Below are 111,870 nucleotides of genomic sequence, written 5' to 3'. Positions count from 1 at the left end.
CCCCGAGATGGCGGCCTTGGCCCAGCGCAATTTGGAACGCGCGGGTCTCAAAGACAAGGTGCGCATCATCCGCGGTGATATTTTTGTGGAAGACTTTTCATCGGCCACCGTCGTCACCTTGTACCTGCTGCCGCAACTCAATTTGCGCCTCAAGCCCATTTTGCAAAAAATGAAGCCGGGCACCCGGGTGGTGTCGAATTCCTTCAACATGGACGATTGGACCCCTGACGAAAACATCGACAGTGATCGGGGACGTGGCTATTTTTGGATCATTCCGGCGCGCATCGAAGGCCAGTGGTCGGTGCAATTGGGCGGTCAAACCGGGCAATTGCGTTTGGAGCAAAAAGACCAAATGTTCAACGGCAGCCTGAATGTGCAGGGCACCAGCTACAAAGTGGAAAAAGGGCGTTTGCGCGGCACGGAGTTCAGCTTTGAATACCAACGCGGCGACGGCAGCGTGGCCAAGGTCACCGGCACGGTGGATGCGGGCCGTTTGCAAGCCCAGCAACAAGTGCTCAGTGCGTCTGTGCCTTTGACAGCGCAAAAACAGTGAAGCAAAGCGGCCCGGGCACGCGCCCGGGACCGCTCAATCGGACTTGATTTGTTTTTCGCGCCAGTGCAGCAAGCCCAAAGCCAGCACCCCACTGAGCAATAAAAACAGCGCCACATGGATGGCGTTTTGGCTGATGGCATAACCAATGCTGGAATAGGTCAGGTAGGCGCAGGCCAGGCAAAAAACAGCCGGGGTCAGGGGGTACAGGGGCACCTTGAACGGACGTGGCGTTTGCGGGTCGCGCCATCGCAGCCAAAACAGGGACAAACCCACCAGGCACAAAAAGCCCCAAAACACCGGTGCGGTGAATTCCACCATGGCTGAAAAGCCGTCAGCCTCTTGGGTGCCCAAAGCGATCAAGGCCATGCTGATGACCGCTTGGAACAAATAGGCCCGGGTCGGGCTGCCGGTTTGACTTTGCCATTGGCCCAGTGCACCCAAGCTGCGCCAATCGCGCCCCAGCGCAAAACTGGTGCGTGCCCCCACCACCATGGTGGCGTTGATGCTGGTCAAGGCGGCAATGGCGACAAACAGGCCCAAGGCCTTTTGCGCCCAGGGGCCAAACGCCAGCCCCAACAAATCAGCGGCAGCGGTCTTGCTATCGGCCAGCCCCTTCAGGCCCAGGCCATGCAGCAAGGCGAGGTTGACCAAGAGGTATATCAGCGTCAGCAACAACATGCTGATGACAATCACGCGCACCATGGTGCGGCTGCCGCCTTTGAGCTCTGCGGACACATAGGCGGCTTCGTTCCAACCGCCAAAGGTGAGCAGGACAAACACCAGGCACAGCCCCATCATGGCCATGGGCGGGGTGCTGGAAAAGGCCGCTGGCGCGCTGGGGGTGGCGGAATCCAGAGCGAAACCGGCCACCACGACAGCGACCAAGCCCAGCACTTCAAAAGCCGTCAGCACCATTTGCACCCGGGCCGATGCATTCACCCCCAAAATATTGATGGCGGTCAGGGCCAACACAATGGTGAAAGCCCAATAGGCATTGCCGTTTTCTCCCCACGACCATACCTGGCTGAAATAGTCGCCAAACACAAAGGCCAGCAATGCGATGGAGCCGGTGTTGATCACGGTGGCGCGTGCCCATGCGTACAAAAACGACACATGGCGGCCAAAAGCTCGGTGCAAAAAGTGATAGTCGCCGCCCGCATGCGGGTAGGCGGTGCACAGTTCGGCATAACACAGTGCCCCCATCAAAGAGACCAGCGCGCCGACCAGCCAAATGGCAATCACCCAACCCACATCGCCAGCGATGCCGGCCACCATGGACGGTGTTTTGAAGATGCCAGCACCAATGACAATGCCCACGATCAGGGCCACTGCGCCCAAGGGGTTGAGCAGGTGTTGGGGTTGGGCGTGGGTATCGGTGGTTTGGCTCATCGGGGTCTCGCTGGGGTGCGGCGCACGCGCACCAGTGGGCTTTTAGCGGCGAACAGCTTCAATGGCCAGTTGACCGCCTTGCAGGCTGCTCACGCCATTGAACTGGTTGCCATTGACTTGGGCGCTCACACTGCGCAATTGCTGGTCGGCCCCCATGTACTGGAAGGCAATCTTGTCGCCGCGCAATTGCGCGCCCAGCAAGGGGGTTTTGCGCCCGCGCTCGGTGATGCTGCCGCCAATGCGTTGAAAGCTTTGCTCGATGTCCAACTGCACCTGGGCTTTGCTGTCGACTTCTTGCAGTGTCCACCTGCCTTGGACATCGCTGGGCACCACCCACATGAAGGCATGGGCGTATTCATGGCTGACTTTTTCGTCGGCTTCCCATTCATTCATGTCAAAAGCATGCGAGACGATGCGCGTACCTGGCTTCATTTTGAGCAAGGTGGGCCGCAGCTTTAAATTCAGGTGCGGCAACAAGTACATGGTGACCACGGTCGCCTCATCAAACTTTTCCACAAAAATGTCCCCTTGTCGGATGCTGACCTTGTCGGCCACACCGGCGGCGCGCACATTGTTTTGCGCATGTACGGCCATTTGGGGGTTGTATTCAATGCCATAAGCACGGGCACCAAACTGTTTGGCGGCGGTGATTGCAATGATGCCGTCGCCCGCGCCCAAGTCGTAAACGATGTCTTGGCTCGAGACCTTGGCCATGGTGAGCATGCGCTTGACCAACTCGGGCGAGGTGGGAATCCAAATCACATCTTTGCCGCTCTGCCCGCGCTGGGGTTGGTAGTCAGCACCTTGGGGCGTGGCACAGCCCATCAACAGGCCCAGGGTCAGGGCAGCAGTGGCAGCGAAGCCGCGGTAGAGAAGAGGTTTCATGTCTTATAAAAATGGAAGTCAAGGAAAAATGCGGGGCTCATTCAGCGCGCAAGCCGGTTGCATGGGGGTGGGTCAAAGGGTCAATTGGCTTGGGCACCTGAGCTTTTCACCACGGCCGCCCATTTGGGCACCTCGGCGCGCAAAAAAGTGCCAAATTCAGCGCTGGTGTTGCGGGTGGATGCCAGCCCCAGTTGGGTGAATTTTTCGGTGACCTCGGGTGACTCCATGGCCCGGTTCAACGCGGCATTGAAGCGCTCGATCACGGCGGGCGGCGTGCCCATGGGGGCCATGAAGCCAAACCAGGTGTAGTCGTCAAACTCTTTGTAGCCAAACTCGGTGATCGAGGGCACATCGGGCAGCAGGGGCGAGCGGGTGGCGCTGGTCACGGCCAGGGCTTTGAGTTTGCCCGCCTTGATTTGCGGTACAGCCGGCGGCATGGAGGTGGAGGCCATGGGGGTGTGCCCCGCCACCACGGCATTGATGGCTGCAGCTGGTTGGTAAGGCACGTGGGTGATGTCCACTTTGGCTGAGGTTTTCAACCGCTCCATGGACAAATGGGTGGTGGTGCCAATGCCCGATGAGGCGTAGCTCATGGGGGTTTTCTTGGCCGCTTCGACCAACTCGGGCAGGGTTTTGGCGGCCACACTGGGGTTGACGGTGATGATGTTGGGCGTTTTGGGCCCCAGGGCCAAGGGCACAAAATCTTTCAAGGCGTCGTAGCCGGCATCGGCATACAGCGACGGGTTGACGGCAAAGGCCACGCTGTGCACCAACACCGTGTAGCCATCGGGCGCCGCGCGTTTGACTTGGGTTGAAGCGATGTTGCCACCCGCGCCGCCTTTGTTCTCAATGATGAAGTTGCCACCGGTGAGCTCGCCCAGCTTTTGGGCCAAGGCTCTGGCCACGGTGTCGGTGGACGAGCCTGCTGCGAAGGCCACCACCATGGTCACCGGCTTGGCTTTGGGCCAATCGGGTGTTTGGGCGAACAGCGATGTGGCGCACAGGCCAGCCAGTGCCAACAAACCATAGCGACGGTGAATGCGTGTCATGGGGAGTTCCGATGTGGGTGAAGACTAGCCGCGGATTATGACGGCCAGCAATGGCGCAAAGCGACCCGGCAAGCGCCAACGGGGCTGGGTGAAACCCTTGGTTTTGCCAGACCCGCCAGGCGCATGAGGAGGCAGCATGCATCCTCAGCCTGTGGGCGTTTTGCCTTTGTGCTCGGGGTGGCGCAAAAAATCAAAATCCACGCCTTGGTCGGCTTGGGTCACATGTTTTAAAAACATCTGCCGGTAGCCGCGTGCGGCGCTGGGCGGGGTGACCGGTTGGGCTTGGCGACGCCGCTGCAACTCTTCATCGGACACCAACCAATCCAAGCGGCGCTGTGCCACGCTGAGCCGGATGCGGTCGCCGGTGCGCACATGGGCCAAGGGGCCGTCCATTGCCGACTCGGGCGTGACATGCAGCACGATGGTGCCAAAGGCGGTGCCGCTCATGCGCCCATCGGAGATGCGCACCATGTCCTTGACACCGGCGCGGGCGAGTTTTTGCGGGATGGGCATGTAGCCGGCCTCGGGCATGCCGGGTGCACCTTTGGGGCCGATGTTTTTCAGCACCAAGATGTCATCGGCATGCACATCCAAATCGTCGCGGTCGATGCGCAAGGCCAGGTCTTCACTGTTTTCAAACACCACGGCACGGCCTTCGTGCTCCATCAAACCGGGGTCGGCGGCTGATTGTTTGATGATCGCGCCGCCGGGTGCCAAATTGCCTTGCAGCACGGCGATGCCGCCTTGAGGGTAAATGGGTTGATCCATGGGGCGCACCACGTTTTGCACATGCGGCGGGCCAGCGGCTTCAATGTTCTCTCCCAGGGTGCGGCCATTGACGGTGAGTGCACTCAGTTTGAGCAAGGGCTTGAGTTGGTGCAACAAGGTGGCCATGCCGCCGGCGTGGTGGAAGTCCTCCATGTAGTGTTGCCCCGAGGGCTTGAGGTCGAGCAACACCGGGGTGTCGCGCCCCATGCGGTCCAAGGCGGCCAGGTCCAGGTCCAAGCCCACGCGACCGGCCAAAGCGGCCAGATGCACGATGCCATTGGTCGACCCGCCAATCGCCAGCAAGACGCGCCAAGCATTTTCAAAGGCATCGGGCGTCAGGATGCGTTCAATGGTCAGGCCATCGATGGCCATTTGCACCGCACGCGCGCCGGTTTCTTCGGCGATGCGCATGCGCTCAGCGGTCACGGCGGGTGGTGAGGCTCCACCAGGGACGGTCATGCCCAGCGCCTCGGCAATGCAGGCCATGGTGCTGGCGGTGCCCATCACCGAGCAGGTGCCCACGCTGGGTACCAGCTCTTGGTTGACTTCGTCCTTTTCTGCGCTGTCGATGGTGTTGGCGCGAAATTGCGCCCAGTAGCGGCGGCAATCGGTGCAGGCACCCACGCGCGTGCCCCGGTGCGAGCCGGTCAGCATCGAGCCGGTGATCAATTGAATGGCCGGAAGGCCGGCAGAGGCTGCGCCCATCAATTGCGCGGGCACGGTTTTGTCGCAACCGCCAATCAGCACCACCGCGTCCATCGGTTGGGCGCGGATCAGTTCTTCGGTCTCCATGGCCATCATGTTGCGCAAATACATGCTGGTGGGGGCGGCAAAACTCTCGTGGATGGACATGGTGGGAAAGTCCATCGGCAAACCCCCAGCGAGCATCACGCCGCGTTTGACCGCCTCGATCAATTGCGGGGCATTGCCATGGCAGGGGTTGTAGGCGCTGCCGGTGTTGGCAATCCCAATCACCGGCCGATCCAAGGCGCTGTCGGTGTATCCCGCCCCCTTGATGAAGGCTTTGCGCAAAAACAATGAAAAGCCTTTGTCGCCGTAAGACGTGAGGCCTTTGTGCAGGCCTGAATCGCTGGGGTTGAGGGGAAGTGTGGGCTTGGGAGTGGTCATGGCCAGGTGGGTGTGGGGTGCAATGCAAGGCAAGGGTGTCCCCATAATAGACAAAGCCGCTGGCGGGCCCTGTGCCCCGGTTGTGATGACATCTGGCACCATTGGCGTCAAAAAAGTTTCACATCGCAGACACAGGGCTGTCATGCGGCACCCAGACACTTCCCGGCATGCAACCAATGGAGCGTTCATGTCAGTCGGGTCTGTAGAGTTCACACACACCATCACACCCGCATGGGGGCCAGGAGAATCGGTCACCCACCGGGGTCCACAACCCGCCTCCCCGACGCCCGCATCCCCAGCCCCTGCCAAGGTCACCATCCAATGGGCGAAGCACTTGGACGAGGTGCGCGAAGCCCAGCGTTTGCGCTATCAGGTGTTTGCCAACGAATGGGGCGCGCACATTGCCAGTGCCCTGCCCGGACACGACATCGACGTCTTCGACGACTATTGCGAACACCTGCTGGTGCGCGCTGGCGTGGATGGTCCTGTCGTGGGCACCTACCGGGTGCTTGTGCCGGCCCAAGCCGCGCGCATGGGCGGCACCTACACCGATACCGAATTTGATTTGGTGCGCTTGCGCAGCTTGCGCCCTGGCATGGTGGAGTTTGGCCGCAGTTGTGTGCACCCAGAGCACCGCCAAGGCCCGGTGATCATGGCTTTGTGGGGTGCGTTGATCGCCTTCATGCAGCAAAACCATTTTGAAACCATGCTCGGCTGCGCCAGCATCCCGATGCTGCACAACGGCGTGGTCAACACCCCGGTGGCCGCCAGTGTGTGGGCGCAATTGAGGGCATCGCATTTGGCCCCCATCGAATACCGTGTCAGCCCGCGCTTTGCCCTGCCACTGCAAGACGCCCAAGCCGATTTGGCGGTCGAGCCTCCGCCATTGATCCGTGGCTATCTGCGCTTGGGGGCGAAATTATTGGGCCCACCGGCTTGGGATCAGGACTTCCACAGTGCTGATTTGCCCATGATGCTGTGGCTCAAAGACATCCCCGAAAAATACCGTCGCCACTTTTTGAGAAACTGATGCATTACCGCGCCGTATTCATCTCTGACATCCACTTGGGGACAGCGGGGTGCCAAGCACAAGCGCTGTTGGATTTTTTGAAATCGCATGAAAGCGATTACCTCTATCTGATTGGCGACATCGTTGACGGCTGGCAGCTCAGGCGCAATTGGTATTGGCCGCAGGCCCACAACGATGTGGTGCAAAAGTTATTGCGCCGGGTGCGCAAAGGCTGCCATGTGCTGTACATCCCCGGCAACCATGACGAGTTCGCCCGCGAGTTCACCAGCCAACACTTTGGCGGCATTGAGGTGATGGAAGAGGGCTCGCACACCTTGCTCGACGGCCGAAAGCTGTGGCTGACCCATGGCGATTATTTTGATGCGGTGGTGCAGTACGCCAAGTGGCTGGCTTATGTGGGCGACTATTTGTACGAATTCACCTTGCGCATGAATCGGCACTTCAACCGCATCCGGGCCAAGTTGGGGCTGCGCTACTGGTCGCTCTCGGCATTCTTGAAGCACAAGGTCAAAAAGGCCTTGAGTTATGTGTCTGACTTTGAAAAGGCCGTGGCCCACGAAGCCGCCCGGCGTGGCTACCAGGGGGTGGTGTGCGGCCACATCCACAAAGCAGAAATGCGCACCATCGATGGCATCTTGTATTGCAACGATGGCGACTGGGTCGAAAGCCGAACGGCCCTGGTGGAGCACATGGACGGGCGTTTGGAGCTGATCTACTGGGATCAGCTGATGGACAAAAGCTTTGTCCACGCCTCTGCCATGCAAGCCGCGTGACGCCATCGCGCTGACCATGAGCCCAGGCTTTCATCGCCTCATGGGCGCCCAAGGCTTGGCCGGTTTGGCCGACAACGCCTTGCTCCTGGTGGTGATTGCCATGCTCATCGAGCAGTCCAAAGCGGCCCACTGGATCCCGTTGTTGAAGCTGGGCTTCACCCTGTCTTATGTGTTGCTCGGGCCCTGGGTGGGCCGCTTGGCAGATGCCTGGCACAAGCCCCGCGTCATGCAATGGGCCAATGCCCTCAAGTTGATGGCGGTCTTGTCCATCTTGCTGGGGCTGGATGTGATGCTGGCCTATGTGTGGGTGGGCTTGGGGGCGGCGCTGTATTCGCCCGCCAAATATGGCTGGATCACCGAGGTGGAGCCGCCACACCGGCTGGTGCGTGCCAATGCTTGGATTGAAGTCAGCACCGTCAGCGCAGCGGTGTTTGGCGTGGCTTTGGGGGGGGTGTTGATCAGTGATGCCTGGACAGCATCAGAGGTGGCCCAAGCCGTCAACGCATGGGCCTGGTGGGACAGCCGATACGGTGTGTCGGTGCTGTTGATCGTGGGCATGTATGCCTCGGTGGCCTGGATCCAGCGCGGCATCCCGCACAGCGGTGTGCCGTGCCAGTCGCGGGGTTGGCATTTGGGCCGAGTATGGCAAGACTTTTGGGTCGATCAAAAAACCCTGTGGTCCGACCCCTTGGGCCAAACCAGTTTGGCCGTGACCACTTTGTTTTGGGGTGTGGGCGCCACCATGCAGTTGTTGGTGCTGTTGTGGTGCCAGCAGGTGTTGGGCTTGGGCTTGGACCAAGGCGCTTATTTGCAAGCGTGTACGGCCGTGGGTGTGGTGCTGGGCGCTTGGTTGGCCGGTCGCTGGGTGCCCTTGCACCAGGCCCCGCGGGTGTTGGTGTTGGGTGTGGTGTTGGGCCTGATGTTGCCGCTCATGAACGGGGTCCAAGCTTGGCCTTTGGCCCTGGTGGTGATGCTGGTGGTGGGCGTCATCAGCGGATTGTTTGTGGTGCCCATGAATGCCTTGTTGCAACACCGGGGCATCCGCTTGCTCAGTGCAGGCCGATCAATCGCGGTGCAAAACGTCAACGAGAACGCCAGTGTGGTGACCATGATGGGCGTCTACAGCGCCCTGCTGTATTGGCAATGCCCGTTTGAAACCATCACCTGGGTGTTGGGGGGCTTCATCGCCACCTGCATGAGCTTGGTGTGTGGGCTGCACGCACGCCGCATGCGGCGTGCGCCAGCCCACTGAGCTCGCAACCATCAGCTGGCAGTCAAACTCGCTGCGGCAGATACTTGGGGCGCGTTTTGCTGCGATACGCGGCCAATGCCGTGGTAGGTGAAAGCCTCTTGTGCCATGCGCAACGGATCGAACAAATTGCGCCCATCAAAAATCAGCGCTTGCGCCAGTCGGCTGCGCAATTGTTGGAAATTGGGGCTGCGATAGGCCTTCCACTCGGTCATGATCAGCAGGGCTTGCGCACCATCGGCCACGTCCATGGGGTCATCGTGAAAGCTCAATTGGCTCCACAGCTCGGGCACATCCATCAAGTCTTCTTGCAAAGCCAACTGCCCGGTTTCCATGGCCACCGGGTCGTGCACCTGCACCCGTGCGCCAGCACGCAGCAAGCCGCTGATCACGGTACGGCTGGGGGCTTCGCGCATGTCATCGGTTTCGGGTTTGAAGGCCAAACCCCAAACCCCAAAACACAGGCCGCTCAAGTCGTCGCCAAAGTGGGCCAGCACTTTGTCCAGAATGCGGTGCTTTTGCCGCTGATTGACATGCTCAACGGCACTCAATATTTGCATCGCCATGCCTTGTTCAATGCCGGTGCGGTGCAAGGCCTTCACATCCTTGGGAAAGCATGAGCCGCCGTAGCCGGTGCCGGCGTACAAAAAACTGTAGCCAATGCGTGGGTCCGACCCCATGCCTTGCCGCACAGATTCAATGTCCACGCCCAAGCGTTCGCTCAAATTGGCCAATTCGTTCATGAATGAAATTCGGGTGGCCAGCATGGCGTTGGCCGCGTATTTGGTCAACTCGGCCGAGCGTTGGGTCATCACCAAAGTGCGCTCATGGTGGCGGTTGAAGGGGGCATACAGGTTGCGCATTTGGCCCAAAGCCCATTGGCCCATCTCATCGCTGGCCACGCCGAGCACAATGCGGTCCGGGCGCATGAAGTCCTCGACCGCTGCGCCTTCTTTCAAAAACTCGGGGTTGGAGACCACGGCGCAACGCAGACGTGCATGGCCGGTTTTGGCCGGGCTGCCTTCCAGGTCAATGCCCCTTTGCTGCAATTCGCTGGCAATCGCTGCTTGCACCCGCTCGGCCGTGCCCACGGGTACTGTGGATTTGTTGACCACCACTTTGTCTGTGCGCATCCAGCGGCCAATGTCACTGGCCGCTTTCAGGGCGTAGGACAGGTCGGCACTGCCGTCTTCTTGGGGCGGTGTGCCCACGGCAATGAAGATCACATCACCGTGGCCAATGGCCTGGGCTGTGTCGGTGGTGAATTGCAAGCGGCCTTGCTTGAGGTTGCGCACCACCAAGTCGTCCAGGCCGGGCTCGTAAATCGGCACCACGCCGCTGTTGAGGCTGCGGATTTTGTCTGCTGCCAAGTCCAAGCACACCACATCGTTGCCCAATTCAGCCAAGCAAGTTCCGGTGACCAGACCCACATACCCGCTGCCAATGATGGTGATTTGCATTTGCCACTCCTGTTAGTACATCGAATCAAACGATGTCCACAGTCTCGAGGAAATGCGTGAAAAATGTGTGAAGCTTTTAAGAACTTATCGTGACGAAGTGGCTCCCGTTGTGGCGTCCGGCGTGATTCAGGGGCTGGGTGGATAGGCCATCAAGGCCTGACCCATTTTCAAGGGGCTGCCGTTTTCCAAGCCCGGAAAAAGTTGAAACCCTTTGGGCGCAAAGACCAAAATGGTCGAGCCGTGTTGAAACCAGCCCATTTCTTGGCCTTTGACAAAGCCATGCACACTGTCAAAACGGTGTGGCCCTTTGTAACGGGTGTGTAACAACGTGTCGATGGCATGCAAGCGGATGCTGGCGACCAAGATAGCGGCCACGGGCACCAAGGCAATGGGGTGATCGTCGGCGGTGCGCATGTGCAAGACCGCGCGCTCGTTTTTGCAAAACAGCTTTTCCACCCGCTGCAGCGCAATCGGGTTGACGTTCCAGGTGTCGCCATTGAGGTAGTCCACACTGTGCAAATGCCCATCAAATGGCGCGTGAAAGCGGTGGTACATCGCAGAGGTGATGCGGATGGTGGCGTAAACCCCATCGAGCCACGGGCTGGCCGCTGCGGCCTCGCCGAACAAGTCTTGCAGTTCGTAGGGAAAGCCTTTGGCTTGGAAAACCTGTCCGGCCTTGACCTCGCCACAACTGCCCAAGATGCCGTCGCAGGGGCTGGCCAAGATGTGGGCCCGCATGTCCACCGGCCTGGCCCCGTCTTTGAGTTCGCGGATGAAAAAGTCATGCAGGCTGCTGAATTTTTGCAGCCGCGCTTCGCTCAGGTCAATGTCGGTGAACAAGCGCCATATATAAATAGATACCCGGCACACCCAGGGGTTTTGGATCTGGCTGAACCATCCCATGAAATGGGTCACGGCCAACCGGGGGATTCGGTTGGTCAATAAAAAGTTCAAATCCTCTTGGGCGCCCAAGCCACGCAGCCATTGTCGAACCGTCATCATTGTTTCATCCTTATGAAATACAAAAGAAGCTTCTGAAAGGGAAGCACATGTTTGAAGAAAATGGTTTTTCGTCCTTGATCATCTTGGCCTGCGCCTTGTTCGTGTTGGTTGGGGGGCCCAAGCTGTGGCAGCGCTTGCAACTGTCGCTGGCCAAGCACCCCTCGATGGCGGGGCATTTGCGTTGGGCCAAACGACTGGCCAACTGGGCACCGGCCTATGACTACCCGGGTGAGCAATGGTTTCGGGTGGATCACGCCCCTGAAGCGGTGGGCACGCAGCGTCAACACGCTTTGCAGCGATTGGGCAGCACCTTGGCCCAACGCAGCCCTCAAACATTGGCGCTGACCCAAGCCACCAAGCCCATGGTGTCGGACATGCAGTTGATTTCGCGCTACCGGGTGCCGTTCCAGTTTCAAAAGTTCCTGAGCGACAACTTGCAAATTGGCAGCTACTGGGCCCACAGCAAAGGGGTGTGGGTGGCCGACGCCGATGAGCAGTGGCACCTGGATGTCACCGGCAGTTACGGCGTCAACTTGTTTGGTGCCGACTTCTACAAGAGCTGCATGCAAGAGGGCATGGACCTGGTGCGCGACCTGGGCCCTGTGCTCGGTGCGTATCACCCCTGCGTGCAAGAAAACGTGACGATGCTGTGCCAAATCGCGCGCAAAGACGAGGTCTCGTTTCACATGTCGGGCACCGAGGCGGTCATGCAAGCGGTGCGTTTGGCGCGCTACCACACCGGCAAGCGCAAAGTGGTGCGTTTCACCGGGGCCTACCACGGCTGGTGGGACGATGTGCAGCCAGGCCCCGGCAACCCCATGCCGCCGTCCAATGACACGCTCACGCTCAATGAGATGCACCAACAAACCCTCAAGGTGTTGCGCCAGCGCAAGGACATTGCCTGCGTGTTGGTCAACCCCTTGCAGGCCATGCACCCCAACAAGGCCGCGCCCAGCGACTCGACCCTGATCGATGGCTCGCGCCAACTGTCGTTTGACAAAGCCGCTTATGCCCAGTGGCTGAAAGAGCTGCGCAAAGTGTGTGACGAAAAAGGCATTGCCTTCATCATGGACGAGGTGTTCATGGGCTTTCGTTTGGGCCTGGGTGGGGCGCAAGCCTTTTTTGGCGTGGACGCCGACATGGTCACCTATGGCAAGACACTGGGCGGCGGTTTCCCGGTGGGCGTGGTCTGCGGCAAGGCCGCATGGATGCGCCGCTTCCATGAAGAAAAGCCGGGCCATATTTGTTTTGCCCGTGGCACCTTCAATGCACATCCCGGTGTGATGGGCGCCATGAATGTGTTTCTCAAGCGGGTGCAAGGGCCGGCCATTCAAGCGGTGTACCAAAAAATGGAGGGCTTGTGGATCGACCGCATGAAGCAACTCAACGATCAACTGCTGGGACAAGACTTGCCGGTGCGGGTGGTCGGCATGGCCACGGTGTGGAGTGTGGTCTATGAGGTCCCGAGCCGCTACAACTGGATGCTGCAGTTTTATATGCGCGAACAAGGCATTGCCCTCAGTTGGGTGGGCACGGGACGGATCATTTTCAACTTTGCGTTTGAGGATGAGCACTTTGCCGAGTTCTGCCAGCGGTTCATCCGAGCCGCTCAAGCCATGCAAAACGATGGTTGGTGGTGGACGGGGCAGGGGCAAAGCAATCGGACCATTCGGCGTGAAGTCATGCGCGAAATGGTCCGAGTCAAATGGGCGGTGTGATCAGTGTGACTTGACGTGGTCCATGGGGTCGAGAAATTGACCCTTGGCCAGGTAAAAGGGGGCACGGTAATACATTTTGACGTCGTGGAAGGGGTCGGTGATGATCTTCAAGGCCCAGGCCACGCCGGCCATCAAACCATCTTGCGCCCACAGTTGCATCACCCGAAAGAGCAAACCGGCCACACCCAAAAACAACCAAGCCATGGCGGTCATGCGCACCGGCGTGTCCTCATAGGCCTCGGGCACCGCCCAGGTGAGGTAGTCAGGCATCCAATAGGCGATCACGGGGATGGCGCCACAAATGGCCAGTAACACCACCTTGCGGCGCAGGTTGTAGCCGACCTTGATCTCTTCTTTGTGTTCATGGGTGGCGTTGTTCACCACGTCAAATCCTTTGGGCTCAAAAAAGAAGTGGCCGGCTTGGCGTGTGGTCATCGAGACCAGCCACGCGATCAAGGCAGACACCACTGGGTCAATGAACAAATAGGCATAGGCCACCAAAAAAGAGAGGGCACTGACCAAATGCAAAGCCTGGTTGATGCGGCTGTGGTGGTAGTAGCGGTGGTCATCCCAACGTTGGGTACGCAGGGTTTGCAACAATTCTTTCATGGGTTCTCCTGAGGTCTGTGGGGTAAAAGCAAAAACAACCAGTGGAAATGTGGCGAATTTCAGTGAAATTTTGATGACACTGAAGCTTTGTTCTTTTCATCGCCCCTCGCGCACGTGTTTGTCATCAAACTGTGATGTGGGCGTGTCATATTTCTGGCATGCAAGCTGATGCCTCGATCGATGTGGTGTGTTTCAACGGCTCTTCGTCACCGCTGCGCATCGCCGTCGTCACCGAGACTTACCCGCCTGACATCAATGGCGTGGCTTACACCTTGAGCAAAACAGTGGAGGGCCTGAAAGCCCGAGGTCACGCCCTGTGGCTGATTCGCCCGCGCCAAAACAAAGACGCGGTGATAAGCGGCCCATCATTGGCCGATGAAACCCTGGTGCGCGGCATGCCGATTCCGTTTTACAAGCACTTGAAAATGGGTTTTCCCGCCAAGCGGGCCTTGACGCGTTTGTGGACGCTGCATCGCCCGGATGTGGTTCACATTGCCACCGAAGGCCCCTTGGGTTGGTCGGCACTGCAAGCGGCGAAAAAACTCAAATTGCCGGTGAGCAGTGACTTTCGGACCAACTTTCACGCCTACAGCGACCACTATGGGATTGGGTGGTTGCGTGGGGCCATCATGAATTACATGCGCAAATTCCACAACGCCGCCTTGGCCACCATGGTGCCCACGCCAGGGCTGGCCAGCGAGTTGTCGGCGGTGGGCTTTGAGCGCTTGCACGTCGTGCCCCGGGGCGTGGATACCGATTTGTTCAACCCGGTGCGCCGCTCCCCCGCGCTCAGGGCGGAGTGGGGTGCCAGCCAAGACTGCTTGGTGCTGTTGTGCGTGGGCCGGTTGGCCGCAGAGAAAAACCTCAGCCTGGTGGTGTCCACCTTTGAGCGCATGGCGGGCGTGCACCCCCAGACCAAACTGGTCTTGGTGGGCGATGGCCCGCTCAAACAAGGTTTGCAAAAAAAGCTCCCGCAAGTGGTGTTTGCTGGATTTCGAACCGGGGAAGACTTGGCCCAGCACTACGCCAGCGCCGATATGTTTTTATTTCCCAGCCTGACCGAGACCTTTGGCAATGTCACCTTGGAGGCCATGTCCAGCGGATTGCCCGTGGTGGCGTATCGGCACGCGGCAGCGGCAGAGCTGATTCGCAGTCGGGAGAATGGCCAGTTGATTGAACCGGGCGCCGAAGATGATTTTCAACGGGCCGCTGTGCAGTTGGCTGAGATGCACACCTTGCGGGCCCAGATGGGGCAAGAAGCCCGCATCACGGCACTGGGCCAGGCTTGGCCCTTGATTTTTCAGAAAACCGAGAAGATTTTTCGCCAGGTCATCCAAGACCACGCCCCACAGTTGGGCTGAACAAGCTTTGGCGCAATGGCCGCGAGGTTCAAACCCAAGCGCGGTGGGTGCGGCTACAAGCAGGTATCAGGCAGCGGGGTGCTGCAAATCGTGGGCTTGATAAGCCAGATCGAAGGCTTTGGCCTTGCCTTCATAAAAGCGATCGAGGCGCCAATCTTTCAGCAGTTGGATGGCCAAATCAAAATCGTCCGGAGACAGTTGGTACAGGCCTTTGATGGGCGATGCCGCCTCGGATTCCAGCGCCAAAATCAAATCTGAAAAAGCTTGGGCCGTGGCAGAAGTGGGGTCTGATTTGATCAAACGGCGAACTTGCTTGATGGGACGCATGGGGATACCTTGGATAGCACGGAAAGGGTCGAAACATTAACACAGGCCTTCGTGCCCGTGGGCGACCGTTTTGTGAAACTTTTATGACAAGGCAGGGTGTGCTGGCGCACACTGGAGTGAAAGTCAAGGCTTGATGTAGGCGTAGCCTTCGCGGGCTTGCAAGCGGCCGATGCGCACCACGCCGGAGGGTGTGAATTCGGCATCCATGTTGAACTGGTTTTTGTTCAGGTTGCGGTTTTTCAGGGTGATTTCACAAATTTCAAATCGCACATTGCGTGCTTTCAGGGCCGATACCAGGGCGGCGTAATCGATGTTGGGGTTTTGCTTGTCTTTGGCTCCCTCCATCAAAAAATCCACACCTTCGGCATGGGTGACCACCACGATTTGCGTATCGGGGGCCACATCCAAATGGTTGCGGATGTTGCGCAGGCCTTTGGTGGCTTGGCTGGCGGCATGGTCGATGTGATAGACCACTTTGTCGCCGTTGGTTTGTGCAAAGGTGGCGAGGTGGGTCAAGGCGCAAAGCACCAGGGCAAAGAATGTTTTCATATCCAAATCATAACCCTGTGGTTTGGCAAGCCGTCAACCCAAAGCGGATCGCAGCCACGGGTGCCACCCGTTTCACACAGGCTTGTGGTGCGACTCAGGCGCCGAGCGATAAGGCTCTTCAAAGGGCAAAAAGTCGCGCTCCAGCAGGGCGTCGGCATACCAGGCTTGGACAGCTGGCAGGGCCAGCACGCGATCGACATAGGCTTTCACCACGTCATTGACGGGCAAGCCATAGGTGCGGATGCGCGAGCACACGGGGGCATAAAAAGCGTCGACGATGCCGAACTCGCCCATCAGCATGGCGGGCTTGGCTTGCTGCGACAGCGACTTGGTCAGCACCTGGCACAGCCGATGCACATCTTCACGCAAATCGGCTTTTTGCGTCCACAGGCTTTGGCCCACATCGCGCAAATCGGCTTCGATGTTCATGCCACAGTGATGGCGCAGCGCGGTGTAGCCACTGTGGATGTCGGCGCACAAGCTGCGTGCCCGCGCGCGCAGTGGGGCTTCGCGGGGCCACAGCGCCAAATCGGGGAATTTTTCGGCCACGTATTCGGCGATGGCCAAGGAGTCCCACACCACCAAGCCTTGGTCGACCAGCACCGGCACTTTGCCGTGGGGGTTGAGGGCCAGCAAAGCGTGCTTGAACTGAGACTGCGCCTCAAACGAATCAAAGCGTTCTTTGTGCTCGGTGAATTCAATGCCGGCTTGGCGCAACAACACCCAAGGGCGCATGGACCAAGAAGAGTAATTTTTATTGCCAATATAGAGGGTCAACATGTCAGCGGGCAGGTGGTGTGCGGGCGGGGAAAACACTGGAGATGTGTGCTGCATGCAGCACACCCAGTGCAGACAAACCAGGGCAAGCACCGCTGGCCACATTGGGTGTTTGCATCGAAGCCAGGTTATCGCGGCTCATCAAGGTGGGGCCGGGCAGGTGTTCCATGACCCAGGCCTGGGCTTGCGCCAATGCTTCGGGCAGTGGCCAAATGGGCCGGGGGTGGCCTGCCCATTCACCGGCCAAGCGCACCAATTGGGCCAGGGTGAACACCTCAGGCCCAACCAATTCATAGCGCTGGCCGTGGCTGGTGGGCGACAGCAAGGCATGGACCAAGGCTTGGGCCACATCTTGCACCCACACCGGTTGGAACGGGGCCTGGGCACAGGCCAGGGGCACCACCGGGGCCAGGGCTTGCAATTGCGCAAACACATTGATGAAGCGGTCATCGGCGCCAAACACCACGCTGGGTTGCAGCAGGGTCAATTGCAAGCCATGGCGCGCGGCCATGTCTTGCAGCACCGCATCGCCTTGGGCTTTGCTGCGCAAGTACATGGACGGGCCGTTTTCATCCACGCCCAGGGCGCTCATGTGCACCAAGCGGCGCACACCCTGATCGACGCAGGCTTGGGCCAACAAGCGGGGCAATTGCACATGCACATGGTCAAAACTGTGGGCGGTGCCGTGCAAGATGGCCACCAGGTTGATGACCGCATCGTGGCCGCGCACCAGGGCAGACAACTGGACCGGGTCGTGCACATCGGCACGCACCACCGTCACCCGTGGCAGCATTTGCACGCTGCGCGCTGGCAAGCGGCGGGTGGGGACGGTGGCGTACAAACCGGCGCGCTCCAGGGCCTCGCACACATGGTGACCAATGAAGCCGCTCCCACCCAAGACCAATATTTTTTGCATGGCCGAACTGTAACGAAGTTGGCTCCGCTGGGGCGGCCGAGCAGGGAAAGCACGCCAGCCGAGAAAGGGATAATCGCCCCATGAACCAATTGCAAGCCCTGAAGCTTTACACCACGGTGGTGGCCGACACTGGCGACTTTTTACAACTGGCGCAGTACAAGCCCCAAGACGCCACGACCAACCCGTCACTGATTTTGAAGGCGGTGAAAAAGCCCGAATACCTGCCCCTGTTGCGCGAGGTCGTGGCTGCGCATGGCAAGGCCAGCATGGACGAGCAAATTGATCGCCTCATTGTGCGCTTTGGCTGCGAAATTTTGTCCCTTATCCCTGGGCGTGTTTCCACCGAGGTGGATGCGCGATGGAGCTTCGATGCCGCCGCCACCGTGGCACGGGCCCAGCGCATCATCGCCTTGTACCAAGCCCAAGGGGTGGCCAAGGAACGGGTGCTGATCAAAATTGCCGCCACCTGGGAAGGCATACAAGCGGCCGCGCAGTTGCAGCAGCAAGGCATTGCCACCAACCTGACTTTGTTGTTTGCCCACGCCCAGGCGGTGGCCTGCGGCCAAGCCCGGGTGCAACTGATCTCACCCTTTGTAGGGCGCATTTACGACTGGCACAAAAAAGCCGCGGGTGCGGCCTGGGATGAGGCGGCCCGCAGCGGCGCCCAAGACCCCGGCGTGATGTCGGTGACCCACATCTTCCATGCCTATAAACACCACGGGATTGCCACCGAGGTGATGGGCGCGAGCTTTCGCAACGTGGGTCAAATCACCGCCTTGGCGGGCTGCGACTTGCTCACCATCAGCCCCGAGTTGTTGGCCCAACTGGCCGCCTGCAACGACCCCTTGCCCCAGGCCTTGGATGCGAAGGACAGCGCGGCCATGGAGATGCCTTGGCCGCATTTGAATGAGGCCGATTTCCGCTTGGCATTGAACCAAGACGCCATGGCCACTGAAAAACTGGCCGAGGGCATCCGGGCGTTTTGCACCGACGCGGTGCAGCTTGAAGCTTTGATGAAGGCCTGAACCGTGGGCTTTGTGCGTTGCGATCAAGCGCCCGCCTGGGCCCAACTGCAACACCACCAAACGGTGGTCGATGGGGACATCCGGGCCGCATTTGGGCGTGACCCACAGCGGGCACAGCGTTTCAGCCTATCGGCGGCGGGCGTGCAAGTGGATTTTTCCAAAAACCCCATCCACACCGAAACCGAGCAACTGCTGCAAGCCTTGGCCGAACAGTGCGGTGTGGCCCTTTGGCGCGATGCCATGTTTGCGGGTGAGCCCATCAACACCACCGAAGGTCGACCGGTCATGCATTGGTTGCTGCGCCAACCGGCCAACAGTTTGACTGGCGCTTTGGCCGAACCTTTGGCCCAGGTGCATGACACCTTGAACGCCATGCTGGCCTATGCCGAGCAGGTGCGGGCCGACCGCCAAATCACCGATGTGGTCCATATCGGCATTGGTGGCTCCGATCTGGGGCCGCAAATGGTGGTGGGCGCATTGCACCAACCCGAACTGACGGGCAAGCGCTTTCACTTTGTGTCGAATGTCGATGGCCATGAACTGGCTGCTGTGTTGTCAGGCTTGAAGCCACACCACACCGTGTTTTTGATCGCCTCCAAAACCTTCACCACGGCCGAGACCATGATGAACGCGCACAGTGCGCGTGAATGGTTTGTGCGCCAAGGTGGTCAAGACATCGCCCGTCATTTTGTGGCCATGACCACCAACACCGCAGCGGCCGCTCAATTTGGCATCCACCAGTGCTTTGGCTTTTGGGATTGGGTGGGCGGTCGTTATTCTTTGTGGTCGGCCATTGGCTTGCCGATTGCCATTGCCTTGGGGGACGCGGGTTTTCGTCAACTGTTGGCTGGTGCGCACGCCATGGACCAACACTTTTGCAGCCAACCCGCGCCCACCAATTTGCCCCTGCGCATGGGCTTGCTCGATGTGTGGATGCGCAATTTTCAGGGCCACGCCACCCGCGGCATTGCCCCCTACCACAGTGGTTTGCGCCGTTTGCCGGCGTATTTGCAGCAACTCGAAATGGAGAGCAATGGCAAGAGCGTGGACCGCCAAGGACACGCCTTGCCCTACGCCACGGCGCCGGTGTTGTGGGGCGAGCCTGGGACCAATGGCCAACATGCTTTTTTTCAAATGCTGCACCAAGGCACAACCGTGGTGCCCATGGAGTTCATCGCCGTGCGCACGGCCACCCACGATTTGCCGGGGCATCAAGCCGCATTGCTGGCCAATGCCGTGGCCCAAGCCCAGGCCCTGTTGATGGGCCAGTCGGACGCGGGCGGGCACCGCCAGTTCAGCGGCAACCGCCCCAGCACCTTTGTCTGGCTCGACGCTTTGACGCCTGAGCGTTTGGGGGCCTTGCTGGCTTTTTACGAGCACCGGGTGTTTGTCAGCGGCGCCATTTGGGGCATCAACAGCTTTGACCAATTTGGCGTGGAATTGGGCAAATCATTGGCCACTGATTTGTCCAAGCGTTGGGACAGCAACGATTTCCAGGGCTTAGACGCCTCAACCGCCGGTTTGCTGCGCCAATTGACATGACGCCATCCGCCCCCTTGAACCTGGTGTTTGATCTGGGGCAGGTGATGATTCGTTGGGAGCCGGAGGCCTTGGTGCGGCGCTTCTTCCCCGACCGCTGTGGCACCGATGCCCAGGCCCAAGGACTGGCCCAAACTTGTTTTCGCTCTAAGGCTTGGTCGGACTTTGATGCCGGCTTGTTGAACACCGATGGCGTGGCCTTGCAATTGGCGCAAGGCATTCAAGAACCCCTGTCACGGGTGCGGGCCATGGTGGTGGACATCGCCCATGCGCTGACGCCCATTGACGCTTCGGTGCATTTATTGGCGCAGTTGCACCAATGGCGGCAGTCGCAGAAGGTCATGGGCTTGCGCTTGTGGTACCTCTCCAACATGCCCGAGCCTTACGCCGATCACCTGATCGAGGCCCACAGCTATTTCCATGCCTTTGATGGCGGCGTGTTTTCCGGCCGGGTGAAGTTGGCCAAACCAGACCCGGCCATTTATGCCCATGCCGAATTGGTGCTGGGCTTGGTGCCTGCCCACACGGTTTTTTTGGACGACCACTGGCCCAATGTGCAAGCCGCCAAAGAGCGCGGTTGGCAAGGGGTGCATGTGCCAGAGCCCGGGCATTTGCCCACGGTTTTGCCGCCGCTGCTCAAAGCACGCGGCCTGGACTTGGCCGCCTTGCCCCAGCTTTAAAGATCGACCACGGGCCCCGCTGCGGCCAACAGGTCATCGATCAGTTGATGGGTTTGCAAGGCCTCACCGCCATGGGTGCGTGAGGGCCGCTGCTGGTGGATGGACGCGACAAAGTCGCTGATCAAGTCGCGGTGCCAATCGTGCGGGAAGTCCATGATGTTGGCCCCGCCACCCGTGCCGCCCTCGGCCTTGATCTCAAGGGGGGTGTCCCCATGGATGAAGTCCACCCGCAAATGGCCGCCGCTCAGCACCGCTGTGCCCAGGGTGCCGATCACCTCGATGCATTCGGTGCCGCCGGGGTAGTGCGCGGTGGTGGCCATCAAGCGGCCCGGTGCGCCCTGGCCCAATTCCAGCAGGGCTTGGACATGGTCTTCGGTTTCCATGCGGTGCACGCGGGTGCGGCTGGCCTGGGCCGCCACCACGCGGCGCACGCCCACCAAGGCGCGAAACACATCCAGGCTGTGGATGGCTTGGGTGATGAGCACCCCGCCCCCATCGCGTGCCAGGGTGCCGCGACCGGCTTGGTCGTAATAGCTTTGCGGCCGCCACCAGGGGATGCTCACCGATGCCGCTTGCACCGTGCCCAAGCCCTGTTGGTCGAGCAGCATTTGCAAGCGCGCCACCCCTGGGCGAAATCGGTGTTGCAGCACCACGCCAAGTTGGCGTTGGTGCTGCTGGGCCAGAGCGACAATGGTTTTGGCCCGCGCCAGCGACACATCCAAAGGCTTTTCCAACAACACATGTTTTCCATGGGCAAAGCAGGCTTGGGCCAGCTCTAAATGGGTGGCAGGCGGTGTGGCAATGATCACCGCTTGCACATCGGTGTCGTTCAGCATGGCTTGGAAATCGCTGCTGGGATGCAGGTGGCCTTGAAACGGTCCCATCTGGGCGGCTTCGGGTCGGCGGGTGATGGCCCAGCGCAAATCGACCTCGGAACGCAAGTCGTTCAAGCTCAACAGGTGCGGCACCGCACCCGGGCCAATGCCCACCAACGCCATGCCCATGGGTGTCATGTCAACGCCTTTCTCTTCATCGCCAAGGATTGTGCCTGCAAGGCCAATTCACACACCTTGAAAACATGGGCTTGGGTCATGCAGGTTTCGCTGCGGTCAGCGACATCGGCCGCGAGCTGTTGAAAAAAGTCCAATGGCTGGGCGCTGCAATCGATGTGGCGCGTGCCTTTTCCATCGGCCAAAAACAGGTGGTTGGTGCCGGCCCGACCCTCGATGTCGATGTACTTGCGAATCTCTATGCTGCCGTTGGTGCCCATCACAAACAAGCGGCCGTCACCCCATGTTGGCAGGCCATCGGGGGTGAACCAATCGACCCGCACATAACCCCGGTGGGCCGGTGTTTGCAAAATGATTTCACCAAAATTCTCAAAGCTTGGATGTGCTTGATCGTCGCCGTAATGCCCCACATGGCTGAGCACCACTTGGGCATCGGTGCTGTGGGTGAAAGCCAAAAACTGATCGATTTGGTGGGAGGCAATGTCGACCAAGATGCCACCAAATTGGGGTGCCTCGAAAAACCAATCAGGCCGAATGGCGGCATTCAACCGGTGCGGTCCGATGCCCAGGGTTTGGATGGGCGTGCCAATGGCACCGGCGCGCACCATTTTCAAAGCCTCTTGTACCGCCGGCACGATGTGCCGCTCGGAAAAGCAAATCGAGAACATCCTGCCCGTTTGGGCCGCCACTTCTTGCACCCGCAGCAATTGCAAGGCGGTGGTCACACCGGGTTTGTCCACCAACACATCTTTGCCATGGCGCATGGCGGCGATGGCGATATCGGCACGCTGGGCAGGGATGGCGGCGCAAACGATCAGGTCAATCTGCGGGTCTTCCAAGAGAGCTTCGGGGCGCGCCAACGCTGGCAACTGCGCAAAGCGTTCTTGCAAGCCCACCAAGACCTTGGGGTCGCTGGTTTGTTTCACATAGCCGGCACAGGTGGCCCCCACATCCAACAGGCCTTGGATCAAGTGGTAGATGTGGCGGTGATCGATGCCGATCACCCCAAACCGGATGCCCCGACCCGCCGCGTTCATGGGGCCAGCCATTGGTTGAGGCCGAGTGAAATCCACGGCACATAGGTGACCAAGACCAGCACCCCCATCAAGGCCCAGAAAAAGGGCATGACCTCATTGTAGACCTCATTGATCTTCACTTTGGCGATGTTGGCGGTGGCAAACACCAACACACCCAGGGGCGGGGTCAAGGCGCCCAGCACCAAATTCATCACCATGATGATGCCCAGGTGCACCGGATCAATGCCGGCGGCCATGGCAATGGGCATCAGAATCGGCACCAGGATGACCAGCGAGGCGATGTACTCCATGGCCAGGCCGACCAGCAGCAAGAAAACGTTCAAGGCCAGCAAAAATAGCCATTTGTTTTCTGCCAAGAAAGCCATGGACTGGGCAATTTGTTGCGGGATGCGCTCAATGCCCAATGCCCAACCAAATGGGGCAGAGGCTGCAACGATGGCAATGATGGCCACGGTGTCGGTCAAGCCTTCTTTCAAAATGCCGGGGATGTGCTGCCACTTCAGTTCGCGGTAGGTCATCACCCCAATGACGATGGCATAGACCACCGCGATGGCACCGGCCTCAGAGGCGGTGAAGGCGCCGCCGCGCATGCCCAGCACCACAAACAAGGGCACCAGCAGTGCGGGGATGGCGTCGCGAAATGCCAAAAATCGGTCTGACCAAGCCATCGGTGCGGTGCTGGCCTCCAAGCCACGCCGCTTGGCTTGGACATGCACGGTCATCATCAGCGCCAAGGCCATCAACAAACCCGGCAAGATGCCCGCCGTGAACAAGGCGCCCACCGATACCGCACCGGCGGCCGAAAAAATGATCATGCCGATGCTGGGCGGGATCAAGTTGTCAATGGTGGACGCGCAACTGGTCACCGCGGCCGCAAAGGGCCTGGGGTAGCCGCGCTTTTCCATTTCGGGCACCAACACCTTGGCGGTGCCCACGGCAACGGCCAAGGACGAGCCCGATAGGCCGCCCATCACGGTATTGGTCACCACATTGACCTGTGCCAAACCGCCGCGCATGTGGCCCACCAATGCCGAGGCAAAGCGGATCAAGTGGTGGGTGATGCCACTGGCGTTCATCACGTGGGCGGCCAAAATAAAGAAGGGGATGGACAGCAGCAAAAAAGAGTTGACCGAGCTGGCCAAGCTTTGGGAAATGGGCAGCATCATCAAGTCGCCTTGCTTGGCAAACGAGGCATATGCGGCAAACACCAAGCAGTAAGCGATGGGCACATCCAAAAACATCAGGCCCAAGGCAACGATGTGCAGCATCCAACCCACGCCCAGGTCAAAGGTGATCCAAGGCGTGGCACTCAAAAACATGTGGAACACCACCACCCCGCCCCCGACACCGATCAAACCTGCGCCAGGGAACTTCCACTTCATGGGGTTGTCGCAGGCCAGGCACAGCAAGGACAGCCCGGCGCCCACCGGTACCGCCATGTACAAAAATTTGGAGGGCCATTCCAACGACCCGCTGGTGCCCGTGACGCGGCTGCAAAAATCCCATCCATGCACCCACATGGCGCAACAAGCGGCGGCCATCACGACCTGGCTCAACAAATCCAGCCAGCGCACCTTTGATGGGTCTACTCGGCTGATCAAAAACTCCATGCGCATGTGTTTGTGCTGGCTGATCAGCAATGCGCAACCCAAAAAAATCGCCCACACAAACATCCAGCGCGCCAGCTCTTCTGACCACGACAAGGGGCTGTCCAAGATGTAGCGAAACACCACTTGCAGCACGGTCAACATCACGGTCAAGGTGAGCATGGCGACACACAAACCACCCAATCCGGTCAATGCCCAGTTGCCATAGCGGCGCAATGTGTTCATACAAGCCTTTGAGAAGAGTTTGGGGTCAAGGCGGCGGTGGAGCCGCGCACGACCAAGGTGGGTGGGTATTGGGTGACCATGCCCACAGCGCCTGTGGCCGTGGTCTTGTGCTGGCCCAAGGCTCGGATCAGGTGGCTGGCACTGGCGATGGCCACATCGCGCACCGGCATGCGCATGGTGGTCAAGCCCGGCCCCCACCACGCATTGGCAGACGAGTCGTTGAAGCCGACCACCGACAGTTGGTCTGGCACGGCCGTGCCATGCTGGCGCAAGGCTTCCAAAGCGCCTTCGGTGCCGCGCGATGTCGAAATGACCACGGCGGTGGGCGGCGTTGGCATGGTCAAAAGCTGACCCATGACCCGTTGCCCATGCTGCGCATCGGGCGCGTCGCAAAACACCATCGCCGGGTCAATGGTCGCGCCAGCACGGTGCATGGCTTGGGTGTAGCCCTTGAGCCGGTCGGCACCCGTGCTAAGGCTTTTGGGCCCACCCACATAGGCAATGTGTCGGTGGCCCAATTGCAGCAAATGCTGCGTGGCTTGCTCAGTGGTGGCGGTGTCGTCGATGCCAAACCAATCCGCCTTGAGTGCAGCGCATTTGCGAATCAATTGCACATGGGCAATCGATGCCAGCCAGGTCAGCGTGGGCGCCAAGGGTTTGAGGGTGGGCACCCAGACGATGCCGTCCACCCGCGCTTCGGCCAAGCTGCGCACTTGGCGCATTTCAACCTCGGGTTTGTCTTCGGAGATGCACAACACCAGTTGGTAGCCCGCTTCATCAAAACTCTGCGAAATGGCTTGCGCGGCGGTGGAGTAAAAGCCATTGAGCACATCGGGGATCACCAAGCCCACCAATTGGCTGCGTTGGCTGCGCATTTGGCGGGCCGCCGAATGCGCCACATAGCCCAGTTCTTGGGCAGCCTGTGCCACCTTGGCGCGTGTGGCGATGCTGATGCGCGTGTCCTGGCTGAGTGCGCGTGCCACGGTGGAGGCGGCCACGCCCAGGTGTTGCGCGATGTGCTTGATGGTGACCACAGGGCAAATGCATGGCGGGTCGTTGCTCAAGACCCAAGGGTTGAATGTGCGCGCAGTATAGCGATGCGGCCACTTCAAATGCAAACGATTGCAATAAAAAATGAAACGAATTGCATGATTCAGGATGCTCATCTGAGCGGTCAAAGCGGGTGAATGGCCAGATGTACGCCAAGATATTGACGCATTAACTGTTGATTTAAATGATATTTTTCCGTATTTCTTTGGTTGAAAATGAAATTCCGTCATTGGGGTGTGGCTTCCCTGGGCATTTCGTGTACGAGGCTATGGTATATACCAATAACCAAATTCAAAATCATCGTGCTATCGTTTGCGCACTTATTTTTTCTTGATCCATCCACCCAAACAGGAGACACAGCATGCCCCCGAATACCTTGTTGAAATCATCCGGCGTGAGCCGTCGGCAAATCGTGCAAGCGGGCGCCAGTGTGCTGCCATTGGCATGGGTGGGGCAGGCCGGGGCACAGCAAAAATTCACTTTTCGCTTGGCCCACTCAGAGGCCATTGGCGCACCGCTGACCTTGGCTTTGCAAAAGTGGTGTGATTTGCTCAACGCCCGCAGCGGTGGGCGCATCGATGCCCAACACTTCCCGGGCAGCCAATTGGGCAGCTACACCCAACTCATCGAGCAAAGCCGCATTGGCACCATCCAGGGCACCGTGGGTGGTCCGGATACCGAAGAGTCGGTGGCCCCTGAAATCGCCGCCACCGGCGGTGCGCCGGGCTTCATCTTCAAGGATGAGGCGCATGTGGACAAAATTTTGCAAGGGCCTCTGGGCGATGAAGTGTCGGCCGTTGCGCGCAAAAAAACCGGTGTGGAGTTTGTCGCCTATGCCGAGGTGGGTTTTCGCCACATCTTGTCCAAGCGCCCGGTGACCAACTTGGACAGTTTGAAGGGTTTGAAAATACGCGTGCCAGAGATCAAGATTTGGGTCGACTTTTGGCGCCGCTTGGGCGCCAACCCCACGCCGCTGCCCTATGCCGAGCAATACACGGCCTTGTCCACGGGTGTTATTGATGCGGTGGAAGCAGATTTTTTCTCCATCAGGGGGTTCAAGTGGTTTGAGCAAGCCAAGCACCTGACGCTCAGCTACCACTGGTTCTTGCCCAAAGCCGTGCGTGTCAACACCCGTTGGCTCGACAGCTTGCCCGCGGACTTGCAAGCCTTGCTGCGCCAAAGCGCCAAAGAGGTGTTTGCCGAGCAGCGCAAAGAGAACCGCGCCAAAACCGATGATGCGCTGGCCGATTTGGTCAAGGCCGGTGTGACGGTGCATAAATTGTCGGCCGATGAGTCGGCCAAGTGGTTTGCCGTTGCCAGGCCCTTGTTTGACGAATTCGGCAACAAGAGTGCTGAGACCAAGGCGATGGTGGGTCGCATCCTGGCCGCTCGGTGATGGGTTTTCGCCTTCAAAGCGAAGACATAGATCTGCCTGCGGGCGCTTGGTCGGCGGGCACCCGCACCATGTTGATGTGGGGGGACAAGCCGGTTTTCGGCTTGACCCCTGGCGCGTTTCGCAACTACCTGTATCCGGTGTTCACCCCAGCAGGTTTTGCGGTGACCAGCGAAAGCCCGGCCGATCACCCCCACCACCACTCCATTTGGGTTGGGGCCGACCATGTGAACGTGCATGTGCCAGCGCTGCACGGCACCGAGGTTTACAGCTACAACTTTTACGTCAACGATGTGTTCCAAGGTCGCGCGCCAGGGCGTATCGCGCAAACCCAATGCCAGGCCCAAGAGCAGGGCGACGCCATGCGGATCACCCAGCATTTGGCGTGGCGCGGTCCGCGCGAGTGGGGGGCGCCGGATGGGCGCCATGTGCTCGACGAACAGCGCCTTATTTCAGTGCGCCATTTGCCGGCATTCAAAGCTTTTCAACTGCACATCACGTCAAGCTTGACCGCGCCCAACTGGGCGGTGAGCATCGGTCCGACCCGCCACGCTTGGTTCAATGCCCGCATCGGCCCTGGCATGGCGACCATCCACGGCGGCAGCCACCGGTGCGCGCCGCACCCCGCGCCCATGGGCCAACTGGCTTGGCATGTGTGCACCGGTTCGGTGGGTGGTGGTCACACGGGCGGCGTGGCCATGGCGATGTGGCCTGCCAACACAACCCACGATTGGTATGTCAGCCCCTGGGGGGTGATGACCGCCAATCCCTGTCTGCATCAGGCTTTGAGCGTCGAGCCTGGGGCAAAGCCTGTGAGCTTGTCTGCCAAATTTTTGGTGTTTGACGGCCCATTGACAGACGAACACATCCAGGCGGCCTTGCAAGATTCACCGGCGTCTTCGCCTTGAGTGGGCAGGCAGCGATAACGCACGAGAGAAGGGGAACGCAAATGATCATTGGTCGCTATGCCAAGGGCAGCGAAATTTTTTATGGTGAGCAAATATCGCCTTCGCAATGGCGGCGTTTGCAGGGCGCGCCGTTCGAGCAACTGGTGCGCACCGAGCACATCGATGCCAATGATCAGGTGCGGCTGCTGTGCCCGCTGGAGAGGCCGCGCATTTTTGGTGTGGGGTTCAACTACGCCGCCCATGCCAAAGAGACGGGACAGGCTTTGCCCACCCGGGCCGCCACCTTCATGAAGCCCGATAGCGCAGCCATTGGACCGGATGAAGCCATCATTTATCCGTTGGAGGGGCAGCGGGTGGACTTCGAATGCGAATTGGCGGTCATCATCGGTCGTGGTGGGCGGCGCATTGCGCGGGAAGATGTGGACCAACATATTTTTGGTTTCACCTGTGCCAACGATGTCAGTGAAAGACCCATCCAATTTGACGAAATGGCTGCGGGCTGCTTGCTGATTGGCAAGGGCTTTGACACGTTTTGCCCCCTGGGGCCGGTCATTGCCACCGGCCTGAACCACCGGCAGTTGGCCATTGCCACGCGCTTGAACGGGGAGGTGAAGCAAAGCAGCAACACCGCGGATTTGGTGTTTGATGTGGCCCATTTGGTCTCTTACATCAGCCAGGCCATCACTTTGCGACCCGGCGACGTGATCATCACCGGCACCCCCGAAGGCATCGGCCCCATGCGGCCTGGCGATGTGGTCGAGGTGGAGATCGAAGGCATTGGCGTGCTGCGCAACCCGGTGGTGGCCGAATCGCGGTGAGCGCGCCAACTTCACCCCACATGCACGCTTCGGATTCAGCCAACCCCAGCGATGTGCTGGCCGCCTTGCACAAACTCGGTCTGGATCAGGGCCAAAAAGTGGTGGGCATGGTGCAACTGACTGGCGGCGTGTCGTCGGACATTTGGCGCATTGATTTTGCCGACCACAGCATTTGTGCCAAGCGCGCGCTGAGCCAGCTCAAAGTGTCAGCCGATTGGCAAGCGCCCTTGTCCCGCAATGCCTACGAATACGCCTGGTATCAAGAGGTGGGCCCACATTTCGCTAAAAATGTGCCGCACATGCTGGGGCGCGACGCGGAATCAGGTCTGTTCTTCATGGGCTTTCTGGCGCCAGACCAACACCCGGTTTGGAAAAGCCAGCTGCTGCAAGCGCAAGTGGCGCCTGAATTTGCGGCATTGGTGGGTGCATGCCTGGGACAAATCCATTCGCACACGGCGCTGCAGCACCGCTTGGCTGAGTTGTTCAAAAGCGATGTGGAATTTCATTCGCTGCGTTTGGAGCCGTATTTGTTGGCCACCGCCCTGCGCCACCCTGAGTGCGCAGCGCGTTTGCAAGCCATTTGCGATCAAACCGCCCACACCCACCTGGCCTTGGTGCACGGCGATATCAGCCCCAAAAATATTTTGTGTGGACCCCATGGCCCGGTTTTTTTGGATGCCGAATGTGCCTGGTACGGTGACCCGGCCTTTGACTTGGCTTTTTGCCTCAACCATTTGTTGCTCAAAGCGGTGCTCTTGCCCCAGTGCATGCCCCTGTGGGGCCAGGCTTTTGAAGCCATGGTGCAGGCCTATTTGCCCAGCGTGCACTGGGAGCCGCTGGCGGCGTTTGAAACGCGGGCTGCGCATTTGCTCCCAGCGTTGATGCTGGCGCGCGTGGACGGAAAGTCCCCGGTTGAGTACCTCACCACCCCCGCGCAGCGCGATGTGGTGCGCCAAGTCGCGGTGGAGGCTTTGCTGCACCCGCGACAATCCTTGGTTGCTGTTTGGGAAATCACTTTGAAAGCATTGACATCATGAGTCGCATTCAGTCTGTACGCGCCCGTTCCGTGTGGGATTCTCGGGGCTGCCCCACCATTGAGGCAGAAGTCCAACTGTCCAGTGGCGTGGTGGGGCGCGCCATTGCACCGGCGGGTGCCTCGACCGGCGCGGGTGAAGCCAAAGAGTTGCGCGATGGCGGTACGCGTTTCAAAGGTTTGGGCGTGTCCATGGCGGTGCGCGCGGTCAACGAGGTGATTGCCCCTGGCTTGCAAGGCATGGACATCACCGACCAAGCTGGCATCGACGCGGCGATGTGCCACTTGGATGGCACGCCCGACAAGTCGCGTTTGGGCGGCAACAGCCTGACGGCTGTGTCCTTGGCATGTTTGTGGGCGGCCAGTCGCCAAGCAGATTTGCCTTTGTGGCGCTATTTGTCAGGCAGCGATGAAGTGGGCTTGCCCTTGCCGGAGATTCAAATTTTTGGTGGCGGTGCCCATGCCAAGGGCAGCGTGGATTTGCAGGACTTTTTGGCCATCCCCAATGGGGCCAACAGTTTCACCCAGTCCCTGGAATGGGTGGCCGAGGTCTACCACGCGGCGGGCAAGGCCTTGACCCAACAAGGCAAGAACTTGGGCGTGGCCGACGAAGGTGGGTTTTGGCCGCAATTTGGTTCCAATGAGGGTGCCATTGAAGCCTTGGTCAAAGCCATTGAAGCGGCTGGTTTTCGGCCAGGGCGCGATGTGTCAATTGGCCTGGATTTGGCCTCTACCCAGTACCACGACAACGGGGTTTACCACTGGCGCAGCGAAAACCGACGCTTCGACCGCGATCAGTTGTTGGAGCTCTACACCCGGTGGGCCCACGACTACCCGATCATTTCGATGGAGGACGGTTTTGCCGAAGACGACATCGAAGGCATGCGCGCCATGACCCAGGCCCTGGGGCATCGCTTGCAAATCATTGGCGATGATTTTTTTGTCACCCATGCCCCGCGCATCCAAGAGCGCGCCGCTCTGGGGGCGTGCAATGCGGTGCTGATCAAGCCCAACCAGGTGGGCACCGTCACGGAAACCCAACAAGCCTTCGACGTGGCGAAAAAACTTCACCTGGATGGCATCATTTCCGCGCGCTCTGGCGAGACCGAGGACGTCAGCATCGTCCACATGGCCGTGGGCTGGGGTGTGCCACAACTCAAGGTGGGCAGCTTTTCGCGCTCTGAGCGCATGGCCAAATGGAACGAAGGCTTGCGCATAGAGCAAGACCTCGGTCGCTGCCTGGCCTACCCGCGGACCCATTTGTTTCCCTGGTTGGCCAAGGCTTGATGCGATGAAGGTTTTGTTCCATTTCAATGCCAGCCCCGAGTTGTTGGCTTGGCTGAAAACCCAAGTGCCCAGCGATTGGCAAGTGGTGTGTTGCCCTGAAAGCGATGCACAGGCGTTTGCCCAGCATTGGCCGGGCACCCATGTGCTGTGGCATGTGTTGCAGCCGGTCACCGCCGATCGCATGCAAGCCAACCCGGCCCTGCGCTTGGTGCAAAAAATCGGTGTGGGTGTCAACACCATTGATCTGCCTGCGGCCGCACAGCAAGGGGTGGCGGTGTGCAACATGCCCGGCGTCAACAGCCGTGCCGTGGCCGAAATGACCTTGGGCTTGATGCTGATGGCCGCCCGGCGCATGGGGCCGATTGCCCACCAATTGCGCCAAGGCCAATGGGCCATCCCTGAGGCCCAGCAAGCCCAGTTGTTTGAACTCGGGGGCAAAACCGTGGGCCTGGTGGGGACGGGTCATGTGCCGCGCATTTTGGCGCCCTGGTTGCAAGCGATGGGCATGAAGGTCTTGGGCCACAGCCGCCAGCCTGGACCCGAATGGACTTATCCCAACTTGCCGTTGAATGAATTGCTGGCGCAAAGCGATGTGGTCAGTTTGCACATCCCGCTGACGCCAGACACCCGCGCCCTGTTTGATGCGCAACGCTTTGCAGGCTTCAAACGCGGCGCGATGTTGGTCAACACCGCCCGTGGCGAGTTGGTGGACGAAGCTGCTTTGACCGACGCGCTTGAATCCGGTCAGTTGTCAGGGGCTTGCCTGGATGTGTTTGCGCAAGAACCGCTGGCGCCCGACCACCCCTTGCTGACGCGCCATGATGTATTGGCCACACCGCACATGGCCTGGCTGACCCAAGACATGTTTCAGCGCGCCTTGGCCGTGGCCATTGAAAACACCCACCGCACGCTGCGTGGCGCACCTTTGTTGCACCAAGTGCAGTGAGGTGCCAACAGGCGGTGGTCAGCGATTTTTTTCGCGCCGCCAAGCCTCAAAGGCCAGCCGGTTGCTGTCGTCGGTGGGTGGGTATAGGCCCAAGATGGACTGGCCTGCCATCACCCGTTCACTGACAAAGTCTTCAAAGGCCGTCATTTCAACGGCTTCGATCGATAGCTCTTCGGCCAGGTGGGCGGGCAGCACCACCACGCCTTCGGCGTCACCCACCACCACATCACCGGGGAACACCGCCACATCGCCACAGGCAATCGGCAGGTTCATGTCGATCGCTTGGTGCAGCGTCAGGTTGGTGGGTGCGCTGGGGCGGGCGTGATAGGCCGGTATGGCCATCTGGGCGATGTCGGGTGAATCGCGAAAGCCCCCATCGGTCACCACACCGGCAACGCCGCGCTTCATCAAGCGCGAGACCAAGATGCCGCCGGCCGAAGCGGCACGGGCATCTTTGCGGCTGTCGATGACCAAGACTGCGCCGGGTGGGCAGGTCTCCACAGCGGCACGCTGGGGGTGGGCGTGGTCTAAAAAAACGCTGATGGGATTGAGGTCTTCGCGCGCGGGGATGTAGCGCAAAGTGAATGCCTCGCCGACCATGGGTTGGGGCTGGGCCTGCACAGGTCTGACGTTTTGAATGAACTGGTTGCGCAAACCGCGTTTGAACAAAGCTGTGCACAAGGTGGCGGTGCTCACGCGCATCAAGCGCGCGCGGGTTTCGTTGGACAAAGGCATGGTGGTGGCTTGGCAGTGGTGATGCCCACGACTTTAAGCCTTGCGCGCCATGCCGGCCATGGGGTCAAGCCCCAACGAAAAAGGGCCGCTTGCGCGGCCCTTCGAGGTCAGAGCGAGTCGCCCAGACAGCGGAGCAATTACATGCCCATGCCGCCCATGCCGCCCATACCACCCATGTCGCCGCCGCCGCCAGGCATGGAGGGTGCGTCGTCTTTCGGTGCTTCAGCGATCATGGCTTCGGTGGTCAACATCAAGCTGGCCACAGAGGCTGCGTTTTGCAGCGCGGTGCGGGTCACTTTGGTGGGGTCCAAGATACCCATTTCGATCATGTCGCCATAGGTGTCGTTGGCGGCATTGAAGCCGTAGTTGCCTTTGCCAGCCAACACCGCGTTGACGACCACTGAAGGCTCGCCACCGGCGTTGTAGACGATTTCACGCAGGGGAGACTCGACCGCTTTCAACACCAGCTTGATGCCAGCGTCTTGGTCGGGGTTGTCACCCTTGATGGTGCCAGCCGCTTGACGGGCGCGCAGCAGGGCCACGCCGCCGCCAGCCACGATGCCTTCTTCCACAGCAGCGCGGGTGGCGTGCAGGGCGTCTTCCACGCGGGCTTTTTTCTCTTTCATTTCGACTTCGGTGGCAGCACCGACCTTGATCACGGCCACACCGCCGGCCAACTTGGCCACGCGCTCTTGGAGCTTCTCGCGGTCGTAGTCAGAGGTGGCTTCTTCGATCTGGATGCGCACTTGCTTGACGCGGGCTTCGATGTCGGCAGCGGCACCAGCGCCATCAATGATGGTGGTGTTTTCTTTGCCCACTTCGACGCGCTTGGCAGAGCCCAAGTCGGCCAGGGTGACCTTCTCGAGGGTCAGGCCGACTTCTTCGGCAATCACTTTGCCGCCGGTCAGGATGGCAATATCTTCCAACATGGCTTTGCGGCGATCGCCAAAGCCAGGGGCTTTGACAGCGACAACCTTCAAAATGCCACGGATGGTGTTGACCACCAAAGTCGCCAGGGCTTCGCCTTCGACTTCTTCGGCAATGATCAACAGGGGACGACCAGCTTTGGCAACGGCTTCCAGGGTGGGCAGCAGTTCGCGGATGTTGCTGATCTTTTTGTCGAACAGCAGCACAAAGGGGTTCTCCAACAACGCGACTTGTTTGTCGGGGTTGTTGATGAAGTAGGGCGACAGGTAGCCGCGGTCAAACTGCATGCCTTCGACGACGTCGAGTTCGTTGTCGAGGGACTTGCCGTCTTCCACGGTGATCACGCCTTCTTTGCCCACTTTGTCCATCGCATCAGCAATGATCTTGCCGATGGATTCATCAGAGTTGGCAGAGATGGAGCCGACTTGGGCGATCTCTTTGCTGGTGGTGGTGGCTTTGGAGGCTTTTTGCAACTGCACGATCAGGGCAGTCACTGCCTTGTCGATGCCGCGCTTCAAGTCCATGGGGTTCATGCCAGCGGCCACGTACTTCATGCCTTCGCGCACGATGGCTTGGGCCAACACGGTGGCGGTGGTGGTGCCGTCGCCTGCGTTGTCAGAGGTTTTGGAAGCGACTTCCTTGACCATCTGTGCACCCATGTTTTGCAGTTTGTCTTTGAGTTCGATTTCCTTGGCCACGGACACACCGTCCTTGGTCACGGTGGGGGCGCCGAAAGAACGCTCCAACACCACGTTGCGGCCTTTGGGGCCCAGGGTCACTTTGACTGCATTGGCCAGGATGTTCACACCCTCGACCATGCGCGCGCGGGCTTCGCCGCCAAAAATCACGTCTTTTGCTGCCATTTGTATAGCTCCTAAAAATTAATCAACAGTTGTGGGCCCGTCTTGCCAGCGGCCAGCGCTGCCAGTGCATGGGCCCATCCACATCACTTGGCGTCAACCACCGCGAACAGGTCTTCTTCTTTCATGACCAACAGCTCTTCGCCATCGATCTTGACCGTTTGGCCGCTGTATTTGCCGAAAAGCACGCGCTCACCGACTTTGACGCCAACCGCGGTCAATTCGCCTTTGTCGTTTTTCTTGCCTGGGCCGACGGCCAGGATCTCGCCTTGGTCGGGCTTCTCAGCGGCGTTGTCAGGGATGACGATGCCAGAGGCGGTTTTGGTTTCACTTTCAATGCGCTTGACGATCACGCGATCGTGCAGGGGGCGAAGTTTCATTGCATCTCCAAAGATATAACAAGGGGTTAGAGCCACAGCCGCCAGACATCAAAAATAGATATGTTGGTGGCCATTGACTGAACGAAGGGTGGGTGTTGTTAGCACTCAATCCCTACGAGTGCTAATGATAAGGGCATTTGTCCTGCTTTCAAGTTGGGTGCTTGAAAAAAGATCCAGATTCAGTGTGCGATGCGCTGCTTGCGGATGGTCGCGATTGAAAGAAGAATATTTTTAAGTAATTGAATTTAAACGATAAATTAATTATTGACGCGCTGTGGTCTGCAGAAGTTGTGCTTGATTCGCTTGACCCCAGCACCCGATGGAGGCTCGATCGAGACGAACCTCCCAGCCTTGATCAATGGTTTGGGGCCATCAGGGTTGGTGAAGCCACAAGACCGCCGGAGCGCCCGCACAACCAGGGGCGCGTAGGGCTGGAAAAAGGGCTTTCATAGTACATTCAAAAAAACAGACAGGAGCGGTTCCATGATTCATCCAAGCTACGCAGCACTCTCAACTGGCGAGGTCTACGTACCGGGTTTGTCTGCTGAGCATGTCGCAGAAAAGTATGGAATTGCGCTCAACGCCATTTCTAAGTTGGGTTCTGCAGAAAACCCGCACGGCCCATCGCCCAAAGCACTTTTGGCCGTTCGAGAGGCGTCCGAGAAAATTTCTTTGTACCCTGACTGGACGGCGGCCAAACTTCGCATGGCCATAGGGTCGAAATTTGGCATAGACCCGGACAATGTGGTTTGTGGATCGGGCGAGACGGAAGTGATTTCGATGTTGATCCGCGCTTTTGCCCGTCCCGACGAGGCCGTGCTGATGCACAAGCCTTGCTTTCCCCTGTATCGAATTTATGCCAACTGTGAAGGCCGAAAACCGATTTTTGTGGACATGGGTGCTGACTTTGACCCGGTCATGGATGAATACATCGCCGCTCTCCAAAAACACAGGCCCAAAATTGCATTTCTCACCAACCCACACAACCCCAGCGGTCGCATGGTGTCCGAACAAGATGTGATTCGGGTGTGTGAAGCCGCTCCACCTGAGACCGTGGTGGCTTTGGACGAGGCCTATGTGCATTACACAGAAAACCCTTACGGCATCGGACTGCTGCACCGGTTTCCCAACTTGGTGGTGCTCCGAACCCTGTCTAAAGCTTATGGCTTGGCGGGGCTGCGCGTCGGTTTTGGCATATCGGCCAACCGTGATTTGATCTGGCCCATGCGCCACATCAAACCCACATGGAACATGGGCCAAATGCAAATCGCTGGTGGAATCGCAGGCATCAACGACGACGCGCATGTGGCGCGCACCGTCAAAACCGTCGTCGAAATGCGCGCCTACGTGGCCCAACGCATGCATGGCCTGGCTGCGTTTAGGATGGTGCCTGGTTCCGGAGCCAACTTTTTCTTGACCGAAATACGGGAGCCGCGACTGGACTCAAGCTTGGTGTTCAATGAGCTGCTCAAGCGAGGCGTTATCGTCAAGGATGGCTCTGACATCATCGGTTTGGGCAGCAGATATTTGCGGGTCGATGTCAATCTCCAAGAGCACATGGACAGGTTTGTGAATGCGCTGGCAGACATTCAAGGCCATTGAATCCATCGCCCAGCATGCCCACCCAGCCTCATCGTTTTTTGATTGGCATTGACGTAGGCGGCACATTCACCGATGCGGTTGTCACCTCGGCTTTGGACGGTGCGATTCTTGACGCCTTTAAGTTGCCATCGACCCCTCAAGACCCTTCGGTGGCGGTGATTCAGGCGTTCCACCGAATTCACCGAACATACCCACTCAACGAAGCCATGGTTTGCCATGGCACGACCATCGGCACCAACATATTGATTCAGCACCGGGGGGCCAAAACGGCATTGCTGGCCACCAAGGGGTTCACCGATGTGATTGAGTTGCGCCGACAAAATCGCCCAACCCTGTATGACCTGAATGTGAAAATTTCCCCGCCCTTGGTGGGTGCCGATATGCGCTTTGCGGTGAATGAACGGTGTGATGCACGCGGCAAGGTGCGCGAAGCCATATCGAATGTGGATCAACTGGTGTCGCAAGTCATTGAGTCCGGCGCGCAAGCGGTGGCGATAGCGCTATTGCACGCTTACGCGAATGATTCGCATGAGAAAATTTTGGCGCAGGCTTTGCGCAAAGCATGCCCTGACTTGTTTATTTCAGTGTCCAGCGATGTTTGTCCAGAAATCAAAGAGTATGAAAGAACCAGCACGGCTGTTGTCAATGCCTATATTGGCCCTGGTGTCCAAAGTTACATCGACAAAATTGCCTTAGAGGCCCAACGCTTGGGGCTTCGGGCCTTGATGATTGTCAAGTCCAATGGGGGTTTGACATCCACAGAAAACGCCTCTCGCTATCCGGTTCATTTGATTGAGTCGGGTCCTGCCGCTGGGATCATTTCGACGCTGTCCCATGCCAAAGACATGTTGCGCGACAACGTGATTGCATTTGACATGGGTGGGACCACGGCCAAGGTCGGGGTGATCCAGGGCGGACGGGCCAAAGTGGTCGATGAATTTTTGGCGGATCAGCTGGTGGACGGGGCCAATGTGGGTGGATACCCCATTCGCAGTGCGGTACTGGACATCGTTGAAATTGGTGCCGGGGGCGGCAGCATCGCATGGATTGATGATGGCGGTGTGCTGAAAGTGGGTCCAGAAAGTGCTGGGGCAGCACCTGGACCTGCATGCTACGGCCTGGGCGGTCAGCGCCCCACCGTGACCGATGCACACGCGGTGATCGGCACCCTGTCTCAAGATGCGTTCAAGGATTCGGGTGTGGCCTTTTCACGCGAACTGGCGGTTAAGGCGATCGAAACCCATATCGCTCAGCCCATGGGTTGGTCATTGGCGCGTGCGGCACACGCCATCATCGAAATTGCGGTTGCCAACATGACTGAAATGGTCCGCATCAGCACGGTCAGGCGCGGTCTGGATCCCCGAGAGTTCTCGATCTTTGCCTCTGGCGGCGCGGGACCATTGCATGCTTGCGCCATTGGCGTGCAATCTGGTGCCAAAGAGGTGGTCATCCCGCCGTTGCCGGGCATGTTCTCGGCCTTGGGTGCCACGATGGGTGAAATTCGCCATGACTTGAGCCAGACCTTGCTGGTCCCGGTGGCACAACTCGAACCACAGTCCCTGACCAAAGTGTGTCAAGCATTGGGTGAGCGGGCGCGCTCTTTGATGTCGCATGAACCCGTGGATCGGCGCACCGTGAAGTCTGAGCGCAGCGCAGATTTGCGTTTTGTGGGTCAGTTGTTTGAACTCAACATTGGACTTGGGCCGGATTCTGATGCCTTGCCCAGCAGCGATCGCATCGAAGCCAAGTTTCGATCGGCCTACCAACAAACCTTTGGTATTGATTTGCCGAACCTAAAGGTGCAATTGGTCAATGTCCGTTTGACTGCCATGGCTGTTTTGAGCGAACCACGCCCCACACAACTCGACCAGGGTGTGGCATTGCTGTATGTGCCGCCTCACCGACGGCAAAATTATTTGTCAGCCGATGGAAGCCAAACACCTTTGCCGGTTTATCGCTTGACGGATTGCAGGGGTGCTCAATTGTCCGGCCCCGCGTTGATTGAACATGCCGGGTCAACAGTTTGGATCGATTCCGCACAGTCCATCACCATCCACGCCAATGGCAGCATTCAGATTGGGCTACTGGCAGCGCTCCAAGCCAAGCCAACGGCACCTGCAGCAGCCAGCTTGTTAGAGACAGACCCTGTAACTTTTGAAGTCGTCAAAAGCGCGTTCTACGCCATCTGCGACGAAATGAAGAGCGTCATCATGCGGACCTCTTTTTCCCCACTGCTGAGCCTGTCTGCGGACCTGTCTTGTGTGCTGCTCGATACCCAAGCCCGTGTCATTGCCCAAGGCGTGGACATCCCCGTTCATTTGGGGGCGGCCAGTTTCACGGGGCGGTTTGCCTTGGAGGCATTTGCGCTGTCGACATGGCGCGAGGGCGATGGCGTCCTCTTGAATGACCCGTATGCCGGCGGAACCCATCTGCCGGATGTGTCGTTATTGACCCCAGTTTTCTTTGCGGAAACTTTGATGGGTTTTGTTTTGAGCCGAATCCATTGGCCAGACATTGGTGGCATTGCGCCTGGCAGCTCCAGCGTCTGCGATGACATCATCAAAGAAGGTTTGCGAATTCCGCCATTGAAGATCATCGAGCAGGGCGTGGTCCGTGAAGATGTGTTGCGTTTGATTTTGGCAAATGTGCGGGTGCCGCAAGACCGCATGGGTGATTTCCAAGCCGCCCGTGCAGGGCATCAGCGGGCCACAGAGCGCATGCTGGAGCTGTGTCATCGTTATGGTGCGCAGGCCGTTGGCACCGTCATGCGCGACACCCTTGTGTACAGCCAAAAACGGGTAGCCGCCCAGTTATTGAGCTTGCCTGACGCGGATGTTTCCAACCAAGAGTCATTGGATGGCGATGGCATAGATCCCAACGCAGCGCCCATCATTAAAGTGCGCATCACCAAAACAGGTGCGCATTTGAAGTTTGATTTCACCGGCTCTGCGCCGTGTGTTCAAGGCCCCATCAATGCACCGCTGCCAGTGACCTGTGCGGCGATTTATTACACCTTGTTGAGTTTTGTGGGCGGCCAAATTGCCCCCAATGCCGGTGTGTATGCCAACGTGGAAGTCATCACCGAGCCGGGAACCATCGTTCACGCCAGCTATCCCTTTCCGGTTGTCGCCGCCAATACCGAAACGGCCAACAGGTTGGTTGATATTTTGATGGGGGCACTGGCCCAGGCTTATCCGGAAAAGGTGTCTGCGGGTGGCTATGGTTCCGCATGTGTCTACACCTTGGGGGGGACGGACCCAACCAGTCAGAAGGCGTTCGTCCACTATGAAACGATCGGCGGCGGCATGGGTGGCACTGCCAGCAATGCCGGGCCCAGTGGGTTGCGCGTGCACATGGGCAACACCATGAATTTGCCCATCGAGGGTGTTGAGGCTGCATTGCCCGTTTTGTTTCATGAATATGCCATTGCCCGGCACTTGTCCGGCCAAGGGATGTACCCTGGTGGGGGCGGGGTCAGAAAAATCATTGAAGTGCTGACCGATGGCGTGCAAACCTCCGTGCTGGGTGAGCGCACCAAGACGCCTGCACGTGGCGTGGCTGGCGGTGGCGACGGTGGCTTGGCCAGTTTTACTTTGGTCAGCGATGGTGTTGACCGCCCATTGGATTCAAAAAGTGGCCCCCATCGCTTGAAACGTGGCGACAAACTCGTCATGGTCACGGCGGGTGGCGGTGCTTGGGGCCCATCAACTCTAAGGAAATCATGAGCATGACAACACAAAAACACCCCATTCGACCCTTGCGCGTGGCATTGCTGGTTCCTTCATCGAACACGGTGATGGAAAACGACCTGCACCGGGCCTTGCCCAAAGATCAGTTCACAGTCCACACGGGACGGATGTTTTTGACTGAAACGACCCGTGAGCAAGAAATCCGAATGATCGAAGACTTCGCACCAAAGGCGGCCAGTGACCTGGGCACGCTAGAGCCCGATGTGCTGGTGTTTGGTTGTACTTCGGCGGGCTCACTCTTCGGCGTGGAATATGACGCGCAGGTTTGCCAAAAGTTGGGCGCACTGGCCCAGTGTGAAGCCATTGGCGTGATTTCGACCGTGGCCCAAGCTTTGGCAGAGGCCCACTTCAAGCGGGTCGCCATCATCACGCCCTACAACGAAGATTTGACGCAGTCTGTGGCCAAAGCGGTTGAAAAAGAGGTCACTGTGGTGGGTGCCTGGGGCATGGGCATCACCCACAACGTGGCCTTGGCCGACCCCACGCCCGAGGAAATCGTTGCCTTTGCCAAGTCCAAATTGTCGGGCGTGGTTTTTGATGGTCTTTTCGTGTCGTGCACCAATTTCAGATCCTTCGAGGCCAAAGCGTTGTTGGAGCAAACCTTTGGGGCTCCGGTGGTCACCAGCAACAGTTCTGTGGTTCAAGCCCTGCTAAAGCGCGTTGCCTCCCCAACTTGAACCAGGGCTTATGAACGGGTCCATCAAATGTTGGTTGTGTAACGGCATGGCGGTCAACCCCATGAACCACGATGGCGCTGCATAGCAGTTGCATTTTTTCACCGAGTTGCTATCAAACCAGCCGCTGGTTGTCGGTGGGGCTCACGCCAGGTATTGCCCGCCATTCACATGCCAGGTTTGACCGGTGACATGGGCCGCGCCCTCTGAGGCCAAAAACTGAACGATGGGTGCGATGTCGCTGGCGCTGGCAATGCGGCCCAGGGGCACCTGATCGGCTGCTGCATGAATCTCATCTTCGCTCATGCCTTGGCGCGGTTGGGCGGTGTCGGTGATGCCTGGTGCCACGGCATTGACCCGGATGCGGTGGGCTGCCAAGGCCATGGCGCTGGCGCGCGTCAGACCCACCAAACCCGCTTTGCTCGAGACGTAATGGGCGGCTTTGGGCGAGCTGCGAAAGGCCGCGCCCGAGGTGATGTTGATGATGCTGCCGCCACGCCCCTGCGCGATCATGCGCCGCGCCGCTTGTTGGGTGCATAAAAAGGGCGCTTTGAGGTTCACCGCCAAGGTTTGGTCCCACATGGCCTCGGTGAGATCGAGGAAATCAGCGCGCGGAAATATGGCCGCGTTGTTGACCAAGATATCCACGCCACCTTGGGCGTCGGCTTGCGCAAACAAATGCGCGATTTGCGTGGTGTCCGTCAAATCGGCTTTGACCCAGGTGACCCGCGCGCCCAATTTGGACAAGGTTCGCATGCCGCTGGCGGCTGCATCTTCATCCAAGTAATTGGCAACGATGTGGGCACCGGCTTGCGCGAGTGCCACCGCAATGGCCAAACCAATGCCTTGCTGTGCGCCAGTGACAACGGCATGGGCGTGGGACAAGCTGGGTTGGGTCATGGTGGGCTGTTCGTTCATGGCAGTTTCCTTTGGGGGGTTGGGCTTTTGGCTAATAATCGATGAAATGAGATTTTTGTAAAAAAATCAATAATTTAAAAAATACAACATGAAAAAGCACGATCAAACACCGATTTTGGCCTACGCCATCACCATTTTCTTGAGCGCGTTTTTGCTGTTCCAAGTTCAGCCCATGCTGGGCAAGATGATCTTGCCGTGGTTTGGGGGTGCCGCTTCGGTGTGGACGGCGTGCATGTTGTTCTTCCAATCCTTGTTGTTGCTGGGCTATTTGTACACCCACTGGGTGATGCGCCTGCTGAGCCCGCCACGACAGAGCTTTTTGCACATTGCGCTGTTGCTGTTGTGCCTTTTCTTTTTGCCCATCAGCCCCTCGGAGTCCTTGAAGCCCCTGGGGTCTGAAAACCCGACGTGGTTGATTTTGTATCTGTTGGGTGTGACGATCGGCCTGCCCTACATGGTCTTGTCCACCACCGGCCCTTTGGTGCAAGCTTGGTTTGCCAAAGAGCGATCAGATGTGGTGCCGTATCGTTTGTTTGCCTTGTCCAATTTGGGCTCGATGCTGGCCTTGCTGGCCTATCCCTTGTTGATCGAGTCGGCCTTGCCCACCCGCATGCAGTCTTGGATGTGGTCGGCGTTTTTTGTGGTGTTTGTGTTGTGCTGTGTGTACTTGTCGCGGCGCAGTTTGGCATTGGCCGGCGATGAGACGGCCCCCAGTGGCGTTGCCCAAGACAGCACAGAGTTGCCCGAAGCAGCACCACGCCTGGTCCAACAGCTCATCTGGGTGGCCTTGGCCGCATGCCCCTCGATGCTGATGGTGGCCGACACCAGCTTCATGACCGAAAACATCGCCCCCATTCCATTGATGTGGGTCATGCCTTTGGCTTTGTATTTGCTCTCATTCATCATTTGTTTCGAGCTGCCGTCTTGGTACAAGCGGGCGTTTTGGGTGCCATGTTTTGTGCTGTCTTTGGCCCTGTTGGCTTATCTGCCCTACTTGCGCATCGGTGAATGGCCGGTGCCACTCAATGTGGGCTTGAATTTGCTCGCATTCTTTGTGTTGTGCATGGCCTGCCATGGCGAGTTGGCGCTGCAAAAGCCCAACCCCCGTCATTTAACGGGCTACTACCTGATGCTGTCGGTGGGTGGCTTCTTGGGTGGGTTTTTTGTCGGCGTGATCGCGCCTTATTTCTTCAACAGCAGCTATGAATATTCGGTGGGTCTGGTGCTGTCGGCGGTCGTGGTGCTGGCGGCTTTGTTGGGCGCAGCGCAGGGGATGACGCCCAACTGGCGCACATCGGTGGGTGTGCTGGGTGGGGCCATGTCCATGGCTTTGGTGTGGACCAGTGTGAGCTACCACCAAGCCAAATCTGAGGGTGTGACTTGGAAGGCGCGCAATTTTTATGGTTCGCTCAAAATGTATGAATACGGCGGCTACCGCCGCATGTTGCATGGCCAAATCATCCACGGTCAACAATATGTGAGCGACGATTTGCGCAGGCGCCCCACCACCTACTTCACCCCCGCCTCGGGCGTGGGTTTGGCGATGTTGGCCAAAGGCGAAACAGGGCCCTTGCATGTCGGTGTGCTGGGCTTGGGTGTGGGCACCTTGGTGGCCTATGGTCGCGCTGGCGATGTGTACCGCTTGTATGAAATCGATCCCTTGGTCATTGAGTTGGCCCAAGAAAAATTCACCTACCTCAGCGACACCCCCGCCAAGCTGGAGATTGTTTTGGGTGACGGCCGCTTGCAACTTGAGCGTGAGCCCTCGCAGCAATTCGACGTGTTGGTGATGGACGCTTTCTCGGGCGACTCGGTACCCGTGCATTTGCTCACCCTCGAAGCCTTCCAAATCTATTTCAAACACCTCAAGCCCGACGGTGTGTTGGCGATGAATGTGACCAACGCCTTTTTGGACTTGGTGCCCGTGCTCAAACGCGCCGCCGATCACTATGGCAAACAATTCCGTTTGCTGGAGCACCCCGGGGACCAGGACTTGGCGTTTCCATCCAGGTGGGTCCTGATCACGGGCAACAAAGACTTTTTTGACCATGCTTCGCTGCAAGCCATGCGTGAGGTCGAGGCACCCGAAGGCTTTGCCGCCTGGCGCGATGATTACAGCAGCCTGTTGGCCGTGCTGAAGAAAAAACCATGAACTCCTTCATGTGCAGCTAGCGCCACACCCTCAGTCGTTATCTCCCATGGCTTGCGCGACTGAATCTGCTGCTTTCCAGGCCCCACCTGATGAGACGAGACGCAAATTGATATTTAAATAAATATCGCGATATTTAGTATTAAAGTTTATTTATATGTGGTATCGTGATTTTTGAGATTTAAAGTGACTAAAAATCTCAGGTCCAACGGCTGCCACTCAGCGGCCAATAAAACATCACAACTTTGGAGCCTTTCATGAAATTAACCAAAATCTTCTTGGCCGTTGCCATGGTCACCACCAGCATGGCCACCATCAGCCAGACCGGCGGTACTGCTGCCGGCAGCAGCAGCGGCGGTCAGCAGAAATCTGGCGGGGCGTCAACCGGCGCCAGCGCAACGGGTGGTCAGTCTGCCGGCCCAAGCGCTGGTGCCCCAAGCAGCAGCGGCGGTCAGCAGAAATCTGGCGGCGCGCAAACCCAAGGTGCGGGTGGCAGCCAAGGCGGCGGCTCGGCCGGTGGCCAAGCCGGCCCAAGCGCTGGTGCCCCAAGCAGCAGCGGCGGTCAGCAGAAATCTGGCGGCGCGCAAACCCAAAGTGCGGGTGGCAGCCAAGGCGGCGGTTCGGCCGGTGGCCAAGCCGGACAAAGCGCTGGTGCCCCAAGCAGCAGCGGCGGCCAGCAGAAATCTGGCGGCGCGCAAACCCAAAGTGCCGGTGGCAGCCAAGGTGGCGGCTCGACCGGTGGCCAAGCCGGGCAAAGCGCTGGCGGCCAAACCAGTGGCGGCCAGCAGAAGTCTGGCGGCGCACAAACCCAAAGTGCCGGTGGTCAGCAAGGCGGCGGCCAGCAGAAATCTGGCGGCGCACAAACCCAGGGCGGTGGTCAGCAAGGCGGCCAGCAGAAATCTGGTGGCGCACAACCCCAGGGTGTTGGTCAACAAGGCGGCCAGCAGGGCGGCCAACAAGGCGGTGGCGGCCAGCAGAAATCTGGCGGCGCACAAACCCAGGGTGGTGGTCAACAAGGCGGCCAGCAGGGCAGCCAACAAGGTGGCGGCCAGCAGAAATCTGGCGGCGGACAAACCCAAAGTGCGGGTGGTGGCCAAGGTGGCGGCTCAACCGGTGGACAAGGCGGCCAAAGCGGTGGTGGCCAACAAGGTGGTGGGACTGGTGGCGGTCAAGCCGGTGGAACAACTGGTGGGACCGGCGGTGGAACAACTGGCGGTCAGACAGACAGTCAGGGTGGTCAGGGTGGTCAGGGTCAGGCCAAGTAATCCTCAACGGATGATCCCAGGTGTCTCCCATGCCGTTCACAAGGCGTGGGGGACGTTTTAATTTTTTTAGAGTGGTTTCAATATGAAGATGAAGAAGATTTTTGCATCCTTGAGTTTGGCTTTGGCAGCGCCTGCATTTGCACAGGATGCAGTTGCTTTTAAATTGGACGATGTCACCCTCAGGCCCATCAAGTTCAACGAATTTGTTGCTCAGGTCAAAGAAAGCAATGCATGGGTGCGGAGCAAGAAGCTGTCCAACGAATCCACGGCTTCATGGCAGCAATCCATGTCCGCTTACAACATGAACCCCTCCTTCAGCTACAGCAGGGGCACCTTCTATGCGGCCGCGCCCATGGAGAGTTATCGCACACCGCAGTCAGGGACATTTACCTTGTCGGGCAATATTGAAGGCCGCGGCAAGCAAAGCGCGAGAAAAGAGTTTTCGGGGGCCGAGGTGATTCGCCAATCGGTGGATCTGGGCGCCATGGTGTATGGCGTCGAAGTGGATTCGGCCTTTTTGTTCTTAGACGCCTTGCGGGTCAAAAACCTGTGGATGGTCAAAGACAAGGCCGTCACAGAATTGGAAAAAATGGGTGGTGCAGACAACAAGCAAGCCATCGACGACTACAAGCAGTTCAAGACCGATCAAGCCAACGATTTCAAATACTTTGCATTGGGCATGGCCAGCTATTTGGGCAAGCCCGGCGCTGTGCTGCCTGATCCCACGGCCGATCTCAATGTGTCCATCCGGGACTTTGATGTCAGAAGTTTGGTGGACAACGCCCGTCGTTCACGGCCTGATATCTTGTCGCTAGAAGCCGCATTCAATGTGGCCAAAACGGCCGACAATTTGGCGCAAAAGAACCGCAACCTCGATTACAGCGTCAGCGTGTACGCTACAGATACGCCGTCTTATAGCGTTTATTCGGCTGACTATGACTCGACAACCAATTACCTCAGAGGTATTTCGTACGGCTTTTCCATCAGCGTGCCGATCCCTGTCAGTCAGTTGTATGACGCCGATCTGGTGGCCGCTAAAAACGCCCGATTGCAAGCGGAAATCATGCTCGATGACGCCAAAAACCGGGTCTATTTCGAGGTCAATCAGGCGCTGATTCAGTTCAACAGCGCCAAGGCCAAATTGCAAACCGCTTTGGACAATCAAAAGAACTTGGCAGGCAAAAAGATGGCCAATTTGGATGACGTCAATGGCTGGCATGCCGCCGAGGTCGAGGCCATTGATGCAAAGGTCAATTACGCCAAAGCCATGTTGTTTTTGGGCCGTGTCAGTGGCTTGAAAAATGTTTTAGCCCTTTGATTTTTTGAAATGCTCTAAGCGCTATTTCAAAGGATAAAAAATGGTCCAACCTCGACATCTGCACCAAGTGGCCTCGGCGGTCCTGTGGTGCCTTGCGAGCTGTTTGGCCACCGCACAGACGGCCCCCACTGGGCAGCAAGCACCGACACAAGCAGGCGCACTGGCTGCCAATCCAATCGGTGGCCCGATAGGTGCACCGGTCCTTGGCCAGCCTGGCGGCCTAGGCGGTCCACCCATGGGCGTCCTCCCCGGCGCTCCAATGGGCAACATGGGCGGCCCCGGTGGTCAGATGGGTGGTCCTCCAGGCGGCAACATGGGTGGCCCACCCCCTGGGCAAATGGGCGGCATGGGCGGTCCCGGTGGTCAGATGGGTGGCCCTCCAGGCGGCAACATGGGCGGCCCACCCCCTGGACAAATGGGCGGCATGGGCGGCCCGGGTGGTCAGATGGGCGGCCCTCCAGGCGGCAACATGGGTGGCCAACCCCCTGGACAAATGGGCGGCATGGTTGGCCCAAGTGGACAAATCGGTGGCCCCGGTGGACCCATGGGCAGCATGGGCGGACCTGGAGGTCAAGTTGGCGGCCCACCCAATGGCCAAATGAACGCAATGGGTGGCCAGCGCATGGGGATGGCCCCCTTCGGTGGCCCAATGGGCGCCATGGTTGGCCCCGGCGGTCAGATGGGCGGCATGGGCGCACCCAGCACCATGGGTGGACCTGGCGGCCCCCAAATGGGTGGCGCTGGTGGGCAAGTGGGTGCAGGCCCAGTTGGCGTTCAATCTGGCCCAGGCGGATCGGCAGCAGGTGGTGCTTCTGTCGCCCCTGCGGCCCCACGTTGATCACCAGCTCTGCGAAAGACTTTGAGTTGTACATATCTCTAACGGATAAATCTCATGAATCAATATAAACATTTAAACCACAAATCTTTGGCTGGGCTTTTGGTTGTGATGTCGTCAGTGGTGTTTGCTCAGACGGGACCAGCACCAGCACCAGCACCAGCACCAGCACCAGCACCAGCACCAGCACCAGCACAGGCTTCTCCATCAACTGTTGCCAAAGTGGCGACGTGTCCACCCACCTGTTCGGGTCCGCCACCAGGCATGCCCGGGTCAACGGCTGGCCCTGGGCCCAGTGGTTCTGGTGGCGTGGGTGGCCCCGCGGGTGGGCAACAGCAAATGTTGTTGCTTCAACAAATCGCCAAGCCCCCAGCCGGGCAACAACCCGCCCAACAAATGGGTGGCGCACCTGGTGGTCCCGGGGGCAATGCCCCGGGTGGTCAGATGGGTGGTATGGCACCCGGCGGAGCACCTGGCGCTAACCCGCCTGGGATGCAAATGGGTGGCATGGGTGGTGCCCCTGGCGGCCCAATGGGTGGCGCTCCGGGTGGGCCAATGGGTGGCCCCGGTGCCGGTCAGATGGCAGGTGGCATGGGCGCACCTGGTGGGCCCATGGGTGGTCCTGGTGCCCCGGGTGGACAAATGGCAGGTGGGATGGGTGCCCCTGGTGGCCCAATGGGTGGCCCCGGTGCCGGTCAGATGGCTGGTGGCATGGGCGCGCCCGGTGGCCAAATGGGCGGCATGGGCATGATGCCCCCAGGCGGACAAATGGCTGGCGGTATGGGTGCCGGTCCCCAACCTGGCGGTGCGCCCGGTGGTCCTCCGCCTGGCGGAGCACCGGGTGGTCCTCAGGGCGGCGGTCAGCCTGGCGGCCCTCAAGGGGGCCAGCAAGCGGGTGGACCTCAGGCCGGTGGCGCTCCTGGGGGTGCTGGTGGCCAAGGTGCCACGACAGGTTTGGCCGCTGGTACTGGCAGTGGTGCCGGTGGCGCGTCACAAAATCGTGGTGGGGTGGTGTCGCAATCACGTGGCGGTGCTGGCACCCAAACGGCATCGGGTGCTGCGGGGTCTTCCGGCGTGAGCAACCGGTCATTTTTGAACACCCAAAGCGTGGCATCGGCGTCCTTTATATCGAGGTCACCGACCGGTCGTTGAGGCCATGGCGTCTACAGCGAAAAGCCCCAGCAGTCACCTGTTGGGGCTTTTTTACGGGCGCTCTATATGGGCGAAGTCATGTTGACTGTTTTGCCCCTGTGACGATGGTGCCTCAGGCCAGTGTCGCGCCGCTGATGTGCGGCGCATCACTGCCCCTTGAAATCAGGCTTGCGCCCACTCAGATGGGCTTGCATCCCTTCATCGGCGTCGCGGGTGAACTCGAAGCTGCGGCGCAAATGGTCTGACAACAACCTTGCCGCCCCAAAGCCTTGGCTCATGCGGGTGCGGGCGATGGCTTTGGCACCCAAGCTGGCCAAGGGGCCCACTTGGGCATATTTCTCTGCCAGTTCGTTCAGCGCGGGCAGCAGTTGTTTGCCCTCCACCACCTGGCTGACCAAGCCCATGTGGTGCAGCTCTGTGGCGGTATAGATTTTGGACAGGGCCACCATCTCCAGCGTGTGGGCCATGCCCACCATCGCAGGCAGGCGCACTGGGGCACCCGCACCTGGAAACCCGCCCCATTGGGCCTCGGGGAATTGCCAAGTGGCGTGTGCGGCCATGAGTCGGATGTCGCTGACCAGGGCCAATTCGCAAGCCCCTGCGCGGATGGTGCCGTTGATGCCCGCGATCACAATTTGGGGCAAAGCCTCCACCGCGTCAAAGGTGCGGTTGGCCAGGGCCACCAATTCCAGCGTCTTGTGCTTGCCCAGGCTTTGTTTGATTTGGGGGGTCAAGATGCCATGCGAGAAAAAGGCCTCGCCGCTGCCATGGATCACCACCACGCGCACAGATGCGTCTTGCGCCACTTCTTGGGTGTAGGCATAGAGCTGGCTGAGCACTTCTTCGCTCAGCCGGTTGTCGCGCTCGGGGTCGTCGAGCACCACCCATGCGACGTGCCCTTGGCGGGCCATGGAGATGCCTGTGGTCATATCAAACGGGCCATGACAGCGCTCAGGCGGCCGGGTATTGGTCGTCGGTGACAGCGCTGCCCCAATCGGTTTTGCCGATGGATGTGGCGGTGTGCAGCATGTAGCTGCCCTTTTCAGCACCGTGCCAATGGCGCTCGTGGGGAGCGATCCACACGATGTCCCCCGTGCGGATGCGTTGGGGCGGTTTGCCATCCAAGCAAATCCAACCGCTGCCGGCGATCACATTGAGCATTTGGCCTTGCTCATGCTGGTGCCAGTGGGTGCGTCCGCCTGGTGCGAAAAACACATTGTTGATGGTCACGTTGTCGGTGGTGGGCATGATGGGGTCGCCCCACACCGTGCCGGTGCAGGTGGCAGAACCCGTGCGCGACTCCGAGGGAACGCCGGCTTGGCGAGCGTGAAAAACTTGCATGGAAAGTCTCCGAATGGTTTTAAAAATCAGCAGCGCATGGACAGCTTGTCAGGGGATATGGGCTGCGCTGGCGGCGCATGTCTTTGGCCCGATCAACAACTCCAAGCTGCGTGAAATATACGCCAATGACCAGGCTTGAAGCTGCTCTCTTCTATAAGCGACATTCAAAAGGAGGGGATTCCTTGCATTGACATGCCTGACCGCCTGGACCACCATCGCCCTCAGACGAGCCAGCCTTAGAAAGACCCCTTCCATGTCCCAGTCCGTGCCGCCAACAACGACAGACAAAAACGGCGATGATTTTTTAACCGCCGTGGGACCCGAAACACCTGGCGGTCAATACCTGCGCCGTTACTGGCACCCGTTTATGTTGGCCAATGAACTGCAAGACTTGCCAGTGGCCCTGCGTTTGATGGGTGAAGACTTGGTGGTGTTTCGCGACCGGTCTGGGCGCATTGGTTTGTTGCACAAGCACTGTTTGCACCGTGGCACGTCTTTGGAGTTTGGCATCCCCGCTGACCAAGGCATTCAGTGCTGCTACCACGGTTGGAAGTTTGACATCGACGGCACGATTTTGGAAACCCCCGCCGAGCCCGCCAACAGCAAAATCAAACACAACTTCAAGCAAGGCGCTTACCCGGTGCGTGAACTGCATGGCTTGTTGTTTGCCTATCTGGGCCCACCCGAGCACATGCCCGAGTTGCCCGTGCTCGATACCTTTGCCAAAGACGATGGCAATCAACCGGTGCCGTTTCGCTTCCACATGCCGTGTAACTGGCTGCAAGTGGTGGAAAACGCCTGTGACCCAATTCACAATGTCTTCTTGCATGCCATTGTCAGCAGCCAGTTTTCAGATGCCTTCAAGGTCTTGCCTGCGCTGGATTTTGTTGATACACCGATGGGCTTTTTGTCCATGGCCACACGCTTGGTCAATGGCCGGGTGTTTGTGCGCGCCAGCGACATCATCATGCCCAACATTGGGCAATTCACGGGTTCGAGCAACAAAGCTGCGGATGACAGCTTTCGCATCGGCTGTGGCCGCACGCGCTGGGTCACGCCGATCGACGATGTCAACTGCCACTACATTGGTTATGTGCACTTCAGCCCCAAATATAAACCTTATGGAAACCTCACGCCCGACGATTTGGGGGTGGACAAGGCGGGTTTGATCGGGCAAACCGATGAGCGGCCCTACAAAGACAGACAACGCGAGCCCGGCGATTACGACGCCGTGGCCAGCCAAGGCCAAGTGGCGAATCGGCGCGCCGAGCACTTGGGCACCACCGATCGAGGGGTGGTGATGTTTCGCCGCTTGCTGGCCAAAGCCATCCAAGCCAATTTGCAAGGCGACACACCGGCCTTGCCCCAGCCCATGCTGTGGGACGGTAAAACCAGAACCTATGCCCATGAATATGTGCTGAGTGTGGCCCCCGAGGCGCAGGGTGCGTCGAACGATGCTTTGCAAGCTTTTGGTCGTGCGGCGGCGCTGGCGGTGGTGGCGGCCCAAACCCTGCGCATGGGCCATGATGGTATTGAGTCACAAGCCCACCAACAGGTGCTGCAACTTTTAAAGGAACTGGTTAAATGAACTTTCTCAAGCTGTGCTTGCTGGCCCTGATCTTTCCCATCACCGGCCATGCACAAAATTACCCGCAACGCCCCATCAAGCTGGTGGTGGCCTATCAAGCCGGTGGGGCCACCGATGCATTTGCGCGCATCGTGGCGCAAAAGCTCTCGGGATTCATGGGTCAGCCGGTGGTGATCGACAACCGCGCGGGCGGCAACTCGGTGATTGGCACCGACTTCGTGGCCAAGGCCCAGCCGGATGGGTACACCTTGTTGCTCAACCCCGCTTCGCACTTGACCGTGCCCTTTTTCAACAAAAAAATGCCCTACGACGCGGTCAAAGATTTCACCCCCATCATTGCAGCCGCCTACAACAACCGCTGCATCGTGGTGCACCCGTCCTTGCCCGTGCAAAATTTGACGGAGTTGATCGCTTATGCCAAGAAAAACCCGGGCAAGCTCTCCTATGGGGTGGCGGCTTCGGGCTCTGCCCAAGAATTGGCCGGTGACTTGCTCAAATTCACCACCGGCATTGACATGGTGCCAGTCCCCTATAAAGGCGGTGCTCCCGCCATGAACGACTTGCTCGGTGGGCAAATCCAGATGGGGATTTTTGTGTTGGCCGACACCTTGCAGCACATCAAGACGGGTCGATTGCGGGCGCTGGGCATTGTGGAAGGGCGCCGATCTAAAGCTGCGTCTGACATCCCCACGGTGGCCCAGGCCGGTGTGCCTGGCTTTGCCATTCCCGACCAATGGATTGGCATTTTTGGTCCCGCAGGCTTGCCCGCCAACATTGCCCAGCGCATCAACGCCGAAATGAACAAAACCTTGGCCTTGCCCGATGTCAAGGCGGCATTGGAGAACATTGGATACGAAACCATTGGCGGCAGCCCAACTGAATTTGCCACCATGGTGGCTGACGATCAACGCAAATACCAAAAACTGTCTGAAACCATTGTCCTCAATGTGCAGTAAAACGCTTTTATCCTTCCACTTTTCACAGAAAGACTGACCCATGAAATTGGTGACATTCCGCACGCCCCAAGGGGCTGAACATGTGGGCTGCATGAGCGCAGACCTGGCCTCGGTGATTGATCTGACCGCCGCCGATCCAGCGGGTGCCTGCCGCGACATGCTGGCATTGATCGATGCCGGCCCCGCAGGCTTGGACGCGGCCCGCGCATTGGCCCAAAAGGGTGCGCATGTGCACCCGCTGTCAAGCGTGCAACTGATGGCTCCCTTGCCCAGACCGCGCCGTTTGCGCGACTGCCTGGCCTTTGAAAAACACGTGCGCCAATCGCGAGCCAACCGCTATTTGTTTGGGCAGGGCAAAGAGCGGGTGGACCCGGCATCCATTCAGTTGGCCAGCGCTTGGTACAAAAAGCCGGTCTATTACAAAGGCAATGTGTTCAGCATTGTGGGCACCGAGACGCCCGTGCAGTGGCCTGCCTATTCACAGGTGATCGACTATGAGTTGGAGGTCGCCATCGTCACCAACCGACCCGGCAAGGACGTGCCCATCGACCAAGCCCTGAGCTATGTTTTTGGCTACATGGTGTTCAATGATTTTTCGGCCCGCGATGCCCAGTACATCGAAATGCAAACGGGACTGGGCCCATCCAAAGGCAAAGATTTTGATACCGGCAATGCCATGGGCCCATGGCTGGTGACGGCCGACGAAGTGCCCGACCCCCAGGCACTGACCATGATCGCCCGGGTCAATGGCCAAGAGTGGTCGCGCGGCAACAGCTCTGAGATGCAACACAGTTTTGCCGCCATCATCAGCCACGCCTCAGATTCAGAAACCTTTTACGCCGGTGAGGTCATTGGCTCTGGCACAGTGGGCGGTGGATGCGGCAACGAACTGGGCCGCTTCCTCAAGCATGGGGACGTGATGGAGTTGGAAGTCCTCGGCTTGGGCGTGTTGAGTAACACCATCGTTGCCCCCCATGTGTTGCAAGTGCCCACCTTGCCGATACACATCTTGGATTAGGACCGCATCGGAGATGATCACCTCTCGTTGGCCATGGCTCAACCATGGCCGGATCGATTTACCCGATCAGCTTTCATACGGCGGCTGTGAAGCTGGATGGGTTCAATGCCAACGGGGGTGACATTCAAATGTCCATCATTGGGTTGATCTTTGTAGCCGTCACACTGGTGTGCGGCGTGGCCTACTGGTACGTGGATAAAAAAATGGTGTTTGCCATCGAGTCGCTCAAGGACTTGTACAAGCTCTGCTTGATCATCATCTATGCGACCCAGTTGATCTTGATTTTCATTTTTCTGTTTTGAGCCCAGCGCCTGGGGCCCAGCGCGAAGGAACTCAGTTGGCGCGGGCCACCCAAATGGTGGCGCCTTCGGGCCCATAGTGCTCTGCATGGGGGACGTTGCGCGCCAGACGAAATGTGTCGCCTGCTTGCAATTGACGCACCTCGTCACCCACAGTGAGACTGTAGTTGCCGCGCACCACGCGCACGCTGGCATCAAAGGGGTGGGTGTGGGTGTCAAGCACGATATCGGCCTGCCACTCTCGCACCAGCACTTCATCAAAACCTTCGTCCAACGATTGGGCGGTGAAGGCATCAAAGGTGATTTCGCTCATCAGTTCTCTCCTTGCAAATTCAATCGGGGTTCAGGGTTTATTCGGGCTCAATGCCCGCTGCGCGCAGGAAAGTCAGCCATGCGCATGCTCCGTGGGCGGGAGTTTGAATTCGCTGTTGTGCTCGCCCAAATGGGGCACAGGTCCACCCAGGGGCAGTCGTTGGCCATCAAATAACAAGGGCAGGCCGTTCAAGTCGTAGCCTTGGCCCGGGACGGGCACACGCAGGCCCAGGGCTTGCACCTGTTCTTGGGCCAAAGCCTCGGCCACGGTGTGCACCGGTGAGCAGGGCACGCCGACTGCCAAAAATTGCGCTTGCCAGTGGTCCCTGGATTGGGTGCACAAAATGGCGCGCAGGTTCTGCAGCAGCAGGTCTTTGTGGGCGATGCGGGCGCGATTGGTGGCAAAGCGCATATCCTCAGCCCATGGGGCTTGGCCCACCACCTCGGCCAGCTTGGCAAACAAGCGGTCGTTGCCGCAGCAAATCAGCAAGGGCCCATCCAGGGTTTCAAAGGCTTCATAGGGCACAAACCCGCTGTGCCCGGATGCGTGGCGCATGGGTTCGCGGCCTTCGTGGATCAGTGCTTCCGATTTTTGCGCGTTCCAGGTCAAGGCGGTTTCGAGCAGAGATGAATGAAGCACGCCACCACGGCCCGTGTGGTGGCGTTGTTGCAGCATGGCCAATGTGCCAATCACCACCCACATGCCCGTGCCTTGGTCCACCACCGAGGCCCCCAGGCGCATCGGCGGATCGTCGGGCCCACCGTTGGTGCTGGACAAACCACTGAAAGCTTGTAACAGCGGTTCATAGCCGGGTCGAGATTGCATCGGCCCGGTGTGACCAAAGGCCGATATTTCACCGTAAATCAATCGGGGGTGGCGCTGGCACAGGCTGGGTCCGTCGATGCCCATGTCTTCGGTGACGCCAGGGCGCAGGTTGTGGATTAAGATGTCGGCACTGGCCACCAATTGTTCAAACGCGGCCAATCCTGCTTCGCTTTTGAGATTCAGGGCCAAAGATTTTTTGCCCCGGTTGAACAAATGAAAGTTCAGCGCGTCACCTCCGCGAAACACCGGACCCATGCGCCGACCATCGTCGCCGCCATCCACGCGCTCGATTTTGAGCACCTCGGCTCCCAGGTCGGCAAAGATGGCCCCGGCAAAAGGTCCGGCCAAAATTTGTCCCAGTTCGATGACGCGCAGGCCATGCAAAGGGCCTGGGTGGGTGGGAGAAGCTTCGGGGGTCATGCGTTGCGCCTAAAGGTTTTGAGTGATGGCTCAAGATAGCAGATTTCACTTCGCAAATGAACCAGCAAAACCCGCGCACAGGGTAGGATACGAAGCATTTTCAACCCCACCGGTCCATGCAAACCCCACGCCCTGTTCCCCACGACCCCAATGCCGATTTGGTGGTTTATTCGGCAGCCTTCAGGCCCTTTTGCCAATCCCTGTTGGCAGGCTTTGCCCAAGCCTATCCAGGTGTGCGATTGCAATTTGTGGATGGCGTGAGCACCGACTTGCACACCCACTATTTGGACTTGCACCAGCGCGGCGAAGCCCTGCCCGATGTGATCTGGAGTTCGGCCATGGACTTGCAAATGGACTTGGTGCGTTTGGGGCACGCCAGGCCCCACCGCAGTGCCCACGCCCAGGCCTTGCCCGCTTGGGCACGCTACAAAGACTTGGCGTTTTGCACCACGCTGGAGCCTTTGGTGGGCTTGCGCCATACCCAGCATCTGGGGCCGCAAGAGGGGGTCAGCACTTTGCAGGAGTTGGCCGACTTGATGCAGCAGCGACCAGACTTGCTGCGCCAACGCATGGCTTGCTTGGACATCGAAGCCAATGGCATGGGCTTTTTGGCCATGTTGGTGGCACGCGCCCAAGACCGGGGCTATGGGCGTTTCATGGACTTGGCGGTTGGCATGGGCTTACAGGGGCATGGCTCCAATCCACCACTGGTTCAGGCCTTGGTGAGTGAGAGCGCCGTGGTGGCCTTTCCGGTGCTGGGCGCTTTTGCCGCCCGCGCAGTGGTGGCCCATCCGCAGTTGGCGGTTTGCACCAGCCCGGCTGCACGTTTGGGCGTGTCTCGGGTGGCTTTGATTCCGAACGGTGCCCCGCACCCAGAGCTAGCGGCTTGTTTTGTGGATTTTTTACTCTCTCCAGCGGGACAAGATGGCATGCGCGAAGATGGCCTTTTCCCATGGAAAGACCAAGGGCAAAGTGATGTGTTGCCGGCCATGGTGGTGCAGCCGCTGCCGATTGACGATGGGTTTGCGCCGTGGCTGGACCCCCACGCGCGTGCGGCCTTGCGCCAAGATTGGGCCCATCTGCTTCTGGCATGATGCCCGACCAGCCGATTTTTTTGATGTGCAAGGATGCTTTATGAATTTCAAACGCCACTTTTTTAAATTGACTTTGTTGGCGCTGGCCTGCGGGCTGATGCCATGGGCCCAAGCCCAGTCCAACTGGCCCACCAAGCCTTTGCGCATCGTGGTGCCCTTTGCGCCGGGCTCGTTCACCGATTTGTCCGCGCGGGCCTTGGCCGCCGAATTGTCCGAACAACTGGGCCAACAGGTGGTGGTGGAAAACAAGGGCGGTGCCGGCGGCACCATTGGTGCCGATGCGGTGGCCAAGTCTGCCCCCGATGGCCACACCCTGTTGTTGACCGACAACTCGTTTGTCATGGCCGCTGGTTTGTACCCGCGCTTGCCTTTTGACCCGCAAAAAGACTTTGCCCAAATCAGCGCCATTGCCGAGTCACCATCGATCATGATTGCGCGCGCAGATTTGCCCGCCAAAACGGTGGCGCAATTGGTGGACGCGGCGCGCGCCAAACCGATGGATTTCATGTTCGGCTCTGGCGGGCAGGGTTCGTCGGCGCATTTGGCCACCGAGTTGTTTCTGAGCGTGACGGGCACCAAGATGACACATGTGCCCTACAAGGGTGTGGCCGCTGCGATTGCAGAGGTGATCGCTGGGCGGCTTGATATCAGCATCGCCAGTTTGGCCAGCGGCATGCCGCATGTGCGCAGTGGCCGGGTGCAAGGTTTTGGCGTCTCAGGCAAAGAACGCAGCGCTTTGCTGCCGCAAGTGCCCACCTTTGCCGAGCAAGGTTTTGGCGACTACAACATGTCTTATTGGTGGGGTGTGGCCGCACCCGCGGGCACCCCCGCCGCTGTGTTGCAGCGGCTGAACCAAGAAATCGCCAAGGCCGCCGAGAAGCCCCGCTTGCGCGACTCTTTCATTGCCCAAGGTGCCCGGGCCGTCACCTCGACCGCCGCCGAGCAAAGCCGCCGCGTTGACGATGAAATTCGCGTGTGGAAGGCCACCATCCAAAAGGCCAACATCAAATTGGAATGAGCCCGTGAAATACTTCATCACCCATTCAGCACAGCCGTGGGCTGGCTCATGGCCCGCTTTGGTTGGGGTGCTGGGGGCAGCTCTGGCGGTGGCACCGCCCTGTTTTAAGTCCGGCATTGACAGATGAACATCTGCATCATTGGTGCCGGATTGGGCGGGCTGAGCGCGGCCCTGGCCTTGTTGCAAAAGGGTTTTCGCGTGACGGTGCTGGAGCAAGCCGCGGCGCTGGGCGAGATTGGTGCCGGGGTTCAACTCGGGCCCAATGCGGTCGGGGTTTTGTACCGAATGGGCTTGCAAGCCCCTCTGGAACAAGTGACTTGCGAGACCTTGGGCAAGCGGGTGCGTTTGTGGAACACAGGTCAAACCTGGCCCTTGTTTGATTTGGGAACGGTCGCGCGTGAGATGTATGGCTATCCCTACCTGACCGTGCACCGGGCTGATTTGCACCGGGTATTGGTTGATGCGGTGCGGGCCTTGCAGCCTGAAGCGCTGGTGCTCAACGCCAAACTGCACAGTTTGCACACCCGCAGCGATGGCGTGTCCTTGCAGTTGGCCGATGGCCGTGTCTGGGAGGCCGATGCGGTGATTGGCGCCGATGGCGTTCACTCCAGGGTCAGAGCGGCCTTGTTCGGTGAGGACGCACCGCGCTACTCGGGTGTCATGGCATGGCGCGGTGTGATTGACGCCTCCAAATTGCCCACCCACATGCGCGAGCCCTATGGCACCAACTGGGTTGGCCCCGGTGCACACGTGGTGCAGTACCCCTTGCGCCAAGGGGCCCTGATGAATTTTGTCGGGGCCATTGAGGGCAATCGCTGGGAGATCGAGTCGTGGTCCGAGCGTGGCACCCGCGAAGAATGCTTGGGCGACTTTGTGGGGTGGCACGAAGAGGTGCAGGCCATGATCCATGCCATTGAGGTGCCCTATAAATGGGTGCTCAAGGTGCGCGACCCGATGGACACCTGGAGCCGCGGGCCAGTCACGCTGCTCGGCGACGCCTGTCACCCCACCTTGCCGTTTCTGGCCCAAGGGGCCGCCATGGCCATGGAAGACGGCTACATGCTGGCCCGTGCCATGGCGCTGTGCCCGACCGATCCGGCACAAGGCTTTGCGCGTTACGAGGCGGTTCGCAAAGAGCGCACAGCACGCGTGGTGGAAGGCTCAGCCGCCAATACCAAGCGTTTTCACAACCCTGCTTTGGCCCATGCCCAGGGGGCGGCTGAATATGTGGAGCGGGAGTGGAACGAGGCGCGGGTGAAAGAGCGCTATGAGTGGTTGTTCAAATATGACATTGACGCGGTTGCTTTGTGATGCCATGAAACCGCAGGTGCGACCATGAGTGAAACAGCGGGCAACAGTTTGGAGCGCATGCTGGGCTTGCTCGATTTGTTTTCTGTCGATCAGCCCGTATGGTCTACCGAGGCCATGATGCAAGCCACGGGCTGCACCCGATCCACTTGTTACCGTTACCTCAAGGTGTTGCAAGCCGCAGGTTTTTTAACGCCTGTGGCCCAGGGGGCTTACATCTTGGGCCCGCGCATCATTGAGCTCGATCGCCAACAACGCTTGCGCGATCCGATTTACATGGCCGGCGGCCCACCCATGAAGCAGTTGGCCAGCCGCACCGGCCACAGCACCCTGCTGTGCATGCTCTACAGCGACACGGTGATGTGTGTGCGCGAAGAAATCAGCCCAAATGCACCGGCCGGTCTCTTTAGCCGCGGGCAAAAGCGGCCCTTGTTCCATGGCGCAGCCTCCAAGGTGATCATGGCGCATTTGCCGCCCCACCAATTGCGCAACCTGTATGCCAAGCAAACGGCCATCGTGGCCCAAGCTGGTTTGGGCGAGGACTGGCCCAGTTTTCGCCAAGCCATGCGCAGCATTCGTTTGCAAGGTCATTGTGTGACCACGGGCGAGTTTTCGCGCGGCATCGTGGGTGTGGCTGCCCCAGTGTTCAATCAAGCTGGGTATGTGTTGGGCAGCTTGGGGCTGGCGGCGCAAAAAAAGCATCTCCCCGCATCTGACATCCCAGCCATGGCCAAGTTGGTGATGAAGGCGGCCAAGGTAGCCAGTGAGCGCATGGGTGCGCATGGCTTGGGCGTGTCCTTGCGCGCCCGCGCCGTTGGCTGAGTGGGCGCGTTCAGCCGCGCTCTGTCAGGGTGGTGATGACGATGAACACCAACTGACCATTGCCCGTGTTGTGCAAACCATGCGGCAAATGTGGTGGGATGAATGCAAATTGATTCGGCCGCACCACCTTTTTTTCAGCGCCCAATTCAAGCACGCCTTCGCCTTCCAAAAAGAAATAAATTTGCTCTTTGTTGGGGTGCACATGGGTGTGCACATAGGCCTTGGGCGCATAGGTGGAAATGCGAAAGTCCAGAAATTGCGCGCCAGGCGTGGTGGCGGCGCTGACCAAAATCTTGGACAAGGCGCCATCGAAATGGCCGGGCGACTGCTCCCATAAAAACTCGGCCAGTTCGCGCACCGATGTGGGTGCGGGTGTGGTTGGCGTGGTGCTCATGGGTTGGGCCTCAGTCGGCGGCTTCAAACTTCACTTGCTCGGCCAAGCGGGTCCATTTGTTGACCTCAGATCGAAAGTAGGTATCCAAAGCGCTGGGCGGTCCGCCCACGATGTCAGCCCCCAGCGATTTGAAACGCGCCACCACATCGGGGTGCTTGAGGGTTTGGTTGATCGCGTTGTTGAGTTTCTCAACGATGGGTGCGGGTGTGCCAGCGGGCGCAAAGATGCCCACCCACTCGGCCACGTTGAAGCCGGGGTACCCAGATTCGGCCACGGTGGGCACGTCGGGCAGCGCCGGGTTGCGTTGCGCGCTGCTCACACCCAAAGCGCGCAATTTGCCGCTGGTGATGAAGGGCAGCGCGGTGGGCAGCACGGCAAATACAAAGGTCACTTGCCCGGCGACCAAATCGGCCATCACGGCGCCACCGCCCTTGTAGGGAATGTGTTGGACTTTCAAGCCGGTGGTGTTGAGGAACACCTCGGTGGTGAGGTGATTGCCGCTGCCGTTGCCCGCTGAGCCGTAGTTCATGGCTTCAGGTTTGCTGCGGGCCAGTTGGACCAGCTCTTTGAGGTTTTGCGCGGGCACGTTGGTGTGCACCACCAAAACCGTGGGCACGGTGGACACAAAGCTCACTGGCATCAGGTCTTTGACCGGGTCGTAGGGAATTTTTTTGAACAAGATGTGGTTGGCAGCCAGGGCGGTGGAGGTCAGCAGCAGGGTGTAGCCATCGGGCTTGGCTTTGGCCACCGCGTCTGAACCGACGATAGAGGCCCCGCCTGCGCGGTTGTCCACCACCACCGATTGACCCAAAATTTCACCCAGACGCGTGGCCAAGGTGCGGGCATTGATATCGGTCACACCACCGGGGCCGTAGGGCACGACCAAACGAATGGGGCGGTTGGGAAAGTCTTGCGCCGTGGCCCAAGTCGCGCAGGTGAGCAGCATCAGGGCCAGCAGGCGGCGCATCAGTGGTGTGGTTTGGAACATCTTGGTTACCGGTGAGTGAAGAGAAACAATCAAAAAGCCGTGGCTTCAGACCAGGGCCAATTGGGCTTGGTGGGTGGTGCCCCAGTTGGAGGAAAAAACAGGCTTGCCCAAAATGGCTCGCAACTCTTCCAAGATGGTGGCGGTGGGCAGTTGCGCACAGGCAATGAACACCGCTTGGCAACCATCGTCGTCGGTCTGCATCACCATCTCTTTGACTTGCTCGGCCGTGATGCGGCCCAAGGCATCCACATCATTGGCAAAAAAGCTGTTGAAGCGGCGCACGCGGATGCCCCCATCGGCCAAAAAGGCTTTGAGTTGCGTGTTCACCGCATCCAAATAGGGGGTGACCAGGGCGATGTCATTCACGCCAGCGGCTTGCAGGGTCAGCACCATAGAACGCGCCGTGGTGACCACGGGCTTGGCCGTTACCTGTTGCAGTTCTTGGGCCAGATCGGCGTCCCCTTTGGGGCCAAAGATAAAGCCCGCAGCGGTGCAACCGTAGGCCACCACATCGACATCGCTGTCCTTGAACTGGGTTGCCAGCTCAAGGGCCGCAGCTTTGTAGGCCGGCAAAGTTTCGGTTGTCAATAAGCCTTTGCCTCGGGGGATGCGCACCGTGGTGGCGCGAGAGCCGGGTGGCATCCAACTGAGGACCTCTTGGGCGAAGGTGGTGTTGTTGATGGGAACCATCAATCCGATGTGAAGGGCTTGGCTCATGCGTGTCCTGTGTGTGGGTGGTCGTTCAGGTGCCCATGGCAGCGAGTTCACGCGCCTTGATTTGGGGCCGTGTGATGGCGTGCGGTGCTTGGCGCGCGCCCTCGGGCAAGGCGCGCCAGTGTAAGGCGCGCAGTTCGCCAAATTCATGTGGCAACCGCTCGAAATGTTCGCCACCATCGGTGCTGCGAAACAGTTGCCCAAGGTTGGTGCACAAAAAAATCAACTGCGGGTCACTGGGGTTCATCGCCACACACCACACGGTGCTGTTGATTTCACCGGGCAGTTGGACCTCTTGCCAATCTTGGCCATGGTTGTGGCTGCACAAAAGTTTTCCATCGTTGCCCGGTGGCCCATTGCCATTGGTAAGAAACACAATGGCCGGGTTGTCCAAGCGTGGCATCACGGTGCGGGTGTATTGCCAGGGCGACTTCAGTTCTTGGAAAACCCAACTTTGGCCTTGGTCGACGCTGCGGTGCAAACCACGGTTGGTGGTGGCATAGACCCAGCTGTCGCCGCCGTCAGGGGCTGGGACCACTGCGATCCCATGCACATCTGCCGACACCAGGCCTTGATCCAGCAGTTGCCAGGTTTGACCATGGTCAGCGCTGCGGTAGATGCCGCCAATTTCCACCGTGGCCCACACCACACCGGGCGTGACCGGGTCGAACAAAATTTGAGTGACGCGGGTCGGGCCCATGTTGATGTCTGAAAACTGGCTGATGCCTGGCGCTTGCAGGGCCTGCCAATGTTGGCCCGCATCGGTGGACCTGAAAAAACCTGCCGGGCGCGTGCCCGCAATCAGCACCCGTGCATCGCTGGGGTCTTGCGCCAGGGCCCAGACATCGGCCATGGGCGAAGGCAGTGCCACCCAGCGTGCGGGGGCTTCGTCCCATCGGTAGACGCCCATGTCGGTCCCGGCAAAAACATGCTCTGGCATGGCAGGGTGGCTGCTCAAGCACCAAACCCGGGCCTCCAGGTACATTCCGCTGTGGCTGTTGGGGTGTACCCAAGTTTGTCCGGCATCTTCGCTGAACCAAGCCGAGTGTCCTGCGGTACCCGCGTAAACATGGATATTGGTGCGCATGAGCGGCCTGCCTTGGTGTGGTTTAATTTGTAAAATTATCCCAGCATTTGGAATTTACTGTCAACGCATCTCATTGATCAGGATCATCGCCATGACTTCTTTCAAGCCTCGCCGCTTTTTTTTATCCAGTCTGCTGGCCGCCATGGGGCTGGCCGTGCCCCTGGCCCCTGCCTGGGCCCAGCCCTTTCCCTCCAAGCCGGTGCGCATCGTGATTGGCTTTCCGCCGGGCGGCGGCATTGATATCGTGGCCCGCACCATCGCGCCCAAGTTGTCGGAGGCCCTGGGTCAACCGGTCATCATCGACAACAAGCCGGGTGTGGCCGGTGTGCTGGGCACCAATCTGGTGGCCAAGGCCCCGGCCGATGGGCACACCATCTTTTTTGGCACCACCGGCAACATCAGCATCAACCCGGTCTTCATGCCCAATTTGCCCTTCAACATGGACAAGGACTTCACACCCTTGATGCTGGTGGCTTCGCTGCCTTTTTTGGTCTATGCCCACCCCAGTGTGCCGGTCAAGAACTTAACTGAGTTGGTGGCCTATGCCAAGGCCAATCCGGGCAAGATCAATTTTTACTCCAGCGGCAACGGCGGCCTGCCCCATTTGACCGGAGAGCTGCTCAACAATGTGGCGGGCATTCAAACTGTGCACATCGCCTACAAAGGCAGTGCGCCGGGGATGAACGACTTGATTGGCGGCCAGGTCCAACTGGGCTACGACACCGTGGCCATTGGTTTGCAGCACATCAAGACGGGCCGCTTGCGCGCTTTGGCCACCACCGGCCCCAAGCGCTTGGCCATCTTGCCGGATGTGCCTTCCACCAGCGAATTTGCGTCTGGTTTGGAGGCGGTCAATTGGTATGGCATGGTGGTGCCCGCTGGGACACCGCGCGATGTCATTTTGCGATTGAACCGCGAAATCACCAAGGTTTTGGAGATGCCTGACATCAAAGAAAAATTGGTGTCTCAGGGCATTGATCCAGCAGCCAACTCGCCCGAAGAATTTGGCGAGTTCATGAAGAGCGAAGCGGCCAAATGGGCGCGGGTGATTCGCGCCGCCAACATCAAACCCGATTCCTGAAACCGCCTAAAGACCGATCACGCCCCCGTCTTGGCGGGTGATGACGATGGTGGCCGAGCGTGGGCGACCTTGGGGACCAACCCCTTGATTGCCCGGCCACAGGCTCTCCAACGGCTTGCCCGCGGACAGGGCGGCTGACAACTCACCGGGGTGTTGGATATTGACGAACAAAGTGCGGCCGCCGTCGGCCTCGGTGATGCCTGTTACTTCAGCGCCCTTGGGTGCCACCAAAAAGCGTTTGAGCTTGGCCTCGCCCAAGGCGGCTGCGATGAAGGTTTCTTGGGTGCCGGTTTGCTCTGCCCCATTGACCATCATTTTGTTTTTGGCGGTGATTTTGCTGCCGTCTCCCACCTGGCCAGGGATGGCGGCGAGCATCATGCAATTGGTCTCGTCGGTGAAGGCGCCGTCATCGGTTTGTATCCAGCAAATACCGGTGGTCTGGCTGAACCACAAGCCGTCGGGTGATGAAAATGAATTGCTCGCTGTCAAACCCGATAGGTTGGCGTCGCCCGAGTCCTCTTCGGCCCCAAACAAAAAGATGTCCCAGGCAAAACTTTTGGACACAGCGCGTTGGTTGGTTTCTTTGAAGCGGATGATGTGGCCATTGGGATTGCCAGCGGATTTTTTGCCGTCCGTGTCCATGTAGGCGCGGGGGTTGGCGGCATTCACTTTGCTGGGGGTGCGGTTGGCGGCGTTGTTGTTGGTCAAGCAGAAATAGATTTCACCGTTGCGGGGGTTGATGGCGCCCCATTCCGGTCGGTCCATGGGCGTGGCACCGACGGCATCTGCTGCATGTCGGGTGTTGACATAAATGTCAGCCTGGGAGGTGAATTTGAACGCTGAATGTTTGGCGATCCGTGCATCCGACAGCGCCAGTTCAATCCACTCGCCCGAGCCATCGGCATTGAATTTGGCCACGTACAAACGGCCCTCGCTCAAGTACTTGTCACCAGCGACCAAGCCGGCACCCACATCTCTGGGGTCCCACACGGCGGTGCTGACAAACTTGTAGATGTATTCATTGCGTGAGTCGCAGCCCATGTAAAAGGCCAAAGGCTCGCCCGCGACAGGCAGTCCGCAAACGGCAGCCTCGTGGGCAAATCTGCCCATGGCCGTGCGTTTGGCAGGGGTGGCGTTGGGGTTGAGGGGGTCAATTTCGACGTTATAGCCAAAGGTATTGGCTTCATGGCGAAAGTCTTTTTCGGCATTCGCACCCTGTGCCGCCAAATTCCAGCGGGCAAAGCGGTCATCGGTGGGCGACACCGTGTGCCAGCCTTGGCCGGTGGCTTTTTTCAGATGGGCAGCGACGGGCGCAGCTGGCAATCCGTAACGCTTGCGCGAGGCGGCTTCGCTGTCGGGCAAGGGGGCGCCAGCCGTGGCTTGAAAGTAAAACGCCCAGTTTTCTTCACAGCCCAAGTACGTGCCCCAGGGTGTTTTGCCGTGGCCGCAATTGTTCAGCGTGCCCCGGCTCATGGAGCCAGAGGTGTCCCAGCGGGTCACCATTTTTTGCCGAATGTCTTCGATGGAAGCCCGGGGGCCACTGATGCGCATAGGTGTTTGTGGGGTGATGCGGCGGTTCAAAGCCGAGCCGGCATTGATGCGCCAGCCTGCCGGTGTTTTGTTGATCTCGACCACAGAGACGCCGTGCAAGTTGATCTCTTTGAGCACTTCCAGTTCAGGCCGGTTGCCCAAGTCCCATTCGCCAAATTGCGAAAACTTCTTGCCACTCACCCCCTGAGAGGTTTGTCCGTTGGGATGCAAAAAGTGGGCGTCTGCAGAGCTTTCGTGGTTGACACACAAAACAGCGCGGGTGGTTTCTTTTTCAGAATACTTGCCTTGGGCATCGATGTAAAAAATATCCATGCCATCGTGGTGATCACCAATGCGGCGCGACCAATCATCTTTTTCAAGACCGCTGTTCGAGTAAGCCGATGTGCTGGTGTCCATGGCGTCGCCGGTGGCGTGCAAAACGCTGTATTGGTAGCCCGGCGGCAAGATCACGTTGTCGAGCAAACTTTTCGCGACGGCCGGAAAGCCCAAAGCTGTGGGGGCAGGGCCCAAGCCAGAGGCCAAGGTGGCACAACCCGGCAAGACGGCCAAGCCCGCCAATCCCAAGCCACCCAGCAGCATGCTGCGTCGCTGGGGGTTGGCCAACGAAGCCTTCAAAACGTCTTGGAAGTGAGGCTGGGTGCTGGTGTTGAAAATGGGGTCGATGTGTTTGTTGGACATGGCATGAATCCTGAGACTTTGTTTCCCATTTATATGGGAATTTTGTGACGGTGATGTGAATTTTTTTCCCGCAGGGCCGAAAAAAATCCACTGCACCTTTGGATGCAGTGGACGCGGGGGGTGAGGCAATCGCGATGGGAGATGAAGGCCCCCAGCGGTTGGCCAGGGGTCAAGCTGGGTGTCTGGCAATCATTTGACGGGCAATGATGATGCGCTGCATTTCATTGGTGCCTTCACCAATGCACATCAATGGGGCGTCGCGGTAATAGCGTTCAACGTGGTATTCCTTGGAGTAGCCATACCCGCCATGGATGCGCAAACATTCGGTGGCGTTTTCCAAGGCCGCCTCAGATGCAAAGTATTTGGCCATGCCGGCTTCCATGTCACAACGCTCGCCTTTGTCGTAGATGCGAGCGGCGTCATAGGTGAGCAATCTCGCCGCTTGCAGTCGCGTGGCCATTTCGCCCAGTTTGAGTTGGATGGCCTGGTGCTCTGCAATCGGCTTGCCAAAAGTGTGGCGAATTTGGGCATATTTGACTGCGTCCATCAAGGCCGCGCCAGCGATACCGCAACCCCGAGCTGCCACATTGATGCGGCCCAACTCCAATCCGCCCAAAGCGGTTTGCAAACCACGACCCTCTTTGCCACCAATCAATTTGCTGGCGTGGATTTTGTAATCTTGAAAAATCAACTCAGCGCTGTCAATGCCTTTGTAACCGAGCTTTTCCAGCTTTTTAGAGACCGTGAACCCAGGTCCCTTTTCGGCAATAAAGCAAGACATGCCTTTGTGTGCCGGATCGGCACTGGCATCGGTTTTGACCAGCAGCGCAAAGCATGTGCCGTGGATGCCATTGGAGATCCAGGTTTTGGTCCCATTGATGATGTAGTGGTCACCATCTTTTTTGGCGCGCATTTTGATGCCTTGCAAATCGGTGCCTGCATCGGGCTCGGTCAACGCGAGGCCACCGCGAATTTCGCCGGTGGCGAACTTGGGGAGGTAGTGATTTTTTTGTTCTTCGGTTCCGTTGCGCTCGACGCATGCGGCCATGATCAAGTGGCTATTGAAAATGCCCGATAGCGACATCCAAGTGGCAGCAATTTTTTCGACGATCTTGGCGTAAGTACCCGCCTTGAGACCGAGTCCGCCATATTCAACCCCGATGGTGGCGCCAAACAAACCCAACTCCTTCATTTGTTCAACCATCTCAATGGGGTACTCGTCTGCGTGCTCCAGCCGCAGCACATGGGGACGCACATCCCGCTCCAGCCATTTTTCTATGGCATCCAGCATTTGTTGTTCTTGTTCGTTGTCGGCGTCGATATCTGACATGTTGATTCCTTATGATGGCAGTTGTGTCTGAATAGACAGACCGCTTGTGCGGTGTTTGAAGGCAGAGACACCCCAAGGGTAATCCTCAGACCGAAAAGTCATTTGTCCAGACAAAATAACCAAACGAATTTACTGGGAATCCGAACCGCTGTCAAATCTGATTCATGGCCACCACCAAGTCTTCCAAACGCAAAAAATCCACCGCCAAGGTCGCGCCAACTGCGGCCGGTGAGCCGCGATATTTAGCGGTGTTCAACCAATTGTGCCAAGACATCACCGACGGGGTGTACCAAGTTGGGGAGTTGCTGCCCACCGAGCATGAGTTATGTGACTTGTTTGACGTCAGTCGGTTCACCGCCCGCAATGCACTGAGCATGCTCACCGATGCTGGCTTGGTGACCCGCCGTCCCCGGGTGGGCAGTGTGGTGGCCTCGCAAAATCGACGCAACCCCTATGTGCAAACACTGGAGACGGTCGACGACTTGCTCCAGTACGCCGAATCTACGCGTTTTGAAATTTCGCATTGGGAAACCCTCAAGTTGGACCAAACTTTGAACATGGGTGAAACCCAGTTGACATCTGGCCAGACCTGGATTTTTGGGATGGGGCTCAGACGCAGCAAAGGTGAAGACACCTTGCCGGTGTGCTTGACCCGGGTCTACTTGAATCCGGCATTTCAAAAAGTCATACCGGCCATGCGGCGTCGAAAAAATGCCGTGGTTTATCGGTGGATTGAAGAAATCTATGGCATCAAAGTGGCACGCATAGAGCAACGCATTGATGCATGTTCAGTCAGCTCAGCAGACGCCACCTTGTTGTTGTGCCCGGTGGGCAGCCCAGCTTTGCGAATGCAGCGTTTGTATTTTGATGCCAACAATCTTTTGCTAGAAATCTCTGACAGCTTGCACCCAAGCGGTCGATTCAGCTATCACATGAGTTTGCTGCGTTCAGACTTTAAGCCCTGAGGCAGGGCTTTAAACCATCAGATATTGCTGCCGCACCTGTGGCAAGTTATTCAGTTCGGCAGGGGTTCCCTGATAAGGTATTTGCCCTTTTTCAATGATGTAGACACGGTCTGCAAGCTCATTGGCAAAGCGCAAATTCTGCTCGCTGATGAGCACGGTTTGACCTGCAGACTTGAGTTGCTTCAAACGCTGCAACATGGCTTCAATGACCAGCGGTGCCAAGCCCTCTGAGGGTTCATCCAGCAAAATCAAATCGGGATTGCCCATCATGGTGCGCGCAATGGCCACCATGCGCTGCTGACCACCGGACAAGGCCCCAGCTTTGCGATCCAAAAAGTTGCGGATGTCCGGAAACAAATCCAGCACTTCAGCCAGTCCCCAGCGGGAGCTGCCGTCGCGTGCATTCATGCGCGCGGTTTCCAAATTTTCAGCCACGGTCAAAGACGTGAACAAGCGGCAGTCCTCGGCCACATAGCCCAAACCCGCGCGGCAAACTTGAAAGGGTTCTAGGCGTGCAATGGGCTGGTTCTTGAAAAAAACATCCCCCTTGCGAGGGGGTACCAAGCCCATGATGGAGGACAAGGTGGTGGTTTTGCCTGCGCCATTGCGCCCGAGCAAGGCCACCACTTCGCCTTCTTGCACTTCTAATGAAATACCAAACAGAACCTGGCTGTCCCCGTATGCCGTCTCCAGGCCCTCAACCCGCAACAAGGCCATGGGTTAACTGCCACGCGAGCGCAACAACTCTTGGCAAGGTCGTGCGTAGTCTTCGGTGCGATAGGTTTTGATATCGGTCACGCCAATGCCATCGGGAAAAGCGGCATCGCGCTTGACGGTGCCGACATAAAAGTCAAACATGGCCATGTTGTCACAGCCACGCACTTTGGTCTTGCCCGTGGGGCCTTCAAAGCTGATGGTGGACATGGCTTGAATGACTTTTTCCACATCGGTCGCAGTACCTGCTTTGCGAATGGATTCGACGATCATCTTGCCTGCTGAGTAACCCACGGTGGTGGGGCCAGTGGGGTAGGTCTTCATCCGCTTTTCAACTTCGGCGGCAAAGCTTTTGGACTTGGCAGAGTTGAGTGCGTAAAACGGATACCAAACCGTGCCAGCCGTGTTGGCAGGCAACAAGTCTTTCACTGAACTCATCTTCACCAGGTCTAAGCCGTGGGTGAAAAACTGGGTCTTTCCCGCGAACAAGCCAAAGTCTTTGGACGCTTTGAGCAAGTTCACCAGGTCAGCGCCAAAGCCACCATTCACAATCAAATCCACGGGTTGGGCTTGCAACGCTGTGACGTGAGCCGAGAAGTCGGTGGCACCCAGCTTTGACCATTCCTGGCGCACCACCACCACATCGGGGCGGGCTAGCTTGAGGGCGCGCATGAAGTCCTCGATGAATTGCTGACCATATTCGTAGTCAGGTGCAATGGTTGAGATGCGTTTGATGTCGGGCCTTGCTTTGATGTATTCGGCGATCACGCTGCCAATTTCGACGGTCGACAAATTGGCGCGCGAAATGTAGGGGTGGCCAGACTCGCCGGTGAGGCGTTTGGTGGTGGCAAAACCGCCGGTCACCAGCACCTTGTGCTCTTTGCCCAAATTGCCCACGGCAATGGCTGCACCACTGTGGATGCCCACGGTCACGAACTTGATTTTGTCTTCCAAGATCATGCGCCGACCTTCGGTCACGGCTTTCTCAACTTGGCCGCCCATGTCTGCGCTGACCAATTGGAACGGACGCCCTTTGAGGCCCCCCGCAGCATTGGCTTCGTCGACTGCAATTTGAAATCCGGTGCGAATGGAATCTGCAATGAATGCAAAGCCGCCGCTGTAGATATCGATCAGACCCAGTTTGATGGGGTCGTTGCCGCTGGCCGCTTGAGCATGGGCCGAGGGTGAGATCAAGGCCGCGGCCAGGGCCAGGGCGGGAAACAAACGATTTTTGATCAAGCGGTGCACAAGATTTCTCCTTGGTTGATGCGTGCTTGATTCTGCGGTGATATCTCTGTGCTTGTCAATCGCAGTTGCCCCGATCTTTGTCAAAAGTCAAACTTGCAACGTTCAGGTGCGCTCGGGTAAACCCGGATTTGCTGCATGCATTTTCTTTTGTCCGGACAAATAGTGATTGCAACTTGTCTTCGGGTCTGGCAAACTGGTTCAATGCCCACCGAATCCACACGTTTGTCACCATGATGGAGTTTTTCTCGCAACACTTTGCTTGGATGCTCGAACCCACTGTTTTGGCGCGTCAAACGCTGGCTGGGGTTTCCAACGGCATGCTGCTTTTTTTGATATCTGCTGGCTTGTCGCTCATTTTCGGTGTGCAACGGATTCTGAATTTTGCGCATGGTGTGTTGTTCATGTTGGGGGCTTTTGTGGCTGTCAGCCTCTCGGCCCAATGGGGCGAAAGCGGGGCCATGTTTGCTTGGGTCTTGTTGGCCGCAACGGTGGTGTTGGCCCTGGTGGGTGGCTTGATCGAATGGGGTCTTTTGCGCAGGATCTACAGTGCACCCCATGAGTTTCAACTGCTGATCACCTTTGCCCTGGTGTTCATCATGGGAGATGTCGTCAAACTGATCTGGGGCAATGAAGATCGGTCCATGACTGCGCCTCAAGCCCTGTCAGGTGCCGCGCAGACCTTGGGCATCACGTTTCCGAATTACCGCTTATTTCTTATCTTCACTGGCGTTGTGGTGGCGGTTGCACTGTGGGTATTGCTGCACAAAACCCGGTGGGGAATTTTCATCAGGGCGGCCACCAATGATCGGGCCATGTTGGGTGCCTTGGGCGTCAACACGCGCTGGCTTTACACCAGCGTTTTCGCGCTCGGTTCAGCGCTGTCGGGTCTGGGTGGTGCGTTGGCTGCGCCTGTGGTCTCGGTGGGGCCAGGCTTGCATGTCCAAATCATCATTGACGCTTTTGTGGTGGTGGTCATTGGCGGCATGGGCAGTGTGATGGGCGCCTTGGTGGCCTCTCTGTTGGTGGGGGTGATCAATGCCTATGGGGTGCTGGCTTTCCCAGGCTGGTCCGTCGTCATGACTTTTGTGTGCATGGCTGTGGTGCTGATTGTTCGACCCTGGGGCTTGTTTGGGAGCCCCGAATGACGGCGCATCGCAAATGGGCGGCTTTGGTGTGCACCTCGCTGGTGCTTTTGCCTTGGTCGCTGAGTGATTTTTGGATTTTCATTGCCATCGAGGTGCTGGCCTTTGCCCTGTACGCCATGAGCTTTAATTTGTTGCTGGGCTTTGGCGGCATGTTGTCATTTGGGCATGCCGCATTTTTTGGGGTGGGCGCTTACAGCGCAGCGATTTTTTTCAAGCGGAGTGGTTTGGATGTCGAGTGGATGTTCACCCTTGCCCCCTTGGTGGCCATGGGGGTGTCGGCTGTGATGGCTGGGCTGATTGGCTTTTTTTCTGTGCGCCGATCAGGCATCTATTTTTCGATGCTGACCTTTGCATTTCAAATGTTGCTCTTTACCGTGGCCATGAAGGCCTCCGGGTTGACGGGCGGGGATGATGGCATCACGGGTCTTAAGCCACCCGGCACATTGGGTACGCCCATGGGTTATTACTGGTACGCCTTGGCCTGGTGTTTGCCCTGTGTATACCTGTTGCATCGCTTGGTCCATTCGCCTTTTGGTTTGACCTTGCGCGCCCTCAAAGATGACCCCATGCGTGTGCAGTATGTGGGCGTACATGTGCGTCAACACCAATGGGTTGCTTTTGTGATCAGCGCTGCATGTGCGGGACTGGCAGGCGCATTGTTTGCCTTTTCGACCGGCAATGTGTTTCCTTCTTGGCTCAACTGGACGGCCAGTGCCACGCCCGTGGTGATGGCGGTGCTGGGTGGCGTTCAGTCCTTTTATGGGCCTGCTGTGGGCGCTGCGGTTTATGTCGTCCTCGAAGTCATGATCAGTGGCAAAACTGAATACTGGCCTTTGGCCATGGGCATCATCATTGTGCTTTTGGTGTTGCTCATGCCCACTGGCTTGGTGGGCCGCTTGAAAAAGGTCGACACATGAGTGCCGACAACTCCGACTTTGTGCTGAAGGTGGAGGGCATTTCCAAACGCTTTGGAGGCCTGCAGGCTTTGCAAAGTGTCGACATGCATGTCAAGCCAGGGGAATTTCACGCCATCATCGGCCCCAATGGGGCGGGTAAAAGCACCTTCTTCAACACACTGACAGGATTGTTAAAGGCCGATGAGGGGCACATCTCCTTTGACGGACGCAATGTGACCGGGCTTGCACCCCATCGATTGACCCGGCTGGGCATGGGGCGCACCTTTCAAATCACCCGTGTGTTTCATGGCATGACGGTCTTGGAAAACGTGCAAGTGGCATTGTGTGCACATGCGCAGCAGACTTGGAAAGTCTGGACTGCAGCCAGTGGGCTGCATGTTCAGCGTGCCAAAGACTTGCTCGAGCGCGTGGGTTTGGCCGCGCAATGGGCCCGAACCGCCAAAACGCTGGCCCATGGAGATCAGAAGCGTTTGGAGTTGGCGATTGCCTTGGCCAGCCAGCCCAAGTTGTTGTTGCTGGATGAGCCCACCGCTGGCATGGCCGCGCAAGAGAGATTGGCCTCCATACAGTTGGTGCATCAGGTGGCCCAACAGTTGGGCATCTCCTGCGTGTTTACCGAACATGACATGGCGGTGGTTTTTGCGGTGGCCAGCCGCATCACGGTGTTACACCAAGGCAAAGTGTTGGCTGTGGGTCTGCCGCAAGAAGTGCGCGCCAGTGCCGTGGTTCAGCAGGTTTACCTGGGTGAGCCCGTCGTCACCGATGGGCAGCCAGTCCCTCAAGGCTAAAGCATCACATGGGCTTACAACACGCCAGGGTTTTAGACACGCACAGCATGCCCTGGGAAAGTGGCCTGGATTTTTTGGCGACCTTGGCCCCAGCGTTTCGTGACAACCTGGGCCCTGTCGATCAAGTGGCGGCCAACTTTGGCAAGTACCGGCAAAAAAACCTATACCTTGACCGCGACAGCACGCGCCGTTTGGATTTGGTTCAACTCGAACCCGGTTACAGCGATTTGACGCATTGTTGCCATGATTCGGTGGAAGAGGGGTTTTTGCTGGGTGGTGAGGTGGTGCTTGATGGTGAGGGCACACTGCATGAGGCCGACTACTTTTGGCGCCCCCCAGGTTGGATTCACCATGCAAAAACCCTTCCGGGTGTGGAGTTGCTGCTGGGATTTGAGGGGCGATCCAATGAAAGTGGGCCAGTCAGTCGTTATGTGTGCCCATCTGACTTGGCTGGGCGCAATCATTTGATTTCGGATAACCATGACGCATCTTTGGGCACACGGGGCCGCGTTTGCAAAGTGTCTTCAACCAATTTGGTCTGGCAGCCCGGTGCGGCTTATGCGCGCGGCGAAGGCCGATTGGAAGGTTTTGATGTAGAGCATCTGTCGGTGCGTGTGCTCAGCCGCAACCCTCTCACGGGTCAACAAACGGCACTGCTTCGTTTGGCACCCGGATACCAGCAAAGCTCATCCGGAGCACATACCGCTTGGTGTCAGATGTTTGTACTCGCTGGTGGTGTGCAGTGGGGTGGTGAACAGATGGGTCGGGGTGTTTTCGTTCACCGACCAGCTGGTGCTGTGGAGGCCGCCATGGCCAGTCAACAGGGTGCTTTGATTTACGCCAAAGTCGATGGCTGGTTGGACTTCACGCCCGCTTGAATTCAAGAAACTAATGAACTGGTCCCACAGGAGAGGCAGATGAATTTCGACACCATCCCCGAGCACCAAATGTTGCGCGACAGTGTGCGCCATTTTTTGGATACCGAACTGCCAGAAAAAACCATTCGCGAATATGACCGTGCGCGCAAAATCCCGCGCAGCATTTGGCCCAAATTGGCCGCTCAAGGTTGGATGGGCATTTCAGTGCCCGAAGAATATGGCGGTGCGGGCGGCGACATCATGCAAGGCACCATCTTGTGTGAGGAGTTGTCGAGGCGGTTCCCCTCCCTGGGCACCGATTGGTTGCTGACATCCATGACCGCGCGTGTTTTCATGGAAGTGGGTACCCCCGAGCAAAAGGCCCATTACTTGCCGCTGTTGACCAAGGGCGAGTTTTTGATGGGCTTTGGCATGAGCGAACCCGGCGGGGGCACCGATGTGCTCAGCTTGAAAACCCGCGCCAGCTTGAGCAATGGCGAGTGGACGGTGCGGGGCCAAAAGCTGTACACATCGCTGGCCGATGATGCCGATGCCATTTTGGTGCTGTGCCGAACAGAACCTGAGACCGAAGGCAAACGCGCCCGTGGCATGTCACTGGTGCTCACACCGCGCCAACAACCGGCGGTCACCGTGCGCCGTTTGGAGTTGATGGGCATGCGCGCCGCGTGCACCTGCGAGGTCTTTTTTGACGATGCCAAAGCCCCGGAAGCGGCGGTGTTGGGCGAGCGCGGTCGCGGTTGGTACCACCTGCTGGCCAGTTTGGACGAGGAGCGCATTCTGTGTGCGGCCATGTATGTGGGCATCACCAGCGCGGCTTTGGAACAGGCCTTGCAGTACGCCCTGGACAGGCAGGCTTTTGGCCGCTCCATCGGGCAGTTTCAAGCGGTGCAGCACCCCTTGGCGGAAGTGGCCACCGAGTTGGAGCAAATTCGATTGCTCACCTACAAAGCGGCTTGGTTGCTCAGCCAGGGGCGCGAGTGCGCCACCGAGGCCGCGATGGCCAAACTGGCGGCCACCGAAACCGCGGTGCGGGCCACCGACAAATGCATGCGCATCTTGGGTGGCTATGGCTTGGTGGAAGAGACCCCCATGGAGCGTTTGTTTCGCGACACCCGCTTGGGCCCTTTCAGCCCCATATCCAACGAGATGGTGAAAAACTTTTTGGGCGAGCGCATGGGTTTGCCCAAGAGCTATTGAGGCGCCAGACCATGAAGATCACCAAACATTTCGTCACCGTGGGCCAGCGGCGCGTGCACTATTTGCGCGCTGGGCAAGGTCCAGCAGTCGCCATGTTGCATGCATCACCTTGTTCATCCAAGGTGATGCGGCCCTTGATGGACATCTTCGCCCAGCAGTACACCTGTTTTGCGTTCGATACCCCAGGCTTTGGCCTTTCCGACCCCTTGCCCATCGATGGACCGTCGGTGGAAGATTTTGCGGACGCCCTGGCCGAAACCTTGACGGCCTTGGGCATTGGGCAAGTGGCCACCTATGGGCGGCACACCGGTGCTTCCATCGCTGTCGAGTTTGCGGCTCGGCACCCGGATCGCTGCAGCATGGCCTTGGCCGATGGCTTTGCCGTGTTTGCCAAAGCCTATTCGCCCAGCGAACTCGAGGCGTACTTGGAGCCCATCATTCCCCAATGGGACGCGGCGCATATTTTGCGGTTGTGGTTTCGCTACCGCGACCAGCATGTGTTTTGGCCATGGAACAAACAGTTTGATGCCAACCGATCCGACACCGATGTGCCCGATTTGGATTTCTTGCACCGTGGTGTGGTCGAGCTGCTGCAAGCGGGCGATGGCTACCGCGTGGGCTATGCGGCCCCGTTTCGCCACCGCGCTTTGGGGGTGGTGCCAGATTTAAAAGTGCCGGTGTGCTTTGGCAACCGACCTGGCGACAGCATGTACCTGACCCGTCATCTTTACCCAGACGGCGTATGGATGGCCGATGTGCCGCGTGAGTTTGAAGCGGCGTCTGTGCACGAAATGGATTTGTTGGCCCAACACCCGGCCAGCCAACCCGTGCCCGCAGCGCCCCCTTGCCAGGCGCTGCCCCAGCGCTTGACCGAGACCTATGTGGATTTTGAAGGGGCGCAGTTGGCGGTGCGAAGCCGAGGTGACTGGGGCCAGGCCACACCGGTTTTGTTGCTGCACCATGCACCGGGCTCATCGCGTTTGTATGAATCGGCCATGTTGACCATCGGTGAAAAGCACCCAGTCTTGGCGCTGGATTTGCCAGGCCATGGCGAATCGGATGCGCTGACCGGCAACCCGCAAGACCACGCCACATGGGTGCGTGCCGTGGCCCATGTGCTCGACCACATGGGTGTCAAGCGGGTGCATGTGTGGGGCCACCAGGGCGGCGCGGCCTTGGCTTGTGCCTTGGCTGTGCAACACCCTGACAAGGTGGCCTCTGTGGTGTTGGATGCGCCCTTGTGGGCAGATGCAGCCACGCGTGACCGACTGATGGCAGATGGCATCCCCGATGTGAAACCCAGTTGGGAGGGCGCCCATTGGTTGCGCGCTTGGCACCATGCCCGCGATGCCGAACTGTGGTGGCCTTGGTTTGATCGCCGCATATCGCAGCGCAAGCCACAGCCGTCTCAAATTGACCCCGTGCGCTTGAACGCCTGGGTGTTGGAAGCCATGAAGCAGCCCGACAGCTATGCCGGTGCCTGGCGCGCGCACTGGTCATTTGATTGGGCAGGCCAATGGCCGCAAGTCAAAGCCCCGCTTCACTGCACCACCGCACACAACGACACCTATGCCCATTTGAGCCTTCATCCACCGCAAGGCATGCCCACCGCGGTTTCTCACCCCAGCGAGGAACACCTCCAAGCACTGAGTGGCTGGTGGCAAAAAAATGCACCCTGATTTCTTTTTTATCGACCCATCATCACCATGAAACTCCAAGCCATCACGCCCGCCCACTACCCTTGGTACGACTATGCGCGCTATTCCTTTTCCTTGGGCTTGAAAACCGAACGCGGCGCTTACTTGTCAGGCCACACAGCGTCCGAGTACGACCCCATCGCCAAAAAAATCGTTGTGCGCGGCAGCATGAGCGATCAGGTGCGCACGGCCTACGCCAAGATCGCTGCCATCTTGGAAGGGGCCGGCATGGGCTTTCAAGATGTGGTGCGGGTGGTCGAATACGTCCGGCCCGAAGGCATTGAGCGTTACGCCGAAGCCGCAGCGGTGCGCGCGGAAGTGTTTGGTACCCATCAGCCCACGGTGCACACCGTGCCGGTGAAAAGTTTGCTCCGGCCAGAGGCCTTCATTGAGATCGAAATCACCGCCGGCCCGGTGGGTGCGGCCACCGATGTGGGTTCCCGGGCCTCGCCCGCGCGCGACTCGGCTGGGGTGGTTTACTTGCCGACCATTCAACCGGTCGATGCCCAGGGGCGCATCGTGGGTGCTGGAGACATCGTGGCGCAAACCGCCTATATCTTTGAGCAAGCGGGAAAGATGCTGGCTGCGCTGGGTTTGGGTTTTCACAATGTGGTCAAAACCGTGGATTACCTCACGGCCCAAGGCTTGGCCCAGTACAAAGGGACCGGGCGCATTCGAAAACAGCATTTGGGGCCCATCTACCCTGGCGCCGCAGGTTTGATGATGCCGCGCTTGGTGCATCCTGAGGCTTTGATCCAATACGACTTCATCGCCTCGCGCGATGTGCTGGAGTGCATCAACCCGGGTTGGACCCGCTATGAAAAACTCACCTACAGCCCTGCGGTCAAAGCAGGCAAGCTGTTGTTCATGTCGGGCCAAGGGGCCTTGGACCCGGCCACAGAACGGGTGGTGCACGAAGACGATGTGGTGGCACAAGCCGAGTACACCTACCGCAATATTCTCAAAGTGCTGGAGGCCGCGGGCGCTGGCCCACAAAATCTGGTCAAAACCATTGAATACGTCACGCCCAATGCCTTGGCCGACTACCGCAATGTGGCTGGCGTGCGCGCGGCTTTATTGCGCACACCTTACCCGGCATCGACCGGTTTGATTTGTGAGGCATTGCTCAGGCCCGAGATGAAGATCGAAGTCGATCCGTTCGCGATATTGGACTGACCCATGGCCTTGCTCACCCCAGAACTGCAAGCGCTGATTGGTCGGCAAGTGCATTACCCTGCGCGCGAAGCTTTGGGCCATGCATCCATCCGCTACTTCGCATTGGCGATGCACGACGACAACCCTTTGTACGTCGACGAGGCCTACGCCCAAGCCGCTGGCCACGCGGGCGTGATCGCCCCACCCACGCTGGTGTGTGAGACCTGCCAATACGCCCACCGCGCACCTGATGCCGATGGGTATATCGGGCATGAGTGGCATTTGCCTGTGCCCGGCTGCCGCATGATCCGCGCCGGCAACGACTACACCTTCAACCGCCCCATCTTGGCAACCGACCGCATATCAGTGACCTGGACTTTGGAGAGCATGGTGGAAAAGCCGTCTTCCAGGGGTGGGATGCAGTTGTTTGTGATGTCGGTGGCCACGTATGCCGACGCGCAAGGCCACACCGTGGCGACCAACCGCGAAGCCTTGGTCTTTCAACCTTTGGTGCCCCATGCTCAGACCCAGCCTTGACCCCAGCCAGCTGCGACCTGGCGATGCCTTGCCAGAGCAGGCCCACACCTTCACCGAAGTTGACTTGGTGGCCTATGGTGCGGCCACCTGGGACTGGCACCGTTTGCACTATGACAAAGCGCATGCCCAGTCCAAGCAATTGCCGGGCGTGTTGATCGATGGTCAAGCCTTTGGCGCTGTGTTTGCGCGGGAGGCCGTGCGTTGGGCTGGCCCCCAGGCGTTCATCCAGCGCATGGCCTTGAAAATGAAATCCATGGCTTTCGCCGGCGACTACCTGGTGGCGCGCGGCCAGGTGATGACCATCGATGCACCCGCGGGACATTGGGTGGTGCACATCGATCAGCAACTCATGTGCGGCGAGCGCTTGGTGGCGCAGGCCATCAGCGAGATCCGCATGGGCAAGGCCTGAACCATGGGCATGGCGCTCAACCCCTCGTTGGACTTGACCTGGCGGGAATACGCCATGCCCGATGCCAGTGGGGCGGTTCAATTGGCGCGCTTGCCGTCGTTGGCCTCAGATCACTTTTGGGCCTTGGTGCAATTCCCCCCGAATTGGCGCCGAATTCGGCCCGGGCATTACAGCGTGGATGAAGATTTTTTGCTGCTGCATGGCGACTTGACCATCAACGACCAAGGGTGGCGGGCCCGCGAGCATGGATTTGTGCCGGCCCACGCTTGGCGCGGACAAACCTTTTCACGCCATGGGTGCGTGGCCTGTGCGCGCTTCCATGGCCGGCCCGAATGGCATGCCGGCCCAGCGGCGCACGTGCCCACGCAAGCCAGCCGACACAGACCAGCGTGGCCCACATGGCCGGCTGTCAACCTGCTCGGCCTGGGGTCTGCACAAGTGGCTTTTGAACAGCAGGGCATGACCCACGGGGTGCTGCCGTCTTCGACCTTGGCTGCTTTGCAGGCCCGTGGGGTGGCGATGGATGCGTTTGATCTGCCTACGCCCAGGGGACACGCCAAGCCGGACCTCACAGATGAAGTGCCATCCGGATTCCATTGGGCGCGTTGGCCCCGCATGATTTGATTTTTGAAACCACTTTGCACAACCCAGCCATGAACCTCGCTGCCACCATGACCCAATCGGCCTTGAAATGGCCGCACAAAACCGCCTTGGTCTTTGAAGGCCAACGCTGGACCTATGGCCAGTGGAATGACTGGGTCAACCGCGCTGCGGGTGCGTTTGCGGCCAGCGGTGTGGTCAAGGGCGATCGGGTGGCTTTTTTCACCTACAACTTGCCACAGCAGATCACAGGCTTTTACGCCCTGATGAAGTTGGGTGCGATTCCCGTGCCCATCAATTACCGGCTGGCGCCCAACGAGGTGAAGTACATCATCGAAGACTGCGGCGCCAAGATGCTGGTGTTCGAGGAAAACCTGCGCGCACCGGTCATGGCCATCAAAGACCAATTGAAGCTGGAAAAGCTCATCTACATTGGTGACCAGGTTCAAGCGGGCGAAATCCGTTTCGATGACTTTGTGTCCGCAGGGGGCCATCAGGAGCCACAGGTTCATGTCGATTGGCACGACCCGGCCTTGATCATGTACACCTCTGGCACCACGGGGCGACCCAAAGGGGTGGTGCGATCCCATTTGGCAGAAATCGTGGGCAGCATGACCATGGCGGTCGAAGTGGGGTTTCGTCACGAAGATGTGATCCTGCACAACAAGCCCTTGTTCCACATTGCCCAATTCCATTTGCAGTTGATGCCCTTCATCCAGATCGGCGGCACCAACGTTCTGACGCGTGGATTTGATGTGCACGAAACCTTGTCTTTGGTCGAGGCTGAGCGGATCACCGTGTTGCACGGCGTGCCCACGCAAATGGTGATGCTGGTGGCTACCGATTTGAGCCAATACGACTTGAGCAGTTTGCGCTGTGGTTTTTATGGTGGTCAGACCTTGGCCGACGATGTCACGCGCAAGTGCATGGCTTTGTTCCCAGACTACTTTGGCAATATTTACGGCTCCACCGAAGCCCTGGCGGTCACCGTGTGTGACTACCGGCGCCGGCCAGAAAAACTGGGCAGTGTGGGGCAAGCGGCGGTCAACATGGAAGTGCGGGTGATCCGCAATGACAGCGTGGATCCCAACCAGGTTTGCAGCGCGGGAGAAATTGGTCAATTGATTGCGCGTGGTCCTTCCTTGTTCACCGAGTACTGGGGCTTGCCCGACAAAACTGCAGAGACGCTGCGCAATGGGTGGTATTTTTCGGGCGATGCGGCGGTGGCCGACAGCGAGGGCTTCATCACCGTGATGGGGCGCATGGACCACACCATCAAAAGCGGCGGCGAAAATATCCACCCTTCTGAAATTGAGAACATCTTGTTTGAGCACCCTGGTGTGGCCAATGCAGCTGCGGTGGGCTTGCCCAGCCAAAAGTGGGGCCAAGTGGTGTGCGCTGCCATCGTGCGCAAAGACCCCGCCCTGGATGCCGCGGCCATGGACGCTTTTTGTTTGCAAAACCCCGATTTGGCCGCCTTCAAGCGACCGCGCCATTACTTTTTCATTGATGCGATTCCGTCCAACCCCACGGGCAAAGTCGAGCGCGGCAAGCTCAAAGACCTGCTCATCGCACAACTGACCCAGCCATTGGATTGACACCATGCCCGCTTTGTTCATCATCCAAGCCCAACTCAGCCCAGACCCAGCGTTCATGGCGCGCTACAAGCAATACCAAGCCCAAGTCCAGCCCTTGATGGCGCTGCATGGTGGCAAGGTGCTGGCCATTGGCAAGGACCTCGAGGTCATGGAGGGCCAGCACGATGGTCAACGCCTGATCGTCTTGGAGTTTCCCAGCATGGGCCATCTGAAGGCCTTTTGGCATTCCAAAGAATACGCACAGATCAAACCATTGCGCGAAAACGGCGCCCAGGTGCAGGCCTGGGCTGTGCCCACCATGGCTTGAGCCCCAAGCTGCTGCACCGCTGAACGCTGACTTCCCTTTCAACCCAGGAGACCGAACACCATGTCCAACTTGTTTTCACCCATCCAGCTGGGTGACCTTCAACTTGCCAACCGCATTTGGATGGCGCCATTGACCCGCTCGCGAGCCACCCCTGAGCGCGTGCCAACCCCCATGATGACCGAGCACTATGTGCAGCGGGCTTCTGCGGGCCTGATCATTGCCGAGGCCACCAATGTGGCTTTGCGTTCGAACGCTTGGGAATGCACGCCAGGCATCTTCACCGCTGAGCAAATCGCTGCTTGGCGGGTTTTGGTGGATCACGTGCACCAAGCCGGCGGCAAGATCGCGCTGCAGTTGTGGCACGGCGGCCGCGTGGCCGCGGACAACCGGGAGCAACCCGATCCCCCGCTGTCACCGTCGGGGGTGAACGACAACATAGACACCATCACCGTGTGGGGCCGCGATGAGCAAGGTATTTTTCGCAAGAAAACAGCCTGTCCCTCGCGTGAAATGACCTTGGCCGAAGTGGAAGACACCATTGCCGCCTTTGGCCGTGCGGCCCGTGCCGCGCGCGAAGTGGGCTTTGATGGGGTTCAGTTGCATGCGGCGAATGGTTATTTGCCCCATCAGTTCTTGTCACCCTATTTGAACCGCCGCACCGATGCCTATGGGGGCTCACCCCAGGGGCGCGCTCAATTCGCGTTGCAGGCCATGCGCGCCATGATTGCCGAGTTTCCTGCGGGGCGCGTGGGCATGCGCATTTCCCCTTTCACCACTTTCAATGGCGCGTTGGACCCGGACCCCATTCCCACTTACCGCTATTTGGTCGATGAACTCGCCCGCCATGGCATGGGCTGGTTGGAGTTGGCCGACACCAATTTTTGGGCAGGCCAATTCGACCGCGATCAAATGCTGTCCCTCACCCGACCGGTGTTTGATGGGCCCATCATTGCCAACGGTGGGATTGACCCACAAACGGCGCAAACCCTGATTGCCAATGGGTCCATCGATGCCGTTTCGTTTGGCCGCTTGTGGATGGCCAACCCTGATTTGCCCGAGCGCATCCGTGCCGATGGACCCTATCAAAAGGCCATCACCAAACGCTTTTACGGCGGCGGGCCCGATGGTTACAACGATTACCCGACGTTGGCCGAAGAAAAAAGTTTGGCATGAAACATTTTTAAAACCACAAACAGGAGAGCCCATGATCACAGCCCGCGAAATCGGACCCCAGCGTTACCGCACCTCTTATGGCCGTTACTTTGAGGATTTCCAAGTTGGCGATGTGTATGAGCACCGCCCAGGCCGCACCTTGACCGACCAAGACAACATCAGTTTTGCGCTGCTCACCATGAACCAGCACCCCATGCATTGCGACATGGAGTTCGCGAAGAAAAGCGAATTTGGCCGCTTGCTCATCAACAGCCCCTTGTCCTTGGCGGTGGTGGTGGGCATGACGGTCAATGACGTCAGTGCCAAAGCCATTGCGAATTTGGGTTGGAAAGACATCAAACTCAGCGGCCCGGTGTTCGCGGGCGACACCTTGTATGCCGAAACAAAGGTGTTGGACAAACGCGAGTCCAAGTCACGCCCCCACCAGGGCATCGTGACCGTGCACACCCGTGGCATCAACCAGGATGGCGTCGAGATCATGTCCTTTGAGCGCATCATTTTGGTGGCCTGCCGTGGCCATGCCGTGGATGATTGAGTCAGGTCATTCGCATGCAAAAGCCTGACGCCGACACCACCCCAGTGGCTGGCCCGCTTGCGGCAAGCTATGCCCATTGGGCGCATGCGTTGCACTGGCGCGACCTTCCCGCCGAAGTGGTGGCCCAAGGCCAACACCTGATCTTGGATGCCCTGGGCATTGCGCTGGCTTCAGGCCGCTACCCTTTTGCCCAACAAACATTTCTGGCGATGCAAGACCTGTGCCCCAGCACAGGCCCTGTCCCGGTATTTGGCATGCAAGCCCATTTGCCAGCCCGCGATGCGGCCTTGATCAATGGCTTGCTGATTCATGGCTTGGATTACGACGACACCCACCCTGGCAGCGTGGTCCATGCCACTGCATCGGTGTTTGCCGCCGCTTTCAGCGTGGCCTGCCAACAAGACAGCACCGGTGAAGATTTGCTGCTGGCTTATGTGGCCGGCATGGAGGTGGCCACCCGCGTCGGCATGGTGGCTGGTGGCGTGTTTCACAAAGCGGGCTTTCACCCCACAGCAGTGGCCGGTATTTTTGGTTGCGTGATCGCGGCGGCTCGCTTGTGGGGATTGGATGAGGCGCAAACCGTGCACGCCCAGGGCATCGCCCTGTCGATGGCCGCTGGGACCTTGGAGTTTTTGAAAGAGGGCGCAGGCACCAAACGCTTCCACCCTGGGTGGGCGGCCTCCAGCGCCATCGTGGCGGTGGCCTTGGCGCGGCGCGGCATGAGCGGACCATCCACCGCCTACGAAGGCCAATATGGTTTATACGCCAGCCATTTGGGAACAGCCTTGGACGCTTGTCGCATGGAATTGGCCACGCAGGGTTTGGGCGTGGCGTGGGAGTTGATGCGCGTGGCGGTCAAGCCCATCCCTGCATGCCATTTTGTCCATGCCTGCATCGATGCGGCCAGCGCCTTGCGCCCTGAGTTGGCGCTGGGAGAGTTGTCGCACATCGTGGCCCGCGTGGCCCAGGGTTATGTGCCGGTGGTGTGCGAGCCAGTGGCCCAAAAGCGCCGACCATCGAATGCTTATGAAGCCCAGTTCAGCGTGCAATATGGCATTGCCACAGCCTTGCGCCATGGCAAGTTCGGACTGCAGGCCTTGGAGCCCGAAGCCATGCAAGACCCGCTCACCCAGGCCTTGGCCGATAAAGTGCGCTACGAAGTCGACCCCGATGCCGATTACCCCAAGTACTTCCCGGGTGAGGTGGTGCTGCATTTCGCCGATGGCCGCCAGGTCGTGCACAAAGAACCCATCAACCGCGGCGCGCCCGGTCGGCCCATTGCCCATGCCGATATCGTGACCAAGTTCATGGACAACGCCGCTCTGGCCTGGCCCGTGTCAGCGGCGAGCGCATTGCGCGACGGCGTGCTGAACTTGCCCCACATCCGCACCCGCGAGCTGGCCCAGTTGTTGGCGGCTTGACATCCATGGCGACAAGGAAATTTTCATGACAACATCTTTCACCAACCCGCCCGCAGCGCCTGTGTTGCAAGGCTTGCGCATTTTGTCGGTCGAGCAATATGGTGCGGGGCCATTTGGCACCCAATACTTGGCCGACCTGGGTGCAGAGGTCATCAAAATTGAAAACCGCAAAGACGGCGGCGATGTGGGTCGCATGGTGGGTCCGCATTTCTTTGGGCCGGGTGACAGCCACTTCTATCAATCCTTCAGCCGCAACAAAAAGAGCCTGACCCTGGACCTCAAACACCCTGAAGGTCAAGCCGTGTTGCACCAACTCGCGCGCGACGCCGATGTGGTGTTCAACAATTTGCGTGGCGACTTGCCCCCCAAACTGGGCCTGACCTATGAGCAACTCGGGCGCATCAAACCCGCTTTGGTGTGTGCGCACCTGTCGGCTTATGGGCGCAAGGGTTCGCGGGCCAATTGGCCGGGTTACGACTATTTGATGCAAGCCGAAGCGGGTTATTTGTCCTTGACCGGTGAACCCGACGGCCCACCTTCTCGCGCAGGCCTGTCCATCGTGGACTACATGACCGGCACCACGGCGGCCTTGGCCATGCTCGCGGGCGTGTTGTCGGCTCGGAAAACCGGAAAAGGCAGAGATGTGGATGTCAGCCTTTACAGCGTGGCCATGTACAACCTGGCTTATTTGGCCACTTGGTACCTGAATAAAGGCGTGGTCACAGGACGCCAAGCCAGGTCTGGCCATCCTTCCCTGGTGCCCAGCGAGTTGTACCGCACCCAAGATGGTTGGATGTTTGTGATGTGCAACAAGGAAAAATTTTGGGCCGTGCTGTGTGAAAAGATCAATCGCCCGCAGTGGATCAGCGATGAGCGGTTTGGCAGTTTTGCGGCCCGCTTAAAAAATCGCCTTGAACTCAATGCGGCCTTGGACGAGGTGCTGCAACAACAAACCACCGCCCATTGGTTGAAGGTGTTTGCAGGCCAGGTACCCGCATCGGCGGTGAATGATGTGGCCCAAGCCTTGGACAATGAATTTGCGCAGGAGATGGGCATGGTGGTCAACGTGGACCACCCGCAAGGCCCCATTCGCACCATGGCTTGTCCCATCACGGCCGGGCCGGTGGCCGCCGTGGCCGCGCCCAGCTTGGGTCAGCACACAGCACAAGTGCTGAAAGAGGCGGGTTTTACCGATCAACAAATTGAAAAACTGCGCGAACTCGCGGTGATATGACCCATGAAAAGCTATTTATTTGTCCCTGGCGACCGTGCCGAGCGTTTTGACAAGGCCCTGGCCACCGGCGCCCATGCGGTGATCATTGACCTGGAGGATGCGGTGGCGCCCGAGGCCAAGGTTTCTGCCCGCGCAGCCATTGGCCAATGGCTGCACCCGGACAAACCCATTTATCTGCGGTGTAACGCTTACGGAACGCCTTGGTTTGATGGTGATTTGGATTTGCTCAGCCACCCAGGCGTGCGTGGCTTGGTATTGCCCAAGGCGCAGGAACCCGATTTGTTGATCCAACTGGCCAAAAGCCTGCGCCCTGATCAGCGCCTGTTGCCGATTGTCGAAAGTGTGTTTGGTTGGGACCGCGCTCGGGAACTGGCCAGCGCGCCCGCGGTGGACAGGTTGATATTTGGTTCGGTCGATTTCGCTTCTGACGCGGGCATGGGCAGTGATGGCGAAGAACTCAATGCCGTGCGCACCCATTTGGTCTTGGTTTCGCGCTTGGCCGGTGTGCGCTCGCCGGTTGACGGCGTCACCTTGGCATTTGCCGATGACCAAGCCTTGGTCAGCGATGTGGCGCGCGCGCGGCGCATGGGCATGGGTGCGAAATTGTGCATTCACCCCAAGCAAGTGGCCGGCGTCAACCAGGGATTCGCACCCAGTGCCAGTGAATTGGCATGGGCCCAGCGCGTTTTGCAGTCAGTTGAGCAACATGGCTTGGGCGCCATCGCGGTGGATGGCAAATTGGTCGATCGCCCCGTGTGGTTGCTCGCACAAAGCTTGGTCGCTGAAGCACAGACATCTGGCAATGCCGCGGTGAACCCATGAGCGCAGCCGTTCAAGCCTGCGTGGCCGGCATTTACGAGCACCCCTTGCGGGTGGCGCCAGACCATTCGGTGGCGCGCTTGCATGCCGACGTGGCCCACGGCGCTTTGCGCGATGCCGGATTGACCCTCAACGATGTGGATGCATATTTCTGTGCGGGCGATGCACCCGGTTTGGGGCCGACATCGATCGTTGACTATTTGGGCTTGAAGCGCCTCCAAGTGGTGCAGACCACCGAGCTGGGTGGGGCCTCTTACCTGTCGCATGTGGGTGAAGCAGCAGCAGCGATTGCGGCCGGCCGTTGCAAAGTGGCCTTGGTCACCTTGGCGGGGCGCCCCAAGTCCGAGGGCTCCAGCGGGACCAAGCCGCGCAACTATGGCGACACCGCGCCGGATGCTGAGTTTGAGCGCCCTTACATGCCCACGCCGCTCAACAGCTATGCCATGTGTGCCATGCGGCACATGCACGAATTTGGCACCACTTCTGAGCAATTGGCATGGATCAAGGTGGCCATGTCACACCATGCGCAACACAACCCGAACGCATTGCTGCGACAGGTGATGACGGTGCAGGATGTGTTGGACTCTCCCCGTGTGGCCGACCCCTTGCGGCGCGCCGACTGTTGTGTGGTGACCGATGGCGGCGGTGCGGTGGTGGTGGTTCATCCCGATGTGGCGAAATCATTGCGCCAACCGCTGGTGCAAGTGGTGGGCATGTCGGCCTCGGTCAAGGGCCAATCGGGTGGGCAGGTGGATTTGACCCACTCGGCCACGGCATGGACCGCGCCCCGTGCATTTGCGCAAGCCGGCATCACCCCCCGCGACATTCGATACGCCTCCATTTACGACAGCTTCACCATCACCGTGCTGATGCAACTGGAAGACCTGGGTTTTTGCGCCAAAGGTGAGGGCGGTCAGTTTGTCGCTGATGGCCAGTTGATCGCCGGGCAAGGAAAGCTCGCGGTCAACACCGATGGGGGTGGCCTGTGCAACAACCACCCGGCCAACCGCGGTGGGATGACCAAGGTCATTGAAGCGGTGCGCCAATTGCGCGGTCAAGCCCATCCCAAAGTGCAGGTGCCGAACTTGGAGTTTGCCTTGGCCAATGGCATCGGTGGATTTTTGGGCTCGCGCCATGGCGCCGCCACCTTGATCATGAAAAGGGTTTGACATGAACACACCCGCCACCCCTTTGGTCTTTCAAGACCCGCTGCAAAATCCTGAAAACCTCACCTATTGGGAGCAGGCCCAGCAAGGCCGATGGATGCTCAAGCATTGCTTGGCTTGCGATGTGTCACACCATTACCCTCGACCCTATTGCCCCCACTGCGGCAGTGATCAGACCGAATGGCGGGCCAGTGCGGGCGAAGGCGAAATTTACACCTTCACCCGGACGGTTCGCGGCGTTGAAACACCTTATTTGATGGCTTATGTGCGGTTGGATGAGGGGGTGACCGTGTTGACGCATTTGCACGCACCCGATTGGGATGCCGTGCACATTGGCATGCGGGTCAAGCTGGGTTTTTCGGCCAGTGCCTCAGGCCAGAATGTTCCCATCTTTGTGCCTGCTTGATCTCACCCATGCATGCGAACTGGCCCAACATGGTGACGTCAATGACATCAGGGAATAAACGGGCAGCTGTCTTCTTTTTCCACCAGGTCGAAAGCGAAAATCATTTTGGCCATGCCGCACAGCACCGCCATGATGACGCCCAACTCCACCAACTCACCGTCGGTGAAATGGGGTTTCAATCGCGCATGCAAAGCGGCATCCAATTGCCCCTTGGGTTGGGTGAGTGCCATGGTGTCGGCCAAAGCCAGCGCAGCTTTTTCCCGGTCGCTGAAAGGACCGATTTCGTAATCGGCCAAGGCGTCGATTTGGTTTTGACCGATGCCTGCACGCAACGCCGCAGCGGTGTCATTGCGGTTGCAAAAGGCACAGCCATGAACATTGGCCAAGCGCAAGCGCACCAACTCCAACAAGGTCACGGGCAGAGCGCTGCCATAAAAAAGCTTCTTGTAAAAATCATTTTGATACCAGTGGTAGACATGCGGCGCGTGTCCCATGACCTCCACAAAGGTGGCATCCTGGTGCATGGCCAGCGACCGATCGAAGGCTGCCTGCATGGTGGCGTCCAATTGCGCGCGTGGAACTTTGCTCAAAGCGGTTTGGGGTTTCATGGTCGGGGTTCTCCAAAAAGAAATGTTCATCAGCAACGCAGAACCATCTTAGCTGTTGATGGTGATGCATTTTTGAGCAGGGGACTGAACCCAGACACGTTCGCTCACCCCGTCGTGGGTGTTCCAGGCCACCCCCTAGGAAAGCGCGCTTGACGTTGCACCCCTGGGGCCATAAACTGAATTTCACGTGTTCCCTCACCACCACACAACAGGAGTTGTTGACATGAAAATTGCATCCATTGCCACCGCCTTGATGGCCGCTTGTATGGCGTTGACCACGCCGACCATGGCCCAGGAGTCTTTTAAGATCGGTAATCTGTCACCGCTGTCAGGGCCGGCCGCCGCCTTTGGCATCGGCATCAACCGGGGCATTGAACTGGCCGCAGAAGATGTGGGTACCTTTCAAGTCGCAGGCAAACCGTACAAACTCGAGGTGGTTCCATACGACACATCTCTGGACCCCGGAAAAACCGTGGCGGCCCTCAACCGTGCGGTGCTCAACGACAACGTCAAATATGGATTTATTTTGGGCGCTGCGGTGCATGGCGCTGTGTTGCCCATCATTCGGCAAAATGGATTTTTCGATATTTTCATGGGTGCGGCGGGCAAAGAGGTGACCAACGCCGAAAACCCCACGGTGTTTCGCTTCATGGCATCCTCTGACCAGCTGTACTACACGTTCACTCCGGAAATTTATAAAAAGCTCAACATCAAGCGGGTCGCATTCATGGGGCCCAACAACGATTTAGGGCGTTCTGACGTCAAGGTCCTGAAGGAAATTGCTGCCCGCTTGAAGGGCCAGGGCGTTGAGTTTGTCGGTGAAGAGTTGGTCGAGCTCAACGCCAAAGATTTTCAAGCGTCATTGCTGCGTTTGTTGGCCAAAAACCCCGATGTGATCGATACCAATGCATCTCCCACCGGCACGGTGGGCTTGATCGCCAAGCAAGCGCGTGAACTCGGCTACAAAGGCTATTTCATCAGCTCAACAGCCGTGCTCGAGGCCAAGGCCTTGGTCAATGTGGCGGGCAAAGGTGCCGACAACATCGTGGCCTACCGCATTTGGTCAGCCGCACCGACCAAGCTGTATGACCAAATCGCCGAGCGCCACATGGCCAAATACAAAGAGGCCACCCTGGGCACTGTTTGGGAGGCTTATGCCGCCACCCGTTGGGTGGTGGAGGCCGTGCAAAAAGCCGGAACCTTTGACACCAAAAAAGTGGCTGAGCAATTGGCCAACTCCACATTCCAATTTCACCCATATGGTCCGGCCAGTTGGGGCGGAGATAAAACCTACGGCGCTAAGCGGCAAATCCAAACACCCTTGCCTGCATCGATCATCAAAGATGGGGTGTGGACGCCTTTGGATGTGCGCATGGGCACATTGGAATAAATCTTGGCAGTGGCAGTGACGCACCTGTGGCGCTGGAAAACACGATGGGTCATGCATTTATTGGCATGGCCATGGCGCCCAACTTTTTGATCCCACAACCATGAGTTTGACCCTTTTATTGCAAGGTCTGGCCATTGGCTTGGTCAATGGGGCTTTGTACATTCTGACGGCACTGGGCTTGACGCTGATTTATGGCATCTTGCACATTGTGAATTTTGCCCATGGTGAAATCTTCATGCTGGGTGCCATGTTGGTGTACGTGGTTTATGTGCTGTGGGAGTGGCCATTGCTGGCTGCCATTCCCGCCATCGCGATCGCTGCAACCATGGTCGGTTGGTTGGTGGAGCGGGGTATTTTTCGAAGCCTTCGCGGACAGTGGTTGCAATTGTTGGTGGCCACGGTGGGTGTGTCCTTGATCATTCAATCTTTGTCATGGATTGTTTTTGGCGCCCAAGAAAAAAATGTCCCTTCGATATTGCCGGGTGTGTTCATGGCTTGGGGGATTCGAATGCCCTACGAGCGCTTGGCTGCTGCAGGAATTGCCATGTGCATGGTGGCCGCTTTGTACATGGTGGTTTATAAAACCCGATCGGGTTTGGCCATGCGCGCCATTGAGGAAGACGAAGAAACCGCCCGCATGATGGGGATTGATACCGACAAAGTGGCGGGTTTGGCCGTGGCATTGGGCTTTGCTTTGGCGGCCATGGGCGGGGTGTTTGTGGCTCCCATTTACTCCATCAACCCCGGCATGGGTTTGGAAGCCATCTTGATGTCTTTCATCATCATCATCATTGGGGGCTTGGGCAACATCACGGGTACCTTGGTGGCGGGCTTGTTTATCGGTGTGGTGCAGTCCATGGGTGCCTTGCTCTTGGGGGCAGAAGCGGCCCATGTGCTGGTTTTTGTGGTGATGATCGCGGTGCTTATTTTCCGCCCCCAAGGCATGATGGGTAAGCTGTGAACCGATCCATTTGGCCTGTGGTGGTGGCTATTTTGGCCTTGGTTTGCATGCCTGCGGTGGCCAGCACCTATTGGATGCACATTGCCATCGTGGTCTTATTCAACATCACTTACACCGTTGCGTTGTTCAGCGTTTTGCGCATGGGCTATTTGTCCTTGGGCCATGCAGGCTTCATTGCATTGGGGGCTTACACCTGTGTGGTGTTGACCGTGCGCTGGAACTTTTCGCCGTGGTTGGGCATCGTGGCCGCTGGCCTGGTCTCAGGCGCCATGGCCTGGGGTTTGGGTGCCATGACCATGCGCCTGCGAGGTATTTATTTCTCATTGTCCATTTTTGCTTTTGGTGAAATTGTGGTGGCGTTTTTTCGTGCCTTTGATTGGTTTGGTGGCCCATCGGGCATTGCCAATGTGCCCAGACCGAATTTTTTGGGCCATTCATTGAACGATCACTTTTCGTTTTATTGGCTGGTGTTGGCCTTGGCTTTGTTTTTCATGGCCTTGTTGTACCGATTGCAGTTCACCCGTTATGGTGCTGCCTTGCTCACTTTGAAAACCGAAGCCAGCGAGCGCTTGGCCCAAAGCGTGGGCATGGATTCCGCCCGATTGAAGACCGCCACCTTTGCGCTGTCGTGCGCGGTGGTGGGCACCATGGGGGCGGTTCATGCCCAGTACTTGATGTTCATCAACCCGCAAGTTTTCAGCTTTCTCACGTCGACCGATTTACTCATCTACGCCATGGTTGGTGGGATCACGCAATTTTGGGGGCCTGTTCTGGGGGCGGGCCTGTTGACACTCTTGGGGGAACAGTTGTTCTCTGCGGGTTATTGGAAAACATTGGTTTATGCCCTGGTGTTGATGGTCGTCATCTTGTCTCTTCCAGGCGGGCTGATGAGCTTGGTTGATCGGGTTCGTGACAAGTGGTTGAGCAAACCAGGTGGATGATCAGCAAATGACCGTCATTTTGCAAATCCAACACGTCAGCAAGCAGTTCGATGGACTGGCGGCCTTGAGCGATGTTTCATTTGACGTTCATCAAGGAGAGTTGTTGGCCTTGGTCGGACCCAATGGGGCGGGAAAATCCACCTTGTTCAACGCCATCGCAGGTGTTTTTGCGCCGACACAAGGTCATATTTTGTTGGATGGTCAGGACATCACAGGATTGCCGAGCCACGAGCTTGCTCGGCGTGGTTTGGCCCGCACATTCCAAATGGTGAATTTGTTTTCCGAATTGACGGCTTTGGAAAATGTGATGCAGGGCTTTCACCGCCACATGCCGACTGATTTATGGGGGGGGCTTTTCCAAACGGCGGCCTATCGACAGCAGCAAGCCGATTGGCAAGCACGTGCCATGGATGTGTTGCGCAACTTGGACTTGCACAGCATGGCCGATGTGCCAGCACACGCACTGCCTCTGGGACAAGCCAAGTTGTTGACCGTTGCCATTGCCATGGCCACCCAGCCCAAGTTGTTATTGCTGGATGAACCCGCAGCCGGTTTGTCCCATGAGGAGTCCAGTCGCATGATGGATTTGGTCGCCGGCCGTGTCAAAACCCATTGCACCGTGGTCTTGGTTGAACACAATATGCGCTTGGTCGGGCGTTACTGCGATCGTGCTGTGGTGTTGCAATTTGGTCAAAAAATATTTGATGGCCTGCCGAATGATTTGGTGAATGATGCGCGGGTTGTCAATGCGTACTTGGGTACGGCAGGGATGGGTGAATGAGCCAAGCTTTGCTTCATTTGACCGACGTGCATGTGCGTTATGGACAGGCATTGGCGGTCAACGGTGTGACCATTGAGGTGCACCCCGGACAGGTCACGGCCATTGTGGGCCCCAACGGTGCTGGCAAGTCTTCCTTGCTCAAAGCCATTTCTGGATTGATTCCCATCCAACAAGGTCAGATGGTGTTCAGTGGCGAATCCATTGTGGGTTTGCGCCCCAAGGACCTGGCTTTGTCTGGCATTGCCCATGTGCCGGAAGGGCGACGTATTTTTGCCAAGATGAGCGTGCTTGATAACTTGTTATTGGGCGCTTATTTGCGGCAAAGCAAAGATGTGGCGCCAGCATTGCAATCGGTTTATGCGGCTTTTCCCAGGTTGCAGGAGCGCTTGGGGCAGCGAGCCGGTTCCATGTCGGGCGGTGAGCAACAAATGCTGGCGATTGGTCGAGCCTTGATGTCGGCGCCGCGCCTGATCATGGTCGATGAAGTGTCCCAAGGTTTGGCGCCAGTGGTGGTGCAAGAGGTTTACCGCCAGCTCAAACGCTTGTCGGCGCAAGGCATGACCGTGTTGATGGTTGAGCAAAATGCGCGATTGGCCTTTGAACTGGCCACACAGGTTTATGTGATGGAGCAAGGGTGCGTCGTGGCCCACGGCCCGACCGAGACCGTCGCCCAAAGCGTGCATGTGCGCAATGCATACCTGGGCTTAGATGCGACATGAACGATTCGGTGTTGTATGAGGTGTTGTCGAATGTGGCCTACATCACCCTGAATCGGCCGGAAAAGCTCAATGCCATGGACGATGCCTTGTTGGACGGTGTGGCCCAACAGCTGGCGCGGGCCGCTGCCGATGATCAGGCTCGGGTGGTGGTGGTGCGCGGTGCTGGCCGGGTATTTTGTGCGGGTGGAGACATCCACGACATGCCCCAGCAGCGCAGTGAAGCTGATTACCGTGCCACCCGATTGCCCATCGAGCAAAACATCGCTCGACAAGTGCGGCTGTTGGGCAAGCCGTTGATGGCTCAAATGCATGGCGCAGCCATGGGTGGCGGATGTATCTTGGCTGCGTTGTGTGATGTGCGCGTGGCCACAGCCGATTGCAAGTTTGGATTGCCCGAGGTCCGCTATGGGACAGTGGCGAGCTTGGGCGGAATTTTTTTACTCACCCGCATCATTGGTCTGGGCCGGGCATTTGAATTGTTGTATCTGGGGGAGCCCTTCAGTGCCCAACGCGCTTTGGAAATGGGTTTGGTCAATCGCTTGGTTTCGCCAGAGAACTTGGCCCATGAAGTTCATGCCATGGCATTGCAAATGGCCAGCCATTTTGGGCGTGAAATGGCCCTCACCCGCAAAGCCATTTTGGATGGCTTGGACAGCGACTTTTTGGTCGCTGCCGAGCAAGAAACCTTGGGCGCCATGCATGCCCATTTGAGCGGTGATGTGATCCAAGGCTTTGCCCAGGCGCAGCAAATATTGGCTGCCAAAAAGGCCAAGCCATGAGACCCGCTATCAGCGAATGTGTCGGTGACTTGGTGGACCAGGCCGCGCTGGCCAATCCCGCCAGGGAGGCCTTGGTTTTTGAAGATCAGCGCCTGACGTTTGCCCAATTCAAAGGCCAAGTGGACATCACAGCACGCGCATTGATGGGCCTGGGCATTGCACCCGGTGACCATGTGGTCTTGTTCATGCCCAACAGTGTGGAGTGGTTGTGTGCTTTTTATGCGTTGGCCAAATTGGGCGCTGTGGTGGTGCCAGTCAACACGCGATTCCGCAGCCACGATCTGGATTACCTGTTGAAACAGTCTGACGCCCATACGGTGATTGCAGACCTGCACATCGCTGGCTTGGATGTTCAGGCGATGCTGGGCGAGTTGTTGCCAGAGGTGGTCCATGGCTCGCCAGGCTGGGTGAGTGCGAACTATCCAAAATTGCGCCACCTCATCACCTTGCAAGCCGCAGCATTGGCAGGCGCCCTGCCGTGGTCGCACCTGTTGCAATCGGTGAGTTCAGTGGACGCGAACGAATTGGCCCAGCGACAAGCCCAGGTCAAACCGCAAGATGCAGTCCTCATTTTGTACACCTCGGGCACCACGGGCTCACCCAAGGGGGCGGTGCACGCCCATGGCATGGTGCGCACGATGGTCGATGCAGCCAGCCGTTTGGGTGTGTCGCAGTCTGAATGCATTTTGTTGTTCTTGCCCTTGTTTCACAGCATGGGCTTGTATTTGGGTGGGCTGATGTTCTTGGTGGCAGGGGCACGCTTGATTTTGTCGCCGCGATTTGAGCCTGATCTTGAATGGGGCCGGATTGAGCGCGAGCGGGTGAGTTTTCTACTTGGTTTTGACACGCATTACCAGGACTTGCTTAAGCACCCTGAATTTGACCAACGTGATCACAGCAGCGTTCGCATTGGCATGGTGCCTGCAGGTTCAGCGGCTTCGCAGGCCACCGCGCTGCAGGTCAACGAACGCCTGTGTCGAAGCTTCAGCGGCTATGGCAGTTCAGAATGCGGCACAGCGATTGCCTTGAGTTTTTTGGACGCCAATTTGACGCAACGCAGCTTGGGATCAGGCTATCCGATGCCAGGGTATGACTTTGAGGTCCGTCACCCCGAAACGCGACGGCCTTTGGCGGCCAATGAGGTCGGAGAACTGTGGATCAGGGGATATGGGGTGATGTTGCGCTACCACGGCAAGCCCCAAGAAACCCTTGACGCCTTTGACGAGCAGGGATGGTTCAAAACTGGCGACATGGCCAGCATGGATGAAGCCGGGTTTTTGCGCTACATCGGCCGCTACAAGGACATGCTCAAGGTGGGTGGAGAAAACGTGGATCCCACTGAGGTCGAGGCATTTTTGGCATGCATCCCAGGTTTGGAGCAGGTCAAATTGGTGGGCGTTCCCGATGAACGTTTGGGCGACAGGCCTGTGGCTTGCTGCACGCCTGGCCACATCACCGTCAGCCTGGCTGATGTGCAAGCCCAATGCAAAGGCAAGATAGCCAGTTTCAAAATACCGCGCGACCTGGTCTGGTTACCGTCTTATCCCATGACCAGCACCGGTAAATTGCAACGTATCGAGCTGCGGCTCGCCGTTATTCAGGCCTTGGAAAAATCAACGCACCGCTTGAGCTGAATGGACCCGCTCACAGGTCTTCTGAAAATCATTTGAACCCAAATGCATGCGGCGCCCAGGTGCTCAATGCCGGCACAAAGGTCAACACCAGCAGCACCACGCCGTGGGCCCACAAAAAGGGTTTGAGTTCGCGCGTCAGATCGGTCATGGGGACCCTGGAGACGTTGGAGGTGACAAACAGCAGGCCGCCCACGGGGGGCGTGATCATGCCCAGGGTCAGGTTGTAGATCACGATCATGGCAAAGTGGATCGGGTCAATGCCCAGCTTGGCCGCCACGGGTGCCAAGATGGGCACCAACACCATCACCCCGGGCAAGGGTTCGATGAAGATGCCAAACAGCAGCAGAAACACGTTGAGGACAATCAAAAATCCCCAAGCGCTCAAGTCCAAACTGCTGATCCAGTTGGCCATGAGTTGCGGCACCCCTTCGATGGTTAAAACCCAAGCGAATGAAGCCGACATGCCGATGATGATCAGCACCGATGCGGTGAGCAGGGCCGAGCGCCACAAAATGTCGGGGATCATGGCCCAGGTCAATGTTTTGTAGATGTATTTCCCGCACACGATGGCGTAAAAAACGGCCACCACCGAAGCCTCTGTCGGGGTGTACCAACCAGCACGCATTCCCCCCAATATCAGCACCGGCAACAAGATGGCCGGCAGGGCGTTCCAACTGGTTTTCAATATCTCAGACCAAGGGGGCAGGGCGCCTTCGCCGCGGTAGTTGCGTTGGCGCGAGATGTGCCAGTTGACCACGCACATAGCCGCCGCGATCAATATGCCGGGAATCACACCGGCAATGAACAAAGCGCCGACTGACACCCGGTCGTCGGCCAAGGCGTAAATGATCATGATGATCGAAGGCGGGATGATGGGCCCCACGATGGCGGTGGACGCAGTGAGTGCCGCCGCATAAGCCCTGTCATATCCAGCCTTGTCCATCATGCGAATCAACATCGATCCTGGCCCGGCTGCATCGGCCAAGGCCGAGCCCGATATGCCCGAGAAAAACGTCAGCGACACCACATTGGTGTAGCCGAGTCCGCCGCGCTTATGGCCGACAAACTGTCCGGCAAATTTGAGCAATACCGTGGTGAGGGAGCCGCCACTCATCAACTCTGCGGCCAAGATGAAAAATGGCACAGCCATGAGGGGAAAGCTGTCCAGCCCAGTGAAGGTTTCTTTGAGCAACACCAATAAGGGGAAGTTGCCGGTCAAGGCCAATGCCGTGACGGTGGACAGACCCAGGGCAAAGGCCACTGGCACACCCATGGCCAAAAACACGCACACCGACAGCAGCAAGATCAGGCTGGCACTCATAGCGATGCGCTGGCCGTGGCGTCAAAGTGCGCGTCACTGGCAAAGCGCCGATCCAAGATGTAGTCGCGCATGATCAGCAGGCAATGCACCACCGACAGGGCCATGCCCAAGGGTAAAGCGGCATAAATAAAGGCAAATGAAATTTGCGTGGCGGGTGTCAGTTGGTACTGGGTGCGGTCCATGTATTCCCAGCCGAAATACATGAAAAATCCGAACAAGCCCAACATGAGCAGCACAATCAGCCAGCGCAAGGCGCGAGCCCAAGTTGCTGGCAAGGCGTCTTGCAGGTTTTCAATGGCGATGTGACCGCCGTAGCGCAACACGGGACCACAGCCCATGAAGGTCAGCCAAATCATCAAATGGCGGGCCACTTCTTCTGCCCATTGGATGGATTCATTGGTCAAATAGCGCAAACCCACATTGGTGAAGATGATGAGCGACATCACCCCCAAGATGGCGATCAGCAGCCAGCGGTTGAATGCCAAAAACAGCGTCTCGAAGGTTTGCATGAACGCGATCCAGTGGGATGGGGCTCCACCCCAGCGACCAAAAAATGACGGCTGGGGTTGGCGGGTGCCCCATCGGTTTACTTGTAGTCTTGAATCTTGCGGATGTTGTCAGCGCCAAACTCTTTGGCATAGCTGGCATAGGGCTCGCGCAAGGCGTCACGGAAAGCTTGTCCATCGACTTTGCGAACCACGCTCATGCCGTCTTTTTCCAGCTGCGCAATACCCGTGTTTTCATCGTCGTTGACGCGCTTGCGTTGTGCCGCTGCTGCCTTGACCGCTGCTGCATAAAACACCTTTTTATCGGCATCGCTGAGTTTGCCCATCACCCGCGGTGAGGTGAGGAACAGTGCTGGCGAGTACACATGGCCGGTCAGCGACAAGTGTTTTTGCACCTGTGCAAATTTGCCGGCCAAGATCACGGGAATGGGGTTTTCTTGGCCATCCACGGTGCCTTGTTGCAGGGCACCATAGACCTCGGGGAAGGCCATGGGTGTGGGGGCGATGCCAAAGGCGCGGTAGCCGTCCATGTGCACCTTGTTTTCCATGGTGCGCATCTTCAGACCAGCCGTATCAGCGGGTTTGACGATGGGGCGTTTGCTGTTGGTCATGTGGCGAAAGCCGTTTTCAGCCCAGGCCAAGGCCACCAAGCCCTTGGAGGGGAACTTGGCCAAAATGTCTTGGCCGATCGGTCCGTCCAGAACACGGCGGGCGTGGTCGTAGTCTCTGAAGAGGAAGGGGATGTCAACAATCTTGACCTCGGGCACAAAATTGCCCACGGGGCCGGTGGAGGTGTTGACGATGTCCAGGGTGCCCAATTGAACCGCTTCGATCATTTCGCGCTCGCCACCCAGTGCAGAGCTGGGAAAGTGCTGGCATTTGTAGCGCCCTTGGGTGCCTTTTTCGATCTCGTCGCACAGCACGGTCGAGCCTGCCCCGTAGTGGGAGTTGGTCGGAACGGCGTAGCCGATCTTTAAAACAGTCTGGGCACCAACGGTGCAGCCCAAACTGGCCAAGGCGGCCAGGGCGATGGATGAAATCCAGGTTTTTTTCATGCTTGTCTCCTCTAGGGTGGTCGGTAAATTTCTGTCTCAGTGTGGCACGGCATATTGCCGCAAAACTTCGCGGTTGACCTCGATGCCCAGGCCAGGCCCGTTGGGAATCTGGACCATGCCATCTTCCATGCGCAAGGCGTCAAAGATCAAGGCCTGTCGGAACGGATGATCGGATTGATCATATTCCAGCAGCGGTTCACTGGGGCTCAAGCCCAAAGGGGCAGGGGGTAAGGTGGCGATGAATTGCAAAGAGGCCGCCAAACCGATGCCCGAGCCCCACACGTGGGGGATGATGGGGGTGTGCCAAGCCTGTGCCAGGGCCGATATTTTTCGGCATTCGGTAAAACCCCCTGCAGCGCACAAATCGGGTTGCAAAATGTCCACGGCACGGCGAGACACCCACTCTCGAAAACCAATCTTGGTGAACTCGTTTTCCCCTGCGGCCAGGTAAATATCGGTGCTGTTTTTCAGTTCACGATAGCCATCGATGTCTTCTGGCGATATGGGCTCTTCAAACCAATGGATGTGTGCGGGTTCAATGGCCTTGAGCAAGCGCCGCGCAGACCCCACGTTGTAGGCGTGGTTCGCATCGACCATCAATTGATAACCGACGCCAATGGCTTCGCGCACACGGTGCACATACGCGATGTCCTCTTCCAGGCCAAAACCTATTTTGAGTTTCATGGCTTTGAACCCGGCGGCCAAGTGGCGGCGTGCTTCAGCGACCGCATCTTCTATATCTGTGCCTTGTCGGTAGCGGTAAAACCCAGTGGCATAGGGTTGGACCTGGGTGCGGTAGGCGCCGCCCAATAGTTTGTGAATGGGTTTCCCCGTGGACCTTCCCATACAGTCCCAAATGGCGATGTCCACCGCGCTGATGGCATTGGGCACCGCGCCCTTTTGACCAAAGGCCCGCGTTTGGTTGTACATGCGTTCCCACAGCACATCGACATCAAACGGGTCTTGCCCAATCAAAAGCGGTTTGAGCGCATGTTGCACGATGGACGCGGCAATCTGCGGGGGTTGCAAACCATGGCACAAGGACTCGCCCCAGCCCGTCACGCCCTCATCGGTGATGAGTTCGACCACCATGGCGCTGCGCTGGTGCACCCAGCCCATGGAAAACGCAAAAGGCTTGTCCAAGGGCTTGGACAGCACATGGGTTTTGATCTCGCGAATCTTCATCGGTGGGTGGGCGGGTGGGCGTGGCCCGGCTCAGCCGACGGCGCGTCGCACCGATGCCAGATCGGATTGTTTCAATCGCGGGCCGGACTTCATGTATTGGCCGGGCAGGGGTTTGCCCATCCAGTCTTGCACCGACCGCGCCACTGCGGCGACCGCTTCCAAATCGATGCCGGTGTGAAAGCCACACTCATGCAGCAAATACACCAAATCTTCCGTGCAGATATTGCCCGTCGCACCGGGTGCAAATGGGCAGCCGCCCAGGCCGCCAATGGAGGACTCGTATTCCACCACGCCCAACTCCAGGCCTGCCATCACATTGGCCAAGCCAATGCCGCGGGTGTTGTGAAAGTGCAGGGCGATGAGCACATCGGGGAACTGTTGTTGAATGGCTTTGACCGTGCGCCGCACCACGGGTGGTGTGGCCATGCCGGTGGTGTCGCCCAAGGAAACATGCCGAATGCCCGCTGCGTGGTAGGACGCGATCACGTCCAGCACGCTCTGCGTGGGGACCTCGCCCTCAAACGGGCAACCAAAGGCCGTGGCCACTGCACCGCGCACAGGGATGTTGAACTGGCGTGCAATGGGGGTGAATTCGTGCACATCGGCCAAGGCATCTGCTTTGGACTTGTTCAAATTGGCTTGGCAATGGGTTTCCGAGGCGGAGACAAAGCTGGCCATCATGTCCACTTGGGCGGCAGCAGCGCGCTCTGCGCCTCGCGCATTGGGCACCAAGCCGGTCAAGCGCACACCCGGCTTGCGCTGCACTTGTGCCATCACCTGCATGGCATCGGCCATTTGTGGCACGGCCCTGGGCGACACAAACGACGTGGTTTCAAAGCTTTGCACACCGGCGTCAATCAAGCCATTGATGACCTCCACCTTGCGCTCAGTGGGAATGAAAATCGGTTCGGCTTGAAAGCCATCGCGCGTGCCCACTTCGGTGACGATGATATGGGTGGATGGGGCGGGTGCGTTCATGGACATGTCCTTGGGGTGGTATATCAAATAACTTTGGCTTGGCGCAAATGGTGAATTTGATCGGGCGCCAAACCCAATTCGCGCAGTATCTCATCCGTGTCGCCACCCAAGTCGGGTGGTGGCCGGTGCATGGTGCAAGGCGCTTGGGTGAATTTGATCGGAAAACCCAGCACATCCAAGGCGCCATGCTGGGGGTGGTCAATGGTGACGCGCATTTGTTGGTGCTGGGTTTGCGGATCAGCAAACACCTCGGCCACATTGAGCACACGGCCACAGGGCACACCGGCGCGGTTGATGACTTCAATCCAATGATCAACGCTTTGCAGGCGGGTGCGTGCATTGATCTCGCCATTGATGGCGCTGCGGTGTTCAAAGCGCAGACTGTTGTTGGCAAACTCGGGGCGGTCTTTGAGGTGTTCCAAACCCAAGGCGGCGAGCAGCTTGAGATAAAAACTGTCGTTCGATGGGGCCACAGCGATTTGCCCATCGCTGGCTTCAAACAAACCATAGGGCGAGGCCAGAGCATGGTCGTTGCCGGTTCGCTGGGGCAATTGCCCGTTGGCAAAATAATTGGTGGCCAAAAATGCCAACATGCTGGTCATGCTGTCGGTCAGGGATGTGGTCACCTCTTCGCCCTGACCCGTGCGACCCCGGCGCACCAAAGCGGCCAGAACCCCCATGGCGGCGTAAGAACCGGCGATCAAGTCGGAGATGGGGGGCGCGGCCCGCATGGGTGGGCCGTCGGCAAAGCCGTTCACGCTCATGAAGCCGCTCATGGCCTGGGCGATGAAGTCAAAGGAGGGGCGTTGCGCATACGGCCCATCCAGCCCAAAGCCAGTCACGTGACAGCTGATGATGTCGGGTTTGATGTGTTGCAAGGCCGGCCAGGACAAGCCCATGTCGTCCATCACCCCTGGGCGGAAGTTGTTGAGCACCACATCGCAGCGCTGGACCAGTTGCCGCAAAACCGCCTTGGCTTCAGGGTGGCGCAGGTCTAAGGTGAGCGACCTTTTGTTGCGGTTGAAGGTCGCAAAATACAAAGAGTAGCCGTTCACCGCAGCCCCCTGTTGGCGCACCGGGTCACCCATGGCCGGGTCTTCGACCTTGATCACCTCGGCCCCCATGTCGGCCAAAAACATGGAGGCAAATGGGCCTGACAAAATGCGTGTCAAGTCCAACACGCGAATGCCCTCAAGTTGCATGCGTCAGTCGAGTTTGATGTTGGACTCTTTGGCAATCTTGCCCCAACGGGCATAGTCCGCGCGCACAAATTGACCAAAATCTTCCGCGCTGCCACCCACGGCCGTGGCGCCGCCGTTGGCGATTTTTTCACGCACGTCGGGCAAGGCCAAAACTTTATTGATCTCGGCATTCAAACGTGCCACGATCGCCGCAGGGGTGCCCACCGGCGCAAACAGACCCAACCAAATGCCCACATCGATGCCTTTGATGCCCGCTTCATCCAGGGTGGGGGTGTCGGGCAGCATGGGCGAGCGCTTGGCCGTGGTCACAGCCACTGGCTTGAGCTTGCCACCATTGACCAGGGGCAGCACCGAGGGCACCGACAAAATGGCCAGGTCCACCGAGCCACCGATCACATCGTTCAAAGCCGGCGCTGCGCCCTTGTAGGGCACATGCAGCAATTTGGTTTGCGTGGCTTGTTTGAATTGCTCGGTGTACAAATGCCCGACCGTGCCATTGCCCGCTGACGCCCAGGTGAAGCCATTGCCGGTTTTGCCTTTGGCCACCATGTCAGCTGGGTTGTTGATGCGGTGTTGTTGGCCCACCGGTTGTGCGTTGCTGACAATGGCCAGGGGGGCCACCGTGGCTTGGATGATGGGGGTGAAACTTTTCACGGTGTCATAGCCCACATTGGGGTACAGCCATGGGCCCAGCATCATGTTGTCACTTTGACCCATGACGATGGTGTAGCCGTCGGGTGCTGCTTTGGCCGCGGCTGCAATCGCCAAATTGCCGCCAGCGCCCGGCATGTTTTCCAGCACCACCGACCATTTGGTGACCTCGGCCAATTTGGTGCCCACCACGCGCGACACAAAATCAGTGCCACCGCCCGGGGGGAAAGGGATCAACAAGCGGATGGGTTTGCTGGGATAGTCGGCCTGGGCCCACACCGAAGTGGCGCAAAAAAGTGCCAACAAAGAAAAAATGCGACGTGTGGATTTCATGGGGTCCCCTGAAAAATGGTGGCAGGCTGCACAGGTGTGTGTGGTGATCAAACGCGTGCGTCTGATCGGGCTGGGCATCATAAACTAGGCATTGTGCAAACGGTCCCGACCCGTCGAGTTCTCACACCCCATGCCAGCCCATATCCGAAAGCAGTTCATGTCACCCAGTCTTTTGCCCAAAGCCGTTGTCTTGTTCAGCGGGGGTTTGGACTCTTCCACCGTGGTCGCCATGGTCCAGCAGCAAGGCTTTGAGGTGCATGCCTTGAGCTTTCGTTATGGGCAGCGGCATGTGGTGGAGTTGCAAGCCGCCCAGGCGGTGGCAAAGCGCATGGGCCTGCGCCATCACATCACGGTCGATGTGGGCTTGCGGGCGTTTGGCGGCTCGGCTTTGACGGCCGACGTGGCCGTACCCAAAGGGGCGCAAGCAAGCCCTGATCAAAGCGGAATTCCGATCACCTATGTGCCCGCACGCAACACGGTGTTTCTCAGTTATGCCTTGGCATGGGCTGAAACCTTGGGCAGCTTTGATATTTTCATGGGGGTCAATGCCTTGGACTATTCAGGCTACCCGGATTGCCGACCTGAATACATTGAGGCTTTTGAACACATGGCCAACTTGGCCACCAAGGCGGGTGTGGAAGGCGTCAAACGTTTGACAATTCACGCGCCGTTGATGGCCATGAACAAAGCGCAAATCATTCAAGCAGGTGTGGCCTTGGGGGTGGACCATGCCCTCACCAGCAGCTGTTACGACCCGGGCCCGCAAGGCGAGCCCTGTGGGGCTTGCGCCTCGTGTCAATTGCGGGCCAAGGGCTTTTCTGAGGCTGGCATGCACGACCCTTTGTACGCCCGTTTCAACCGGCCTGAACCCACAGCTTGAATCAAACCTCGCTGGGATTGAAAAGATTCACCCTCACTCGGGTTGAATGCCGGCGGCTTTGATCAACGGCACCCAACGCTCGATGTCGCGCCGCTGTAAGGCTTTGGCATCGTCGCCCATGACCGCCATGGGCCGACCACCGGCTTTTTCAAAGCGCTCCACCACATCGGGTGCGGTGATGACTTTGCGCAACTCGGTGCGCAAGCGGTTGAGTTCTGCGGTCGGTGTTTTGGCTGGCGCGAAGTAACCAAACCAGGACTCCAACTCCAGGGGCGCGACACCGGTTTCGCGCAGGGTGGGCACGCTGGGGTGAATCGGCAAGCGCGCTGCACCGGACACCGCCAAGGGCTTGACGCTGCCTGCGTCCACATGGGGGCGGGCCGTGGAGGACAGGTCAAAAAACACATCCACCCGTGCGCCCAGCAAATCGGTGTAGGCCGGTTGCGCGCCCCGGTAAGGCACGTGGGTGAGTTGCACCCCGGCCAAATGCCACAAAGCAGCGGCCAAAATGTGTTGGCCTGAGCCGTTGCCGGCAGAGGCGTAAGTGAGTTTGCCGGGGTTGGCACGGGCATAAGCCACCAATTCAGCCAGGCTGTTGAAGGGCAGGTCTTTGCGGCCCATCAAGGTGTAGCTGTAGGCCACGGCCAAGCCAATCGGTTCAAAGTCTTTGAGCGGGTCGTAGCTCAGGTTTTTATACAGGCCCGCATTGAGCACCAGGTTGGACACCGAACCCATCAGCAATGTGTAGCCATCGGGCGCGGCTTTGGCGGCCAACTCGGTGCCCACCAAGGTGCCCGATCCCGTGCGGTTTTCGACGACCACGCCGTTTTTGAACACCAAGGCCAATTTGTCGGCCAGCACGCGGGCGACAAAATCGAAACCGCCCCCAGGCGGTTGGGGCACGATGACGCGGATGGCGCGGTTGGGGTAGGGTTCTTGCGCCAAGGTCCAGGGTGTGACACCCCATGCGCTGGTGGCCAAGGCGGTCAGGGTAAGGCGGCGGTTCAGCATGCTTCAGCGCTCCAAGGGTTTGCCGGCCAACCAGTTGGCACCACGGCGGTACAGGTCTTGCACGCCTTCGCCTTTGAGCATGGGCATGTCCATTTTCACGTTGTAGCCAATCCGGGTTTGGATATAGGCCAGGTGGCGATAGCCTTCGGGGAAGGTGGCCAGCGCAGCTTGGTCGAGTTCGAGTTTGGCCGCCGGGTCCAGCGGGTCGATGCGGTCTTTTTCGTAAATCGGTTGGCGATGCACCAAGCCCCAACGGCCTTCGCGCTCTTCAAAAAAATCATAAAAGCGCCCAGTGCACACCACGTCGCACAAACAGCCTTCCACCATACCGCGTTGGGAGATGGTCATTTTGGTTTGGGCAATGGCCCGCGTGCCTTGCACATCGATGGCCGAGCCGCCCAAAAAGTGCAGGATGCTCACACCCTTGTTCCAGCCTTCAATGGTGACGCGGATGAAGTCTTCAAATGGGCCTTGAAACCAGGTGGCCATCATCACGCCATCGTCGTGCCACACAGTGCGAAAGCGGTCCCACAGCCCAGCGTCGCGGTACACCGCCCAGTTTTCCACCAATTGGCGGATGCGCAGTTGTTGTTGCATTTCAGGGGTCATGGAAATCTCGCAGGGTGATGAGGATTGATTAGAGCCGCGCATCTTAGCCAAATTCTCAGGTCATGATGTAATCCGCCCTGCAATTTCATCAGGAGAGCCGAACATGACCAAAACACTCATCCGCGGCGGCACCATTGTGTCGATGGATCCCACAATTGGCGACTTGCCCCAAGGAGACGTGCTGATCGATGGCGAGCGCATCGCCGCCATTGCCCCGCACATCCAAGCCGATGATGCCCAGGTGGTCGATGCCAGTGGCACCATCGTCATTCCTGGCTTGGTCAATGCCCACATGCACACATGGCAAACCGGTTTGCGCGGTGTGGCGGCCAATTGGACGGTGATCGAATATTTCAAAAAGATGCACGCCGGATTGGCCACCTTGTTCCAACCGTCCGACATCCATATTGCCAACTTGGTGGGGGCGCTGAACCAAATCAACTGTGGCACCACCACCTTGGCCGATTGGTGCCACAACAACCCCACGCCCGCACACACCGACGCTGGCATTGATGGCCTGGCGGCATCGGGCATTCGGGCGGTGTTCTTTCATGGTTCACCCAAGCCCGACCCCAAGCCGGGTCAGAAGCCGTTTTGGGAAGTGCCGCATCCGCGCAGCGAGGTTGAGCGTTTGCTCAAAACCCGCTTTGCCAGCCAAGACAGTTTGCTCTCTTTGGGTTTGGCCATTTTGGGCCCGCACTACTCCACTTATGAGGTGGCGGTGGACGACTTCAAACTCGCCCGCGAATTTGGTTTGATCGCCAGCATGCACTGCGCGGGTGCTGCAGCCCGCGTGCCCGACGGCTGGGACCGATTGGCCAAAGAAGGCTTGCTGGGCGACAACAACAACATCGTGCACGGCAACGACTTGACCGATGCCCAGCTGCGCTTCATGCTCGACCAAGGCGTGAGTTTCTCCCTGACCCCAGAGACCGAAATGTTCCAGGGTCATGGGTTTGCCATCACTGGGCGTTTGCGCAGCATGGGCGCACAGCCGTCTTTGGGGGTGGACTTGGAGTCTTGCATCAGTGGCGACATGTTCACTGTGGCGCGCATGGCCTTGGCTTCACAGCGGGCATTTGACAATGCCCAGTCCAAAGTCGAGCATCAAAAATTGCCCGACACGACCACCATCAGTGCACGCGAAGCCTTGGGCTGGATCACCTTGGAAGGGGCCAAGATGCTCAAGATGCAAGACCGCATTGGCTCGCTCACACCGGGCAAACAGGCCGATATCGTGATGGTGCGCGCCGATGATCTGAACATGATGCCGGTGCATGACCCTGTGTCGACTGTGGTTACCCAAACCAGCTTGGCCAACATCGACTCGGTGTGGGTGGCGGGTCAGGCCAAAAAACGCCACGGCAAGATGCTGTTCACCGATATGGTGCGCCAGCAAGCGGCATTGGGGGCCTCAGGCCAGCGGATCATGCGCGATTTGAACAACTTGATCCAAAACCACTAAGGTTTACGCTGATTGAATCAGCGTTTTTTTTGCCTATCATGTTGATTGATTGCATCAGGAGTAAACCATGACATTTTTTGCATCCATTTCTCGTCGTTCAGTTTTGGCCCTGTCCGCCACGGCTGCCATGGGCTTGGGCTCTGCTGCCCTCGCGGCACCCTCAGGCACGCCCGTCAAAGTGGGCGGCACTTTGGCCCTGACCGGTCCTTTGTCGGCCACGGCCATGATCCACAAACTGGTCGGCGAAATTTACGTCGAAGAGTTGAACAAGAAAAACGGTTTGTTGGGCCGCCCTGTCGAGTGGGTGCTCAAAGACGACCAGTCCAAGCCCGACTTGGCCCGCACCTTGTACGAACAAATCGTCACGGTTGACAAGGCTGATTTGTTGATCGGCCCCTACGCCACGGCCAATATTTTGTCGGCCATGGGCGTGGCCCAGCGCTACAACAAGGTTTTGGTGCACCACACCTTTGGCATCCCCAGCCTGGCCAAGTACGACATGCACTTCCCCACCTGGGCCACCGGTCCATCGCCCGAAGTGACCGGTCCCAACCTGGTGTTTGATGCATTGGCCGCCGGACCCAAGCCACCCAAAACCATCGCCATCGTGACGTCCAAATTTCCTTCGGTGCATTTCATGTCGGTGGGTGCGCGCGACATTGCCAAAAAGCGTGGCTTGACCGAAGTGTTGTATTTGGAGTGGGACTTTGGCAACCGTGACTTTGGTCCCATCGCCAGCCGCTTGAAAGAAGCCAAGCCCGATTTCATTTGGGGGGGTGTGATTGCCTTGGAAGGCATGTTGTTGCTCGATGCAATGAAGAAGATCGACTACGCCGCGCCGCAAATGTTCCATTTCTTGCCTTCACCCGGCCCGATGTTGAAGTCGCCTGATGCGAAAAACGCCTTGGCGATGACGATCTTTGAGCAACACGCCCCGCTGATGAGCAACTTTGGCGCCACCGAGTTTGCCAAGATTTTTAACGAGCGCGCTGCCAAAGCCGGTTTGCCCGACACCCAGGTCGACACCCAGGCAGCGGCCTCTTATGCCGCCTGGCAGGTGCTGGAAGCTGCTGTCAATGGCGCCAAGAGCATTGACGACAAGGCCATGGCTGCTTGGTTGAAAAAGAACACCGTCAACACCATTCAAGGCCCGATGAGGTTTGATGGCACCAACAACTATGGTGAAGACCTGTCCAAGGTCAAGCAGGTGCAAAACGGTGAATGGGTCGTGATTTGGCCCCGTGCCTCGGCCAAGCCTGGCGTCAAGCATTTGCTGCCTTGATACCTTGACTTGAATGCAGTTTCCCAGCCTTGAGTTGCTCGGACAGTCTTTGCTGTCCGGGCTTTTTATCGGTGGCCTCTATGGCTTGCTCGGACTCGGTCTGAGCTTGTCTTGGGGCATGTTGCGCCAAATCAATTTGGCCCACTTTGCCCTGTCGTTTTTGGGCGCATACCTCACCTATCAACTGTCCAGCAGTTTTGGGGTGGACCCGCTGATCACATTGCTCATTGTGGCCCCAGGCTTTTTTGTGTTCGGCATGGCCATGCACTGGGTGTTTGCCCGCTTCAAGGTCACCCCTTTCAACTCCTTGTTGGTCACCTTTGGTCTGACGGTGATCATCGAGAGCTTCATCCAATGGGTGTGGACGGCCGATTACCGCAAACTGGAGTCGCATTACGCTGAGGTCAAGTTCAAGATCGGTGCCATGTACATCCCCTTGCCCGAATTGCTCACCTTGCTGATTTCGGTGGGCTTGGCCCTGGTCACTTGGGCAGTGTTGCGTTACACCCCCGTTGGCAAGGCGATGCGGGCGATGGCCGAAAACCCCAAAATGGCCGCCGCCTTTGGTGTCAATGAGCCCATGTTGGCCTTGTTGTTGTCGGGTGCGGCCTCTGCTTTTGCCGGCGTGGCTGGGGCTTGTTTGGCCTTGAGCTTCACCTTGGCGCCGTCACAAATTTACGCCTGGATTGGCGTGGTGTTTTCAGCGGTGATGATTGGTGGCTTGGGCAACCCGATTGGCCCGCTGGTGGCCGGCATTGTCATTGGCATGTCGGAGGCCGCCACCATGGCGGTGACAGCACCTGCATGGGCCCCATTGGTCTCTTTCACTTTGCTGATTGCGGTGCTGATCTTGCGCCCTGGAAAGATTTGATGTGAACAAGCGGGTATTGACCATTTTTGTGGTGGTGGGTTTGGCCCTGGCGGCCTTGCCCCTGCTCAAATTGCCAGCGTTTTACGAATCCTTTTTGTACTTGGTTTTCCATTGGGTGGTGCTGGCCACGTCATGGAATATTTTGTCGGGCTACTCGGGATACTTTTCTTTTGGCCATGGGGCGTTTTTTGGCTTGGGCATGTACACCACGGCCGTCTTGGCGGGTAAGTTCAATTGGCCATTCCTCTACACCTTGCCCATGGCGGCCTTGGTGCCAGCTTTGTTTGGCGTGGGTTTGGGTGCGGTGGTGTTTCGCCTGCGCCGCTTGCGGGGTGAATTGTTTGGCTTGCTCACCCTGGCGGTGACCTTTGTCATCGCCACCATCATTCTCAATACACCCATTGACGGTGGCCCTGGCGTTTATTTGTCGGCCGTGCCCATCCCTGCGATTGGGCCCTCACCGTCGGCCACTTTTTATCTGTTGGCATTGGCCATGGTGATGTTGGTCTTGTGGGTGGCTTACTACATCTACAACGCCCGTTTGGGATCGGGCTTGTTTGCCATACACGACGATGAAGACGTGGCTGAGGTTCAAGGTGTGCCCACCTACCGATTCAAGCTCCAGGCTTTGGCGATTTCTTGTGCCTTTGCCGGTGTGGCGGGTGGCGTTCATGCCTTGTTTGTGTCCTACGTCACCGCTGGTGAAGTGTTCAATATTGTGGTTCCTTTGTATGTGGTCCTGATGAGCGTCTTGGGCGGTTCGCGCCATTGGTTGGGCCCAGCCGTAGGTGCCACGGCCATCACGGCTTTGTCGTATGCGTTCACGGCTGGTGATTCTGCGGTGGTGGGGCGAGCAGCCATTGGTTTGATTTTGATCGTGGTGATCTTGTTCATGCCCGATGGCATCTTGGGCCAATTGATCAAGCGTTTTAAAAGCCGGCGTGCATTGCCACCCTTGCCCACGCCTGTGGCGCCAGCGGTCATCTCCACCCAAGGCAGCGCCGGCGAAATTTTGTTGACCATCGACAAAGTCTCCAAGTCGTTCAGCGGCGTGAAGGCCTTGCAAAATGTGAGCTTGGAGGCCCGGCGCGGCGAAATTTTGGGCTTGGTTGGGCCGAACGGTTCTGGCAAGTCCACCATGGTCAACGTCATCAGCGGCTTGTACAAACCCGAAGCCGGGCGAATCCTTTTTCAAGGCGAAGACCTGGTGCCTTTGCCCTCTTACCGTGCGGCCCATGCGGGCATCGCACGCACCTACCAAATCCCGCGGCCCTTTGCCAGCCTGTCCGTGTTGGAAAACACCACCTTGGCCGGCATGTTTGGCAGCACCCAGTTGTCGCGTGCCGATGCGGCCGCCCAGGCCATGTATTGGTTGGAGTTTGTCGGCTTGGCCGATCGGGCACGGGCCTTGCCGACAGAGCTGAATTTGCACCAACGTAAATTTTTGGAGTTGTCGCGTGCGCTGGCCTCATCCCCGCGATTGGTGCTGCTTGACGAGGTGCTGGCCGGTCTGACCCCGTCGGAGATCAACAACGCGGTGACCTTGGTGCGCGAGATCCGCCAACGTGGCTCCACCATTATTTTCATTGAACACAATATGCGTGCTGTGCTCGAGTTGTGTGACCGTTTGATTGTGCTCAACCACGGCCAAGTCATTGCCAGCGGTATGCCGCGTGAGGTGATGAACGATCCGGCCGTGGTCAGTGCTTATTTGGGGACGCCCCATGGTTGATAAACAGGCATTGTTCAGCGCCCACAGTTTGAATGTGTCGTATGGCGACGCGCCAGCATTGTGGGACATTGACTTTCACATCAATGAGGGTGAATTGGTGTCCATCGTGGGCCCCAACGGAGCGGGCAAGACCACCTTGATCAACACCGCCATGCGGCTGTTGCCGGTGCGTTCTGGCCAACTGCTGTTGCGCGGCAAGGACGTCACCAAGCTCAACGCTACCCAAATGTGCAACTTGGACGTGTCCATCGTCCCTGAAGGTCGATTGCTGTTTGGCGGCATGACGGTGGAAGAAAACCTGGACATGGGTTGCTACCGCCCATTTGCGCGGCCTTTGCGCGAGCAAACACTGGCCAAGGTGTATGACTTGTTTCCCATCCTCAAAGAGCGCCGCTGGCAAGCCGCTGGCACCTTGTCAGGTGGACAGCAACAAATGGTGGCCTTTGGTCGGGCGCTGATGGCCCATCCCAAGTTGCTGTTGATCGACGAGCCTTCACTGGGCTTGGCGCCTTCGGTGACACAGCAGGTTTTTGAAGCCATTGGACAAATTCATGCCAGTGGCGTGTCCATTTTGCTG

The 111,870-nt window shown here is 58.3% G+C and carries 107 protein-coding genes (2 of these 107 cut by a window edge); 64 read left to right on the top strand and 43 right to left on the bottom strand.

Annotated features, from left to right (window positions below):
* Positions 1–553, top strand: partial view of an SAM-dependent methyltransferase gene (locus tag AC8GFZ_RS07205; protein WP_506643779.1) — the 3' portion only. The gene continues 287 nt to the left of window position 1, outside the view; only the last 553 of its 840 coding nucleotides appear in the window; its start codon lies beyond the left edge, outside the window; its stop codon occupies positions 551–553.
* Between the two features lie 33 nt (positions 554–586).
* Here the strand turns inward: AC8GFZ_RS07205 and AC8GFZ_RS07200 are convergent, their stop codons facing one another.
* The 4 genes from AC8GFZ_RS07200 to AC8GFZ_RS07185 form a co-directional block, all read right to left on the bottom strand.
* On the bottom strand, positions 587–1,942 hold the full coding sequence (locus tag AC8GFZ_RS07200) for an APC family permease (RefSeq protein ID WP_506643777.1): 1,356 nt from the start codon (positions 1,940–1,942) through the stop codon (positions 587–589).
* Between the two features lie 42 nt (positions 1,943–1,984).
* Positions 1,985–2,827, bottom strand: coding sequence for an SAM-dependent methyltransferase (locus tag AC8GFZ_RS07195; RefSeq protein ID WP_506643775.1), 843 nt, complete (start codon positions 2,825–2,827; stop codon positions 1,985–1,987).
* An 80-nt stretch (positions 2,828–2,907) separates the two neighbouring features.
* Positions 2,908–3,876, bottom strand: a complete 969-nt coding sequence (locus tag AC8GFZ_RS07190) for a Bug family tripartite tricarboxylate transporter substrate binding protein (protein WP_506643773.1) — start codon at positions 3,874–3,876, stop codon at positions 2,908–2,910.
* A gap of 144 nt (positions 3,877–4,020) precedes the next feature.
* Entirely contained in the window at positions 4,021–5,772 is a 1,752-nt protein-coding gene (locus tag AC8GFZ_RS07185; protein ID WP_506643771.1) for an IlvD/Edd family dehydratase, read from the bottom strand.
* Between the two features lie 187 nt (positions 5,773–5,959).
* On the opposite strand from AC8GFZ_RS07185, the gene AC8GFZ_RS07180 reads away from it, so the two are divergent.
* Genes AC8GFZ_RS07180 through lplT form a run of 3 tightly spaced genes read left to right on the top strand, consistent with a single transcriptional unit; the run spans position 5,960 to position 8,827 of the window.
* On the top strand, positions 5,960–6,802 hold the full coding sequence (locus AC8GFZ_RS07180) for a GNAT family N-acetyltransferase (protein ID WP_506643769.1): 843 nt from the start codon (positions 5,960–5,962) through the stop codon (positions 6,800–6,802).
* Positions 6,751–7,575, top strand: a complete 825-nt coding sequence (locus tag AC8GFZ_RS07175) for a UDP-2,3-diacylglucosamine diphosphatase (RefSeq protein WP_506643767.1) — start codon at positions 6,751–6,753, stop codon at positions 7,573–7,575. The genes AC8GFZ_RS07180 and AC8GFZ_RS07175 overlap by 52 nt, the downstream gene beginning before the upstream one ends.
* Before the next feature lie 16 nt (positions 7,576–7,591).
* Entirely contained in the window at positions 7,592–8,827 is a 1,236-nt protein-coding gene (lplT, locus tag AC8GFZ_RS07170; protein WP_506643765.1) for a lysophospholipid transporter LplT, read from the top strand.
* Positions 8,828–8,838: 11 nt separating this feature from the next.
* Here the strand turns inward: lplT and AC8GFZ_RS07165 are convergent, their stop codons facing one another.
* Entirely contained in the window at positions 8,839–10,284 is a 1,446-nt protein-coding gene (locus AC8GFZ_RS07165; RefSeq protein ID WP_506643763.1) for a UDP-glucose dehydrogenase family protein, read from the bottom strand.
* 126 nt (positions 10,285–10,410) lie between these two features.
* The gene (asd, locus tag AC8GFZ_RS07160; protein WP_506643761.1) at positions 10,411–11,286 is read right to left on the bottom strand and encodes an archaetidylserine decarboxylase; all 876 of its coding nucleotides are present in this window, start codon (positions 11,284–11,286) and stop codon (positions 10,411–10,413) included.
* A 47-nt stretch (positions 11,287–11,333) separates the two neighbouring features.
* Here asd and AC8GFZ_RS07155 point away from each other — a divergent pair, with 47 nt between their 5' ends.
* Positions 11,334–13,004 (top strand): aminotransferase class III-fold pyridoxal phosphate-dependent enzyme, encoded by a 1,671-nt coding sequence (locus tag AC8GFZ_RS07155; protein WP_506643759.1) that lies wholly within the window; start codon positions 11,334–11,336, stop codon positions 13,002–13,004.
* Here the strand turns inward: AC8GFZ_RS07155 and AC8GFZ_RS07150 are convergent, their stop codons facing one another.
* Positions 13,005–13,613 (bottom strand): hypothetical protein, encoded by a 609-nt coding sequence (locus tag AC8GFZ_RS07150; RefSeq protein ID WP_506643757.1) that lies wholly within the window; start codon positions 13,611–13,613, stop codon positions 13,005–13,007.
* 158 nt (positions 13,614–13,771) lie between these two features.
* Between AC8GFZ_RS07150 and AC8GFZ_RS07145 the strand changes: the two genes are divergently transcribed.
* On the top strand, positions 13,772–14,974 hold the full coding sequence (locus tag AC8GFZ_RS07145) for a glycosyltransferase family 4 protein (RefSeq protein ID WP_506643755.1): 1,203 nt from the start codon (positions 13,772–13,774) through the stop codon (positions 14,972–14,974).
* 66 nt (positions 14,975–15,040) lie between these two features.
* On the opposite strand, the gene AC8GFZ_RS07140 is transcribed toward AC8GFZ_RS07145, so the two are convergent.
* From AC8GFZ_RS07140 to AC8GFZ_RS07125, 4 genes are all read right to left on the bottom strand, one after another.
* Positions 15,041–15,301 (bottom strand): hypothetical protein, encoded by a 261-nt coding sequence (locus AC8GFZ_RS07140; protein ID WP_506643753.1) that lies wholly within the window; start codon positions 15,299–15,301, stop codon positions 15,041–15,043.
* Positions 15,302–15,424: 123 nt separating this feature from the next.
* On the bottom strand, positions 15,425–15,850 hold the full coding sequence (locus tag AC8GFZ_RS07135; RefSeq protein ID WP_506643751.1) for a DsrE family protein: 426 nt from the start codon (positions 15,848–15,850) through the stop codon (positions 15,425–15,427).
* A 72-nt stretch (positions 15,851–15,922) separates the two neighbouring features.
* Positions 15,923–16,630 (bottom strand): glutathione S-transferase family protein, encoded by a 708-nt coding sequence (locus tag AC8GFZ_RS07130; RefSeq protein WP_506643749.1) that lies wholly within the window; start codon positions 16,628–16,630, stop codon positions 15,923–15,925.
* 1 nt (position 16,631) lies between these two features.
* Positions 16,632–17,543: a complex I NDUFA9 subunit family protein gene (locus AC8GFZ_RS07125; protein ID WP_506643747.1), complete on the bottom strand. Its 912-nt coding sequence runs from the start codon at positions 17,541–17,543 to the stop codon at positions 16,632–16,634.
* Between the two features lie 80 nt (positions 17,544–17,623).
* Here AC8GFZ_RS07125 and tal point away from each other — a divergent pair, with 80 nt between their 5' ends.
* Genes tal through AC8GFZ_RS07110 form a run of 3 tightly spaced genes read left to right on the top strand, consistent with a single transcriptional unit; the run spans position 17,624 to position 20,787 of the window.
* On the top strand, positions 17,624–18,568 hold the full coding sequence (gene tal / locus AC8GFZ_RS07120) for a transaldolase (protein WP_506643745.1): 945 nt from the start codon (positions 17,624–17,626) through the stop codon (positions 18,566–18,568).
* Positions 18,569–18,580: 12 nt separating this feature from the next.
* The gene (gene pgi / locus AC8GFZ_RS07115) at positions 18,581–20,110 is read left to right on the top strand and encodes a glucose-6-phosphate isomerase (protein ID WP_506644258.1); all 1,530 of its coding nucleotides are present in this window, start codon (positions 18,581–18,583) and stop codon (positions 20,108–20,110) included.
* Positions 20,107–20,787, top strand: a complete 681-nt coding sequence (locus AC8GFZ_RS07110; RefSeq protein ID WP_506643743.1) for an HAD-IA family hydrolase — start codon at positions 20,107–20,109, stop codon at positions 20,785–20,787. The genes pgi and AC8GFZ_RS07110 overlap by 4 nt, the downstream gene beginning before the upstream one ends.
* On the opposite strand, the gene AC8GFZ_RS07105 is transcribed toward AC8GFZ_RS07110, so the two are convergent.
* The 4 genes from AC8GFZ_RS07105 to AC8GFZ_RS07090 are packed head-to-tail and all read right to left on the bottom strand — an operon-like array spanning position 20,784 to position 25,832.
* The gene (locus tag AC8GFZ_RS07105) at positions 20,784–21,800 is read right to left on the bottom strand and encodes a Gfo/Idh/MocA family protein (protein WP_506643741.1); all 1,017 of its coding nucleotides are present in this window, start codon (positions 21,798–21,800) and stop codon (positions 20,784–20,786) included. The genes AC8GFZ_RS07110 and AC8GFZ_RS07105 overlap by 4 nt on opposite strands.
* Complete coding sequence (locus AC8GFZ_RS07100) at positions 21,797–22,834, bottom strand: Gfo/Idh/MocA family protein (RefSeq protein WP_506643739.1); 1,038 nt, start codon at positions 22,832–22,834, stop codon at positions 21,797–21,799. Before AC8GFZ_RS07100 ends, AC8GFZ_RS07105 begins: the two co-directional genes overlap by 4 nt.
* Complete coding sequence (locus tag AC8GFZ_RS07095) at positions 22,831–24,666, bottom strand: TRAP transporter large permease (protein ID WP_506643737.1); 1,836 nt, start codon at positions 24,664–24,666, stop codon at positions 22,831–22,833. Before AC8GFZ_RS07095 ends, AC8GFZ_RS07100 begins: the two co-directional genes overlap by 4 nt.
* A complete protein-coding gene (locus tag AC8GFZ_RS07090; RefSeq protein WP_506643735.1) occupies positions 24,663–25,832 on the bottom strand; it encodes a LacI family DNA-binding transcriptional regulator in 1,170 nt (389 codons plus the stop codon). Before AC8GFZ_RS07090 ends, AC8GFZ_RS07095 begins: the two co-directional genes overlap by 4 nt.
* A gap of 245 nt (positions 25,833–26,077) precedes the next feature.
* Between AC8GFZ_RS07090 and AC8GFZ_RS07085 the strand changes: the two genes are divergently transcribed.
* From AC8GFZ_RS07085 to AC8GFZ_RS07060, 6 genes are read left to right on the top strand one after another with little or no spacing between them, the layout of a single operon-like run.
* Positions 26,078–27,112 (top strand): TRAP transporter substrate-binding protein, encoded by a 1,035-nt coding sequence (locus AC8GFZ_RS07085; protein ID WP_506643733.1) that lies wholly within the window; start codon positions 26,078–26,080, stop codon positions 27,110–27,112.
* A complete protein-coding gene (locus tag AC8GFZ_RS07080) occupies positions 27,112–28,017 on the top strand; it encodes a DUF6807 family protein (protein WP_506643731.1) in 906 nt (301 codons plus the stop codon). Before AC8GFZ_RS07085 ends, AC8GFZ_RS07080 begins: the two co-directional genes overlap by 1 nt.
* Before the next feature lie 41 nt (positions 28,018–28,058).
* Complete coding sequence (locus AC8GFZ_RS07075) at positions 28,059–28,835, top strand: fumarylacetoacetate hydrolase family protein (protein WP_506643729.1); 777 nt, start codon at positions 28,059–28,061, stop codon at positions 28,833–28,835.
* Positions 28,836–28,855: 20 nt separating this feature from the next.
* The gene (locus AC8GFZ_RS07070; RefSeq protein ID WP_506643727.1) at positions 28,856–29,872 is read left to right on the top strand and encodes a phosphotransferase family protein; all 1,017 of its coding nucleotides are present in this window, start codon (positions 28,856–28,858) and stop codon (positions 29,870–29,872) included.
* Positions 29,869–31,155: a phosphopyruvate hydratase gene (gene eno, locus AC8GFZ_RS07065; RefSeq protein ID WP_506643725.1), complete on the top strand. Its 1,287-nt coding sequence runs from the start codon at positions 29,869–29,871 to the stop codon at positions 31,153–31,155. Before AC8GFZ_RS07070 ends, eno begins: the two co-directional genes overlap by 4 nt.
* Before the next feature lie 4 nt (positions 31,156–31,159).
* A complete protein-coding gene (locus AC8GFZ_RS07060) occupies positions 31,160–32,101 on the top strand; it encodes an NAD(P)-dependent oxidoreductase (RefSeq protein ID WP_506643723.1) in 942 nt (313 codons plus the stop codon).
* A gap of 18 nt (positions 32,102–32,119) precedes the next feature.
* Here the strand turns inward: AC8GFZ_RS07060 and AC8GFZ_RS07055 are convergent, their stop codons facing one another.
* The 3 genes from AC8GFZ_RS07055 to AC8GFZ_RS07045 all read right to left on the bottom strand — a co-directional run bounded on the left by AC8GFZ_RS07055 (position 32,120) and on the right by AC8GFZ_RS07045 (position 35,003).
* Entirely contained in the window at positions 32,120–32,836 is a 717-nt protein-coding gene (locus AC8GFZ_RS07055; protein ID WP_506643721.1) for a ribonuclease activity regulator RraA, read from the bottom strand.
* A 137-nt stretch (positions 32,837–32,973) separates the two neighbouring features.
* Positions 32,974–34,626: a chaperonin GroEL gene (gene groL, locus AC8GFZ_RS07050; RefSeq protein WP_506643720.1), complete on the bottom strand. Its 1,653-nt coding sequence runs from the start codon at positions 34,624–34,626 to the stop codon at positions 32,974–32,976.
* An 83-nt stretch (positions 34,627–34,709) separates the two neighbouring features.
* Positions 34,710–35,003, bottom strand: a complete 294-nt coding sequence (locus tag AC8GFZ_RS07045) for a co-chaperone GroES (RefSeq protein WP_506643718.1) — start codon at positions 35,001–35,003, stop codon at positions 34,710–34,712.
* 483 nt (positions 35,004–35,486) lie between these two features.
* Here AC8GFZ_RS07045 and AC8GFZ_RS07040 point away from each other — a divergent pair, with 483 nt between their 5' ends.
* From AC8GFZ_RS07040 to AC8GFZ_RS07030, 3 genes are read left to right on the top strand one after another with little or no spacing between them, the layout of a single operon-like run.
* Positions 35,487–36,605: a pyridoxal phosphate-dependent aminotransferase gene (locus tag AC8GFZ_RS07040; RefSeq protein ID WP_506643716.1), complete on the top strand. Its 1,119-nt coding sequence runs from the start codon at positions 35,487–35,489 to the stop codon at positions 36,603–36,605.
* A gap of 14 nt (positions 36,606–36,619) precedes the next feature.
* Positions 36,620–40,330 carry a hydantoinase B/oxoprolinase family protein gene (locus tag AC8GFZ_RS07035; protein ID WP_506643714.1) on the top strand — a complete coding sequence of 1,237 codons (3,711 nt, stop codon included), beginning with the start codon at positions 36,620–36,622 and terminating at the stop codon, positions 40,328–40,330.
* A gap of 2 nt (positions 40,331–40,332) precedes the next feature.
* On the top strand, positions 40,333–41,031 hold the full coding sequence (locus AC8GFZ_RS07030) for a maleate cis-trans isomerase family protein (RefSeq protein WP_506643712.1): 699 nt from the start codon (positions 40,333–40,335) through the stop codon (positions 41,029–41,031).
* A gap of 141 nt (positions 41,032–41,172) precedes the next feature.
* Here AC8GFZ_RS07030 and AC8GFZ_RS07025 read toward each other — a convergent pair whose 3' ends face one another.
* Entirely contained in the window at positions 41,173–41,946 is a 774-nt protein-coding gene (locus AC8GFZ_RS07025) for an SDR family NAD(P)-dependent oxidoreductase (protein WP_506643710.1), read from the bottom strand.
* 88 nt (positions 41,947–42,034) lie between these two features.
* Here AC8GFZ_RS07025 and AC8GFZ_RS07020 point away from each other — a divergent pair, with 88 nt between their 5' ends.
* Positions 42,035–44,098, top strand: a complete 2,064-nt coding sequence (locus tag AC8GFZ_RS07020; RefSeq protein WP_506643708.1) for a spermidine synthase — start codon at positions 42,035–42,037, stop codon at positions 44,096–44,098.
* Positions 44,099–44,475: 377 nt separating this feature from the next.
* On the opposite strand, the gene AC8GFZ_RS07015 is transcribed toward AC8GFZ_RS07020, so the two are convergent.
* Positions 44,476–45,192, bottom strand: a complete 717-nt coding sequence (locus AC8GFZ_RS07015; RefSeq protein WP_506643706.1) for a hypothetical protein — start codon at positions 45,190–45,192, stop codon at positions 44,476–44,478.
* A gap of 256 nt (positions 45,193–45,448) precedes the next feature.
* On the opposite strand from AC8GFZ_RS07015, the gene AC8GFZ_RS07010 reads away from it, so the two are divergent.
* Positions 45,449–46,678: a TolC family protein gene (locus AC8GFZ_RS07010; RefSeq protein WP_506643704.1), complete on the top strand. Its 1,230-nt coding sequence runs from the start codon at positions 45,449–45,451 to the stop codon at positions 46,676–46,678.
* Between the two features lie 235 nt (positions 46,679–46,913).
* Positions 46,914–47,516 carry a hypothetical protein gene (locus tag AC8GFZ_RS07005; RefSeq protein WP_506643702.1) on the top strand — a complete coding sequence of 201 codons (603 nt, stop codon included), beginning with the start codon at positions 46,914–46,916 and terminating at the stop codon, positions 47,514–47,516.
* Between the two features lie 52 nt (positions 47,517–47,568).
* Here AC8GFZ_RS07005 and AC8GFZ_RS07000 read toward each other — a convergent pair whose 3' ends face one another.
* On the bottom strand, positions 47,569–47,721 hold the full coding sequence (locus AC8GFZ_RS07000) for a hypothetical protein (RefSeq protein WP_506643700.1): 153 nt from the start codon (positions 47,719–47,721) through the stop codon (positions 47,569–47,571).
* Between the two features lie 131 nt (positions 47,722–47,852).
* On the opposite strand from AC8GFZ_RS07000, the gene AC8GFZ_RS06995 reads away from it, so the two are divergent.
* On the top strand, positions 47,853–48,665 hold the full coding sequence (locus AC8GFZ_RS06995) for a hypothetical protein (protein ID WP_506643698.1): 813 nt from the start codon (positions 47,853–47,855) through the stop codon (positions 48,663–48,665).
* A 146-nt stretch (positions 48,666–48,811) separates the two neighbouring features.
* Here the strand turns inward: AC8GFZ_RS06995 and AC8GFZ_RS06990 are convergent, their stop codons facing one another.
* Positions 48,812–49,594, bottom strand: a complete 783-nt coding sequence (locus tag AC8GFZ_RS06990; protein WP_506643696.1) for an enoyl-CoA hydratase/isomerase family protein — start codon at positions 49,592–49,594, stop codon at positions 48,812–48,814.
* Positions 49,595–49,616: 22 nt separating this feature from the next.
* Positions 49,617–50,006, bottom strand: a complete 390-nt coding sequence (locus tag AC8GFZ_RS06985) for a cupin domain-containing protein (protein WP_506643694.1) — start codon at positions 50,004–50,006, stop codon at positions 49,617–49,619.
* A gap of 253 nt (positions 50,007–50,259) precedes the next feature.
* Here AC8GFZ_RS06985 and AC8GFZ_RS06980 point away from each other — a divergent pair, with 253 nt between their 5' ends.
* The 4 genes from AC8GFZ_RS06980 to AC8GFZ_RS06965 are packed head-to-tail and all read left to right on the top strand — an operon-like array spanning position 50,260 to position 53,870.
* A complete protein-coding gene (locus tag AC8GFZ_RS06980) occupies positions 50,260–51,594 on the top strand; it encodes a Rieske 2Fe-2S domain-containing protein (protein WP_506643692.1) in 1,335 nt (444 codons plus the stop codon).
* Positions 51,591–52,550: a tripartite tricarboxylate transporter substrate binding protein gene (locus tag AC8GFZ_RS06975; protein WP_506643690.1), complete on the top strand. Its 960-nt coding sequence runs from the start codon at positions 51,591–51,593 to the stop codon at positions 52,548–52,550. The genes AC8GFZ_RS06980 and AC8GFZ_RS06975 overlap by 4 nt, the downstream gene beginning before the upstream one ends.
* Before the next feature lie 40 nt (positions 52,551–52,590).
* On the top strand, positions 52,591–53,568 hold the full coding sequence (locus AC8GFZ_RS06970) for a fumarylacetoacetate hydrolase family protein (protein WP_506643688.1): 978 nt from the start codon (positions 52,591–52,593) through the stop codon (positions 53,566–53,568).
* A gap of 44 nt (positions 53,569–53,612) precedes the next feature.
* On the top strand, positions 53,613–53,870 hold the full coding sequence (locus tag AC8GFZ_RS06965) for a hypothetical protein (protein WP_506643686.1): 258 nt from the start codon (positions 53,613–53,615) through the stop codon (positions 53,868–53,870).
* A gap of 31 nt (positions 53,871–53,901) precedes the next feature.
* Here AC8GFZ_RS06965 and AC8GFZ_RS06960 read toward each other — a convergent pair whose 3' ends face one another.
* On the bottom strand, positions 53,902–54,180 hold the full coding sequence (locus tag AC8GFZ_RS06960; RefSeq protein ID WP_506643684.1) for a cupin domain-containing protein: 279 nt from the start codon (positions 54,178–54,180) through the stop codon (positions 53,902–53,904).
* A gap of 72 nt (positions 54,181–54,252) precedes the next feature.
* Positions 54,253–55,425, bottom strand: coding sequence for a CaiB/BaiF CoA transferase family protein (locus tag AC8GFZ_RS06955; protein ID WP_506643682.1), 1,173 nt, complete (start codon positions 55,423–55,425; stop codon positions 54,253–54,255).
* Positions 55,426–55,541: 116 nt separating this feature from the next.
* Between AC8GFZ_RS06955 and AC8GFZ_RS06950 the strand changes: the two genes are divergently transcribed.
* The 4 genes from AC8GFZ_RS06950 (at position 55,542) to AC8GFZ_RS06935 (ending at position 59,667) form a co-directional block, all read left to right on the top strand.
* On the top strand, positions 55,542–56,519 hold the full coding sequence (locus AC8GFZ_RS06950) for an ABC transporter substrate-binding protein (protein WP_506643680.1): 978 nt from the start codon (positions 55,542–55,544) through the stop codon (positions 56,517–56,519).
* A 40-nt stretch (positions 56,520–56,559) separates the two neighbouring features.
* Entirely contained in the window at positions 56,560–57,537 is a 978-nt protein-coding gene (locus AC8GFZ_RS06945; protein ID WP_506643678.1) for a tripartite tricarboxylate transporter substrate binding protein, read from the top strand.
* Between the two features lie 123 nt (positions 57,538–57,660).
* A complete protein-coding gene (locus AC8GFZ_RS06940; protein ID WP_506643676.1) occupies positions 57,661–58,848 on the top strand; it encodes an FAD-dependent monooxygenase in 1,188 nt (395 codons plus the stop codon).
* Positions 58,849–58,872: 24 nt separating this feature from the next.
* Complete coding sequence (locus AC8GFZ_RS06935; protein ID WP_506643674.1) at positions 58,873–59,667, top strand: IclR family transcriptional regulator; 795 nt, start codon at positions 58,873–58,875, stop codon at positions 59,665–59,667.
* A 10-nt stretch (positions 59,668–59,677) separates the two neighbouring features.
* On the opposite strand, the gene AC8GFZ_RS06930 is transcribed toward AC8GFZ_RS06935, so the two are convergent.
* Genes AC8GFZ_RS06930 through AC8GFZ_RS06915 form a run of 4 tightly spaced genes read right to left on the bottom strand, consistent with a single transcriptional unit; the run spans position 59,678 to position 62,850 of the window.
* Positions 59,678–60,061 carry a cupin domain-containing protein gene (locus AC8GFZ_RS06930; protein WP_506643672.1) on the bottom strand — a complete coding sequence of 128 codons (384 nt, stop codon included), beginning with the start codon at positions 60,059–60,061 and terminating at the stop codon, positions 59,678–59,680.
* Positions 60,062–60,071: 10 nt separating this feature from the next.
* A complete protein-coding gene (locus AC8GFZ_RS06925) occupies positions 60,072–61,049 on the bottom strand; it encodes a tripartite tricarboxylate transporter substrate binding protein (protein WP_506643670.1) in 978 nt (325 codons plus the stop codon).
* A 45-nt stretch (positions 61,050–61,094) separates the two neighbouring features.
* Positions 61,095–61,766, bottom strand: coding sequence for a maleate cis-trans isomerase family protein (locus AC8GFZ_RS06920; RefSeq protein ID WP_506643668.1), 672 nt, complete (start codon positions 61,764–61,766; stop codon positions 61,095–61,097).
* 25 nt (positions 61,767–61,791) lie between these two features.
* Complete coding sequence (locus AC8GFZ_RS06915) at positions 61,792–62,850, bottom strand: WD40/YVTN/BNR-like repeat-containing protein (RefSeq protein WP_506643666.1); 1,059 nt, start codon at positions 62,848–62,850, stop codon at positions 61,792–61,794.
* Between the two features lie 91 nt (positions 62,851–62,941).
* On the opposite strand from AC8GFZ_RS06915, the gene AC8GFZ_RS06910 reads away from it, so the two are divergent.
* The gene (locus AC8GFZ_RS06910; RefSeq protein ID WP_506643664.1) at positions 62,942–63,931 is read left to right on the top strand and encodes a Bug family tripartite tricarboxylate transporter substrate binding protein; all 990 of its coding nucleotides are present in this window, start codon (positions 62,942–62,944) and stop codon (positions 63,929–63,931) included.
* A gap of 6 nt (positions 63,932–63,937) precedes the next feature.
* On the opposite strand, the gene AC8GFZ_RS06905 is transcribed toward AC8GFZ_RS06910, so the two are convergent.
* Both AC8GFZ_RS06905 and AC8GFZ_RS06900 read right to left on the bottom strand, forming a co-directional pair.
* The gene (locus tag AC8GFZ_RS06905; RefSeq protein WP_506643662.1) at positions 63,938–66,160 is read right to left on the bottom strand and encodes a PhoX family protein; all 2,223 of its coding nucleotides are present in this window, start codon (positions 66,158–66,160) and stop codon (positions 63,938–63,940) included.
* A gap of 169 nt (positions 66,161–66,329) precedes the next feature.
* Positions 66,330–67,490 (bottom strand): acyl-CoA dehydrogenase family protein, encoded by a 1,161-nt coding sequence (locus AC8GFZ_RS06900; RefSeq protein WP_506643660.1) that lies wholly within the window; start codon positions 67,488–67,490, stop codon positions 66,330–66,332.
* 164 nt (positions 67,491–67,654) lie between these two features.
* Between AC8GFZ_RS06900 and AC8GFZ_RS06895 the strand changes: the two genes are divergently transcribed.
* Positions 67,655–68,455, top strand: a complete 801-nt coding sequence (locus AC8GFZ_RS06895) for a GntR family transcriptional regulator (RefSeq protein WP_506643658.1) — start codon at positions 67,655–67,657, stop codon at positions 68,453–68,455.
* A gap of 9 nt (positions 68,456–68,464) precedes the next feature.
* On the opposite strand, the gene AC8GFZ_RS06890 is transcribed toward AC8GFZ_RS06895, so the two are convergent.
* Complete coding sequence (locus AC8GFZ_RS06890; protein WP_506643656.1) at positions 68,465–69,172, bottom strand: ABC transporter ATP-binding protein; 708 nt, start codon at positions 69,170–69,172, stop codon at positions 68,465–68,467.
* A 3-nt stretch (positions 69,173–69,175) separates the two neighbouring features.
* Complete coding sequence (locus AC8GFZ_RS06885) at positions 69,176–70,417, bottom strand: ABC transporter substrate-binding protein (RefSeq protein WP_506643654.1); 1,242 nt, start codon at positions 70,415–70,417, stop codon at positions 69,176–69,178.
* Between the two features lie 173 nt (positions 70,418–70,590).
* Here AC8GFZ_RS06885 and AC8GFZ_RS06880 point away from each other — a divergent pair, with 173 nt between their 5' ends.
* From AC8GFZ_RS06880 to AC8GFZ_RS06790, 19 genes are read left to right on the top strand one after another with little or no spacing between them, the layout of a single operon-like run.
* On the top strand, positions 70,591–71,562 hold the full coding sequence (locus AC8GFZ_RS06880) for a branched-chain amino acid ABC transporter permease (protein WP_506643652.1): 972 nt from the start codon (positions 70,591–70,593) through the stop codon (positions 71,560–71,562).
* A complete protein-coding gene (locus AC8GFZ_RS06875; protein ID WP_506643650.1) occupies positions 71,559–72,479 on the top strand; it encodes a branched-chain amino acid ABC transporter permease in 921 nt (306 codons plus the stop codon). The genes AC8GFZ_RS06880 and AC8GFZ_RS06875 overlap by 4 nt, the downstream gene beginning before the upstream one ends.
* Entirely contained in the window at positions 72,476–73,267 is a 792-nt protein-coding gene (locus AC8GFZ_RS06870) for an ABC transporter ATP-binding protein (protein WP_506643648.1), read from the top strand. The genes AC8GFZ_RS06875 and AC8GFZ_RS06870 overlap by 4 nt, the downstream gene beginning before the upstream one ends.
* A 47-nt stretch (positions 73,268–73,314) precedes the next feature.
* On the top strand, positions 73,315–74,145 hold the full coding sequence (locus tag AC8GFZ_RS06865; protein WP_506643646.1) for a DUF4437 domain-containing protein: 831 nt from the start codon (positions 73,315–73,317) through the stop codon (positions 74,143–74,145).
* Between the two features lie 39 nt (positions 74,146–74,184).
* The gene (locus AC8GFZ_RS06860) at positions 74,185–75,342 is read left to right on the top strand and encodes an acyl-CoA dehydrogenase family protein (protein ID WP_506643645.1); all 1,158 of its coding nucleotides are present in this window, start codon (positions 74,185–74,187) and stop codon (positions 75,340–75,342) included.
* Between the two features lie 11 nt (positions 75,343–75,353).
* A complete protein-coding gene (locus tag AC8GFZ_RS06855) occupies positions 75,354–77,021 on the top strand; it encodes an alpha/beta fold hydrolase (protein WP_506643643.1) in 1,668 nt (555 codons plus the stop codon).
* Positions 77,022–77,048: 27 nt separating this feature from the next.
* The gene (locus AC8GFZ_RS06850) at positions 77,049–78,215 is read left to right on the top strand and encodes a RidA family protein (protein ID WP_506643641.1); all 1,167 of its coding nucleotides are present in this window, start codon (positions 77,049–77,051) and stop codon (positions 78,213–78,215) included.
* A gap of 3 nt (positions 78,216–78,218) precedes the next feature.
* Positions 78,219–78,731, top strand: coding sequence for an FAS1-like dehydratase domain-containing protein (locus AC8GFZ_RS06845; protein WP_506643639.1), 513 nt, complete (start codon positions 78,219–78,221; stop codon positions 78,729–78,731).
* Positions 78,712–79,140, top strand: a complete 429-nt coding sequence (locus tag AC8GFZ_RS06840) for a MaoC/PaaZ C-terminal domain-containing protein (RefSeq protein ID WP_506643637.1) — start codon at positions 78,712–78,714, stop codon at positions 79,138–79,140. The genes AC8GFZ_RS06845 and AC8GFZ_RS06840 overlap by 20 nt, the downstream gene beginning before the upstream one ends.
* A 3-nt stretch (positions 79,141–79,143) precedes the next feature.
* Positions 79,144–79,764 (top strand): hypothetical protein, encoded by a 621-nt coding sequence (locus AC8GFZ_RS06835; RefSeq protein ID WP_506643635.1) that lies wholly within the window; start codon positions 79,144–79,146, stop codon positions 79,762–79,764.
* Between the two features lie 29 nt (positions 79,765–79,793).
* On the top strand, positions 79,794–81,338 hold the full coding sequence (locus AC8GFZ_RS06830) for a class I adenylate-forming enzyme family protein (protein WP_506643633.1): 1,545 nt from the start codon (positions 79,794–79,796) through the stop codon (positions 81,336–81,338).
* Between the two features lie 4 nt (positions 81,339–81,342).
* Positions 81,343–81,645 carry a DUF1330 domain-containing protein gene (locus AC8GFZ_RS06825; RefSeq protein WP_506643631.1) on the top strand — a complete coding sequence of 101 codons (303 nt, stop codon included), beginning with the start codon at positions 81,343–81,345 and terminating at the stop codon, positions 81,643–81,645.
* A 60-nt stretch (positions 81,646–81,705) separates the two neighbouring features.
* Positions 81,706–82,818, top strand: a complete 1,113-nt coding sequence (locus tag AC8GFZ_RS06820; RefSeq protein ID WP_506643629.1) for an alkene reductase — start codon at positions 81,706–81,708, stop codon at positions 82,816–82,818.
* A gap of 31 nt (positions 82,819–82,849) precedes the next feature.
* Positions 82,850–83,353, top strand: a complete 504-nt coding sequence (locus tag AC8GFZ_RS06815) for a MaoC family dehydratase (RefSeq protein WP_506643627.1) — start codon at positions 82,850–82,852, stop codon at positions 83,351–83,353.
* A 14-nt stretch (positions 83,354–83,367) separates the two neighbouring features.
* Positions 83,368–84,774 carry an MmgE/PrpD family protein gene (locus tag AC8GFZ_RS06810; RefSeq protein ID WP_506643625.1) on the top strand — a complete coding sequence of 469 codons (1,407 nt, stop codon included), beginning with the start codon at positions 83,368–83,370 and terminating at the stop codon, positions 84,772–84,774.
* 25 nt (positions 84,775–84,799) lie between these two features.
* Entirely contained in the window at positions 84,800–86,008 is a 1,209-nt protein-coding gene (locus tag AC8GFZ_RS06805; protein ID WP_506643623.1) for a CaiB/BaiF CoA transferase family protein, read from the top strand.
* A gap of 3 nt (positions 86,009–86,011) precedes the next feature.
* Positions 86,012–86,830: an HpcH/HpaI aldolase/citrate lyase family protein gene (locus tag AC8GFZ_RS06800; RefSeq protein WP_506643621.1), complete on the top strand. Its 819-nt coding sequence runs from the start codon at positions 86,012–86,014 to the stop codon at positions 86,828–86,830.
* The gene (locus tag AC8GFZ_RS06795) at positions 86,827–87,996 is read left to right on the top strand and encodes a thiolase family protein (protein ID WP_506643619.1); all 1,170 of its coding nucleotides are present in this window, start codon (positions 86,827–86,829) and stop codon (positions 87,994–87,996) included. The genes AC8GFZ_RS06800 and AC8GFZ_RS06795 overlap by 4 nt, the downstream gene beginning before the upstream one ends.
* A 1-nt stretch (position 87,997) precedes the next feature.
* A complete protein-coding gene (locus tag AC8GFZ_RS06790) occupies positions 87,998–88,399 on the top strand; it encodes a Zn-ribbon domain-containing OB-fold protein (RefSeq protein WP_506643618.1) in 402 nt (133 codons plus the stop codon).
* 47 nt (positions 88,400–88,446) lie between these two features.
* Here the strand turns inward: AC8GFZ_RS06790 and AC8GFZ_RS06785 are convergent, their stop codons facing one another.
* Positions 88,447–89,007, bottom strand: a complete 561-nt coding sequence (locus AC8GFZ_RS06785) for a carboxymuconolactone decarboxylase family protein (protein ID WP_506643616.1) — start codon at positions 89,005–89,007, stop codon at positions 88,447–88,449.
* A gap of 223 nt (positions 89,008–89,230) precedes the next feature.
* Between AC8GFZ_RS06785 and AC8GFZ_RS06780 the strand changes: the two genes are divergently transcribed.
* The 7 genes from AC8GFZ_RS06780 (at position 89,231) to AC8GFZ_RS06750 (ending at position 96,212) form a co-directional block, all read left to right on the top strand.
* A complete protein-coding gene (locus tag AC8GFZ_RS06780) occupies positions 89,231–90,397 on the top strand; it encodes an ABC transporter substrate-binding protein (RefSeq protein WP_506643614.1) in 1,167 nt (388 codons plus the stop codon).
* 100 nt (positions 90,398–90,497) lie between these two features.
* The gene (locus AC8GFZ_RS06775; protein WP_506643612.1) at positions 90,498–91,358 is read left to right on the top strand and encodes a branched-chain amino acid ABC transporter permease; all 861 of its coding nucleotides are present in this window, start codon (positions 90,498–90,500) and stop codon (positions 91,356–91,358) included.
* Complete coding sequence (locus tag AC8GFZ_RS06770; RefSeq protein ID WP_506643610.1) at positions 91,355–92,299, top strand: branched-chain amino acid ABC transporter permease; 945 nt, start codon at positions 91,355–91,357, stop codon at positions 92,297–92,299. Before AC8GFZ_RS06775 ends, AC8GFZ_RS06770 begins: the two co-directional genes overlap by 4 nt.
* A 7-nt stretch (positions 92,300–92,306) precedes the next feature.
* A complete protein-coding gene (locus AC8GFZ_RS06765) occupies positions 92,307–93,080 on the top strand; it encodes an ABC transporter ATP-binding protein (RefSeq protein WP_506643608.1) in 774 nt (257 codons plus the stop codon).
* A complete protein-coding gene (locus tag AC8GFZ_RS06760; RefSeq protein WP_506643606.1) occupies positions 93,077–93,799 on the top strand; it encodes an ABC transporter ATP-binding protein in 723 nt (240 codons plus the stop codon). The genes AC8GFZ_RS06765 and AC8GFZ_RS06760 overlap by 4 nt, the downstream gene beginning before the upstream one ends.
* Positions 93,796–94,578 carry an enoyl-CoA hydratase/isomerase family protein gene (locus tag AC8GFZ_RS06755; protein WP_506643604.1) on the top strand — a complete coding sequence of 261 codons (783 nt, stop codon included), beginning with the start codon at positions 93,796–93,798 and terminating at the stop codon, positions 94,576–94,578. Before AC8GFZ_RS06760 ends, AC8GFZ_RS06755 begins: the two co-directional genes overlap by 4 nt.
* The gene (locus AC8GFZ_RS06750) at positions 94,575–96,212 is read left to right on the top strand and encodes a class I adenylate-forming enzyme family protein (RefSeq protein WP_506643602.1); all 1,638 of its coding nucleotides are present in this window, start codon (positions 94,575–94,577) and stop codon (positions 96,210–96,212) included. The genes AC8GFZ_RS06755 and AC8GFZ_RS06750 overlap by 4 nt, the downstream gene beginning before the upstream one ends.
* 28 nt (positions 96,213–96,240) lie before the next feature.
* Here the strand turns inward: AC8GFZ_RS06750 and AC8GFZ_RS06745 are convergent, their stop codons facing one another.
* From AC8GFZ_RS06745 to AC8GFZ_RS06715, 7 genes are all read right to left on the bottom strand, one after another.
* Positions 96,241–97,533 carry a TRAP transporter large permease gene (locus tag AC8GFZ_RS06745; protein ID WP_506643600.1) on the bottom strand — a complete coding sequence of 431 codons (1,293 nt, stop codon included), beginning with the start codon at positions 97,531–97,533 and terminating at the stop codon, positions 96,241–96,243.
* Positions 97,530–98,042: a TRAP transporter small permease gene (locus AC8GFZ_RS06740; protein ID WP_506643598.1), complete on the bottom strand. Its 513-nt coding sequence runs from the start codon at positions 98,040–98,042 to the stop codon at positions 97,530–97,532. The genes AC8GFZ_RS06745 and AC8GFZ_RS06740 overlap by 4 nt, the downstream gene beginning before the upstream one ends.
* 77 nt (positions 98,043–98,119) lie before the next feature.
* Positions 98,120–99,094 carry a TRAP transporter substrate-binding protein gene (locus AC8GFZ_RS06735; RefSeq protein WP_506643596.1) on the bottom strand — a complete coding sequence of 325 codons (975 nt, stop codon included), beginning with the start codon at positions 99,092–99,094 and terminating at the stop codon, positions 98,120–98,122.
* A 36-nt stretch (positions 99,095–99,130) separates the two neighbouring features.
* Positions 99,131–100,279, bottom strand: a complete 1,149-nt coding sequence (locus AC8GFZ_RS06730) for a mandelate racemase/muconate lactonizing enzyme family protein (protein WP_506643594.1) — start codon at positions 100,277–100,279, stop codon at positions 99,131–99,133.
* Between the two features lie 30 nt (positions 100,280–100,309).
* Entirely contained in the window at positions 100,310–101,257 is a 948-nt protein-coding gene (locus tag AC8GFZ_RS06725; RefSeq protein ID WP_506643592.1) for a hydroxymethylglutaryl-CoA lyase, read from the bottom strand.
* Between the two features lie 23 nt (positions 101,258–101,280).
* Complete coding sequence (locus tag AC8GFZ_RS06720; RefSeq protein ID WP_506643590.1) at positions 101,281–102,459, bottom strand: CaiB/BaiF CoA transferase family protein; 1,179 nt, start codon at positions 102,457–102,459, stop codon at positions 101,281–101,283.
* Positions 102,460–102,462: 3 nt separating this feature from the next.
* Positions 102,463–103,443 (bottom strand): Bug family tripartite tricarboxylate transporter substrate binding protein, encoded by a 981-nt coding sequence (locus AC8GFZ_RS06715; protein WP_506643588.1) that lies wholly within the window; start codon positions 103,441–103,443, stop codon positions 102,463–102,465.
* 157 nt (positions 103,444–103,600) lie between these two features.
* Between AC8GFZ_RS06715 and queC the strand changes: the two genes are divergently transcribed.
* On the top strand, positions 103,601–104,323 hold the full coding sequence (gene queC / locus AC8GFZ_RS06710) for a 7-cyano-7-deazaguanine synthase QueC (protein WP_506643586.1): 723 nt from the start codon (positions 103,601–103,603) through the stop codon (positions 104,321–104,323).
* A 33-nt stretch (positions 104,324–104,356) separates the two neighbouring features.
* Here the strand turns inward: queC and AC8GFZ_RS06705 are convergent, their stop codons facing one another.
* Positions 104,357–105,334: a Bug family tripartite tricarboxylate transporter substrate binding protein gene (locus tag AC8GFZ_RS06705; RefSeq protein ID WP_506643584.1), complete on the bottom strand. Its 978-nt coding sequence runs from the start codon at positions 105,332–105,334 to the stop codon at positions 104,357–104,359.
* A 3-nt stretch (positions 105,335–105,337) separates the two neighbouring features.
* A complete protein-coding gene (locus tag AC8GFZ_RS06700; protein WP_506643582.1) occupies positions 105,338–105,943 on the bottom strand; it encodes a nuclear transport factor 2 family protein in 606 nt (201 codons plus the stop codon).
* A gap of 103 nt (positions 105,944–106,046) precedes the next feature.
* On the opposite strand from AC8GFZ_RS06700, the gene AC8GFZ_RS06695 reads away from it, so the two are divergent.
* The 5 genes from AC8GFZ_RS06695 to AC8GFZ_RS06675 all read left to right on the top strand — a co-directional run.
* Positions 106,047–107,408, top strand: a complete 1,362-nt coding sequence (locus AC8GFZ_RS06695; protein ID WP_506643580.1) for an amidohydrolase family protein — start codon at positions 106,047–106,049, stop codon at positions 107,406–107,408.
* 67 nt (positions 107,409–107,475) lie between these two features.
* Entirely contained in the window at positions 107,476–108,690 is a 1,215-nt protein-coding gene (locus AC8GFZ_RS06690) for an amino acid ABC transporter substrate-binding protein (RefSeq protein ID WP_506643578.1), read from the top strand.
* Positions 108,691–108,703: 13 nt separating this feature from the next.
* Positions 108,704–109,561, top strand: a complete 858-nt coding sequence (locus tag AC8GFZ_RS06685) for a branched-chain amino acid ABC transporter permease (protein ID WP_506643576.1) — start codon at positions 108,704–108,706, stop codon at positions 109,559–109,561.
* A 1-nt stretch (position 109,562) separates the two neighbouring features.
* Positions 109,563–111,293: a branched-chain amino acid ABC transporter ATP-binding protein/permease gene (locus AC8GFZ_RS06680; RefSeq protein WP_506643574.1), complete on the top strand. Its 1,731-nt coding sequence runs from the start codon at positions 109,563–109,565 to the stop codon at positions 111,291–111,293.
* On the top strand, positions 111,286–111,870 hold the 5' portion of the coding sequence (locus AC8GFZ_RS06675) for an ABC transporter ATP-binding protein (protein ID WP_506643572.1). It continues 144 nt past the right edge of the window; the window shows 585 of its 729 coding nt (coding positions 1–585); it begins with the start codon at positions 111,286–111,288; its stop codon lies beyond the right edge, outside the window. Before AC8GFZ_RS06680 ends, AC8GFZ_RS06675 begins: the two co-directional genes overlap by 8 nt.

This window comes from Limnohabitans rimovensis (SeqCode), from assembly GCF_965234775.1.
GTDB classification, from domain to species: domain Bacteria; phylum Pseudomonadota; class Gammaproteobacteria; order Burkholderiales; family Burkholderiaceae_C; genus Limnohabitans; species Limnohabitans rimovensis.
The sequence above is the reverse complement of the archived record's forward strand: the minus strand, read 5'-3'. Positions and strand labels throughout refer to the sequence as shown.

What these genes read in the sequence shown, in the direction of transcription:
- AC8GFZ_RS07200 (WP_506643777.1), bottom strand. Translation starts at nt 1,942, where the DNA reads ATGAGCCAAACCACCGATACCCACGCCCAACCCCAACACCTGCTCAAC.
- AC8GFZ_RS07195 (WP_506643775.1), bottom strand. Translation starts at nt 2,827, where the DNA reads ATGAAACCTCTTCTCTACCGCGGCTTCGCTGCCACTGCTGCCCTGACC.
- AC8GFZ_RS07190 (WP_506643773.1), bottom strand. Translation starts at nt 3,876, where the DNA reads ATGACACGCATTCACCGTCGCTATGGTTTGTTGGCACTGGCTGGCCTG.
- AC8GFZ_RS07185 (WP_506643771.1), bottom strand. Translation starts at nt 5,772, where the DNA reads ATGACCACTCCCAAGCCCACACTTCCCCTCAACCCCAGCGATTCAGGC.
- AC8GFZ_RS07180 (WP_506643769.1), top strand. Translation starts at nt 5,960, where the DNA reads ATGTCAGTCGGGTCTGTAGAGTTCACACACACCATCACACCCGCATGG.
- lplT (WP_506643765.1), top strand. Translation starts at nt 7,592, where the DNA reads ATGAGCCCAGGCTTTCATCGCCTCATGGGCGCCCAAGGCTTGGCCGGT.
- AC8GFZ_RS07165 (WP_506643763.1), bottom strand. Translation starts at nt 10,284, where the DNA reads ATGCAAATCACCATCATTGGCAGCGGGTATGTGGGTCTGGTCACCGGA.
- asd (WP_506643761.1), bottom strand. Translation starts at nt 11,286, where the DNA reads ATGATGACGGTTCGACAATGGCTGCGTGGCTTGGGCGCCCAAGAGGAT.
- AC8GFZ_RS07155 (WP_506643759.1), top strand. Translation starts at nt 11,334, where the DNA reads ATGTTTGAAGAAAATGGTTTTTCGTCCTTGATCATCTTGGCCTGCGCC.
- AC8GFZ_RS07150 (WP_506643757.1), bottom strand. Translation starts at nt 13,613, where the DNA reads ATGAAAGAATTGTTGCAAACCCTGCGTACCCAACGTTGGGATGACCAC.
- AC8GFZ_RS07145 (WP_506643755.1), top strand. Translation starts at nt 13,772, where the DNA reads ATGCAAGCTGATGCCTCGATCGATGTGGTGTGTTTCAACGGCTCTTCG.
- AC8GFZ_RS07140 (WP_506643753.1), bottom strand. Translation starts at nt 15,301, where the DNA reads ATGCGTCCCATCAAGCAAGTTCGCCGTTTGATCAAATCAGACCCCACT.
- AC8GFZ_RS07135 (WP_506643751.1), bottom strand. Translation starts at nt 15,850, where the DNA reads ATGAAAACATTCTTTGCCCTGGTGCTTTGCGCCTTGACCCACCTCGCC.
- AC8GFZ_RS07130 (WP_506643749.1), bottom strand. Translation starts at nt 16,630, where the DNA reads ATGTTGACCCTCTATATTGGCAATAAAAATTACTCTTCTTGGTCCATG.
- AC8GFZ_RS07125 (WP_506643747.1), bottom strand. Translation starts at nt 17,543, where the DNA reads ATGCAAAAAATATTGGTCTTGGGTGGGAGCGGCTTCATTGGTCACCAT.
- tal (WP_506643745.1), top strand. Translation starts at nt 17,624, where the DNA reads ATGAACCAATTGCAAGCCCTGAAGCTTTACACCACGGTGGTGGCCGAC.
- AC8GFZ_RS07110 (WP_506643743.1), top strand. Translation starts at nt 20,107, where the DNA reads ATGACGCCATCCGCCCCCTTGAACCTGGTGTTTGATCTGGGGCAGGTG.
- AC8GFZ_RS07105 (WP_506643741.1), bottom strand. Translation starts at nt 21,800, where the DNA reads ATGACACCCATGGGCATGGCGTTGGTGGGCATTGGCCCGGGTGCGGTG.
- AC8GFZ_RS07100 (WP_506643739.1), bottom strand. Translation starts at nt 22,834, where the DNA reads ATGAACGCGGCGGGTCGGGGCATCCGGTTTGGGGTGATCGGCATCGAT.
- AC8GFZ_RS07095 (WP_506643737.1), bottom strand. Translation starts at nt 24,666, where the DNA reads ATGAACACATTGCGCCGCTATGGCAACTGGGCATTGACCGGATTGGGT.
- AC8GFZ_RS07090 (WP_506643735.1), bottom strand. Translation starts at nt 25,832, where the DNA reads ATGAGCATCCTGAATCATGCAATTCGTTTCATTTTTTATTGCAATCGT.
- AC8GFZ_RS07085 (WP_506643733.1), top strand. Translation starts at nt 26,078, where the DNA reads ATGCCCCCGAATACCTTGTTGAAATCATCCGGCGTGAGCCGTCGGCAA.
- AC8GFZ_RS07080 (WP_506643731.1), top strand. Translation starts at nt 27,112, where the DNA reads ATGGGTTTTCGCCTTCAAAGCGAAGACATAGATCTGCCTGCGGGCGCT.
- AC8GFZ_RS07075 (WP_506643729.1), top strand. Translation starts at nt 28,059, where the DNA reads ATGATCATTGGTCGCTATGCCAAGGGCAGCGAAATTTTTTATGGTGAG.
- AC8GFZ_RS07070 (WP_506643727.1), top strand. Translation starts at nt 28,856, where the DNA reads ATGCACGCTTCGGATTCAGCCAACCCCAGCGATGTGCTGGCCGCCTTG.
- eno (WP_506643725.1), top strand. Translation starts at nt 29,869, where the DNA reads ATGAGTCGCATTCAGTCTGTACGCGCCCGTTCCGTGTGGGATTCTCGG.
- AC8GFZ_RS07060 (WP_506643723.1), top strand. Translation starts at nt 31,160, where the DNA reads ATGAAGGTTTTGTTCCATTTCAATGCCAGCCCCGAGTTGTTGGCTTGG.
- AC8GFZ_RS07055 (WP_506643721.1), bottom strand. Translation starts at nt 32,836, where the DNA reads ATGCCTTTGTCCAACGAAACCCGCGCGCGCTTGATGCGCGTGAGCACC.
- groL (WP_506643720.1), bottom strand. Translation starts at nt 34,626, where the DNA reads ATGGCAGCAAAAGACGTGATTTTTGGCGGCGAAGCCCGCGCGCGCATG.
- AC8GFZ_RS07045 (WP_506643718.1), bottom strand. Translation starts at nt 35,003, where the DNA reads ATGAAACTTCGCCCCCTGCACGATCGCGTGATCGTCAAGCGCATTGAA.
- AC8GFZ_RS07040 (WP_506643716.1), top strand. Translation starts at nt 35,487, where the DNA reads ATGATTCATCCAAGCTACGCAGCACTCTCAACTGGCGAGGTCTACGTA.
- AC8GFZ_RS07035 (WP_506643714.1), top strand. Translation starts at nt 36,620, where the DNA reads ATGCCCACCCAGCCTCATCGTTTTTTGATTGGCATTGACGTAGGCGGC.
- AC8GFZ_RS07030 (WP_506643712.1), top strand. Translation starts at nt 40,333, where the DNA reads ATGACAACACAAAAACACCCCATTCGACCCTTGCGCGTGGCATTGCTG.
- AC8GFZ_RS07025 (WP_506643710.1), bottom strand. Translation starts at nt 41,946, where the DNA reads ATGAACGAACAGCCCACCATGACCCAACCCAGCTTGTCCCACGCCCAT.
- AC8GFZ_RS07020 (WP_506643708.1), top strand. Translation starts at nt 42,035, where the DNA reads ATGAAAAAGCACGATCAAACACCGATTTTGGCCTACGCCATCACCATT.
- AC8GFZ_RS07010 (WP_506643704.1), top strand. Translation starts at nt 45,449, where the DNA reads ATGAAGAAGATTTTTGCATCCTTGAGTTTGGCTTTGGCAGCGCCTGCA.
- AC8GFZ_RS07005 (WP_506643702.1), top strand. Translation starts at nt 46,914, where the DNA reads ATGGGCGTCCTCCCCGGCGCTCCAATGGGCAACATGGGCGGCCCCGGT.
- AC8GFZ_RS07000 (WP_506643700.1), bottom strand. Translation starts at nt 47,721, where the DNA reads ATGGAGAAGCCTGTGCTGGTGCTGGTGCTGGTGCTGGTGCTGGTGCTG.
- AC8GFZ_RS06995 (WP_506643698.1), top strand. Translation starts at nt 47,853, where the DNA reads ATGTTGTTGCTTCAACAAATCGCCAAGCCCCCAGCCGGGCAACAACCC.
- AC8GFZ_RS06990 (WP_506643696.1), bottom strand. Translation starts at nt 49,594, where the DNA reads ATGACCACAGGCATCTCCATGGCCCGCCAAGGGCACGTCGCATGGGTG.
- AC8GFZ_RS06985 (WP_506643694.1), bottom strand. Translation starts at nt 50,006, where the DNA reads ATGCAAGTTTTTCACGCTCGCCAAGCCGGCGTTCCCTCGGAGTCGCGC.
- AC8GFZ_RS06980 (WP_506643692.1), top strand. Translation starts at nt 50,260, where the DNA reads ATGTCCCAGTCCGTGCCGCCAACAACGACAGACAAAAACGGCGATGAT.
- AC8GFZ_RS06975 (WP_506643690.1), top strand. Translation starts at nt 51,591, where the DNA reads ATGAACTTTCTCAAGCTGTGCTTGCTGGCCCTGATCTTTCCCATCACC.
- AC8GFZ_RS06970 (WP_506643688.1), top strand. Translation starts at nt 52,591, where the DNA reads ATGAAATTGGTGACATTCCGCACGCCCCAAGGGGCTGAACATGTGGGC.
- AC8GFZ_RS06965 (WP_506643686.1), top strand. Translation starts at nt 53,613, where the DNA reads ATGGCCGGATCGATTTACCCGATCAGCTTTCATACGGCGGCTGTGAAG.
- AC8GFZ_RS06960 (WP_506643684.1), bottom strand. Translation starts at nt 54,180, where the DNA reads ATGAGCGAAATCACCTTTGATGCCTTCACCGCCCAATCGTTGGACGAA.
- AC8GFZ_RS06955 (WP_506643682.1), bottom strand. Translation starts at nt 55,425, where the DNA reads ATGACCCCCGAAGCTTCTCCCACCCACCCAGGCCCTTTGCATGGCCTG.
- AC8GFZ_RS06950 (WP_506643680.1), top strand. Translation starts at nt 55,542, where the DNA reads ATGCAAACCCCACGCCCTGTTCCCCACGACCCCAATGCCGATTTGGTG.
- AC8GFZ_RS06945 (WP_506643678.1), top strand. Translation starts at nt 56,560, where the DNA reads ATGAATTTCAAACGCCACTTTTTTAAATTGACTTTGTTGGCGCTGGCC.
- AC8GFZ_RS06940 (WP_506643676.1), top strand. Translation starts at nt 57,661, where the DNA reads ATGAACATCTGCATCATTGGTGCCGGATTGGGCGGGCTGAGCGCGGCC.
- AC8GFZ_RS06935 (WP_506643674.1), top strand. Translation starts at nt 58,873, where the DNA reads ATGAGTGAAACAGCGGGCAACAGTTTGGAGCGCATGCTGGGCTTGCTC.
- AC8GFZ_RS06930 (WP_506643672.1), bottom strand. Translation starts at nt 60,061, where the DNA reads ATGAGCACCACGCCAACCACACCCGCACCCACATCGGTGCGCGAACTG.
- AC8GFZ_RS06925 (WP_506643670.1), bottom strand. Translation starts at nt 61,049, where the DNA reads ATGTTCCAAACCACACCACTGATGCGCCGCCTGCTGGCCCTGATGCTG.
- AC8GFZ_RS06920 (WP_506643668.1), bottom strand. Translation starts at nt 61,766, where the DNA reads ATGAGCCAAGCCCTTCACATCGGATTGATGGTTCCCATCAACAACACC.
- AC8GFZ_RS06915 (WP_506643666.1), bottom strand. Translation starts at nt 62,850, where the DNA reads ATGCGCACCAATATCCATGTTTACGCGGGTACCGCAGGACACTCGGCT.
- AC8GFZ_RS06910 (WP_506643664.1), top strand. Translation starts at nt 62,942, where the DNA reads ATGACTTCTTTCAAGCCTCGCCGCTTTTTTTTATCCAGTCTGCTGGCC.
- AC8GFZ_RS06905 (WP_506643662.1), bottom strand. Translation starts at nt 66,160, where the DNA reads ATGTCCAACAAACACATCGACCCCATTTTCAACACCAGCACCCAGCCT.
- AC8GFZ_RS06900 (WP_506643660.1), bottom strand. Translation starts at nt 67,490, where the DNA reads ATGTCAGATATCGACGCCGACAACGAACAAGAACAACAAATGCTGGAT.
- AC8GFZ_RS06895 (WP_506643658.1), top strand. Translation starts at nt 67,655, where the DNA reads ATGGCCACCACCAAGTCTTCCAAACGCAAAAAATCCACCGCCAAGGTC.
- AC8GFZ_RS06890 (WP_506643656.1), bottom strand. Translation starts at nt 69,172, where the DNA reads ATGGCCTTGTTGCGGGTTGAGGGCCTGGAGACGGCATACGGGGACAGC.
- AC8GFZ_RS06875 (WP_506643650.1), top strand. Translation starts at nt 71,559, where the DNA reads ATGACGGCGCATCGCAAATGGGCGGCTTTGGTGTGCACCTCGCTGGTG.
- AC8GFZ_RS06870 (WP_506643648.1), top strand. Translation starts at nt 72,476, where the DNA reads ATGAGTGCCGACAACTCCGACTTTGTGCTGAAGGTGGAGGGCATTTCC.
- AC8GFZ_RS06865 (WP_506643646.1), top strand. Translation starts at nt 73,315, where the DNA reads ATGCCCTGGGAAAGTGGCCTGGATTTTTTGGCGACCTTGGCCCCAGCG.
- AC8GFZ_RS06860 (WP_506643645.1), top strand. Translation starts at nt 74,185, where the DNA reads ATGAATTTCGACACCATCCCCGAGCACCAAATGTTGCGCGACAGTGTG.
- AC8GFZ_RS06855 (WP_506643643.1), top strand. Translation starts at nt 75,354, where the DNA reads ATGAAGATCACCAAACATTTCGTCACCGTGGGCCAGCGGCGCGTGCAC.
- AC8GFZ_RS06850 (WP_506643641.1), top strand. Translation starts at nt 77,049, where the DNA reads ATGAAACTCCAAGCCATCACGCCCGCCCACTACCCTTGGTACGACTAT.
- AC8GFZ_RS06845 (WP_506643639.1), top strand. Translation starts at nt 78,219, where the DNA reads ATGGCCTTGCTCACCCCAGAACTGCAAGCGCTGATTGGTCGGCAAGTG.
- AC8GFZ_RS06840 (WP_506643637.1), top strand. Translation starts at nt 78,712, where the DNA reads ATGCTCAGACCCAGCCTTGACCCCAGCCAGCTGCGACCTGGCGATGCC.
- AC8GFZ_RS06835 (WP_506643635.1), top strand. Translation starts at nt 79,144, where the DNA reads ATGGGCATGGCGCTCAACCCCTCGTTGGACTTGACCTGGCGGGAATAC.
- AC8GFZ_RS06830 (WP_506643633.1), top strand. Translation starts at nt 79,794, where the DNA reads ATGAACCTCGCTGCCACCATGACCCAATCGGCCTTGAAATGGCCGCAC.
- AC8GFZ_RS06825 (WP_506643631.1), top strand. Translation starts at nt 81,343, where the DNA reads ATGCCCGCTTTGTTCATCATCCAAGCCCAACTCAGCCCAGACCCAGCG.
- AC8GFZ_RS06820 (WP_506643629.1), top strand. Translation starts at nt 81,706, where the DNA reads ATGTCCAACTTGTTTTCACCCATCCAGCTGGGTGACCTTCAACTTGCC.
- AC8GFZ_RS06815 (WP_506643627.1), top strand. Translation starts at nt 82,850, where the DNA reads ATGATCACAGCCCGCGAAATCGGACCCCAGCGTTACCGCACCTCTTAT.
- AC8GFZ_RS06810 (WP_506643625.1), top strand. Translation starts at nt 83,368, where the DNA reads ATGCAAAAGCCTGACGCCGACACCACCCCAGTGGCTGGCCCGCTTGCG.
- AC8GFZ_RS06805 (WP_506643623.1), top strand. Translation starts at nt 84,800, where the DNA reads ATGACAACATCTTTCACCAACCCGCCCGCAGCGCCTGTGTTGCAAGGC.
- AC8GFZ_RS06800 (WP_506643621.1), top strand. Translation starts at nt 86,012, where the DNA reads ATGAAAAGCTATTTATTTGTCCCTGGCGACCGTGCCGAGCGTTTTGAC.
- AC8GFZ_RS06795 (WP_506643619.1), top strand. Translation starts at nt 86,827, where the DNA reads ATGAGCGCAGCCGTTCAAGCCTGCGTGGCCGGCATTTACGAGCACCCC.
- AC8GFZ_RS06790 (WP_506643618.1), top strand. Translation starts at nt 87,998, where the DNA reads ATGAACACACCCGCCACCCCTTTGGTCTTTCAAGACCCGCTGCAAAAT.
- AC8GFZ_RS06785 (WP_506643616.1), bottom strand. Translation starts at nt 89,007, where the DNA reads ATGAAACCCCAAACCGCTTTGAGCAAAGTTCCACGCGCGCAATTGGAC.
- AC8GFZ_RS06780 (WP_506643614.1), top strand. Translation starts at nt 89,231, where the DNA reads ATGAAAATTGCATCCATTGCCACCGCCTTGATGGCCGCTTGTATGGCG.
- AC8GFZ_RS06775 (WP_506643612.1), top strand. Translation starts at nt 90,498, where the DNA reads ATGAGTTTGACCCTTTTATTGCAAGGTCTGGCCATTGGCTTGGTCAAT.
- AC8GFZ_RS06765 (WP_506643608.1), top strand. Translation starts at nt 92,307, where the DNA reads ATGACCGTCATTTTGCAAATCCAACACGTCAGCAAGCAGTTCGATGGA.
- AC8GFZ_RS06760 (WP_506643606.1), top strand. Translation starts at nt 93,077, where the DNA reads ATGAGCCAAGCTTTGCTTCATTTGACCGACGTGCATGTGCGTTATGGA.
- AC8GFZ_RS06755 (WP_506643604.1), top strand. Translation starts at nt 93,796, where the DNA reads ATGAACGATTCGGTGTTGTATGAGGTGTTGTCGAATGTGGCCTACATC.
- AC8GFZ_RS06750 (WP_506643602.1), top strand. Translation starts at nt 94,575, where the DNA reads ATGAGACCCGCTATCAGCGAATGTGTCGGTGACTTGGTGGACCAGGCC.
- AC8GFZ_RS06745 (WP_506643600.1), bottom strand. Translation starts at nt 97,533, where the DNA reads ATGAGTGCCAGCCTGATCTTGCTGCTGTCGGTGTGCGTGTTTTTGGCC.
- AC8GFZ_RS06740 (WP_506643598.1), bottom strand. Translation starts at nt 98,042, where the DNA reads ATGCAAACCTTCGAGACGCTGTTTTTGGCATTCAACCGCTGGCTGCTG.
- AC8GFZ_RS06735 (WP_506643596.1), bottom strand. Translation starts at nt 99,094, where the DNA reads ATGAAAAAAACCTGGATTTCATCCATCGCCCTGGCCGCCTTGGCCAGT.
- AC8GFZ_RS06730 (WP_506643594.1), bottom strand. Translation starts at nt 100,279, where the DNA reads ATGAAGATTCGCGAGATCAAAACCCATGTGCTGTCCAAGCCCTTGGAC.
- AC8GFZ_RS06725 (WP_506643592.1), bottom strand. Translation starts at nt 101,257, where the DNA reads ATGAACGCACCCGCCCCATCCACCCATATCATCGTCACCGAAGTGGGC.
- AC8GFZ_RS06720 (WP_506643590.1), bottom strand. Translation starts at nt 102,459, where the DNA reads ATGCAACTTGAGGGCATTCGCGTGTTGGACTTGACACGCATTTTGTCA.
- AC8GFZ_RS06715 (WP_506643588.1), bottom strand. Translation starts at nt 103,443, where the DNA reads ATGAAATCCACACGTCGCATTTTTTCTTTGTTGGCACTTTTTTGCGCC.
- queC (WP_506643586.1), top strand. Translation starts at nt 103,601, where the DNA reads ATGTCACCCAGTCTTTTGCCCAAAGCCGTTGTCTTGTTCAGCGGGGGT.
- AC8GFZ_RS06705 (WP_506643584.1), bottom strand. Translation starts at nt 105,334, where the DNA reads ATGCTGAACCGCCGCCTTACCCTGACCGCCTTGGCCACCAGCGCATGG.
- AC8GFZ_RS06700 (WP_506643582.1), bottom strand. Translation starts at nt 105,943, where the DNA reads ATGACCCCTGAAATGCAACAACAACTGCGCATCCGCCAATTGGTGGAA.
- AC8GFZ_RS06695 (WP_506643580.1), top strand. Translation starts at nt 106,047, where the DNA reads ATGACCAAAACACTCATCCGCGGCGGCACCATTGTGTCGATGGATCCC.
- AC8GFZ_RS06690 (WP_506643578.1), top strand. Translation starts at nt 107,476, where the DNA reads ATGACATTTTTTGCATCCATTTCTCGTCGTTCAGTTTTGGCCCTGTCC.
- AC8GFZ_RS06685 (WP_506643576.1), top strand. Translation starts at nt 108,704, where the DNA reads ATGCAGTTTCCCAGCCTTGAGTTGCTCGGACAGTCTTTGCTGTCCGGG.